This is a genomic window from Novipirellula caenicola (genome assembly GCF_039545035.1).
GTDB lineage: Bacteria > Planctomycetota > Planctomycetia > Pirellulales > Pirellulaceae > Novipirellula > Novipirellula caenicola.
Window position 1 is genome coordinate 57,672 of sequence record NZ_BAABRO010000008.1, and the last position, 115,343, is coordinate 173,014.

83 protein-coding genes and 1 tRNA gene (2 of these 84 cut by a window edge) are annotated in these 115,343 nt (G+C 55.2%); 23 read left to right on the plus strand and 61 right to left on the minus strand.

Going from position 1 to position 115,343, the window contains the following annotated elements:
* A protein-coding gene (locus tag ABEA92_RS16415) for a DUF1549 domain-containing protein (RefSeq protein WP_345684930.1) crosses the window boundary here: on the minus strand, window positions 1–2,358 show its 5' portion. It extends 69 nt beyond the left edge of the window; only the first 2,358 of its 2,427 coding nucleotides appear in the window; it begins with the start codon at window positions 2,356–2,358; its stop codon lies beyond the left edge, outside the window.
* Between the two features lie 362 nt (window positions 2,359–2,720).
* Between ABEA92_RS16415 and ABEA92_RS16420 the strand changes: the two genes are divergently transcribed.
* Complete coding sequence (locus ABEA92_RS16420) at window positions 2,721–4,070, plus strand: class II 3-deoxy-7-phosphoheptulonate synthase (RefSeq protein ID WP_345684931.1); 1,350 nt, start codon at window positions 2,721–2,723, stop codon at window positions 4,068–4,070.
* Between the two features lie 254 nt (window positions 4,071–4,324).
* Here the strand turns inward: ABEA92_RS16420 and ABEA92_RS16425 are convergent, their stop codons facing one another.
* The 10 genes from ABEA92_RS16425 to ABEA92_RS16470 all read right to left on the minus strand — a co-directional run bounded on the left by ABEA92_RS16425 (window position 4,325) and on the right by ABEA92_RS16470 (window position 16,930).
* Window positions 4,325–5,239 (minus strand): hypothetical protein, encoded by a 915-nt coding sequence (locus ABEA92_RS16425; protein ID WP_345684932.1) that lies wholly within the window; start codon window positions 5,237–5,239, stop codon window positions 4,325–4,327.
* A gap of 120 nt (window positions 5,240–5,359) precedes the next feature.
* A complete protein-coding gene (gene fabF / locus ABEA92_RS16430) occupies window positions 5,360–6,607 on the minus strand; it encodes a beta-ketoacyl-ACP synthase II (RefSeq protein WP_345684933.1) in 1,248 nt (415 codons plus the stop codon).
* Window positions 6,608–6,800: 193 nt separating this feature from the next.
* Window positions 6,801–7,046 (minus strand): acyl carrier protein, encoded by a 246-nt coding sequence (locus ABEA92_RS16435; RefSeq protein ID WP_008708273.1) that lies wholly within the window; start codon window positions 7,044–7,046, stop codon window positions 6,801–6,803.
* Window positions 7,047–7,383: 337 nt separating this feature from the next.
* On the minus strand, window positions 7,384–8,142 hold the full coding sequence (gene fabG, locus ABEA92_RS16440; protein WP_345684934.1) for a 3-oxoacyl-[acyl-carrier-protein] reductase: 759 nt from the start codon (window positions 8,140–8,142) through the stop codon (window positions 7,384–7,386).
* A gap of 205 nt (window positions 8,143–8,347) precedes the next feature.
* A complete protein-coding gene (fabD, locus tag ABEA92_RS16445) occupies window positions 8,348–9,274 on the minus strand; it encodes an ACP S-malonyltransferase (protein WP_345684935.1) in 927 nt (308 codons plus the stop codon).
* Between the two features lie 74 nt (window positions 9,275–9,348).
* The gene (gene rpmF, locus ABEA92_RS16450) at window positions 9,349–9,531 is read right to left on the minus strand and encodes a 50S ribosomal protein L32 (RefSeq protein ID WP_081614431.1); all 183 of its coding nucleotides are present in this window, start codon (window positions 9,529–9,531) and stop codon (window positions 9,349–9,351) included.
* Between the two features lie 448 nt (window positions 9,532–9,979).
* A complete protein-coding gene (locus ABEA92_RS16455; protein ID WP_345684936.1) occupies window positions 9,980–10,969 on the minus strand; it encodes a methyltransferase domain-containing protein in 990 nt (329 codons plus the stop codon).
* Window positions 10,970–11,116: 147 nt separating this feature from the next.
* Window positions 11,117–13,162 (minus strand): c-type cytochrome domain-containing protein, encoded by a 2,046-nt coding sequence (locus ABEA92_RS16460; protein ID WP_345684937.1) that lies wholly within the window; start codon window positions 13,160–13,162, stop codon window positions 11,117–11,119.
* Window positions 13,163–13,591: 429 nt separating this feature from the next.
* The gene (locus ABEA92_RS16465) at window positions 13,592–14,842 is read right to left on the minus strand and encodes a chorismate synthase (RefSeq protein ID WP_345684938.1); all 1,251 of its coding nucleotides are present in this window, start codon (window positions 14,840–14,842) and stop codon (window positions 13,592–13,594) included.
* Between the two features lie 207 nt (window positions 14,843–15,049).
* The gene (locus tag ABEA92_RS16470; RefSeq protein WP_345684939.1) at window positions 15,050–16,930 is read right to left on the minus strand and encodes a sulfatase-like hydrolase/transferase; all 1,881 of its coding nucleotides are present in this window, start codon (window positions 16,928–16,930) and stop codon (window positions 15,050–15,052) included.
* A 466-nt stretch (window positions 16,931–17,396) separates the two neighbouring features.
* Between ABEA92_RS16470 and ABEA92_RS16475 the strand changes: the two genes are divergently transcribed.
* A complete protein-coding gene (locus ABEA92_RS16475) occupies window positions 17,397–17,597 on the plus strand; it encodes a hypothetical protein (RefSeq protein WP_345684940.1) in 201 nt (66 codons plus the stop codon).
* On the opposite strand, the gene folP is transcribed toward ABEA92_RS16475, so the two are convergent.
* From folP to ABEA92_RS16500, 5 genes are all read right to left on the minus strand, one after another.
* Window positions 17,594–18,553 carry a dihydropteroate synthase gene (folP, locus tag ABEA92_RS16480; RefSeq protein ID WP_486348736.1) on the minus strand — a complete coding sequence of 320 codons (960 nt, stop codon included), beginning with the start codon at window positions 18,551–18,553 and terminating at the stop codon, window positions 17,594–17,596. The two genes, ABEA92_RS16475 and folP, sit on opposite strands and share 4 nt — an antisense overlap.
* Window positions 18,554–18,597: 44 nt before the next feature.
* Window positions 18,598–19,149 (minus strand): LPS assembly lipoprotein LptE, encoded by a 552-nt coding sequence (gene lptE / locus ABEA92_RS16485; protein ID WP_345684941.1) that lies wholly within the window; start codon window positions 19,147–19,149, stop codon window positions 18,598–18,600.
* Between the two features lie 9 nt (window positions 19,150–19,158).
* A complete protein-coding gene (locus ABEA92_RS16490) occupies window positions 19,159–20,505 on the minus strand; it encodes a tetratricopeptide repeat protein (RefSeq protein ID WP_345684942.1) in 1,347 nt (448 codons plus the stop codon).
* A gap of 17 nt (window positions 20,506–20,522) precedes the next feature.
* On the minus strand, window positions 20,523–21,320 hold the full coding sequence (gene recO, locus ABEA92_RS16495) for a DNA repair protein RecO (RefSeq protein WP_345684943.1): 798 nt from the start codon (window positions 21,318–21,320) through the stop codon (window positions 20,523–20,525).
* Window positions 21,321–21,487: 167 nt separating this feature from the next.
* Complete coding sequence (locus ABEA92_RS16500; RefSeq protein ID WP_345684944.1) at window positions 21,488–21,826, minus strand: hypothetical protein; 339 nt, start codon at window positions 21,824–21,826, stop codon at window positions 21,488–21,490.
* 347 nt (window positions 21,827–22,173) lie between these two features.
* On the opposite strand from ABEA92_RS16500, the gene ABEA92_RS16505 reads away from it, so the two are divergent.
* Window positions 22,174–25,365: a hypothetical protein gene (locus ABEA92_RS16505; protein WP_345684945.1), complete on the plus strand. Its 3,192-nt coding sequence runs from the start codon at window positions 22,174–22,176 to the stop codon at window positions 25,363–25,365.
* A 505-nt stretch (window positions 25,366–25,870) separates the two neighbouring features.
* Window positions 25,871–27,328, plus strand: coding sequence for a sulfatase family protein (locus tag ABEA92_RS16510; RefSeq protein WP_345684946.1), 1,458 nt, complete (start codon window positions 25,871–25,873; stop codon window positions 27,326–27,328).
* Window positions 27,329–27,345: 17 nt separating this feature from the next.
* Here the strand turns inward: ABEA92_RS16510 and ABEA92_RS16515 are convergent, their stop codons facing one another.
* Window positions 27,346–28,557 (minus strand): ribonuclease D, encoded by a 1,212-nt coding sequence (locus ABEA92_RS16515; RefSeq protein WP_425572450.1) that lies wholly within the window; start codon window positions 28,555–28,557, stop codon window positions 27,346–27,348.
* A 115-nt stretch (window positions 28,558–28,672) separates the two neighbouring features.
* On the opposite strand from ABEA92_RS16515, the gene ABEA92_RS16520 reads away from it, so the two are divergent.
* Window positions 28,673–29,455 carry a (5-formylfuran-3-yl)methyl phosphate synthase gene (locus ABEA92_RS16520; protein ID WP_345684947.1) on the plus strand — a complete coding sequence of 261 codons (783 nt, stop codon included), beginning with the start codon at window positions 28,673–28,675 and terminating at the stop codon, window positions 29,453–29,455.
* Here ABEA92_RS16520 and ABEA92_RS16525 read toward each other — a convergent pair.
* The 3 genes from ABEA92_RS16525 to ABEA92_RS16535 all read right to left on the minus strand — a co-directional run bounded on the left by ABEA92_RS16525 (window position 29,429) and on the right by ABEA92_RS16535 (window position 33,198).
* On the minus strand, window positions 29,429–29,659 hold the full coding sequence (locus ABEA92_RS16525; RefSeq protein WP_345684948.1) for a hypothetical protein: 231 nt from the start codon (window positions 29,657–29,659) through the stop codon (window positions 29,429–29,431). The genes ABEA92_RS16520 and ABEA92_RS16525 overlap by 27 nt on opposite strands.
* Before the next feature lie 152 nt (window positions 29,660–29,811).
* Complete coding sequence (locus ABEA92_RS16530; RefSeq protein WP_345684949.1) at window positions 29,812–31,617, minus strand: TlpA family protein disulfide reductase; 1,806 nt, start codon at window positions 31,615–31,617, stop codon at window positions 29,812–29,814.
* A gap of 162 nt (window positions 31,618–31,779) precedes the next feature.
* Complete coding sequence (locus tag ABEA92_RS16535) at window positions 31,780–33,198, minus strand: DUF6513 domain-containing protein (protein WP_345684950.1); 1,419 nt, start codon at window positions 33,196–33,198, stop codon at window positions 31,780–31,782.
* Between the two features lie 445 nt (window positions 33,199–33,643).
* On the opposite strand from ABEA92_RS16535, the gene ABEA92_RS16540 reads away from it, so the two are divergent.
* From ABEA92_RS16540 to mqnC, 3 genes are all read left to right on the plus strand, one after another.
* A complete protein-coding gene (locus tag ABEA92_RS16540) occupies window positions 33,644–34,345 on the plus strand; it encodes an RluA family pseudouridine synthase (protein WP_345684951.1) in 702 nt (233 codons plus the stop codon).
* 179 nt (window positions 34,346–34,524) lie between these two features.
* Window positions 34,525–35,337 (plus strand): menaquinone biosynthetic enzyme MqnA/MqnD family protein, encoded by an 813-nt coding sequence (locus ABEA92_RS16545; RefSeq protein WP_345684952.1) that lies wholly within the window; start codon window positions 34,525–34,527, stop codon window positions 35,335–35,337.
* 36 nt (window positions 35,338–35,373) lie between these two features.
* Window positions 35,374–36,528, plus strand: a complete 1,155-nt coding sequence (gene mqnC, locus ABEA92_RS16550) for a cyclic dehypoxanthinyl futalosine synthase (protein WP_345684953.1) — start codon at window positions 35,374–35,376, stop codon at window positions 36,526–36,528.
* A 400-nt stretch (window positions 36,529–36,928) separates the two neighbouring features.
* On the opposite strand, the gene polX is transcribed toward mqnC, so the two are convergent.
* On the minus strand, window positions 36,929–38,650 hold the full coding sequence (gene polX, locus ABEA92_RS16555) for a DNA polymerase/3'-5' exonuclease PolX (protein WP_345684954.1): 1,722 nt from the start codon (window positions 38,648–38,650) through the stop codon (window positions 36,929–36,931).
* A 110-nt stretch (window positions 38,651–38,760) separates the two neighbouring features.
* Here polX and ABEA92_RS16560 point away from each other — a divergent pair.
* The 5 genes from ABEA92_RS16560 to ABEA92_RS16580 all read left to right on the plus strand — a co-directional run bounded on the left by ABEA92_RS16560 (window position 38,761) and on the right by ABEA92_RS16580 (window position 46,378).
* Window positions 38,761–38,843, plus strand: a tRNA-Ser gene (locus tag ABEA92_RS16560).
* 2,833 nt (window positions 38,844–41,676) lie between these two features.
* A complete protein-coding gene (locus tag ABEA92_RS16565; protein WP_345685104.1) occupies window positions 41,677–42,189 on the plus strand; it encodes a transposase in 513 nt (170 codons plus the stop codon).
* A 306-nt stretch (window positions 42,190–42,495) separates the two neighbouring features.
* Entirely contained in the window at window positions 42,496–42,744 is a 249-nt protein-coding gene (locus ABEA92_RS16570) for a hypothetical protein (protein WP_345684955.1), read from the plus strand.
* An 817-nt stretch (window positions 42,745–43,561) separates the two neighbouring features.
* The gene (locus ABEA92_RS16575; RefSeq protein WP_345684956.1) at window positions 43,562–45,136 is read left to right on the plus strand and encodes a sialate O-acetylesterase; all 1,575 of its coding nucleotides are present in this window, start codon (window positions 43,562–43,564) and stop codon (window positions 45,134–45,136) included.
* 222 nt (window positions 45,137–45,358) lie between these two features.
* On the plus strand, window positions 45,359–46,378 hold the full coding sequence (locus ABEA92_RS16580; protein WP_345684957.1) for a hypothetical protein: 1,020 nt from the start codon (window positions 45,359–45,361) through the stop codon (window positions 46,376–46,378).
* A gap of 124 nt (window positions 46,379–46,502) precedes the next feature.
* Here ABEA92_RS16580 and ABEA92_RS16585 read toward each other — a convergent pair whose 3' ends face one another.
* On the minus strand, window positions 46,503–47,240 hold the full coding sequence (locus ABEA92_RS16585) for an alpha/beta hydrolase (RefSeq protein WP_345684958.1): 738 nt from the start codon (window positions 47,238–47,240) through the stop codon (window positions 46,503–46,505).
* A gap of 363 nt (window positions 47,241–47,603) precedes the next feature.
* Here ABEA92_RS16585 and ABEA92_RS16590 point away from each other — a divergent pair, with 363 nt between their 5' ends.
* Entirely contained in the window at window positions 47,604–48,875 is a 1,272-nt protein-coding gene (locus ABEA92_RS16590; protein ID WP_345684959.1) for a glycosyl hydrolase family 28-related protein, read from the plus strand.
* A gap of 462 nt (window positions 48,876–49,337) precedes the next feature.
* Here ABEA92_RS16590 and ABEA92_RS16595 read toward each other — a convergent pair whose 3' ends face one another.
* Together ABEA92_RS16595 and ABEA92_RS16600 are read right to left on the minus strand one after the other, a co-directional pair.
* Window positions 49,338–50,993 carry a sulfatase gene (locus ABEA92_RS16595; RefSeq protein ID WP_345684960.1) on the minus strand — a complete coding sequence of 552 codons (1,656 nt, stop codon included), beginning with the start codon at window positions 50,991–50,993 and terminating at the stop codon, window positions 49,338–49,340.
* 98 nt (window positions 50,994–51,091) lie between these two features.
* The gene (locus ABEA92_RS16600) at window positions 51,092–52,537 is read right to left on the minus strand and encodes a sulfatase family protein (RefSeq protein ID WP_345684961.1); all 1,446 of its coding nucleotides are present in this window, start codon (window positions 52,535–52,537) and stop codon (window positions 51,092–51,094) included.
* Between the two features lie 318 nt (window positions 52,538–52,855).
* Here ABEA92_RS16600 and ABEA92_RS16605 point away from each other — a divergent pair, with 318 nt between their 5' ends.
* From ABEA92_RS16605 to ABEA92_RS16625, 5 genes are all read left to right on the plus strand, one after another.
* Window positions 52,856–54,067, plus strand: a complete 1,212-nt coding sequence (locus ABEA92_RS16605; RefSeq protein ID WP_345685105.1) for a DUF1559 family PulG-like putative transporter — start codon at window positions 52,856–52,858, stop codon at window positions 54,065–54,067.
* Between the two features lie 120 nt (window positions 54,068–54,187).
* Window positions 54,188–54,346 (plus strand): hypothetical protein, encoded by a 159-nt coding sequence (locus tag ABEA92_RS16610; RefSeq protein WP_345684962.1) that lies wholly within the window; start codon window positions 54,188–54,190, stop codon window positions 54,344–54,346.
* Window positions 54,347–54,372: 26 nt separating this feature from the next.
* Window positions 54,373–54,909, plus strand: a complete 537-nt coding sequence (locus tag ABEA92_RS16615) for a sigma-70 family RNA polymerase sigma factor (protein ID WP_345684963.1) — start codon at window positions 54,373–54,375, stop codon at window positions 54,907–54,909.
* Between the two features lie 4 nt (window positions 54,910–54,913).
* Complete coding sequence (locus tag ABEA92_RS16620) at window positions 54,914–57,556, plus strand: LamG-like jellyroll fold domain-containing protein (RefSeq protein WP_345684964.1); 2,643 nt, start codon at window positions 54,914–54,916, stop codon at window positions 57,554–57,556.
* A gap of 47 nt (window positions 57,557–57,603) precedes the next feature.
* Entirely contained in the window at window positions 57,604–60,762 is a 3,159-nt protein-coding gene (locus ABEA92_RS16625) for a DUF7133 domain-containing protein (protein ID WP_345684965.1), read from the plus strand.
* 60 nt (window positions 60,763–60,822) lie between these two features.
* Here ABEA92_RS16625 and ABEA92_RS16630 read toward each other — a convergent pair whose 3' ends face one another.
* The 4 genes from ABEA92_RS16630 to ABEA92_RS16645 all read right to left on the minus strand — a co-directional run bounded on the left by ABEA92_RS16630 (window position 60,823) and on the right by ABEA92_RS16645 (window position 64,710).
* Entirely contained in the window at window positions 60,823–61,569 is a 747-nt protein-coding gene (locus ABEA92_RS16630) for a dioxygenase family protein (RefSeq protein WP_345684966.1), read from the minus strand.
* A gap of 219 nt (window positions 61,570–61,788) precedes the next feature.
* On the minus strand, window positions 61,789–62,907 hold the full coding sequence (locus tag ABEA92_RS16635) for an alpha-L-fucosidase (protein ID WP_345684967.1): 1,119 nt from the start codon (window positions 62,905–62,907) through the stop codon (window positions 61,789–61,791).
* A 61-nt stretch (window positions 62,908–62,968) separates the two neighbouring features.
* Window positions 62,969–63,934, minus strand: coding sequence for an alpha/beta hydrolase family protein (locus tag ABEA92_RS16640; RefSeq protein ID WP_345684968.1), 966 nt, complete (start codon window positions 63,932–63,934; stop codon window positions 62,969–62,971).
* A 575-nt stretch (window positions 63,935–64,509) separates the two neighbouring features.
* The gene (locus ABEA92_RS16645) at window positions 64,510–64,710 is read right to left on the minus strand and encodes a hypothetical protein (protein ID WP_345684969.1); all 201 of its coding nucleotides are present in this window, start codon (window positions 64,708–64,710) and stop codon (window positions 64,510–64,512) included.
* 64 nt (window positions 64,711–64,774) lie between these two features.
* Between ABEA92_RS16645 and ABEA92_RS16650 the strand changes: the two genes are divergently transcribed.
* Both ABEA92_RS16650 and ABEA92_RS16655 read left to right on the plus strand, forming a co-directional pair.
* The gene (locus ABEA92_RS16650) at window positions 64,775–66,571 is read left to right on the plus strand and encodes a histidine kinase (protein ID WP_345684970.1); all 1,797 of its coding nucleotides are present in this window, start codon (window positions 64,775–64,777) and stop codon (window positions 66,569–66,571) included.
* A 16-nt stretch (window positions 66,572–66,587) separates the two neighbouring features.
* Entirely contained in the window at window positions 66,588–67,244 is a 657-nt protein-coding gene (locus ABEA92_RS16655; protein ID WP_345684971.1) for a response regulator, read from the plus strand.
* A gap of 258 nt (window positions 67,245–67,502) precedes the next feature.
* Here the strand turns inward: ABEA92_RS16655 and mqo are convergent, their stop codons facing one another.
* From mqo to ABEA92_RS16685, 6 genes are all read right to left on the minus strand, one after another.
* On the minus strand, window positions 67,503–68,996 hold the full coding sequence (mqo, locus tag ABEA92_RS16660) for a malate dehydrogenase (quinone) (RefSeq protein ID WP_345684972.1): 1,494 nt from the start codon (window positions 68,994–68,996) through the stop codon (window positions 67,503–67,505).
* Between the two features lie 164 nt (window positions 68,997–69,160).
* Window positions 69,161–70,453: a class II aldolase/adducin family protein gene (locus ABEA92_RS16665; protein WP_345684973.1), complete on the minus strand. Its 1,293-nt coding sequence runs from the start codon at window positions 70,451–70,453 to the stop codon at window positions 69,161–69,163.
* Window positions 70,454–70,741: 288 nt separating this feature from the next.
* Window positions 70,742–72,226 (minus strand): aldehyde dehydrogenase family protein, encoded by a 1,485-nt coding sequence (locus ABEA92_RS16670; protein WP_345684974.1) that lies wholly within the window; start codon window positions 72,224–72,226, stop codon window positions 70,742–70,744.
* A gap of 102 nt (window positions 72,227–72,328) precedes the next feature.
* Entirely contained in the window at window positions 72,329–73,807 is a 1,479-nt protein-coding gene (locus ABEA92_RS16675; protein ID WP_345684975.1) for a rhamnulokinase, read from the minus strand.
* The gene (locus ABEA92_RS16680) at window positions 73,807–74,565 is read right to left on the minus strand and encodes a class II aldolase/adducin family protein (RefSeq protein ID WP_345684976.1); all 759 of its coding nucleotides are present in this window, start codon (window positions 74,563–74,565) and stop codon (window positions 73,807–73,809) included. Before ABEA92_RS16680 ends, ABEA92_RS16675 begins: the two co-directional genes overlap by 1 nt.
* Window positions 74,566–74,719: 154 nt before the next feature.
* The gene (locus tag ABEA92_RS16685) at window positions 74,720–76,519 is read right to left on the minus strand and encodes an L-fucose isomerase (protein ID WP_345684977.1); all 1,800 of its coding nucleotides are present in this window, start codon (window positions 76,517–76,519) and stop codon (window positions 74,720–74,722) included.
* Window positions 76,520–76,966: 447 nt separating this feature from the next.
* Here ABEA92_RS16685 and ABEA92_RS16690 point away from each other — a divergent pair, with 447 nt between their 5' ends.
* On the plus strand, window positions 76,967–78,151 hold the full coding sequence (locus tag ABEA92_RS16690; RefSeq protein ID WP_345684978.1) for an AraC family transcriptional regulator: 1,185 nt from the start codon (window positions 76,967–76,969) through the stop codon (window positions 78,149–78,151).
* Here the strand turns inward: ABEA92_RS16690 and ABEA92_RS16695 are convergent, their stop codons facing one another.
* From ABEA92_RS16695 to ABEA92_RS16810, 24 genes are all read right to left on the minus strand, one after another.
* Window positions 78,152–78,820: a hypothetical protein gene (locus ABEA92_RS16695; protein WP_345684979.1), complete on the minus strand. Its 669-nt coding sequence runs from the start codon at window positions 78,818–78,820 to the stop codon at window positions 78,152–78,154.
* 353 nt (window positions 78,821–79,173) lie between these two features.
* Complete coding sequence (locus tag ABEA92_RS16700; RefSeq protein WP_345684980.1) at window positions 79,174–79,380, minus strand: BON domain-containing protein; 207 nt, start codon at window positions 79,378–79,380, stop codon at window positions 79,174–79,176.
* A 116-nt stretch (window positions 79,381–79,496) separates the two neighbouring features.
* Window positions 79,497–81,257, minus strand: coding sequence for an alpha-L-fucosidase (locus ABEA92_RS16705; protein ID WP_345684981.1), 1,761 nt, complete (start codon window positions 81,255–81,257; stop codon window positions 79,497–79,499).
* A gap of 242 nt (window positions 81,258–81,499) precedes the next feature.
* Window positions 81,500–82,546, minus strand: a complete 1,047-nt coding sequence (locus ABEA92_RS16710; protein WP_345684982.1) for a ThuA domain-containing protein — start codon at window positions 82,544–82,546, stop codon at window positions 81,500–81,502.
* Between the two features lie 180 nt (window positions 82,547–82,726).
* Window positions 82,727–84,250 (minus strand): hypothetical protein, encoded by a 1,524-nt coding sequence (locus ABEA92_RS16715; RefSeq protein WP_345684983.1) that lies wholly within the window; start codon window positions 84,248–84,250, stop codon window positions 82,727–82,729.
* A 142-nt stretch (window positions 84,251–84,392) separates the two neighbouring features.
* Complete coding sequence (locus ABEA92_RS16720; protein ID WP_345685106.1) at window positions 84,393–85,859, minus strand: arylsulfatase; 1,467 nt, start codon at window positions 85,857–85,859, stop codon at window positions 84,393–84,395.
* Window positions 85,860–86,000: 141 nt separating this feature from the next.
* On the minus strand, window positions 86,001–87,488 hold the full coding sequence (locus ABEA92_RS16725; protein ID WP_425572451.1) for a sulfatase: 1,488 nt from the start codon (window positions 87,486–87,488) through the stop codon (window positions 86,001–86,003).
* 303 nt (window positions 87,489–87,791) lie between these two features.
* Window positions 87,792–89,948, minus strand: coding sequence for a sulfatase-like hydrolase/transferase (locus ABEA92_RS16730; protein WP_345684984.1), 2,157 nt, complete (start codon window positions 89,946–89,948; stop codon window positions 87,792–87,794).
* A 207-nt stretch (window positions 89,949–90,155) separates the two neighbouring features.
* A complete protein-coding gene (locus ABEA92_RS16735; RefSeq protein WP_345684985.1) occupies window positions 90,156–91,793 on the minus strand; it encodes a hypothetical protein in 1,638 nt (545 codons plus the stop codon).
* 82 nt (window positions 91,794–91,875) lie between these two features.
* Entirely contained in the window at window positions 91,876–93,246 is a 1,371-nt protein-coding gene (locus ABEA92_RS16740; protein ID WP_345684986.1) for a sulfatase family protein, read from the minus strand.
* A 217-nt stretch (window positions 93,247–93,463) separates the two neighbouring features.
* Entirely contained in the window at window positions 93,464–93,637 is a 174-nt protein-coding gene (locus ABEA92_RS16745) for a hypothetical protein (RefSeq protein WP_160168202.1), read from the minus strand.
* Window positions 93,638–93,756: 119 nt separating this feature from the next.
* Complete coding sequence (locus ABEA92_RS16750) at window positions 93,757–94,932, minus strand: DUF1559 family PulG-like putative transporter (protein ID WP_345684987.1); 1,176 nt, start codon at window positions 94,930–94,932, stop codon at window positions 93,757–93,759.
* A gap of 245 nt (window positions 94,933–95,177) precedes the next feature.
* Complete coding sequence (locus ABEA92_RS16755) at window positions 95,178–98,162, minus strand: signaling protein (RefSeq protein ID WP_345684988.1); 2,985 nt, start codon at window positions 98,160–98,162, stop codon at window positions 95,178–95,180.
* Between the two features lie 94 nt (window positions 98,163–98,256).
* Complete coding sequence (locus ABEA92_RS16760) at window positions 98,257–98,451, minus strand: hypothetical protein (RefSeq protein ID WP_345684989.1); 195 nt, start codon at window positions 98,449–98,451, stop codon at window positions 98,257–98,259.
* Between the two features lie 57 nt (window positions 98,452–98,508).
* Window positions 98,509–99,714 carry a DUF1559 family PulG-like putative transporter gene (locus tag ABEA92_RS16765; RefSeq protein WP_345684990.1) on the minus strand — a complete coding sequence of 402 codons (1,206 nt, stop codon included), beginning with the start codon at window positions 99,712–99,714 and terminating at the stop codon, window positions 98,509–98,511.
* Between the two features lie 457 nt (window positions 99,715–100,171).
* Entirely contained in the window at window positions 100,172–101,965 is a 1,794-nt protein-coding gene (locus ABEA92_RS16770) for an alpha-L-fucosidase (protein WP_345684991.1), read from the minus strand.
* A 104-nt stretch (window positions 101,966–102,069) separates the two neighbouring features.
* Entirely contained in the window at window positions 102,070–102,276 is a 207-nt protein-coding gene (locus tag ABEA92_RS16775) for a hypothetical protein (RefSeq protein WP_345684992.1), read from the minus strand.
* An 18-nt stretch (window positions 102,277–102,294) separates the two neighbouring features.
* Complete coding sequence (locus ABEA92_RS16780; RefSeq protein WP_345684993.1) at window positions 102,295–103,791, minus strand: sulfatase family protein; 1,497 nt, start codon at window positions 103,789–103,791, stop codon at window positions 102,295–102,297.
* Between the two features lie 25 nt (window positions 103,792–103,816).
* Entirely contained in the window at window positions 103,817–103,948 is a 132-nt protein-coding gene (locus ABEA92_RS16785; RefSeq protein ID WP_345684994.1) for a hypothetical protein, read from the minus strand.
* A 22-nt stretch (window positions 103,949–103,970) separates the two neighbouring features.
* Entirely contained in the window at window positions 103,971–105,482 is a 1,512-nt protein-coding gene (locus tag ABEA92_RS16790) for a sulfatase family protein (RefSeq protein ID WP_345684995.1), read from the minus strand.
* Window positions 105,483–105,548: 66 nt separating this feature from the next.
* Window positions 105,549–106,988, minus strand: coding sequence for a sulfatase family protein (locus ABEA92_RS16795; RefSeq protein WP_345684996.1), 1,440 nt, complete (start codon window positions 106,986–106,988; stop codon window positions 105,549–105,551).
* 160 nt (window positions 106,989–107,148) lie between these two features.
* Window positions 107,149–108,510: a sulfatase gene (locus tag ABEA92_RS16800; RefSeq protein WP_345684997.1), complete on the minus strand. Its 1,362-nt coding sequence runs from the start codon at window positions 108,508–108,510 to the stop codon at window positions 107,149–107,151.
* Window positions 108,511–108,574: 64 nt separating this feature from the next.
* On the minus strand, window positions 108,575–110,089 hold the full coding sequence (locus tag ABEA92_RS16805; protein WP_345684998.1) for a sulfatase family protein: 1,515 nt from the start codon (window positions 110,087–110,089) through the stop codon (window positions 108,575–108,577).
* A gap of 238 nt (window positions 110,090–110,327) precedes the next feature.
* Window positions 110,328–111,257, minus strand: coding sequence for a hypothetical protein (locus ABEA92_RS16810; protein ID WP_345684999.1), 930 nt, complete (start codon window positions 111,255–111,257; stop codon window positions 110,328–110,330).
* 454 nt (window positions 111,258–111,711) lie between these two features.
* On the opposite strand from ABEA92_RS16810, the gene ABEA92_RS16815 reads away from it, so the two are divergent.
* Window positions 111,712–113,085: a sulfatase family protein gene (locus tag ABEA92_RS16815; RefSeq protein ID WP_345685000.1), complete on the plus strand. Its 1,374-nt coding sequence runs from the start codon at window positions 111,712–111,714 to the stop codon at window positions 113,083–113,085.
* 125 nt (window positions 113,086–113,210) lie between these two features.
* Here ABEA92_RS16815 and ABEA92_RS16820 read toward each other — a convergent pair whose 3' ends face one another.
* The 3 genes in view from ABEA92_RS16820 to ABEA92_RS16830 are tightly spaced (at most 51 nt apart) and all read right to left on the minus strand, a layout consistent with a single transcriptional unit that may run on beyond the window.
* Window positions 113,211–113,564, minus strand: a complete 354-nt coding sequence (locus ABEA92_RS16820) for an SPW repeat domain-containing protein (protein WP_345685108.1) — start codon at window positions 113,562–113,564, stop codon at window positions 113,211–113,213.
* Window positions 113,564–114,271, minus strand: coding sequence for a vitamin K epoxide reductase family protein (locus tag ABEA92_RS16825; protein WP_345685001.1), 708 nt, complete (start codon window positions 114,269–114,271; stop codon window positions 113,564–113,566). Before ABEA92_RS16825 ends, ABEA92_RS16820 begins: the two co-directional genes overlap by 1 nt.
* A 51-nt stretch (window positions 114,272–114,322) precedes the next feature.
* Window positions 114,323–115,343 carry the 3' portion of an NAD-dependent epimerase/dehydratase family protein gene (locus ABEA92_RS16830; RefSeq protein ID WP_345685002.1) on the minus strand. 38 nt of this gene lie beyond the right edge of the window, so the window shows 1,021 of its 1,059 coding nt (coding positions 39–1,059); the start codon falls outside the window, past its right edge; it ends in the stop codon at window positions 114,323–114,325.

The window sequence follows — 115,343 nt, forward strand, 5'->3', positions numbered from 1 at the left end:
CGGGGATTCGCCTAGAGTTTCGCGAAATAATGCCGCTTCGGATTTCGTTGGGACGCGAGTTAACGCGGATTGAAACAAGTGCTGGACAAGCTCGTCGGTCGAGTTCCACTTCTCGTCATTCCAACGCTCGGCTCCGGTGGCAAACGCTTCGGCGAGCGAGGGTTCATTCGCTAGGTCAATGGCTTCGAGAGTCGTCAGACTGCTTGGCCGCATGGAAACGATTTGATCACGGATCGGTCGACCCAACGATTGCATCAAGGCGTTGTTCTTCATCAGCGAAGCGCGAACCATCGGCATGTGACGCGACGAACCGGTGACGTTTGCGAGTGCCGAGGCGGCTTCGCGATCAATCAAATCGCTCCACACGTTGACCGGTTGCACCACCGAAACCGTGTTCCAGCCCTCGGCAGGGGCAGCAGCATGAGCGTTCTTAGGATGAGGAAGGGGCTTTTCGACGTCGGGATGGAATTCCCATGACCGATCGCTGACGATCGATAGCTGAGTTTGATCTTCGAGCAAAAGATTGGCTGCAAAGAACAGGCCCGCGGCATTGGGGGTATGCCCCGCATTTTTGACTTGAAACAGCAGTTCGTTGGTTCCTTGGCGTAGCAAATTTGCAAACTCAATCGATTGCAGGCTGGTCCAATCGTTGGACGATCCGGCGTTGGTTCCATTGACATACAAGGTGAATTCGTTGTCGCAGGTCAGGACGGATCCGCTTTGCAAGACTTCGCCCGGCAAATCAAATTTTTTGCGAATCCACATTTCTTGATTCGCGGGAGCGGCGTGTCCGTTGCGGCCTCCCCAAATCCATTTGGCCTTCGATAACACCGAATCGGCGGTGTTTGGATTGATTGCACCCGGCGAACTGACATGACGCGAAACGGGGGCGTCAAACTTTTGCGGAGCACTGCCAGTCAACTGCCACACCGCATCTAAGAACTGTTCGGCGGTCATGCGACGGGCACGTGGGCCGCGATAAACGTAGTCGCCGATCGCCGAATCGTCTTCGCTGATCTCGGTTTTCGATTGATAGGCTGCCGAGGTCGCGATCAGCCGCAGTGTCGCTTTTAAATCGTATTGATGCTCGGCTAAGTGAACGGCCAAGTAATCCAGCAGGTCTTCGTTCCATGGTTCCGATTGCATTGCGTCGAGCGGTTGGACAATGCCTCGTCCCATCAAACGGTACCACAGCCGATTAACGATGGTGCGTGTGAAGCGTCCATTTTCTGGGTGCGTCAACAGCTGCGCTAGTTGCTGCAGTCGTTCCTCGCGAGGCGCTGAGGCATCGATTTGACCCAGTTCAGGAAACAACCAAGATGCTTGTTGCGTTTCCCCGGTCGGTATGTCGCAGCGGTGCAGTTGCAGAGGTGCTTCGGCATAGATCGCTCCTAATCCATAAGCCTCTTTGAGTGTCCAGCGGTCAATAAAACTGTCGTGGCACGAGGCACACTTCATATTGATGCCGAGGAAGGACTGCGACACAGATTGTGCAAACTGGATTTCGAGCGTTTGCCCAGCGCTAACCGTTCCACGCCACTTGATGCCATCGATGTAACCACGGCTTTCGTCCGAACTTGGGGCAATCAATTCGCGGGTCAATTGATCAAACGGTTTGTTTTGGACTAGTGATTCGTACAACCAGCGACTGATTTGCCGACGTCCTTTGGTAATGAATCCGGTGCCGCTGTAGTCATTGCGAAGCAAGTCGTTGAAGAACGTTAACCAGTGGTCGGCGTAATCAATTTCGCGTGACAGCAGGTCGTCCACCAAGCGAGTTCGTTTGTCGGGTGACGAATCGTTCTGAAAGGACGTCAGTGCATCGGTCGTTGGTAACAGACCGACCAAGTCCAAGTGGACACGGCGAAAGAACGTCGCGTCGTCGATCGGTGGCGGTGTTGGCAACCCATGCTCGGTTAAGTAGGCATCGAGAATTCGATCAATCGGATTGACGCGTCCGTCGATTGCCGGTGGCAGCTCGGGACGCCGCGGCCGTAGCGGCGGTTCGTAGCTTTGAATTGCAAACGTGAAATCATCGTCCCACGGCATCCCTTGATCGATCCAGTGGCGGAGCCGTGCCGTTTCGTTGGGGCTCAAACGAGGCCGATCCGGCGGCGGCATTTGTTCGTTGGGATCCTCAGATGTGATCAAGCGAATCAATTCCGAATTGGACGAGTCCTCCGGTTCGACCATCCCCGATTCGATCATCAGGCTGCGTGTATTGAGTGAGAAGTCTCCTTCGGCTTCGCGACCACCGTGACAGGTCACGCAGTTTCGCTGCAGGATGGGCGCAATGTCGTGAGCAAAATCGATCGGTTCGTTTGCGACGGCGGTCACTGCGCAAAAAGCAAGTAACATGATTCCAAGGCAAAGCGAAACGAGCAGACTAGCGGTGTATGACGACAGACGTGAAGGTGTGGGCATCGTCGGTTTTAGGTGAGAACGAAGGTTGGGGGGGCGGGCAGCATCATCGCGAGCGGCAGACTTCTATTGTAATGAGATCGTCGCTTGATGGGGCACGATGTTCGAGTGCTAAGGAAATTGGGCGGGGCGGCCACATTTTACAAACGAGGCGGCGGGGATACGATGAGCGTGTATTGCTTGGCGGCGGCGTGAAAAGGCAAACTTGTCTGACGCGTGAATTCCGGCGCGGCAATCCGCAATTCGGTCGATTGGGGATGTCCCAATGGCCCACCGATTCAACCAGCCAGCAAATATCCATGAGCGATTGGAATCCATCGAGTTGGAGATCGAAAACGGCGCTACAGCAGCCGATGTACGCGGATTCCGATTCCCTGCGTGATGTATTGCAGCACCTCGGCGATCGGCCGCCGTTGGTCACCCGATGGGAAATCGATCGGCTGAAAACGCAGCTTGCATTGGCCGCTAACGGGGACGCTTTTTTACTGCAAGGAGGCGACTGTAGCGAAAGCTTTGCGGCGTGCCGCGCCGATCCGATCGAAAAGAAACTCAAAGTGCTGCTGCAGATGAGTTTGGTGCTGGTGTATGGGCTTGAAAAGCCGATCATCCGCGTGGGCCGGATCGCGGGCCAGTATGCCAAACCACGCTCGAGCGACACCGAAACTCGCGACGGCGTGACATTGCCATCCTATCGAGGTGACTGTGTCAATCGGAGTCCGTTTACACCCGAGGACCGTCTAACGCGACCGCAAAACCTGCTCGCCGCCTACGAGCATTCGGCTCAAACGTTGAACTATCTGCGAGCGCTGACCGAAGGTGGGTTCGCCGATTTGAAACATCCCGAGAACTGGGAACTCAATTTCGTCAGTTTGTCACCGCAGTCGGACGAGTATCACCAAATGGTGCGTGGTATCGGCGACTCGTTGAATTTCCTCGACGTGTTAGGCGGGGTGACCCGTGCCGAGTTATCGCGAGTCGATTTCTACACTTCGCACGAAGCGTTGTTGTTGGCGTACGAAGAAGCATTGACTCGGCAGGCCAGCGGAGAAGCAGAATGGTACAACTTGGGGACTCATTTCCCTTGGATCGGAGATCGGACGCGGGCGATCGACGGGGCTCATGTCGAGTACTTTCGTGGCATCAAAAATCCGATCGCGGTGAAGGTTGGCCCAAGCACGACGGCCGACGGATTGATCGAGTTGTTGGATCGGCTAAACCCTAGTCGCGAGGCGGGCCGGATGACGTTGATCTGTCGCTTTGGTGCCGAGCGGATCGCAGCCTCGCTGCCACCGCTGATCGCTGCGGTCCAGAAATCGAGTCATCCGGTGCTGTGGTCGGTTGATCCGATGCATGGGAACACGATCACCACGGATCACGGAATCAAGACGCGGCACTTTGATCAAATTTTGAGCGAGGTGCGTGATTCGTTTACCATCCATGCCCAGCACGGCACGATCGTGGGTGGCATTCATTTGGAATTGACCGGCAACAATGTTACCGAGTGTATCGGCGGCGCCGCGGGGCTGAAGTCCAGCGGTTTGTCGACCGCGTATGAAAGCAACGTCGACCCGCGGCTGAATTACGAACAGGCGATGGAGATTGCGTTTCTGATCGCCGGGCAAGCCAGGGTTGCCGGTCCAAAGCGTTAGCCTCGGCACGTTCGGCATTTGCGTTTCGTAGCTTCGCTCGTCAAAGCGTGGATGGTTGCTCCATCGTGAATGCCTGACGAAAATTTTGACGGCTTGTCGAGTTAATTCAAATGGAAATCGCAATGGTGAGCCGTGGGCCGTAAGGCACCGGGTATCGTGTGGGACCCGGCCGCTGACGCGTCGCGGCTCAATAAATCAACAAGTCGTTGACGATTTCCGCTGCGAAATACTTCGTGTCATTGGCACCCGAGCGGTTATTCTTCTACCTCGGGGATGTTCAATTTGGCTTTGTTCTTTTCGTAGAACCGCGTGATATCCATTCCGCCTCGCTGTTCTTCTTCGAACATCTTGATCCGTGTTTCCAGGCGTTCGATGCGGCGGGCCAATTGCGGAATGATTTCGTGGTCGCGTTTGACGATCTTGTGACGCGGCACCGCAGGATAGCCCAAATGTCGCTGCATCGCGGCAAACAGGTACAGCGGTTCTTTGCGGCGGTTGCCAAAGGCAATGCGGCCTTCTTTTTCACCAAATAAAAACGGGCCTTTGCCCTCAAGCGTTTGGCCTGCTTCGACCAATCGCTTGCGATAGTCCTCGCTGGCAAAGAACAGCAGGTCCGCAAAATCAATCAGTCCCACCTGAGCCCGGATCATCAAGATCCATTTTGCCCAAGTCGCGTCGTAGATCGGATCTTGGCTGATCGCGGTCAAGCCTTTGTCGTAGTTCAGTCGATTGCGACAGAGGGCTTCGAACTGAAACAGAAACAAGCCTGCCGGCTTCGCGTCGCCAGCGCGATACTTGGCATCGGCTTCGAGGATGTGGAGTGCCGTTTCGGTGGCAAAGCGACCGGTTTCGTGTTCGGCTTCTTCGATCAAGTAAGTTTGGAAGGCATTGAAATAATGGCTCATCCGGTGCATTGCCGGCGCCATCACGCCGGAATGCTTCAGTTCAGTCAGTAAGTACTCCGCCGCGATCGGCAAATTGGTGGTGGCCAGCAACTCGAGCCGTGCCTGCTCTAGCAATTCCTGCATCGGCAATTGTTCGCCAATGCGTTCTTTTAGCAGCTGAAAGAGGTAGCCCTGTTCGACGTATTCGGTGCGATCCAGCGGAGTCGGGCGATTGGGATCGGAGGTGCCCGAGCGTCGATTTTCTGGATTGGGCGCAGTGGTCATCGTGATGTCCTACAGACGCCGTGTCATTTGCGGCGGATGGTTTCAATCGGCACGCCAAGCGGTTCACGGGGATCCGCCTGGCGACGCAACAGATTGGTCGCACCGAAAAAGGTGCCGCTGCTACAGCTTGCGAATGACAACGCATGCATTGTGGCCGCCGAAGCCAAAGCTGTTGCTCATCGCCACTTTGACGTCTCGTTTTTTGGCTTCGTTGGGGGTGTAGTCCAAATCGCAAGCAGGATCGGGAGTCTCTAGATTGATCGTGGGAGCGATCGTGGCCGTTTCGATTGTCTTGCACAAGATGACGGCTTCGATGCCACCGCTAGCGCCCAAGGAATGTCCAAGCGAGCTCTTGGTGCTGCTGATCGAAGTCTTGTAGGCGTGATCGCCAAAGACCGTCTTGATCGCCTGCGTTTCCGCCTTGTCACCCAGCGGGGTGCTGGTTCCGTGGGCATTGATGTAGTCGATTTCGGTCGGTTGGATTCCCGCGTCGTCGATTGCGGCTTGCATCGCGGCGGCAGCGCCAAGGCCTGCTGGGTCCGGAGCGGTGATGTGTCCTGCGTCGCTGGTGGTTCCGTAACCAATGATTTCGGCATAGATCTTTGCACCGCGAGCCTTCGCATGCTCGAGTTCTTCGAAGATCAGCACGCCGGCGCCTTCACCAAGCACGAAGCCATCGCGATTGGCGTCAAACGGTCGGCTGGCCCCGGCCGGGTCTTCGTTGCGAGTTGAAAGCGCCTTCATGTTCTGAAACGCTGCCAAGCCCATGCGGGTGATCGCGGCTTCGGTGCCGCCGGTGATCACCAAATCGGTCTCGCCAAGCTGGATGCTTCGCATGGCTTCGCCCATCGCGTTGGTGGCACTGGCGCAAGCGGTTGCGACGGCAAAGTTGGGGCCTTTTAATCCGTGCGTGATCGAGATGTTGCCGCCAGCGGCGTTCAGCATCATCTTGGGCACGGTAAAGGGGCTGACGCGGTCCGGGCCCTTGGTGATCATTTTCTCGATCTGGACTTCGATTTCACCAAGTCCGCCGATACCGGAACCGAGTATCACGCCACACATGTGTCGATCCAGCGACGCGAAATCGATCGAGGCATCGGTGATCGCTTGTTCGGCTGCGTGGACCGCGAATTGGGTGAAGCGGTCGAGTCGTTTGGCTTCGCGATGATCCACCACCCCCGAGATATCGAAATCGGGGATATCACCGCCGAAGTGGACCTTGTATTGGCTGGTATCGAGCGTGGTCAGGTCATGAATACCCGATTCACCTGCTGTCAAACGTTGCCAAAATTGCGGGACGTCCACTGCGAGTGGTGAAACCACACCCAAACCAGTAATGACAACGCGACGTTCCGACCGGGCTTGCATCAAGAAGGCCTTCAATAAGTATCGAGAAGAGTAATCAGCTGAGTTTACAAAATAAATGCCGCCTTGACATGTTCTCGTGAGCCAAAAAGGGGCCACGCCAACATCTCTCGGGCGGCAAGAGCGTCAACAATCGAATTGTTGGTTAACGTTGTTGGAGCGGAACCAAGCCGTCCATCATTATTGACCGACAGCCTTAGGCGTCATCACCTTTGGCGTTCTCGATGAAATCGACTGCCTCACCTACCTTTTGGATCTTTTCAGCAGCTTCGTCGGGAATACTGATGTCAAACTCTTCTTCGAGTTCCATCACAAGTTCCACGGTATCGAGTGAGTCAGCACCGAGATCGTTCACGAAGGAGGTTTCTCGAGTAATCTTGTCTTTGTCGACGCCAAGTTGTTCAGCAACGATATCGACAACGCGTTCTTCGACGCTAGCCATGGGCTATCTCCGGGGGAAATGTCAGCAAGTTTGTTAGGAGGATACGAGGTTCGGGGAAGCGGAGTAACTCGACTTCCCCAAAACCGGTCTTAACGAAGGCTCAATCAAGATTGGCAACTCCGTCTTTGTTGGCCCAGCCTTCATTCAAGGGTTAGAGCCCGGCAGCGACCAGTGCTTTCGCCGAAAAGATAGGTCAAAAAGCTAAATCACGTCAATACACCGACAGGCTGTATGCGACGGAAGTATCGTGATTTTCGCGAAGGCACGCAATCTGGTGAAGGATTGAGGGCCGCTTTGCTCTCTCTTTCGCGGGCAGTCACCGGTCAGCGTTGGCGGATTAGCCAATCATCCCACCGTCCACGACGATGGTTTGCCCCGAGACGTAGCCGGCATCCGCCGATGCGAGGAACAGCACCGCGGCAGCCACTTCTTCGGGTTTGCCAACACGTTTGGCAGGAATTCGTTTTTTGACTTCTTCGAGCACCACATCGCCCAATTCAGCCGTCATTTCGCTGGCGATAAATCCAGGGGCGATCGCGTTGACCGTCACGCCGCGGTTGACCAATTCTTTGCTGAGCGTGCGTGTCAGTGCGATCATGCCCGCCTTGCTCGCCGAGTAATTGGCTTGGCCGGGGTTGCCGATCATGCCCGAGATGCTGGCCATGTTGATGATTCGGCCGTATTTCTTTTTCCGCATCAAACCGGCCGCAGCACGGCAACAAACAAAACAGCTGGTCAAGTTGGTGGCGATCACGTCGTCCCATTCTTCGTCGGACATGCCCCGCATCAGTTTGTCGCGAGTGATCCCGGCATTGTTGACCAAAATGTCCAATCGGCCATGCTTTTCCGCAGTCCCTTCGATCGCTGCCGCTGCCGCGGCGCGGTCGGTCACGTCCACCGACATCGCTTCGGCGGTACCGCCAGCCGCTTCGATCTCGCTAACGGTGGAAGCCAGCTTGTCGGCGTTGCGTGCCAAGCAGACCACATGGGCTCCGTTTTGAGCCAAGGCGACTGCGACCGCCTTTCCAAGCCCTTGCGATGCTCCGGTGACGACCGCCACTTGGCCCTTCAAGTCCACTGAGATGGATAGTTGCATGGTGCGTTTGTCTTTCTAGATCAAAGGAATGTGAGCGTTGTAGCACAGGCCGCCCGTGGGATAGGCTTCCAGCCTGTCGTCGGTATTGCGTGTGCAGCCTTATTTCGTGTGCCAGCCTTCAAGCCCCGTCTGGTCCGCTCCGTTTCCGCTCTGCGTTCAGGCGAGTGGAGCGTCCGCTGTCTTGAGGTCGAAGCTGTGTTGGGATTCAGCCGTCTCCGAAGCCTTCGGTAGGCAGTTTGCGGTGAATCCGCTTCAGCGTTCCCTGCAACACGCGGCCGGTACCGGCTTCGAGGAATCCTTCGATGCCATCGTCCATCATTTTGCGGATCGAAGCTTCCCAGAGAACGGGATTGACGACTTGGCGGCTGAGCAAGTTTTTGATTTCGGCGGCGGATTGGTGCGGTGCCGCGTCGACATTGCTGTAAACCGGGATGCGAGTGTCTTGGATCTCGATCGATTCGAGCGCTTCGCCCAGCTTGGCAACCGCCGATTGCATCAGCGAGGTGTGGAAGGCGCCGGCAACACTAAGCCGCACGGTCTTCATCGCACCGGCTTCTTGGGCGGCGGATTCAACACGATCGATCGCCGAAAGATGTCCAGAGACCGCAATATTACCGGGGCACAGCAGGTTTGCTGGCTGCAGCACTTCGTCGCCTTGGCGAGATTGGTCGCAAACCGCCTGCACCTTTTCCAGGTCCAATCCGAGGATGCTGGCCATTCCGCTTTGCACTGCGTCCGAGGCAGCCTGCATCGCTTCGCCTCGTCGTTGGACGAGCCGGACGGCGTCTTTGAATTGGATTCCGCCCGCGAAACAGACGGCGGTGTATTCGCCGAGACTCAATCCGGCTGCGGCTTTGATTTTGTCGCCCAGTTCTGGGCGTTCGCTCAACACGACCTCGGCGGCTGCCATGCCAACGACAAACAGTGCCGGTTGGCAGAATTCGGTTGCGTTCAGCTTGTCTTCGGGGCCTTCTTGCGAAAGCGCGATCAGATCGTAGCCGAGTACTTCCGATGCAGTGTCGTAGAGCGCGCGGGCTTGAGGATAGTTTTCACACAGCCAGCGTCCCATGCCGATGTTTTGAGCACCTTGGCCTGGGAAAAGAATGCCCACAGAGTCAACGTCGAGCGCCACAGCAGCCCCTTCTTCAAAGATGCAGAAGCCTTGCGGTGCAAGGCAAGTGCCTCAGGAAAACGAACGCGTCGAACTTATTCGTTAGGCGATTCGACGACGGTGCGGCCTTGGTAGTACCCACATTTAGGGCAGATCGTGTGCGTTGGCACTGCCGAGCTGCATTGTGGGCAATAAGCGACTTGACGCTTCTTGACGTGGTCATGTGAACGACGTTTGCCGGTTCGGCTATTGGAATGTTTTCTTTTGGGGACAGCCATCGCTGGGGGTCCATAAGTGACAGGTTTTAGATGGAATCGAGCCGCGTATCGTAGGAACTTACCTGCGTGATCGTCAACGCGGCAGCGGAACTTTCTTCTAAATTTGAGTTAAATGATGCCGATTCTTGCCAGAAACCTCGTCAATCACGGCAGACAAGGTACGATTTTTGCCCTTTTCGGAAACCGAACGCTTGCGAGGTCGCAGCTGGCCAGTGGGCGAATGTTCACTGTTTTGCCCCGAGTGGGGCATCAAATCAATCATTGACGAGCTACCGCGTAGTTACCGTCGCCAGACGGTGGAGAGGCGTCGAAATGCTCCACGCTCTGGCGAGCGTCGCTGTTCTCCACTCCACGCTCTGGCGAGCGTAGCTACTCACTGCGCTATGTTGAGCGTAGCTACTCATCTAACTCGACGGCGACTCGACTGCGGTCATTACGGTTTCGAATCTTATTCCGGTTTGAACGCCACCATCATCCCCAACCCCATCCGGCTGGCAGGGATAAAGGTGAACTTGATCTTTTCCAATCCCTCGCTGACCAGCAGCGATTCCGCCTCCTTCAGCGTCTTGATTGCCCCGCCCTGAGTTTCCAGTTCGAGTTTGAGGGCCTCGGTTGATTCGGTCAAATTCGGCTTGCTGGGGCCACGAAATAAATCGATCACGATCACGCGGCCGCCGGGACGAACCGCCGAAATCGCTCGTTTCAATAGCGTGATCTGCTCGTTGGGGTGCTGGGCAAACAAGCGTTGGGCGATCAACGCGATATCGAAATCGTTGGGTAAATCGTTTTCGGAGGCCAGTTCCGCTGAGGCGGGGTCGGCTTGGATCGCGGTAAAGCGTGGCTTCAATCCGATCGAATCGGCCATCGTGGTGGCTGCAGCGATCGGGCCGGGGAAATCGACCGCCGTGATCGTCGATTTCGCGTCGCGGTGAGCCATCGCACAGCTCCAAACGGCCGAGCCGCAGCCGAGGTCCAGGATTTTTGGGCCTTCGACTTCGCCTTCACCGCCAATGTTCAGCATCTCGGCAGCTTCCATCGCCGCGGGAGTATGCGCCCACTGCGTCGCCGCAACATGGTCAAAGTATTCCGTCGGCGACACGGCGGCTCGGTCGCCCTTGCCAACCACGCGAGCGGTGAGCTTTTGCCAGCGTCGATCCCCCAAGTCCTTGTCGTACTGGCACAACAGCTGCGCTGCTTGCGACAACGCATAGTCGTCTTCGTATTTTTCAAAAATGCCGATCGCGGTCATCGCGTCGAGCAGCAATTGGGTTGGTTCGGGCGAGAGCGAGAGCGTGCTGCAGAGCTGTTCAGCCGTGTGCTGTCCTTTTCGCAATTGGTCGATCAGCCCGGTTTCTCGGGCCGAGCGAAGCAGATGAGAAACCGCATTGATCTGCATCAGCTCGTGATATTGATTCAGCGTTTGGTCGCGAGAAGTCATCGTTGGCATGTCACAAGGGGTGAGCGGGAAGAAGCAGCAAAACGATGATTCTGAATCGAAACGCGTTTTTTTCCAAGCCGACGCAGGTGGACTTTACCGTGGGCATGAGCCCCGCGCCGCGACGCTACTACCCTGCCCTGCTCTGCCCTACCCCTTTACCCATTTCAGCCACTGGGTGATGTACGCGGCGGGAGTGACGCGAAACGCAGTCTGAAACGCTTGCTCGAATGGCAAACCATCGCTGAGGTTTCGCATCAGGGCGTCAAAGTTTTTGCGGCGTCCGCGATCCATCATCGACGCCGCGATGGCCATGCTGATGCGATCGGTTTGCTCGGGTTTCAATTTTTCGCCGAGGAATTGCTTGGCATCCTTCATCGCCACCACCGCCGCGGAAATCTCGGCGTCCTCGCGACGTTTCGCATCGCGATCGACCTTTGTTCCTGATTTGGAAAATACACTCGCGCCGACTCCTTCGGCGAACCACCGTGGAACATCCATTCCTCGCGTGGCAACGGCAAGGCTGACGAGGGGGGAAATCAGTCGATTGGCGATCTCGTCCTCTTCGTCGCGGTCGGTGGCGACCACGGCGATGTAGGCGTTGATCCCGTCGAACTTCCAGTGGGAATTCCAATCCGAAGGCACATCACGAGCTTCGATCATCTTGGCGAATTCGCTGTAGTCGTAACGTCGCGGCATCACGAAAATCGTCGCTTTGCCCCGGAAAAACGCTTCGCCCTCGCCGGCGTCGACAACCGTTTTTGCCCACTTCAGTTCTTCTTCGGCCTTGGCACCAACCAGTTCGAGCGTCGGTTTGGATGCAGTCCCGGTGACAAAGAAATGGTCGGTCGACAGCGAGTGCGTCTCGCCCCCGCTGGCGTTCACCAGTTTCAGGTCATCTTCGGCGTCCGCTTTTCGTTTCGCACTGATCTCGCTCGCCGAGGCTTTTTTCATCCACGCCAACTTGCTCATCACGTCGAGCGGTTGGTCCTTGCTGGCCCCGTCCAGCGTGGCTCCTTCATTGATCCAAGTGGAGATCAACTGGATCGAGTCTTCGGAAAAGGCGGGGCGACCCCCGGCGGGCATCCGTTCGCCGACCATGCCACGCAGTTTTTTGACAAGCAAGCTGTCCGCTGCATTGCCGGGCGAAATGATCGGGCCGCTGTCGCCGCCTCGCATCATGCGTGCGAAGGTATCGAGCTGCAGTCCGCCTCGCGTTTGCATCGCGTCGATGTGACATCCCTTGCACGCTTCGACTAACAGCGGAGCGATGTCTCCGGCAAAGCTGACGGTTTCTTTCCCGGTGGCTTGTTTGACTTCAGGCATTGCGGTTTTAACCGGTTCGTCGATCGGAGCCACGCCGCTGCCCGCAGAAAGGGTGGCCGTTGGATCGGTGCCGTCGAATTTGGCGCCGCCGTTAATCCAAGTCTTCAGCGTTAGCAATTCTTGCGTCGACACGCTGCCGTTGGGCGGCATCGCTCCCGATTCAATCACTTCGACCAACACGCTGTTGGGCACGTCGCCGGGGAATACGACGACGCCTGCCCGCGAGCCTTTCATCAGAGCTTCGTAGTTTGCCATGTTGAATCCACCCTTGGATCCTGAGACATGGCAGCGTCCACAGCGACCCACCAAAATGGGCGCGACGTGCTGGGTGAAGCTAACGCCAGCGGCAAAATCGACTTTCGGCGGCGTTGCATTCGGGGGCTGAGCCGATGGATCGTTGATGTCAAAGATAACCATCTCAGGCTTTTCGCCTTCCTCGCCCGCCGCTGCGCCGTCGGCTTTAGGGGCGTCGACCGAGGGGAGCGTGGGGCGACGAAACGGAGGCACCGCGACGCCTTCGAGTTCCAGCAGCGCGTGGGCGGTCGAGATTCGCTTCATCGCCGGTTCAAACGCATCGAGCAACTCGGCCGAACCGACTTTCATGGCGATGTCGATCTGGTCCATCGCTCGCGTGATCGCCTCACCGGCCGCTGAGAAATTGCCCGCTTTGTATTCGATCCCTGCCGTGCGAATCGTTTGGTTGACGGTGTCGACCGCTCGCTTTTCTCGAGCACTCAATTCGGCCGCGTTCGCCAATCCCCCCCACAAGAGAACAGGCAGCACTAAAACGGTGAAGACCAGAAAACGCATCGGCATCGAACCAGGGCAATAGGATACAAGCGGGGCAGCACGATTAGGGAATGAACGCATGAGCCCATTATAAAGTACCCGCTAAGCGATTTCGTCCTCGAAATCCCGCCGCCGCCGCGAATTGATGCTCCCACCGTCACGGCTAATCGGAATGATCGTCACGGGGGGAGGGAGAGTGGGAGTGAGGGAGTGAGGAGTGAGGAGTGAGGAGTGAGGAGTGAGGAGTGAGGAGTGAGGAGTGAGGAGTGAGGAGTGAGGAGTGAGGAGTGAGGAGTGAGGAGTGAAGGAGTGAAGGAGTGAAGGAGTGAAGGAGTGAAGGAGTGAAGGAGTGAAGGAGTGAAGGAGTGAAGGAGTGAAGGAGTGAAGGAGTGGCTTTACCTCCCCTTTGGGGAGGTCAGAGTCGGCGGTAGCCGGCTCTGGGTGGGGCTCGTTGTGTTAGCAGACGAGCGTGCAAGCGAGATAGGCTGCGTGCAAAACCCGCCCCACAGCCTAAAACAGCCGCGAAAGGTCACTCGACAATTGACTGGCTTGGTGCGACATCGCGGCGTTCACCAACTCGATTGCCACTCGCGATTCGAGCGTCACGCCGGCCCGCACGCCAACACACGGGTCATGCCGTCCTTTGACCAGTTCAAACTCAATTTCTTCAAAATTCTTGCGGACCGATTCTTGCGGCTGATTGATCGTCGAGGTGGGTTTGAATCCGACTTGCATGACCAGCGGCATTCCGGTGGTGATCCCGCCGATCATGCCACCGTGGCTGTTGCGGACATAGCCGCTGCTGCGGATCGGGTCGTTATTGTCGCTGCCGAGTCGCTGGACCACATCCCGTCCGGCGCCGACCTCGCATGACTGCACGGCATTCAGCCCGCCTAGGGCACCCATCAAGCGGACTTTCAAGCTCTGGTAAAGCGGGTCACCCAACAACGGCGGCACGTTGACCGCAACGACTTCGACCATCGCGCCGAGCGAATCGCCCTTCATCCGCGTCTGTTTGATCAATTCACCCGCTTCGTCGGCAAACTCCGGATCGATCGAGTGGATGGTCGCCGAAGTCAACGAATCTTCGAGTTTGCGAATCGCATCGGCCGCGACTGGTTGCCGTTGACCATCCTGCATCAACTCGGCCACGCGATCCGCCAAGCTCTGTTTTGCCTTCAGCGGTCCGACTTGCGAGATGGACGATAGGATCACGGTGCCAAATTTTTCGGCCAACAGGATGCGGGCGATCGAGCCACCCACCACATCCGAGATCGTCGCTCGATAGCTGGATCGACCGCCGCCGCGGACGTCGACAAAACCAGCCGATTTGTGGAATTTGACCAGATCGGTGTGCCCCGGCCGGACCTCGCCTGTCGGACCGGCAAACTGAGTGTAATCGCCTGATTTTTTCGAGGTCGAAAGCACCATTGCGGCGATCGGTTCGCCGGTGGTGTAGCCCTGCTCGTACGCTTCGCTTTCAAAGGAATCGCCATCGAGTTGAACCGTGACCTTGCCGCCGCCCAGCAATTGGTCGGTGTCGTTTTGGAAAAGTCCCGACAAGAAAACGACCTTGTCTTTTTCGTTGCGAGGCGTCCCGTGCTTGTTTCCGCCGGGACGTCGCCGGTCGAGGTATTTTTGGACATCGGCGCGGCGAATCATCTGGCCCGGAGGGCAGCCGAACACGATGGTCGTCACGGCAGGACCATGCGATTCGCCCGCACCGGCAACGCTGAAGTAAGGACCGCCTAAGATTTCCATCAAACAATCTCAACACAAACAAGCAACTAATGAAAACGTCTGCCTGTTATCGTCGCGAGTTCGTCGCGATCTGTCGACCCAGAGTCCAAAGTGGACCCGCGCAATCGACCTTGGCGGCGCCGCACCGCTAAAAACGCCACTCGGTGATGCCGAAAGCTGATGTCATCGGGCGGTGCGGCCCACCGCCCGATGACGCGAGTAAACCCACTATGGCGTTGCCACGCTCATGTCGTCGATCAATCGGCCGACGTACTTGCCAACGCGTGGAGGTGGCTTTTTCAAAGATCGTGGCAACGCTGCGATCTGCTTTTTCAGCTTCGCATCAAGCGGAGCTCCCATGTCGATTACGTTCAACGCTTCGATGGCGGCGAAATGCCCTACCCTTTCCACATTGGCAAGCTCCAGTAGTCGCTCGGTTGCCGCTTGCTGGTCCGCTTTGCCTCCAATGACCTGGATTGCTTCACACGCGGCGATCGCGACGCTGGGCGATTCATCGTTCATCGCTCGTTGAACGGCCTCGGTCGCAGCCGGGGTGTCGGCGTGGCGAAGTCCTAAACCGCGGACAGCCCAAAAGCGAATCACCGCATCCTCGTCGGACGCTAGCTCGATCATTTTTTCAGTGCTCAAGTCACTGTGGACATCGGTTGAATCGAGGGCGGTTTGTGCGAGTCGCGTCATCAGTTCAGGATGATTCAAGGCATATTCGCGAGGCGATTCATCCTCGGCGACAACGCGGTGCATCTCGGCCTCGGGGAACAACCCCAGATCGCCAGTTTCCACCATCCAGCGATGAACCGCATCACGCATCATGCTAACGCGATCCGCGTGCGCTGCGTCGTCCGCAAGGTTTTTGACTTCATCGGGATCACTTTGCAAATCAAACAATTCTTCGACCGGTTTTGGCTGCCAGAACTTTGCTTGATCCTCGTTCAATTTGCCTTCGTCGAACATCTGTTTCCAAACCCGCGTCGTGGGCGTTTGGAACATGTAGTCAACGTGTTTCAAGTAAGGGCGATCGGGATAGAAATGTCGCATGTAAACGTAACGACCATCGGTACAACTGCGGACCATGTCGATTCGCTCGTCCATTCGCCCACGCCATCCGAACAAATACGGTTTTTCAGCACCCGCAAACTCGCCTGCGAACGGAACGCCTTGCATGTTCGACGGCGGTTTGACTCCCGCCAAACTGATCACGGTCGGGGCGAGATCGACGAACGAGACCAACTGAGTCGACTCGCCACCGGGGGCATAATGCTTGGGGGCAAGCGAACGAAATTGTTCAGGCACATGGACCAACAACGGTACACGCAAACCTGAATCGAAGGGCCATCGTTTGCTACGCGGCATTCCGCTGCCGTGGTCACCGTAATAAAAAATGATCGTCGAATCGGCGAGCCCATCCTTTTCCAGGTCTTGCAGCACACCGCCAACCATCTTGTCCATCTCGGTTACCTTGTCGTAGTACTGAGCCCAGTCATGACGCGACTCAGGTGTATCGGGATGGTATTTCGGCAGCGGCGCCTTGGCAGGGTCGTGGACCAACGTGTGCGGACGCTTGCGAATCTGGCTTTCGTGGCTGATCGTAAAATTGATCACCGACATAAACGGCGTTGTATCGGACGGGCGATTTCGCCAAGGCGATTTGCCACTCCCCTTTTGCCAACCCGCGTCTCCGTTAGCAAAGTTGTAATCGGTTTTGGCGTGGTTGGTGCAGTAATAACCCGCCTCGCGAAGCAGTTGCGGGTACAGCTTCATGTCGTCGGGTAAGCGAACTCCGCTTCGCATATGGTGTCCACCGAGACTGGTGGCATGCATCCCTGAAATGATGGTCGTGCGGGCTGGGGCGCAGACCGGCGCGTTGGACCAGCAGTGGCGAAACCGCAGCGACTTGGACGCCAACGCATCAAGGTGAGGCGTGTCGGCGTAGGTGTCGCCGTAACACCCCAGGTGCGGTCCGTTGTCTTCACTCGTAATCCATAGAATGTTGGGCCGCGTCGGCTCCGCCTCAGCATGTTGTGTTCTCGTCAGGGCCGCCAAGATGCTGACGCCGATCAGCACGATACGAGTCAAGTGGTGGGGGTGCATGAGCAAGCCGTTTCGCAATGGTAGGGGGACAGGGTGTATGGTTAAATTCAGATCTCGAGTCCGCTGATGTTTTGCCCGCCGATGTTTTGTATGAATGGACATCAACAAAATTGGATCAGCGATGTCGATTTTCTAGCAATCGAGCAAGTCTTTTCTGTTTCCCCGGAATTAGGAAAGTTTTCGGAACGCCAGGGTCGAAACAATTATAACCCCACCACGTCACCTTGTGTTTGCTGTGGCGACCATGGCGGGGCTTTGCGGGTGATTGTACTCCATTGGCTTTGGATTTCCACATTGCCACGGACCGGGTTTTGATGCGACTATTCGGATCATTCGTGATAAACTGATTCCTAGAGTCTTACTTCTGACAATTCGGTGTCAGTTTGTTCGGAGACTTCGTAGGAAAAAGGCGAATACTTCTAAAGTACTAAACGTCATTCTGCGCTGGGCAGCAGGGGAACCGAAGATGATTAATCTATCAACCTACACCGTTCAAACCGTTCACGGCTTGAAGGATACGTTTCAGGTCAGTGCCAACGGAACGGTCGATACATGCCACTTGTTCGTCACCGGGCCGACGTCGTCCTCGACGAAAGCCGACTCGGCTGCGAGCGAGAAAAATCGTGAGCCCCAACGCGACAAAGTGACTCCGTCACAAAAGCGTTAATCGAGGCCGCCCGAGGCTTCGAAAAGCATCAGGGCATCCACGGTTGGTTTGACGTCGTGCACGCGGATCACTTGCGCTCCCGCTACTGCCATCGCTAAGGAAACTCCTAGCGTGCCTGCGGTACGGTCGGCATTTTTGTCGCCGATCCGATGTCCGATGAAACCTTTGCGTGAATGCCCGATCAATAACGGCGAACCGAGTTGGACGAATCGACGGGTTGCACGCAGCAGCATCAAGTTGTGCTCGTGTGTCTTGCCGAAACCGATCCCAGGATCCAAACACACTCGGTCGCGGCGGATTCCGCTCCGCTCGCACCAACGCAGACGCTCGCGAAGGTAGGCTTCGATTTCGCCGACGACATCGTCGTAGCTTGGATCGTTCTGCATCGTTTGTGGGGTGCCCTGCATGTGCATCACGCAGACCCCGACCCCGCGTTCGCTCGCAATCGCGGCCATCGCCGGATCGCCTTCGAGTCCCGTCACGTCGTTGATGATCTCGGCACCGGCATCCAGCGCCCGACGGGCCACTTCGGCCTTGGACGTATCAATGCTGATCGGGATCGTGAGCTGCCCCGATGATTTTAGTTTCTCGATCACCGGGATCACACGCGTGATCTCTTCTTGGCAATCGACCGCGTCGCTGTAGGGGCGTGTGCTTTCGCCACCAATATCAATGATCGCGGCCCCGTCGGACTGCATCTGCAGCGCCACGTCGACGGCAACGTCAACACATTGATGTCGTCCTCCGTCAGAAAAACTGTCGGGAGTGACGTTCAAAATCCCCATCACCAATGGAATGCGGCCGAAACGGAGCTGCCGTGCACCAATGTCCCAGTGATCGCAGCGATCGATATGGGACCGCGGGTCCGTTGTCTGATTGGGGCCTTTATCTGAGCCCGAGTCCGTTGCCGACATGAACTTTGAGATTGCCATCACGTGTGCGGAAGATGCGTGCATTGCGTTCGTCGATGGAACGTCGCAGCATTCTACAACGGATCGCCTTACCAACGAAGTTCCATCTGAGAAACAATTCGCTGAGCAAGTTTCTCGATTGTCGCCTGCATCGCGGTATCAATCGACTGGCCCGCTTCGGGGACAAATCGCGAGTCTTGGCTGAACGAGATCACCGAACCGCTTTGCGGGGTCACGGTGTTTTGGAACAGTTTCTCACCTCGGCGGCTGACCCAATCCGCTCGTGCGGTCAGCGTGGCATCGAGTGCACGAGGGTCATCCGAACTGGTTTCGGTCAGCACATTTTTGTTTTCGCTGGTCAAGACCACCAACAGTGTGCTGTCGGCTGCCGGGTCCGAGACGACTTTAAATGGCGTGCGACTTTCGATCTCGGTCACGATGGCCAATGACAATCGCGGTCCTAGATCGTGACGGAACGTTTCGTTACGAACGATCGGGACATGCACCGTGCGAATATCCGATCGATACAGCGACGAGGGGCCGTACTGATACAGCGAACATCCGCCGACGAACGATAGCGAAATGGTTAGCAACAAAGTGCTGCGAACAATCGCGTCGATAGATTTGACGATTCCATTCACAGCCGTCGTTTACCTTAGCATGGTGGGGCTATCGGTTTCCGGACGCTCTTCGCCGTTGTCAAAGGTCGTTTCAAGCGGGGTGGTGGCTTTAGAGTCGGGGAACACGGTCGTCAGCCAAGCGAGCTGCGGAGTCGGCACGTCCGGCAGTTTTTCGATCGCAGCCAATCGCGTGCGAGCGGTCTCGGCATGCGGAGTGTCTTGGTGCAGCTTCAGCAATTCGTTGTAGTAATAACGTGCCGCGCCATACTCTTTTTTGTTTTCGCGAAACTTAGCTCGCGTCGCCAATCGCTCGGCGCGGTGAAAGGAAATCTCGGCGGCAGCGCGAGCAAGGATATCCGAATACTTTTCATCGCGTAGTTTGTCAGGGAACCGGGTGTGAGTTTGCTCGACAATCTTGTCGGCCTCATCCAGCACCAAACCGCTGTACTCCGGTCCCGCGTACATTTCTAATTTGCAGCGGATGCCTAACAGGTGAGCGAGGAATAGATGCTCGCTATCGGTGTAGGTTTCTCGCAAGTCGGTTAGAAATTCGTCAGCCTTTTCAAACTTGCCTTGGCGGATGTGTTCCGCAGCGGCAGCCATGGTCGCATCGTCCGCCAATCTGCCGGTCGGGTCGTCGTAGCGAATTTGATCGAGCACGCGGATGGCATGACCGTCCGCGTCGGTGAGCGGACGTTTGTGGTCGGTCAAGTTCAAGAACTTCCACTTGTCCTCTGTCGCTTTTTCGGTGTCGATCCAGTACCGCGAGATGCTGAACAATCGCGCGGTGATGCGGTCGTTGTGACGATTGCGTGGATAGGTTTTCTGCAGCTCGGTGTAAACTTCGCTCGCCTCGTTCAAACGATCGGCGAAAAACAAGCTTTCGGCCTGCATGAACATCGCGTCTTGCTGCAACGCAGTCCCTGGCGAGGCCTCGTTGGCACGGCGAAAAAATTTGGCGGCCTTGTGGAACGTGGCCTTGGCTTCTTCGTCGTTCATCGCCCCGGCTTGGCGGAACACGGTGTCGCCTTGCTTGTAAAGTTCTTTTGCCTTGACCACGTTCTCTTGTTCTCGCATGGTGACAAAGTTCACCACGCGGGTTGTATTCTTGCGAGCGATGTCGCCAAAGGAGTTCGTGTCGGACGCGTGCCGAACGCCCTCGTCCTCGGACACGTCGTACAGCGACGAATCGGATGGAAATAAACTGGGCGGTCTTGAAAACGATTGGCATCCCGTCGTAACGCCTAGCGTGCAAACCGCGATCGCGGAGGCAACCCAGCGAGTCGTACCGACGGCGCGAGGCATCGTGTGAAGCGGGGCAATCCGCTGCACGCTTGGAATCCATTGTCGGATCGATTTTGGTAGCAATCGTTGCATGGTTTGGTCGTATCGCTTCATGCGGTCGGTTCCGTAGGATTCGAGGCAGACGGCAGGGACTCGGTTTGCACCGACTGCGGCAGCAAGTACTGCGTTCGGGGCACTCTGCCCACGATCGTTTGTATGTATCGGCTCATCACGGCTCTTAGCTCCCCATAAACGTGGGCGGAAACCAAGGTTGGCAGCGACGTTTTGGAATCAACCAAGTTCCGTAGTTGCTCAATCACCACGTTGCGAACGGAAATCAATTGATGCTGGCGTGGGGCACAGTTTGAACAGACGATCCCGCCGGTTGCCAAGGCAAACGGGATCCGCGATGCCGTCGTCGACATCTCTTTTCCGCAGTCCGTACAGCGATCGATTCCCGGCGCATGGCCAAGCAATCGAAGCATCTGCGCTTCGTAAAAGAGAATGGTCGAGGCAACATCGCCAACGCCATCGATCTGGTTCAACACGGAAATCGTCAAATCGTAAACATCAACATGAGGGTCGTGGTCATCGGTCATCAGTCGCAATATTTCAGCGACGTAGTAGCCAGCGTAAACGCGAGCGAGCGAACGATCGGCCCCGCGAAAACGACGATGCAGTTTCGCTTCGGTCAACAAATCGAGCGCATCGCTACTCTTACGATGAACGACTACACGACAAACGGCCAACAGGTCAAGCGAACCTTCGAAGGGGCCTTTAGGCCGTCGAGCCCCTTTGGCGATCGCCGATAACCGCCCAAAGTCGCGGGTGAATAGCGTCACGACGAGACTTGTCTCGCTAAATTCCGTTGTCCGCAGAACAATTGCATGGCTTTGGTCAGCCGCCATCGGAATCGCCTACGGTTATGGGATCACGGGAAAAGAAGAAAAAAATATTTGCAGCCCCATCTTTTTCCGGCTGCAGAGCTTCGGTGTAGCTACCGTCACCAGAGGGTGGAGTGGCGTCGAGCCACTCCACCCTGGGGCGAGCGTCGCTGTTCGTCTACCCTGCCCTTCTACAATTCGCCACGCTCACCCAGTGACGCTAGCAATTCACTCATTTCTGCTGCGGCATGCGCATCGCCCTGGCTGCGAGCTTGGTCGATGCCATCACGCAAAAATTTTCGTGACTCGTCCAAACGCGTCGGGTCTTCCATGGCGAGGTCGGCCAGGATCTGTCCCGCCATAAAAAACGCCGGCACGTAGGGGGGATCGTCGTGCGTCAGCTCTTCGAGTCGCCGCAGGCTTTCGGCAAAGTTACCTTCGCTTTTGTGCTCCATCGCCAAGCTGTAACGCAAAAACGTGTCGTTGGGCTCGTCAGCTAGCATGGCTTCGATTTTTTCGCGTCGACTCATGTCGTGATTCTTTTTCGCGGGTTCGGGAACGGCACAGAGATAGAGTGGGTTGGGCCAGACGGAATTGTAACGCTTGGCAAATCAGGCGTTTAGGTGCCCTTGTGCCGCGGCGAAACGCAACTGAAGTTCGCAGCAGGTCACCCTGACAGCATTGAGGGGCGGCTTACTGGCGAAATCCACCACCCAAAATCGGCATAACCGTCAAATTTTATTGGACCGTGCTGGCCGGAAAGGACGATGAATCCAAAGATCCAATTTCCTTTCTAAAATCGTGAGATGTAGGCATGCGCGGCAATCGCAAAATGCTAGTGGCTTCGAAGCTATTCGCCATCCCATTTGCCTGTTTGATGTCCTCCGCAGCGATGGGGGAGAGCCCGACTGCGACTCAGGCGGCGTTCGATTCGACGGGGCAAAGTGGAAAGATCGCTCAGGTCGCCGATCTGAAAACAAACCAGACTCCGGCGCCAAAAACCGCACCGAATCTGCTGTATTCGCTTGCTGCCAACAACGCGCATCACCAAATCCAGGGCAACCACCAATCGCGAGGAATCCTCAGCGGATTGTTCGGCCGATCTTCTGGTTCCAACTCGACGTCGACGTCGACGTCGACTTCGCAGCCGCAGGCAAGGTCGTCGACTCAGTCCACTGCCGATCGAGCGCCCGCGGATTGGAGCGGCATTCCGTATCACCGCGGTACCTCCACCCCGGAAGCCGACACTCGTACTCCGATTCGGGATCCCAACCAAGGCAGCTCGGCGCGTGTCATTCGCGGCCGTGCCCCAGCACCGCTGAAGGCTGATCCCGTGTCCAGCAAAACCGCATCACGTGTGCCGACGCCGCCATCGGATTCGGTGTTGGTGGATCGCAATCAAAGCGACGCTTCGGTTTTGCGTCCGGCAACGTCGCGTCCCACAGCCGCCCGCGTGATCCCTCGCGAAACCTACAGCCGTACGAATCACGACGCGAACGCGTTGTCGAGCGAAACCAGTAGCCGCCGCAGCGGACGTCGTTCGTTGGACCCGCTCGATCCTGCGGAGATCCCTGTACCTGCGAAATCGGCCAGCTCGTCGAAATCGGCCAGCTCGTCTGCAACAGCATCGACCGCGCCGGCTACCAAGCCCACGCCGGAACTTGTGCCTAAAGTGGTTCGCCGCGAAATCGAATCATCGTCATCAGACGCCGAGACCAAGGTGGCTGCAAACGCGAAGTCAAACGGTTCAACGAGCAGTCAATCGGGCTCCAGTTCACGTCGTGGCAGCGGTGCGGGCGCGTCAGCCAACGTCGCAGCTAAAACGGGACCCACCCCTTCGGTTGAATTGCCCAAGCCACAAGTCGCCAAAGCGGAAACGGCAAAAGCGGAACCCGCCAAACCTCAGGTAGCGGCAACCGCACCTGTCCCTGCACAGACAACCGCACCTGCTCCGGCAAACATGCCTGCTCCGGCCAACACACCTGCAGCTACCCCGGCTCCTGCTGCGGCTGTTGCAGCAACACCAAGCCCGGCTGTGGATCCGTCGGCTCCTGGATCGGCACCAGCATCGTTGGGATTGCCTGCGGCTACGCCGGCACCTTCCGCTTCGGTTGCTGCGGTTCCGAATCCTTCGGCCACCTACCAAACACCAAACATGGCGGCGGCATCGCCGGCATCGACACTGCCTGCTCCGGACCGTCAACTGGCACCCACGCCGTCGGCACAAGCGATCTCGCATCGCGCCGGGCCTCCGGTCAGTGCATTTGGACCGAGCCAATTGGTGCCATCGCAAAGCGACGCCGCGGCCGCCAGCCAAATCATGGCTCCGATCGGTTCCGGGCTTGCCGGGCAACCCGATGGCAATACCGCTGCGTCGACCAACCACGACGATGGCTTCAATGTCCGCACCGAGAAAATGGTTACCTATGGCCAACCCGTCGGTGTTTCCGATGTGGCGGATGCATCGTCAAGCTCGGTGACCAAGCCCACGCGGCTACACGATATGGATAACTACGGCGGCAACGCAAATTCGGCGACCGGTAACTACTCGGGCGACAACTTCGCGCAACCACGTTACGATTCACAGCGAACCAATTCGATGCGATCGGGCGCAGTCCAATCGGACCGACTGGATTCGCAACGAGCACTCATGCCGGGACAAAATTCGACCGCTTCGGAATTGCCTGGTATTCGAGTGGTGACGTTTGGCCCGGGTGAAATCATGATCCGCCAAACTCAGCAATACGAAATTCGTGTGGAAAACCGAGGGTCGATTGATGCCCAAGGCGTGTTGGTGCGTGCGGTGATTCCTGACTGGGCCGAAATCCACGGACACAACGCCTCACAGGGGCACATCGAAAATCAAACCCAAGGCAACTCGGAGCGTTTGGTATGGACAATTGACTCGCTGCCCGCAGGATCGGTCGAGCGAATGTTCGTGCGATTGCGAGCCGAGCGAAGCGGCACCCATGCGTTGGACGTCGATTGGACAATGACGCCTCAGCACGCGACCGCGACGGTCAAGGTGCAAGAACCTCGCTTGGATCTGACGATCGAAGGACCTGAGGAAGTGATCTACGGTCAATCGCAAACTTACACGGTTCGCGTTTTGAATCCCGGCGATGGAACCGCACCCAACGTGGTCTTCACGTTGTCGCCCAACTCAGCCACGCCGCAAACCCAGCGGATCGGTGACATTCCCGCAGGTAAAGAGGCTCAATTCGAAGTTGAGTTGACTGCTCAAGACCTCGTCGATCTGAAAATCCACGGGATGGCATCGGGCGACCTCGATCTTCGTGCCGAAGCCGAGAAGACGATCCGCGTGGCCTCGGCCAAGCTCGAAGCGGTATTGACCGGCCCTGAGCTGAAGTACCAGAACACTGATTCGCTTTACAACCTTCAGGTCCAAAACACCGGTTCGGCCACCAGCGAACGAATCGTTGCGACACTGCAATTGCCCGGCGGTGTGAAGTACCTGGGCGGCCTCGAGGAAGCTCAGTTGCAGCACGGTACTCTGAAGTGGCAAATCAATGCACTAGCACCGGGGGCGACTCGCAACTATCAATTCCGCTGCAGCATGACCGCTACCGGTGACCAACGTTTCATCTTCGATTGCAAAGGCTCGGCCGCTGGCCAAACCGGCGTCGCGTTGGCAACTCGCGTCGAATCGATTGCTGACCTTGTGTTGACGATCAACGACCCCCCTGCCCCGGCTCCGATCGGTGCGGATGTGACCTATGAAATCATTGTGCGAAACCGCGGCAGCAAAGAAGCGACCGACATTCGTGCTCTGGCCCAATTCAGTCACGGAATCGAACCGAACAAGATCGAAGGCCAAAGCGGCGAGCTGCTGACCGGTCAAGTCTTGTTTGATCCAATCCCTCGCATCGGGGCTGGTCAAGAGGTTCACTTGCGAGTCGTCGCCAAGGCGGATCGTGCGGGGCACCATCGCTTCCGCACCGAAGTCCGCTCGGGTGACACCGTCTTGGTGGCGGAAGAGGCGACTCACTACATGAGTCCTCAAAGCGACCGCGTGAGCCGCCGCAGCAGCGACGTGCAAAGCCGCTAAAGACGTCGGGGACGAACCGATGCCGAACAAGCAGCGAGCGGAGTGGATCTTGTAAAAGATCCACTCCCCGCTGTAACCGGCAACGGTTTTTGTGGCCAATTGTTTTGTTGCGACGCTCGTCTGAGCGTGGACAAGCGTGAATGGTTGCCACGCCAATGCAAAAGCACCACCTTCTTCTGGTCAACGTGGCTACTCGTCGATGCCTCGCGGTATTGGCCGAAGCGGCTGGCTCGATGAGCCGTCTCTTGGATGCCGAGCTCGCGTCGTCGTGGCACTGCGGCGAGCCAGCACTCGGCCTGCCACCCTTCTAAACGGTCTGCCACTCATCTAAACGGCATCGCCAATCGTCTCGGGGAACCCCAGCGGCATATCACTGCGAATGAATCGAGCGTGAAAAACAGGCTTACGCTTTGGATTGCTCGGTATCATAATTACCAGTACCAAATTTCCTGACGCTTTTCATTTGGTTTCGGCGAAATCGCTTCCCCACACGATTGAGAGACTCATGCAATCAAATCTTCGGCTGCTCACGTTGCTGTTACTGTTGTTCGGTTCGACGGCCCTGTTCGGTGGTTCGACGGCGTTTGCCCAGCAGCGTCCCAACATTGTCATCATGATGGCGGACGACCTCGGCTATGGTGACATCAGTTGTTACGGTGCAACCAAGATCCAGACGCCGAATATTGATGCGTTGGCAAGCCAAGGCATGATGTTCAGCGATGCTCACGCCGCCGCTTCGGTTTGCTCGCCATCGCGTTATGGGTTAATGACAGGACGGTTGCCATGGCGACTTCATCGTAAGGGCAATGGTTATCGGCTCGAGTCCGGGCGGATGACACTCGCCTCGCTGGTCAAATCGCAGGGCTACCGTTCTGCCGCGATAGGCAAGTGGCATCTTGGCTATGGGCGGAACTGGGAATATCCGCTGAGCCCCGGGCCGTTGGAAGCCGGGTTTACCTATCACTTTGGCGTTCCCACCAATCACAATGACCAATACCGTGCGTTCGTCGAAAATCACGACTTTGTCGGTTTGGTTCCCGGCGAAAAGTTACGCGTCGTTGACGGGCAAGCGTTTCCCTCGGGACTGGCAAAACCACGAGTGGAAGACCAAGTCGATTCCGATTTGACGGCGAAGGCAATCGAGTTCATCCGAGAGAACGCGGACCAGCCGTTCTTTCTTTACTTTACCCCCTGTGCGCCGCACACGCATGTGACCCCGGCGGCGGCGTTTCGCGGGACAAGCCAAGCGGGGCTGCTTGGCGATTACGTGCAAGAGCTCGATTCGCATGTGGGCGAAATCATCGACACGTTGGACGCGTTGGGAATCGCTGAGAACACGCTGTTTGTCTTTACCAGTGACAACGGCAACAGTCCAAAAGATTTCAAGGGCACGCAAAACGTCGAGCTGAATTTGGCGGTGGATTCGCACAATATCCGCGAGCGGTTCAAAACGGCTAAACAGGAGGCTCGAGAACTGGGGCACCTCACCAACGGGCCATGGCATGATGGAAAAGGATCGCCGTACGAAGGCGGCCACCGGGTTCCCTTTATCGTGCGGTGGCCAGGAAAAATCACACCTCAATCCGAATCGACCCAGTTGGTTTGTTTGACCGACATGATGGCTACGCTGGCCGAGATCCTCGACGTCGAACTGCCTGAGGATGCGGGCGAAGATTCCTTTAGCCTCGTTCCCACGCTGCTTGGGACCGATCCCAAGACACCACTTCGTGAGATCGCCTTTGTTCAAGGTGACACGAAAGACAATGCGATTGCGATTCGTTCAGGCGATTGGAAGATGATTGCATCGACCAGCGGAGGGGCCAAAGTCCATGAGCTGTTTGATTTGTCCGAGGACAAAGGGGAAACCAAGAACTTGGCCAGCGGACATCCCGAAATCGTCCAGCGATTGTCCGCTGCGTTGGAGAAAGCTCGCGCCGACGGTCGCACGCGACCGCTGCCGTAGCCGCATGGCCGCTGCGGCTATTCTTTGACTTCGATGAATTCGAGGGGTTGCGTTTCGCTGACATCCGCAACGCGAATCGCAAGTTCACCGGCCAGAAGTTTGCGGAACGATTTGCCGACAATGTCGCCTCGCCATCCCTTCAGCAGCGATGGCTCGGGATCGTTTTTGCGATGTTCCAATTCGTAACCCAATAGCTCGCGAACATCGTCCGCGTTGCCGACGATCGGCGGGGCGAGTTTGTGTTGCCGGCTGATGCAAGCGATCGACGTCGATAGAAATTGGCTTAACATCGGTGAAACCGAACGCCGCGTGCCACGCGGCCGACGCGGCAGATCCTCGTCCGGCGTGTCCAACGCGACGCGGATCGCTTCGGCAATCGCTTCGTATTGGCCGGTATACCCACGTCGCTCGAGACCGCGGATACTGCGGATCTTGTCGATGTTCGTCGAGGCTTTTTTGGCCAATTCGACCAGCAAATCATCTCGCATCACACGACGTGGAATTCGGTCGGTTTCGCGAGCACGGTCTTCACGCCACAACCACAATTGGCGAACGGTTTCCAATTGCCGAGGGTTTAGCCCCGACGAACCGCTGACACGATGCCAATTTTCGCGAGTCTCTGCGTCGATGACCTTTTGCTGCAGGTTGGCCGTTTCTTCGGCAACCCACGTTTCCCGGTTCAAATCACAGACCATCGTATTGAGTTGGTGGTACATCTTTTCCAGATCGACCACGTCGTGCAGCGCGTAGGTGATCTGATCCCTGCTCAACGGGCGATGCCGCCAATTGGTTCGCGTTTCGCCTTTCGGTAGCGACTTGCCCACCAATCGCTGCACCAGCGTTGCTAGCGATGCGGGGTACTCCATCCCCACGAAGCCGGCGGCAAGCTGTGTATCAAACAGACCCGCGATCGGTTTTCCGGAAAAGCGATAGCAAAAACGAATCTCTTCGCGTGCCGCGTGTGCGATCACAACGCGCCCTGGTTGGGAAAGCACTTCCCAAAATGGGTCGGTGGTTTCCACCCGATAGGGATCGATGATCGCCAAACGGTCCCCAAAAGCGACCTGGATCAAGCACAGTTCTGGACGGTAGCTATCTTCGGATACAAACTCGGTATCAAATCCGATGAAACGGCATTTGGCGATCTCTTCACAGAGAACTTCGAGCTCCGCGTGATTGTTGATGGACTCGTACTTCAAAACTTGGCTTTGAATGTTGAGGGACGGCAAGAGATGGATAATGTTTCAGAGTGTCGACTTTACCCCCTTTGGTTGCTATCGCCTATCCGGTTTATGCTGCAATTGCGATAGTTTCTGTGTCTGTTAAAAACGAAAGTGTGGTTCTGTGACGGATCTGCTAGTCAGTGTGAGGGACGATGGTGAGTTTGAAGAGACGCTTGCCGCAGGAGTGGGGATCATCGACTTCAAAGAGCCACGCCAAGGTCCGCTAGCGCCGGTGGACCCCGCGGTCTGGCACTCGGCCGCACTGCGGATAGCCGAAACGAATCCGCCTCGCGGCGTTGATCCGGGGGGGGGCGACGCCTCGATCGCCTCGCGGCCGCGGCTTTCCGCTGCCCTCGGTGAAGCCGAAGGTGGGTGGCAATCGGTCGTGTCGCGGCTGCCCCGAGCGTTTGATTTTGCCAAGATCGGGCCGTCGGGAATCAAAACGTCCGCCGCGATGCAACAGCTGTGGAAATCGGCGTCGCTGTGCATCGGACCGAACACTGAATTGGTGGCCGTCGCCTATGCCGACAGCGAATCGGCATCATGCTTGCCGACGGAACAGGTGTTTCAATTGGCCGGAGAGTGCGGGTTTCGTCGCTGCTTGGTCGATACGTTCGTTAAAGACGGACGCTCGTCAATCGAACATCTAGGCTACGAGCGGTTGCGGACGCTCGGCCGCATCGCCGATCAGGCGTCGATGAAATGGTCGTTGGCGGGATCGATTCGCTTAGCGATGGTCGAGCTGCTTGTTGCGGAAGGTGTTTTTCCGGATTGTTACGCGGTCCGCGGCGATGTGTGTGATCAGGGACGCCGTGGTCGTTTGTGTGCGTCGCGAATGAAATCGTGGGTCGATCGTGTGGCGTTGTTGCAGCCACAATCACTCGGCCCAATCGAGTCCCGTTAACGAGATCAAACGGTCTTCGAAATGGCCGATCAATCCGCCAACCAATTGCCACTCGTTCCGCGATCGCAATTCGATCTCGCCGAACTTGTTGATTCGTAAGATCGAATCGCCATTGACGCCCGATTCATGCATCTGTTTCAGATCGATTTCGCCTTCGTTGACGACCTCCAATAATGTTTTTCCGGTTAGTTCGATAAATTGCATCTCAGGTCCTCAACATAAGATGACTTCCGACAAAATGGATTCGGATAGCTCTTCTCATTGAATCACCCAGTGTAGTTCAGAACGCTGCGAATCCATCATTGCTTGATAAGATTTGTAAAACGTATTTTTCTATATTGACTTTCGCTTAGGGGCTAATTCTGCAGCCGTTTCAAGGTTTGTTGCAGTTGTCCGATCGTGTAGTCAATCGATGCGACGCGGCCCTCTTGGTCGAGCACCACCAGGAACGGCATCGACACCATGCCAAATCGGGCCGCAACTTGGTTGGGAACTTCGGCGGTGGCAGACGACTCGGCTCGATAGCTTGAGAAGTTTAGCTTGTTCTGTCGCATGAACTCCGCCACCGGAGCGTTGGTGGGATCCAAGTTCACGCCGACGATCGCGATCTCGTCCGGCGATTGTTCTTCAAGCTCTTGCAAATGAGGAATCAACTGTAACGATTCCGGGAACCCCATCGCCCACAACGGCATCAAGACAATTTTGCCACGATAATCCGCGATCGATAACTCGCCGCCATCGATCGATTTTAAGTCGGGATCAAACGTTTTTCCAATCGCGTCGATGCGGGATTGGCGGGCGCGAATCGCCAACTGCACCTCTTGCCCCGTTGCGGTGTTGGGATCGGAAAATTGTGACTGCAACTTGTTGTAGGTCGCGGTGGCAAGGTCTTGTCGATTAAGCCCTTCGAATTGCAGTGCGGCACCTGCCAAGTACTGAACCGTTTGAAGGTCCGGCGACGCGGTCAGTAACGCATCCACGGCAGCGGTCCATCGGTCGGTATCGATCGATTCGCCTACGATCGCTTGTTGTAGCAATCGGTCGATCTCGTCAAACTGAACACTGCCCGCCAATTGAGCCGCCATCTTTGCGATCTGAGGATCGGATGAATCGGCGTACAGTTCGATGATGGTATCGCGAACCGCTTTGGCTTCGGCGTTATGATCAAATTGAGACAACACTTGGCGAGCTTGCCCCATCACCATCATCGCAGGGATATCCGAAGATGCGTCGGAATTCGCTAAGCCACGGACCTGCTGAACAATCCGCTGCGGTGCATCGGCTTCGCCGTTTTGCAGCGACTCGATTGCGAATCCAATCAACACCAATCGGCTGTCGGTGACCAGAGCCTGATCCTCTGAATCAAGGTTGGTCGTCGCAAGTTTCTCGAGCTCCTGTGCTGATTTCAAATCGCCTAATGCGGCAAGATGCGAAAGCGACTGCAGTTCGCCGCGAGCACCATCGCTGCGAGCTTCGGCGTTGGCATCCGCATGATTTTGTAAACGTCGCGATGCTTCGAGTTTCATTTGCGAAATTCGTCGCATCTCTGCAAAGGCTTCTTTGGGATCTTGGATTCCCGATGTGCCGCTTGCGATCGCTTGAATGTCGCTATCAGCGCCCGCTAGGAACTCACGAAGTTCATCGGGAGTCAAGTTCGCTCGTAATTGACGTCGCTTTGGATCGGCGGTTTCGTTGGCTGCCGGATCGGCGATCGTCAACAATTTCGGAGTCGATTCGTCGGGCTGTGCCGCGCCGGCTGGTATGGCTTCGCCCGCCGGAATCGCTTCACCCATTGGAATGACTTCGCCAGCGGTTGCAGCTCCGCTAACCTCGTTGGGGTGCTCGTGATCTGGATGATCCGAATGAGCGTGCTCGGGCATCGCCGCGGATGATGGACTCGCCGAAGCAGGACCCGACAACCTCGGTGGCGTTTGACGGGCATCGTCGGTGTTTGCCGCCGCATCCGCCCTGCCCTCCCCTGCGCTGTTGACGTCGCCAACGGAATCGGTCGGCTGCGTAAACGGCAACTTTGCATCGTCGGCGGCATCGGATGAATCGGTCGTCTCGCTATTGCTGCATCCCAGCGCGATAACGGCTAGAAATGCGAACGACAAATAAACGCTGTAGCGAAGCGAGTGAACGAAGCGAGGGGAGCGTGACATGGACCAAAGGGATCGCGGCATGGCGGTGAACCAAAATCGGTACGTGGGCTAAGTGAAAGAAGCGAATCAGAGCAAACAACAGTCCCGATTTTAACACTCCGAAACGATTCTGTCGGCGGCACCACCCGACATAGGAGTACGCCGCCTCCCATCACCCTGAAATCATGGCTTCGGGTGGCGGCTTTTTCGCTCGATTCGATGCAAATTTTCTTCCTTTGTCAGCATTCCCCATCGCAATGCTTGGTCTTGGTCGTATTGTTTGCCTAACTGCAACGCAATCGATGCTTTGGCCATCTCGTAACCGAGATAAAACGCATGGCCGGGATCGACGTTGCTTGATTCGGGACGCTGCAGCAATTGGTCAAACAATTCGAAGGGATCGGATTGTTGTAAGTGCATTCCCGCCGATAACAAATGAATCGTGTCATCTTGTGCATAGATGCGGTAATTGTTGTCTTTCAGTGTCGTGGCAAGCGATTGGAGCATGGTGGCGGGAAACGATTTAAGTTTCGGATCACGTAGTTGCACCAATGCGTTGGATAAGTGCTTCGGTGGCACACGATTTTTGATGCTGTAGTAAACCAATTTTCTTGCTTCGGCGCATTCACGTACCGAGGATCGTGCCCAATTGATCACCTCGGTTGTCAGCACACTGCGAATGCCGAGTTCTTGACAGATACCAAGCAACAAGAAGTTGATGCCAGCCGAATCCACTTCGGTCAGTTCTGTCAAATTGCCAATCCCCATCATCATTTCAAGTTCGGGATACTCGCGGCGGGTGTCCGCATAGCGAATTAAACTCGCAACAAGCCCTGTGCCGATCGGTTCCAAAATGGGGTCCAATCGCATTGAAACGTGATGTCTCGCCAAATAATTGATCGTTTTTTCAAAACTTTTTTTATCGTCAACTTGGTCTGGAATCACCACCACTTCGGCGCCCCAATCTTTCGCTGCGTGACAGTTCGTTGAGTTCACTGACAACACAAGCGATGCGCCTTGGTTGATCGCTTCAGTTGCTTCCCAAGTGTCGAACGTATCCACTGAAACTTTAAATCCGGCGTCGACCAACACGCCGATGTAATCGCCGATGTTGTTGCAACGTGATGCGGGGTCGCAGCCGAAATCGATCACATCGGCCCCCGATTCATGTAGTTGTTTTGCGGTTCGCAGCACGCTGTCGATCGACATGCGGGGCGCGTGGTTGATCTCGGCAATGATCTGAATGTCGTACTCGTTCGGAGCGACTTTGGGACGCGGTTTACCAAACACCTCGGGAAGGTCGCGGCAGTCTTTTGGGCCGCAAATTACCGGTGTTTTTACGCTGTTTTGCAGTTCGTTGTAACCCGTTTCCAAGTAGCCCGGTACGATCACATGAGTCGTCGATTCGGGGATATTCAAGTGCCGCAGCAACCATTTGGTTGTCATCAAAGCGGCCACCGTGATCGGCATCACTCCGATCGAATAGGTGAACGAATATTCCTTCGCTAGCGATGCCGCAATCTCTCGCACCGCATGCTCGGCAAGCCGACCGGTGATGAAGTGATAATGGTGGTCATCGGCAGGCTGGATGGTCGTTAGCATGAGTGTGTTTCGAAGGCGGTGAGTCGCTTGGCAACCGGTTCGTCATGCCCACAGGATGACCGTTGCAATGCGGCAAGTCGATGTGTTTGGGATCATTCTTCGTGATCGAAATGTTTGATCAGGGCGGTGGGTCGAGCTCTGAATTTCGCCACCAATAACGCAACTCATCTTGACGTGATCGATTCTCTCTTTACAAATTAAGGGTACGAGAGATCCGTCGATCGATTGTTGAAGTAATTTGGACACGACATCATGTGTTTTAACAACTTACTTCAGTGATTGTCGTGGCCGGGATCTCTCGTTTTTTTTTGCGCTGTTGTTTCGTGTGATCTCGTGACGGTTCAAACGTAGCCGTTGACAACCACGATCATGCAATCAAGTAAGACGACAAACGTGGTGATGCGAACCGCATGATCGTTGCGAAGATGATGGATGATGTTTGCGGATGACGAGTGAGAGTGCGATCAAGGTGTTATGGGACGGCGAATCGATGTTGGCCGTCGAAAAACCAGCAGGACTGTCGACGCAATCGCCCCCAGGTGCCGATAGCCTCGAATCACGTTTACGAACCCAGTTTTCCGATCGTAGCGATTATTTCGCGGTCGTTCATCGGCTTGATCGACCCGTCAGCGGCGTGGTGCTGATTGCCCTACGAAAACGGGTCGCCAAACTGCTGTCCGAACAATTCGCCACACGTAAGGTCGATAAGCAGTATTTGGCAGTCGTTGCGGGGAAAATCGAGCCCGTCGAACCGCTGTGGACGGACTATCTAAGAAAGGTCCCCGATCAGCCGCGAGCCGAGCGTGCCGCCGAGAACGATCCCGAGGCAAAGTTCGCCGAAACCCGCGTCGAAGTCGTGCGTTATTGCCGTGAACGCGATCGCACGCTCGTTCGGCTGTTTCCCCACACCGGCCGGATGCATCAACTGAGGATCCAATCGGCACTGCGAGGCCATCCGATTCTGGGCGATTCGCTGTATGGCGAGAACGGTTCTGAAAACGCCGTTGCGGGGGCCTCGGCGGGGCTGCAGTCTACGAATCAAACGCGAATCATGCTGCATGCCGAATCGATCACGTTTCATCACCCCAAGAGCGGCGTTCGTGTCACGGTTGGATGCCCTGCGGACGAATTGCAGCAAATCGTGTAGGTTGTCCGTCTCGCTCGCGTTACAGGCCGCAGCTGACTGCGGTTTGAAGATTGGGCACGTGACGTTTTCCGGTTCCGTTTTCGGGACTCCGAAAGGTTTGGGAAGGGATGGTCGCGGCCGTTGACGCGATCGATGACTCCCTTGATCGACAAAACTTGATCGACAAAATAAGAGATCCAATGACATCTTCACTGCCTAACGCTCCGCTTCGCATTGGTGCGGTTTCGTATCTGAATACCAAGCCGTTGGTGTGGGGATTACGCGAGCGTTTGGGGGATCGTGGCGAATTGTCCTTCAATTTGCCCAGCCGATTGGCGGATGATCTGCACTCCGGCAAATTGGATGTGGCCCTGATTCCCTCGGTCGAGTACCTGCGTGATCCCTCGCATACCATTGTTTCGGATGCCGTGATCGGTTGCCGAGGCCCGGTGTGGAGTGTTCGTTTGCTCAGCCGCGTTCCGGCCGCCGAAATCAAGCGATTGGCATTGGACGAAGGCAGTCGCACGAGCGCCGCACTGCTGCAAATTTTGCTGTGGGAAATTCACGGCATTCGGCCCGAGATTGTTCCCTTTGCAATGGAACAGACGCCTGAGGCGATCGATGCCGACGCAATGCTGATGATCGGCGATCGCGCAATGCATCCGGCCCCTCGCTGTTACCAAGAAATATGGGATTTGGGTGATCGATGGTGCCGATGGACTGAATTACCCTTTGTGTTTGCAATGTGGGTCGCACGTGCCGGGGTGGACGTCGGCGATTTAGCGACGGCGCTCGAAGCGTCGCGTGACGAGGGCATCGCATCGCTCGAAGAGATCGCGGCGTGTGAAGCTGCCGCCCATGGGCTAACCAACGAAGACCTATACCGTTATTTTGCTGAGAATCTGCATTACACGCTGGGCCCCGATGAACGGACTGCATTGGACGAATTCCGTCGCCGTGCGGTCTCGCTTGGCCTTGTTCCTGATTCAAGCTTTCCCATTGAAACGTCCTAACTCAAGCTCCTTGAAATCCTTGACGACTGAAAACTCATGATCGCTCCTGCCGCTGATAATTCGATCCGTGACATTTTGGACAAAGCCATCGAGGGCCAACGGTTGACCTCGGCCGAAGGACTGCGTTTGCTCGAAAGCCACGACCTGGCTGCTTTGGGGGCGGCGGCCGAAGCGGTCTCGCGGCGGATGCATCCCGAGCCCTACCGGACCTACAACATCGACCGGAATATCAACTACACCAACGTCTGCACCGCGGTTTGTGATTTCTGTGCGTTCTATCGCGGTCCGAAAAGTGACGAAGGCTACGTGTTGCCTCGCGCCGAATTGTTGGCAAAGATCGAAGAGACCGTCGCGCTGGGCGGTAACCAAATCTTGCTGCAAGGCGGACTGCATCCGAAATACAAGTTGGATTGGTATGAAGAGATGCTCGGCGACATCAAACGTGCCTATCCCGAGGTGAACATTCACGGTTTCAGCCCACCCGAGCTGCACCATTTCACGAAGGTCAATAATCTTTCGATCGAAGAAGTGCTCAAGCGGCTCAAGGCAGCCGGTTTGGGCAGTATCCCTGGCGGCGGTGCTGAGATTTTGGTCGACCGCGTTCGCAGCGAGATCACTCGCGGCAAAGTCATGACCGATGACTGGTTAAACGTGATGCGAGTCTGGCACAAGCTGGGCGGCGTCAGCAGCAGTACGATGATGTTCGGACACGTCGAAACGCTGGAGGAACGGATCGAGCATCTGCACCGCGTTCGCGAGCTGCAAGACGAAACGGGTGGTTTCACCGCGTTCATTTGTTGGACGTTCCAGCCCGACAATACCGAACTGTCGCACATCCCACCCAAGGGCTCGTTTGAGTACCTAAAAACGTTGGCGGTATCGCGATTGTTCCTCGACAACGTACCGAACATTCAAAGCAGCTGGGTCACGCAAGGACTGAAGGTCGGCCAGTTGGCGTTGCTGTTTGGCGCCAACGACATGGGCAGCTTGATGCTTGAAGAAAACGTGGTCGCCGAAGCCGGCACGGTGCACTTCTTGACGCTCGATCAAATCCGCGCCTCGATCGAAGAGCTGGGGTTCGAAGCACGGCAACGCAGCGTCAACTACGAACTGGTTGCACCCGAGCTCGAGCAGAAAGCGATCGAGGCCAATCGCAAACTAGCGTCCAAAGACTTGGTACAGCTCACCTAGCATGTTTCGCCGTCAATACTGCATTCAGCAGAGATGGTTGACGATACGAGTCACCTCTCCCGAGCGCAGCACGGGAGAGGTCGAACGGGCCCTTTAGGCCTCGTTCGGGTGAGGGCCGTCCGCGCAACCTTGCTTGTAGTGCGTCTCCACTTGCTCGCTCGGCGCCCACCCGAGCATCGCTGAAGGCTCTGCTCGACCTCTCCCAAAACTTCGTTTTGGGAGAGGTGGCAGTTTGCAAGTCACCTCTCCCGAGCGCAGCCCGGGAGAGGTCGGACGGGCGCTTTAGGCCTCGTCCGGGTGAGGGCCGTCCGCGCAACATCGCTTGCAGCGTGTCTTCCCTTGCTCGCTCGGCCATCACCGGCCAATCACAACTCGCCCCTGCGCGATTCTCGCAAACGCTTTAGCGCATTAATTTCTTCATCTCGTCCCAAGGCCGCGTATTCGCCACGTCGTCTTTGGTCAAACCGCCGCGACGTGCTTGCTTGATGCCGAATCGCATCACGTCCAGCCCCTCGGTTGAGTGCGCATCGGTGCTGATCACGATCGGGATTCCGTGCCGTTTGGCGGCCGCCAAATGCACATCATTCAGATCCAGTCGCGCCGGGTTCGCGTTCAGCTCCATCAGCGTCCCGTTCGCTTTCGCTGCCGTCATCACCGCATCGATATCGACTTCGTAGGGCGGACGACGATTGATCAACCGTCCGGTGAGATGCGCGATACAGTCGACGTGCGGATTTTCGATCGCGCCGAGAATCCGTTCGGTGATCTGGTCGCGTGGTTGTTTCTGGCCGTAATGGACGCTCGCCAGCACCCAATCGGCTTCCGCCAAACAATCGTCCGGCAGATCCATTCCCCCTTTTTCGAGAATGTCGCACTCGATGCCTTTCAGGATTACCAGCCGGCCTTCGTACTGATCGCGAATTGCATCGATCGCTTTCCATTGTTCGCGAAGTCGTTTCGGATCCAATCCAAATGCCATCGAAACACGCTGGCTGTGGTCGGTGATCGCGATGTACTTCAGTCCTCGGGCGATCGCCGCGTCGGCCATCTCTTGCAGCGTTGCGGTACCATCGGTCGCGTTGGTGTGCATGTGCAAGTCGCCGACGATGTCGGATGTTTCAATCAGCTCGGGCAGTTCGCCTTTTTCAGCCCAGGTGAACTCGTTGCGATCTTCGCGAAGCTCGGGCGTAATCCAAGGCAATCCGATCGCCTTGTAGACCTCTTCTTCGGTTTCACCAGCGATTCGCGAGTCGTCTTCGGTTTTGAACACGCCGTACTCGTTCACTTTCAGTCCATGTTCTTTGGCGATCCGCCGCATGTGAACGTTGTGTGCCTGAGAACCGGTAAAGTACTGCAGTGCCGCTCCAAACTCGTTTGCTTCGACCAGACGCATGTCGACTTGGAATGCTTTGGCGACACGAATTGAAATCTTGGTATCGCCGCGCGCGATCGTTTGGCTTCGCTGGGGAAACGCTTCGAAGTGGTCCATCGCTGCGGTGCGGTCTTTGGCGACGACCAGCAAGTCGAGGTCGCCGATCGTTTCACGGCCGCGGCGGTAGCTGCCTGCCCAGCTCATTTTCTCGATTCCCTCGCACGACTGCATGTGGTTGCCGATGGTCGTGGCCAAATCATCGCCGGTGGACCAATAAATTCGCTCGGCCGCCTGCTGGGCGATCGCCAGCCCGTCCAGGATCGTCTCTTCGGATTTGGGGCCAAATCCTTTGACCTTGCGGATTCGTTCCTCCTGACAGGCGCGTTTCAGGTCGTCGAGCGATTCAATTTCCAGAGCTTCTTGTAATTTCATCGCTTTTTTGGCCCCCAATCCAGGGATCCTCGCCATTTGGATCACAACTGGGGGGACCGCTTGGCGCAATTCTTCCAATTGGGGTAACCCGCCGGTTTGGATCAGTGTCTGTGTTTTCTCACTGATCGTCTTGCCGATACCCGAAATGTCGGCGAGATTGCGATCGGGGTCATTGATGATGGCCACGACCGGCTCGTCGAGATCGCGGATCGCCTGAGCTCCGTTGCGATAAGCCCGGATACGGAATGGATTTTCGCCACGGAATTCCAGCAGTTCCGCCATTTCGTCAAACACATCTGCGATTGCCGCGTTATCCATCCGTCATTCTCCACTGGGTTTTTTAGATTTACATTACCAATCCGTTGGTCTGGAAAACACCACCAGTTGCGAGGAAACGCAATCCAGCACAGAATAGCGAAGCCAAGTTCGGAGGATAAGCGAATTGGTGAGCGGCCTCATTGGAACTGAGGTACCCCGTAAGGGGCTGCGGGTTCGAGTCCCGTGTCCTCCGCTATTGAAAAAACGCCGTCGGAAACATCACGTTTCAGGCGGCGTTTTTTATTTGGCCCGGTCAATTCGGAGCAGCGACTTCGTGGCGGTCAGTCAGTCCCGAAGGGACGGCACGATGTGGCCACGGGCGAGAGCCCGTGGATGCGTGGGCGAACACGATTGTAAAGCCCTGAAAGGGGCGGCATGAATGGCGGGCGTGGGATCTCCTGTCGTCCCTTCGGGACTAATGGTGTGCGACGCGTTCGTGGTCCATGGGCTGACGCCCATGGCTACACCCTGTCGCCACTTTGTGGCTATTGCGAAGCTCGCCACTTCGTGGCTGGGAAAAAAAAAGGGGAAGGGGGTTTTAAGGTTTTACGCCCGGATGGAAAAGCCGGGGCAACACAGCGCTCACGAAGGACGAGCTGGACGCCGTCCGACTCTGCACCACGCGCGGACGCCCCTTTGGTTCTCAAGAGTGGATCGAAGAAACCTGCGAACGAAATGGCATTTGGTTCACAATCCGACCACGAGGCCGACCACGAGGCCGGCCAAGGAAGAAGCCAAAAACAGAAGCGGTCCAACCGCCACCGCACTGACAAGACGCACGTTAAACCCCCTTCCCCTTTAACCCTTTAATAGCCCCAACTACGAATCGCCGTGGCAGTCTCATTTTTCTGTCGCACCAATCTTTCTGTCTATCGTCCGAGCAATCGCCGAACCGAATTCGCCGAGAGTCCGGCACACTACAGGAGTGTTTATTCCGCAACAGTCGCCCTCGCCGTTCACGACCTTCGGTGTTTTTAGGTGCCGCAAGTGAGGACAGAAAGATTGGTGCGACAGAAAGATTCATCGGTGGCGAATCGAATTTCCGTGTCACCCTATTGTGATTGTCGCCTACTGTCCGAATGCGAATCATGACGCTCGCAGCATCACGCTCGCGATGCGATGGAAGGTGCACTCCAGGCAACCAAAGGTTGGGTAGGAAGATGGAGAGGGCTGGGAAATGGGAGAGGCAGAATGCGATGTTATTTAAATCGGCGATGACATGTTGTGGCTGAGAAGAAGCGAAAGGTTAAAAAATGAACGGATAAAAGATGGAAAACGACGTGAGCGTTTAGGCCCAACTGCGAAACGCCATGGCAGGCTCCTTTTTCTGTCGCACCAATCTTTCTGTCTATCGTCCGAGCAATCGCCGAACCGAATTCGCCGAGAGTCCGGCACACCACAGGAGTGTTTATTCCGCAACAGTCGCCCTCGCCGTTCACGACCTTCGGTGTTTTTAGGTGCCGCAAGTGAGGACAGAAAGATTGATGCGACAGAAAGATTCATCGGTGGCGAATCGAATTTCCGTGTCACCCTATTGTGATTGTCGCCTACTGTCCGAATGCGAATCATGACGCTCGCAGCATCACGCTCGCGATGCGATGGAAGGTGCACTCCAGGCAACCAAAGGTTGGGTAGGAAGATGGAGGGGGCAGGAAAATGGGAGAGGCAAAATGCGATGTTATTTAAATCGGCGATGACATCTTGTGGCTGAGAAGAAGCGAAAGGTTAAAAAATGAACGGATAAAAGATGGAAACGACGTGAGCGTTTAGGTCCAACTGCGAGCCGCCGTGGCAGCCTCCTTTTTCTGTCGCACCAATCTTTCTGTCTATCGTCCGAGCAATCGCCGAACCGAATTCGCCGAGAGTCCGGCACACTACAGGAGTGTTTATTCCGCAACAGTCGCCCTCGCCGTTCACGACCTTCGGTGTTTTTAGGTGCCGCAAGTGAGGACAGAAAGATTGGTGCGACAGAAAGATTCATCGGTGGCGAATCGAATTTCCGTGTCACCCTATTGTGATTGTCGCCTACTGTGCGAATGCGAATCATGACGCCCGCAGCATCACGCTCGCGATGCGATGGAAGGTGCACTCCAGGCAACCAAAGGTTGGGTAGGAAGATGGAGGGGGCAGGAAAATGGGAGAGGCAGAATGCGATGTTATTTAAATCGGCGGTGACATGTTGTGGCTGAGAAGAAGCGAAAGGTTAAAAAATGAACGGATAAAAGATGGAAAACGACGTGAGCGTTTAGGTCCAACTGCGAATCGCCGTGGCAGTCTTATTTTTCTGTCGCACCAATCTTTCTGCCTACCTATCGTCCGGGCGACCGCCGAACGAGATTTTCGGTGAGTCCCCCACGCGACATCGACCGAAGATCGTCTAACGAAATAGGTGCGTCCATCGTAGGAATCGAAACAGTTTGCCTAGCAGTCTGGCTCGTTCGATGCGACGCTCTGCTTCGCCTTCCAGCTGTAATCGTCGCAAATGAACGTCACGATCGCTGTACCCGCAGGTCGGACAGCTTTCATCGCTCGTTGTCATCTGCTTTAGGCAACACGGGCATGTCGTTTCAGCCTCGTTGGGCATGATGTTTCTCCGAATAGGGATAGCGGCAGCGCTTCGGTCAACGTACCGATCGGTTTTGGAAAGTGAATGGGTATACGCGGCCAGCATCGCATCGAGACCTGGGAGACGCAAACAATTGCAACCGAATGTGTGGGGCCTGGTCGACATTTCCAGCAAATGCAGCATGTGAAGCATTGGTACTGATCGTATCCACCGGACCGTGGTAGGTAGGAGCGTCAGTCTTGTTGGGTAAGAGCATCGGTATCCACGTAAACAATTCACAATGTCGACTGCCATCTTTCCAGGCATCAAACCCGCAAACACGGGGCGCGCGGTGTCAACGAGAAAAAAGGTCGTCACGAGCCCAACCAGAAAGAGAAAAGGGGAAAAGGGTTTTAATGGCAGCAGATAGTGGGTAGGTTGGCTCAAGACTGACCGAGACACACGGCGGGAGCTTTTGATGATGCCCAGGACGAAGCGGCCGGATGAAGCGGGGAAGACTTTTCACGCCATCAACCGGCAAGAGATCTTCCACAAACCTGAAGACTACGAAGTGTTTCTGAGAACGCTCAGTGAAGGCCTTGGGAAATACCCCGTGGATCTCTTTTTGTTTTACGTAATGCCAAACCATTGGCACTTGGTTCTACGGCCGCGAAAAGACAGCGCGATGGGCAGGCTGTGCGGATGGCTCTCCTTCACGCACACGCTTCGATACCATGCGCACCATCACACCCGTGGCCACGGGCATCTTTACCAAGGGCCGTTCAAGAGCTTCGAAGTCGAAGATGACGCGCACTTTTTCACGCTGTCCGACTCTGCACCACGCGCGGACGCCCCTTTGGTTCTCAAGAGTGGATCGATGAAACCTGCGAACGAAATGGCATTTGGTTTACAGTCCGACCACGAGGCCGGCCAAGGAAGAAGCCAAAAACAGAAGCGGTCCAACCGCCACCGCACTGAACGAGACGGACATTAAACCCCCTTCCCCTTTTCTTGCCTTGGTAGGCGGGGGCAGAGGGAACGCTGTTTCGGCTGTTCACAACTCACAACACTAACGCCAGCGCGGCGGTACTTGGTTCCTCGATCCGGCCCCTTGGAATCCGTGACGGAAATACGATCACGCCGTTCCGTGGCGGGGCGATCGAGGTTCATGAGGAAGCAACGTTCAGCGGTTTTGCTGGCAAAGCGATTGGTCTTGAGCATTTGCATCTCGTATGGATTTACGGGCGTCGGGTTTGGTACGATTCCGCTGTGAAACATCCAGTGCTGACGAGGTGCATTTATGTCTAACGAGACCAATATCTTGCCGAATGTCAGTGCGGCTGGACTCAAAGCGCTTGCCGATGCCGTGCTCGCGCCCAAAATGCACGCCAAATTGGACGATCTACTGGCACGTAATGCGGACGGCACGCTCGCTGCAGAAGAATTGAAAGAGCTGGATGCGATCATCGAACAAATCGACGAATTGAATCTCTTGAAAGCTCGTGCCGAGTACACTCTCCGACAGCAAGATCAGTCGAACGGCCAGTGAGTCGATATGTGCCTCTTGATTTAAAGCGGCGTGTTCGAGCCCTTTGGGTTGCAGCTGGACGACATCCGCCTAACTGATATAGTCTGGCTCGGGGGCGATACCGGGGAATTTTTTCCGGTATCGTCGAATGGCAGTCCAGGCCCGACAGACCAACACTCGGTCCCAACCCCCAAAGCGTCGCCGGCGAGCATCGTCGCATCGCAGTGAGCATATCGTTGGTCGTAGGCAAACCTCCGGCACAACAAAAGAGGAGCGGACGGTTCCTCAGGCTGTTCGCCTGGGCTAAGCATATGAACGGGGCTTTGCCCCTGAGTGGTCCATGAACTAACGGCGATGGCGACGATTGCGTTGCGATTGGCGTGGTCGGTGTGAGTCCCGAAGGGACGGCTGGATATGGCCGCGACCGTGACGCCGTGAATGTTGAAAAACATGGATGCAGAAAAAACTTCGCCACCTTTTTCGCTCGTCCCTTTGAACGCCGCCAAAGAATCGAATCGGCTGAAGCCTACACTCCGACGGTTGGAGTCCAGGCTTCAGCCGCTCTTGTTTTCGTCATCGTAAAGGTTGCGGAGCGGTGAGCACCGCACTTAGCGGCTTAACCCTAGCGAAGCCTTCTCAGGGGCTGGCTTGAGGTAATCGGGGGGCAGGCACCCCTTCACTCTTTCGAGAAAAGGCAACTTCTTTGATCTTGGGTATGGTTGTCTGCCTTCAGCGTCAAACGATTTCGATTTTTGTCTATGATGTGCCTCGGTAGGTAGCGAGACGGAACTCTCATTTTGACAAAGATCACTTTTGACCCCCTCAGGATAGACTGACCATGACCCCTCTCTTTTCACGCTCTCGTCACCGATTCCGTATCGCCGCTTCGCGGATCTTCTCTCTTGCTCTCCCCTTTGCCCTGCCGATGTTGGGGCTTGTTTGTGGGCTTTTGATTGCCGTCACCGGCAGCTCGCTGCTGGCCGAGCAACCGCAGGCCGCGACACTGAAACTCGCCGGCATCTTTGCCGACGACATGGTGCTGCAGCGTGAGACCGACGCGGCGATCTGGGGTAAAGCGGCGGCGAATGCCGAGGTCTCGATCACGCCCTCTTGGAATGGAAACGCAAGCCTCGCGACCGCGGATTCGCAGGGGCGTTGGCAGACCACACTCGCTACGCCCGCCGCCGGTGGGCCGTATGAGATTCAAATCGAATCAGGCGAACAAGCGGTGACACTCGAAAATGTCTTGGTCGGCGAAGTGTGGATTTGTTCGGGGCAATCCAACATGCAGTGGAAGATGCGTGGGTTTGGGCCGGATGAATTCAAAGAGGATGTCGACAAAGCCAACTATCCCAACATTCGCTTCTGTGATGTGCCGCAGAATCTCGCCTTCAAAGAACAGCAGGATGTTCAGTCGAAGTGGTCAATTTGTAATCCGCAGACGGCATACAACTTTAGTGCCGTCGCCTATTTCTTTGGTTCACGATTGCATCAAGAACTCGATATTCCCATCGGTTTGATTTCAACCAACTGGGGTGGTTCATCCGCCGAAGCATGGACAAGTCAAAAAAAGTTGCAAGCGGAATTCCCCGAGTTTGCTGAAACGCTGGCAAGTTACCCGGGATTGATCGAAGAGATCGGCGAACTGCAATCACGGAGCCAAAAAAAGCCCAAGGGGATCAATCACCGGCTTCCCTCGGTGCTGTACAACAGCATGATCAAGCCGCTGATGCCGATGGCGATGCGTGGCGTGATCTGGTACCAAGGCGAATCCAACGTCGAACGGCCCTATCAATACCGAAAACTGTTTCCGGCAATGATTCGTGATTGGCGTGAACAATGGGGCATCGGTGACTTTCCCTTTTACTTTGTCCAAATCGCTCCGTTCAGCTACAAAACCAGTCCGTACCCGGCAGCGCTGTTGCGAGAAGCTCAAGCGATGACGTTGTCGGTCCCCAATACGGGAATGGCGGTGACGATGGACATTGGTAACGAGACCAACATTCACCCGAAACCGAAAAAGCCGGTCGGCGAACGTTTGGCTCGGTTAGCACTCCGCCGGACTTACGGAAAATCGGACCTCGTCGACTCGGGGCCCGAGTATCAATCAATGAAAGTCGAAGGCGACAGAATTCGGTTGTCGTTTGACCATGTCGGCTCGGGGCTGGTCAGCCGCGACGGCGAAGCGCTAAGCCACTTTGCAATCGCCGGTGATGACCAAAACTTTGTTCCTGCCAAAGCGACGATCGATGGTGACACAGTCGTGGTTCACAGCGAGCAGGTGGATACGCCAGTGGCAGTGCGTTTCGGTTGGGGCAACGCGGACGCACCCAATTTAAGCAACCAGGAAGGCTTGCCAGCATCGTCGTTCCGAACCGATGATTGGCCGGTTCCACGACAAGGTGGGAAATAGCAGACTGCAATCGAAGTGGACCAGGGTGGGTCTTGGGGCAGCGATGCACGCCCCAAGACCCCGTCGCGTCAGTCATTTTAGGGGGTTCTTATTGCGTAGGTCGCGTCGGCAGATAGGGACAGCGAAGTGACGTGGTCTGTCGTCATTTAGGTCACTGATGAAATTGCAACCGCCGAAAAAGTAAGGCAGGGAAAGCCTACTTGCAATATTTCACGGATTGAAATGTCTAGAACTCAGTCGTTTGTGTTGGCCTTTGTCTGCATCGCTGCAACGACACTTAGCAGCCAAGTCAGTGCGGAATGGTATGCGGATGTCGATAGCGGAGCGATGTTTATTAATGCACCTGACTTCCGGTTCTTTGCCAGACGAGGTGAAACATCTCCCTTCGAGCGAATCGAAAGTATCACCACCGACGATGGTGAAGACTTCGCTGCATTTGTGGGGGGCAAAGCGGGCTGGATCTTTGATGGATCGCTGCTAGGCACCGGGAATATGCGGCTCGAATTCTCTGGCTTTTATGCTGGCTTCGATGATGACACCGCTGTCACCTTTTCCGACCCTGGACCCGGTATGCGGTATGGCTTTGTGGCGTTGGACAACACGACAGGGTATGGAACGACGGACCCACCATACACCGCCGACGTTCTCCATACGGTCACCTCTCGCGAAATCGACTTCGGTGGCTACGATCTGTTGTTGCATCAAGATTTCCGTTTGGATGAAAACCGTATGTGGACGTTGTACGGAGGTCCTTCGCTGCAACATCTGTATCAAGATTTGATGACCACGATTTCTTACCCTAATTCCGCCAGCCACTCGGGGGCGACGCTCAATGAATCGTTGGACACGGACTATGTCGGCGGAAAAGTAGGGATTAGCGGACGGCGGAAACTCAATTCGCGGTGGAGTTTGTTTCTGGATGGCAACACGGGAATCTATCATGCCCGAACTCGCTATGACGGTCGATTTGTTCATGCCAGTTCATTTCCCCCTCACGACGATCGCATTGGGCTGACGCGGCACGATAACGCCGTCTCGACGCAAGCAAGGCTTGAACTGACGCGTCAAATGAACGATTCCGTCTTCCTCAGTTTGACGTCCGACGTCCAACACCTGGATTACGCCGGGCAGATGGATTACGGAACTCGCGTTGATACAGTCCCCGACGGATCAACGCTGTCCATCGGCAGCGATGAATTGCTCAGTGCCACAGTTGGACTGCGGCTGACGATCTTCCGCTAACCGCGACGACGATCCATCATCAGATAAATAATCCAAGCCTCATCCACCGACGATGGTCTGTGGGTTGGTTGGAGAACGCTAAAAACAAAGCTTCCTTTTTATCGTGGGCTCATCGGCATCACGGTCATTTTTTCTGATTCAATAACTTGGTATCAACCAACCACTCACACATCCGCTGCGGCCAATCACCGGCGGCGTTTGTCGAGTCGGGGCGGAATCCGAAGCCGTGGCCGGCGTTACTGTAGACGTGCATTTCGCAAGGCACATCGGCTGCCTTATACTGCAAGTACACCTTGGCCATTCCGATCGAGATGTCCTCGCGATCATGAAAACCAAACGCGATGAAGGCGGGCGGCATACCGGGTTTGACCGTGAACGTGCTTGATTTTCCGGGGTAGATTAGCCCTTGGAAATCGGGGCGACTGCTGACTCGTTGGACCGGGTCGTCACTTTGCGGATTGCCGTCTTCGGGGTTCATCGCCGAATACGCCGCCAATTCACCTCCTGCCGAAAAGCCGACGATGCCAATGCGATCGGGATCGATCTTCCACGCTTCCGCGTTGGCCCGCACCGTGCGAATCGCGCGGCGGGTGTCATCCATCGCATGCCCTTCTAGGGTGTAAGGCGAATCCGGTTCACGGCACAGGCGATATCGCAGCACAAACGCCGCGATGCCATGCTCCGCAAACCACGCTGCCAGTGCATCGCCCTCGTGCCCCAAACACAGTTTTTGGTGGCCACCGCCCGGAGCGATCAAAATGGCGGTGCCGGTGGCCTGGTCTGCGGCGGGCAAGTAGGGCGTGATCGAGGGGTGATGCACGTTGCTGACGTTGCTCCCGTTCAACGTTTCGGGTTCATGCATCCGCTCGACCGATCCAGGAGCACCGTCAGCCCAAAGCGGAATTTTAGCGGGCGAATCAGTCGCAAAGCACGGAACTGTATAGAGAACCGAAAGGCATAGGGCCAAGCAAATCATTCGATAACGTGTCATATCGCGAAGTCATCTCCAGGTGGTTTGAATTTCCACGTCATTGTAACCAATTCCAGTAGGCCGGATCCGCAGCGGCAACTAGTTCACATCCAACCTGCCGCTGGCAGAGTTGCATCGCTAATGTGACTTGATCCGGCCTACCGAACTAACTGCTAAAGCGGCGAATTCGTTGGACTATACTTGGCGTTTCAAAATTCCTTTGTGCCGCTGAGTTCTGTTTTGATGACGTCCCAAATGATTTCTTGTTTTAGCTGGCCGCTGCAGGTCGTTGCATTCTCGGTACTGTGTTTGCTATGTCTCAGCTCGGCGAATGCTGCGGTCAACGTGCGAGACTTTGGCGCCAAAGGGGATGCGGTGACGGACGACACCGAAGCGATTCGGTCCGCCTTGGCTGCTTCGCCGCATGTCCATTTTCCTGCGGGCGTTTATGTGATCAGCGATGGAATCGATCTGCCTCGCAGCGCTCGTTTGACCGGTGACGGTTCGCCGGCGCTCGGCACGTTTCCGCTGCGTGATGACAAAGAGTATTTTGCCGACGGAAAACGACACCTGCTGCCGGGCACGACGCTGTTGTTTCGTGGCACCGCCAACCGATCGATTCCAACCCTGCGGCGCGACCGATTCAAGTCGCTACGTTATGCACTGAAAACGCAGCCGCAGTCGAGCTTTTCAATCCAGCAGTTGGCGATTGCACTGGATATGACCGTGATCGATGCGATGGGCCGACGAACCACGCCTGCCACCGATCAACGCTCGGATTGTGATGTTGGACTGCTGATCGATGATTCCTATGCGGGTACCGTGCGTGATGTGCAAGTCTTTGGACACTGGGCCAAGGCAGGGATGAGCATCGTCTCGCGAGGGCTGGGCGACAATCCGGACTACAACGCGTTTTGGAATTCGTCGTTTATGGGCGATGTCGGGGTGGCGCTACTTGGCTCGGACCACGAAGATGGGCCCGGTTTATCAGGAACTCAGTTTCATGGGTGTCGGCTATTCGCAAGCGATCATCACGATCGAGCCTCGCGGCACTTCGGTACCGCGGCGCTCTATATCGATGGACGCACCGCAGGAAAGCGAGCGGATTTGAACGGACATTCGTTCTTTGGCGGCTGCATTCGCACCTACAACGACGATGCCGTGGTTCTGGACCATGCATCGAATCTGTCATTTCACGGCGTCATATTCGAATTACCGACGTGGAAGGGACGTGGTGATTCACCGAGGCACCCATCGGGCCGAATTGTGGGGACCGAAAACACACGCGATGTCTACCTGTTTGGTTGCCGGATGCACGACATCGGTCTGGACTCGCTTGCGGGTGGGATGCTTGATGGTGCCGTGATTGCGATACCGGATCGGTTTGGTGCCGCTTCTCTGAATCGATCCGGTCACACCGTGCGATTGTTTACCACGCCCAAAAAGGGAGCCGTGATTCAGTTGACCGACGAAGGAGATACGACCAACAGTGGCCGCATCTTGAGTGAAAAGGGAGGAACGCCGTAGCGGCATTGGCTTTTTTCGTTGCACGGTGGCTTCACGGTGGCTTACGGCCTGTGACCAGTGGCAATTGATTATTCTAGCGGTGCGGCGCAAGCCGGGGCCGCTAAATCTTTACTACTGATGTTGGATATTAGGTGGTAGTTTTTCTTCCGGTCGATACTGCAGTTACTTCTCCACCGACGAAGGTGACTGCTGATTTAGTAGCATTGTTTGCAGGCCGGAGGCCGTCACACCCTCTGCCGGTAGCGTAAGCTACTGGTCAGGAGCGGCGGAAAAACATAGCCCGGAGGGCGACACATCTGCTGCCAGTGTGTCGGCCTCCGGCCTTTCGGCGACAAGTCGCCCCTAAACCGTTGGCTCACGCCAACGGCAGTCTATCTGTCGGCCTCCGGCCTGTGCGTTTGCTACTAAATTAGCAGTCAACGAAGTTGGTAGAGAGGTGGCAGAAAACCAACACCGTCGATGTCACTTCGCTTCCTGTGTCGCGGGGGCAGCGGCTTTCCAGCCTGCTTTGAGTTGACTCAGCAACTCGGCTACGCGTTCCGGATGCTCGTTCGCCACGTTTTTTGTTTCTGCAGGATCGGTTTCGTGATCATATAGTTCGACAAACAGTGGATCGGCGTTGGGAAGTTTCGTGTCCTTCCATGCGATCATCCGGTAACGAGCGGTTCGTATCGCATAGCCAGTCAAATCGTGTTCAAACAGCTCGGGATCCCACTTCGATCCCATCTGTTTTTGGATGCGATCTTCGACTTCATCAAGCAGCGGACCAAAGTAGGTTTCACGCATGGCAGGCCGAATCGGAAACGCACCCCATTCGCGCAGCGCCGGACTGGGGAATTGATTAAACGCCGCCGTTTTCCAGTCGCGGGTAGGGTTCTTGATCAAGGGTGTAAAGCTAGTCCCTTCTAAATGTTCGGGTTGTTCGATCCCGGCGAGATCACACAACGTTGGATAGATGTCGACCAATTCGACCAGGGCATCGGTTGCCTTCCCTCGATTCGCCACGGGAATTTCCGGAGTCCAAATCATCATCGGAACCCGTGTCGCCAATTCGTAGTTCGTGGCTTTACACCACATTCCCATCTCGCCGAGGTGATACCCATGATCGCTCCACAGGATAATGATGGTGTTGTCGCGTACGCCTGCTTCGTCCAGTGCGGAAATCATGCGACCGATCTGAGCATCGACATAGCTGACACAAGCCAAATAGGCATGCTTTAACGTACGAGCAAGATTCGGATCGATGGCGCCGAGCTTGGGGATGCCGCTGCGAACACGCAGTTCAAATGAAGGGTGCAATCCGATGGAGGCGCCTGCATGTGGTCCTTCGGTTTGGCTTGTCACTGGAATCGAGTCGCGGTCATACAGATCCCAGTAACGTTTGGGGGCAACCCAATTCAAGTGAGGTTTGTTGAACCCGAGTGCTAAGAAGAAGGGGTTGTCGTTTTCGGCGACCAAATCTTTCAGCGTCGCGATCGCCAAATCTGTGTCGTAGCCATCGCCATACGTATTGTCGGGCACATCGGCGCTCTCGTACGCAGGCCCCATTGCTAAGCCTAGTTTTGCTACGTCGCCATACTTGGCGATCATTTGTTTGCGAGTTTCCTGTTGACTTTTTTGGTTCTCAGGCAGCGCAAAGTTGACTGGCTTTTTTAAGTTGCGGACTTCGCTGCGATTCTTTGACGGTTGGCGGTTCCAAGACGCTGGGTCCAGATCGCCATGATGAAAAATTTTTCCGAGATAAACGGTGTCATATCCGTGGTTTCCAAAATGCTGAGGCAGCGTGAGGATGTCGGGGTTCAGTTGCCGAAGTTTGACGTAGTTGTGGGTAATTCCATTGGTGTCGGGGCGCGTTCCCGTCAACAGACTTGCGCGAGACGGCCCGCAAATCGCCTGTTGACAATAGGCCCGATTAAAGCGAAGTCCCGACTTGGCCAACGCGTCCATGTTCGGCGTCACGGCAATCTCCGAACCATAGCACCCCAGTTCAGGTCGCAAGTCATCGATACCGATGAACAGGACATTGGGTTTGGCCGGGGACTCGCCGTGAACGCGGTTGATGGTAAGACCACCTGACGCGACGGCAAACAAAATCGTCCAAGCAATTGGAATCTTCATCGTTGTGTCTTTGCGAGGGCAGCCAACTCGACGTGAATCGATTGGTGTGTCGCTGCCGTAGCAGCTTTTGACAGGGGGTCGTGGGTAGCCGAATCGTGCTAGGGCTTTTTCGCTTCCCAGATGTGCGAGTCGTTCAGCAGTTCGTGATAGTGAGTTTTCAGCCGTTTGCTGAGCTCGTCCAGTTTCTCGGGCATCGACGCGGACAGATCGTTGCTCTCGTCGACATCGTCGGTGATCCGGAAGATCTGGAAATCGGATAGCTCCGCCGCCTTGACTTCCGTCTCATTCTCGGTGGTCACATTGTTGTACTTGCCGATATTCAGTTTGGCCAAAACTTTCCATTCGCCATCACGCATCGCAACTCGCCGCTCATTCAGCGCGTTGTAATAAATCCAGAGTAGTGGTTTCGCGCGGTTTGGAGCTTCATTTTTTAGTGCGGGCAGGAAATTGGTTCCATCCAGCACAAGGTCCGCCGGAGGCGTTGTCCCAGCAAGCTGGCAAAACGTTGGCAAAAAGTCCAGCGACGACACCGGATGATGGACCACTTGGTCAGCCTTGATGCGATCCGGCCATCGCATGATCCCGGCGACTCGAAAGCCTGCGTCGGTGGTCCACAGCTTCATGCCGCGAAGCGGTGTCGCTCGGCCGTAGGAACGACTCGCGCGGCGATAGCGATTGAGTGTCTCAGGCCCATTGTCGGCCGTGAAGACGACTAGGGTGTTTGAGTCGACGTTCAAGTCCTTCAGCGCGGTCAGCAAGCTGCCGACCGCCACATCCACATTGGCCACGTTGGCAAAGTATTGGGCCTCGTCTTCATTTTGAGCCTCTTCGGAATATTGATCGACGAGTTTTTTGGGCGAGGCAACCGGTTCGTGAGGCTCGTGAAAGGCGACGTACATAAAGAAAGGTTGCTCGGGTGACTGGGCCTGCTGGCCCTTCAGCCAATTGACGGCTTCGTCGACCACGAGTTGGCAGCTGTATCCCTGCAGCGGACCGACCGGCTCGCCGTTGCGAACAAAGTTTTGTGGATTCTCATGCGAGGGACTGGCGTTGTTCTGCGTGCCAAACCAATGATCAAAACCGGCACTGTCGGGTTGAGGTTGTTGTGGCGAGTTGAACTTTCCGTTGCAGTGCCATTTGCCCGACATGCAAGTTGCATATCCCACCTGTTTCAGCAGTTGCGGGATCGTGACTTCCGAGGATCGCATGTACACGTTGCGTCCGCCGGGGATGAAATCATAGATGCCGGCACGATTAGGACTGCGACCGGTCAACAATCCGACTCGCGAGGGTGAACAGACCGGAGCCGCGGAATAGAAGTTAGTGAAACGGACGCCTTCCTCTGCCATGCGGTTCAAATGAGGCGTCTTGATCGATGGATGGCCGTAGCACTCGAGATCGCCATAGCCGAGATCGTCACACAAAACCACGACAATATTGGGTTGGTCCGCAGCCTGTAGCTGCACATCAGCCTGACCGATAACGATCAGACAGAATAAGAACAGCGCAGTGCGAACGGTAATCGTCTCGAGCCGTTTCATCATGGTTTCCTTCTATCGTGCGCCCGTGCGGGGCGGTAGTGAGTTGGTTGAAAGTCAAGTTGTCGTCGGTGTTGCGAGCGGCAGGGGGTGACGATCCTGCTGGACGACGGGGGCGACAACGGATGGTGGTGTCATTTTGTCTTAGCGGGAGTTCAGTGGGGTGGATTATTGTCTAAAACTCGCCGGATTTCAAAATTCTTTCCAAGTTTGATGTTTTTGTTGTTTGGATTCCCCGCCGTATTTCCATCCTTTTCGTTCGCATCGCGGATGGCCATTTCCAGGCCACCGCTGATTCAAATTCATAATTCAAAGGATTCGTTGATGGAAGCTGGTAAAAAGCGGGTGGTACGAAGAGGCTTCACGCTTGTGGAATTGTTGGTCGTGATCGCAATCATCGGGGTGTTGGTCGGACTGTTGCTACCGGCGGTCCAAGCCGCACGTGAAGCCGCCCGTCGAATGAGTTGCAGCAACAATTTCAAGCAAATTGGGCTGGCGATGCACAATTATCACTCCGCGTACAATCAGCTGCCGATGCAGATGGGTGGTACTGGCAACGGCGGCCTGAGTGATGTGGATGCTCCGAGCAACCCGGTTCAGTCGAACATTGCTGCATTGGGACGCTTAAGCTATCTGGTTGGGTTGACTCCGTTTTTCGAGCAACAAGCTTTGTGGGAACAAATCAGCAATCCCAATCAAGAATTGGTGGGCGGAGGCGTCAAGTCGCCTGCATGGCCGTCGATGGGCCCTGCTCCGCATCCTAACACCAATACCTATGTCCCGTGGATGACGGAAATCCCGGCGTTGCGTTGTCCGAGTGACCCAGGCGTCGGGTTGCCGGCTCAAGGGCGGACGAACTATGGCGCTTGCACGGGCGATTCCAATTACTGGCACGAACAGGGGCCTGTCAGCGACGCGCTGGTGCCCCAATCTGGCAATGCGACCAATTTCCGTCCCTCGGATCGTGGTTTCTTTGCTCCGCGAAAAACGACGATGTTTCGTGATGTCCTCGATGGGATGTCCAATACGATTGCTGCTGGCGAGATCATCACCGATTTGGGCGATCTCGACACTCGTGGCCGAATGCGGAACGACAACTCGTTTCAAAACGTTGGGCCTGGGGGAGTTCGGACCAAGTTAGTGGATCCCGCACGACCTCAGTTTTGGCAGTCTGGCGCAAGCGGGCTTCCTGGCGGTGCGGGCGAAGGCCGAGGTTATGAGTGGGCCAACGGCTACGGTATTTATTCGCAGATGAAAACGATGGCGCCCCCAAACACACCTTGTGTGATGGGCGGTTGGACGCAAAGTAGTGGCTTGTTGCCTCCGGCGAGTCGCCATCAAGGCGGCTGTCACATTCTGATGGGCGACGGAGCTGTGAAGTTTGTGACCGATTCGATTGAATCTGGTAACCAAAACACCGGGCCGGTCTGGCGAGATGGCACCGGCATCCGGGCCCCAGGGGCACCGAGTCCGTACGGCTTGTGGGGTGCGTTGGGCACGCGAGCAAGCAAAGAAATCATCGATTCTGCTTTTTAGCAGTAGGTGTTTAGCAGCGTGAACGATGAAGTCAATCCTCGAGTTTGCCCGGGAATCGGGTGAGCTCGAGGGTTGTTTGTGTTTTTTTAATTTTCACCACTTTAATAGAAGGCGATTTCGGTGAAGCTTGCCAATGGGTTGATGTTGTTTTGTCTAGCGGTCGGGTTGACGGTCGCGGGTTGCGGTGGGAAAGCGGATAACGAGGTGATCGTGGCTGATCCTGATATAAATTATGCCGGCGAGTATCCTGATGAATACGAAGCACCGTCGTACAAGTAGAATGATGGTTTAGCAGGAGTAAACCATTGAGCGAAACCACGCGCTCGCATCGAGATCACGTTCACGGGTTGTTTATCAAACACTCGCCGTTGATACGTGGGTTTATCCTAAGTTTGTTGCCCAACATGAGTCGTGCGGATGACGTTTTGCAGGAAACGTTTCTCACGATTTCGGACAAGGCGAATGACTTTGTGATCGGAACGGATTTCGTTGCGTGGGCGTGCACGATCGCCAAGTACAAGGTTTTAGAAGAATGTAAACGGCTCGGTGGCAAAGCAACCGCCGTGCTGTCACCTGAGGTGGTCGAAGCACTGTGTGTGGTGCAACATCCATCGACGGACGATCGCGAGGGCGAGAAGCTGCAAGCATTGACAATGTGCTTAGACACGTTGCCGCCGTCGATGCGTCGTGCAATCGAATTGCGTTACACACGCGCTCACACTGCGTCGGAAATCGCATCGTTGTTCGGATGGAGTACCGATTCGGTGTACGTGATTTTGTCTCGAGCGCGAGCCGCACTGGAAAAATGTATCAACATTCGTCTCAAAACGGATGGGGTTTAGTTCAATGGACCGTGATCGATTGGTGAAGCTGCTCGGTTTGTACTTCGATGAAGGATTGACCGAGGAAACGAAGCAAGAGCTGGAGCGGATGTTATTGGCATCGCCCCAGGCAAGAGAACTTTTTTGGCAGAAGGCGAAGATGCACTCGATGCTTCGCCAGCAGGGGCAAGAAAGTTGGGGAAGTGAGCAGGGATCTGCGAATCCGTCGTCCCAAAAACAATCGCCACCGGCCGACACGTCCGATGTGTTCAGTGGGGCTGTGGATCGCGATCATCATCCAACGTTGGTATCGCTACGCGAACATCCGAACGCGGAAGAACGCGGCGTCATTTCGAAAAACACGCTTACCCGTGTGGTCACCCTGCTACTTGCCGCATCCGTGTTAATTGCCGTGGGGCTGCAATTCTATAGCAGTCAACGTTCACAAATCCAAGTCGCCGAGCAACAGGCGACCGGCGATGTGCCTCGTTATCGCCAGCGTAATGTAAGCGAAACCGAGCAATGGGTGGCGTTATTGCGGAAAGCGGTTGATGTGCACTGGATCGATGCCGATTCGGCGCCCAACCTTGGCGAACCGATGCCGCCGCGACGTATTCAGTTCGAAAGTGGATTGATTGAAATTCAAACCACCAGCGGTGCATTGATGGTTCTCGAGGGGCCCGCCGACTTGGAAATCATTAGCGACATGGAAGTCCGCTGCCGACAAGGACGGTTCCGGGTGGATGTTCCACCGCCGGCTGAGGGTTTCCTTGTCCATGCACCGTTTGTCAAAGTGGTCGATCGCGGCACCGCGTTCGCCATGAATATCAATCCAAACGAAGAAACCGAAGTCCACGTGATCGACGGTCTGGTTGAACTTGTGTCGCCAACGGATACCGATTCGATGCGTGAATTGCGAAAAGGCGACTCGGTCAGCGTTGCCTCGGCGGGGGCGTACCGAGACATTCCATCGCAGTCAAACTCGTTTCCTTCGGAATCGCAAATCCGTTCACGCAGTCGTGGCGCAAATGTGGTGCGGAAACTCGCATGGCAACGACGGCGTGACGCTTTGACAGAGCATCCGGACTGCTTGGTCTATTTCGATTTCAGCAGGTCGGAACTTGGCGAAACGGTGCTTACCAATCATGCGGTCCATGCGGAAAAGGTTGCCGACGGAACCATCGTCGGTTGCAACCGCGCTCAAGGACGATGGCCGGGAAAGGAAGCGATTGAATTCAAGAGCATGTCGGATCGAATCCGGTTCTCGCTTCCTGGTGTCCATACGACGCTCACGTGTATTACCTCGGTGCGATTGGACGCGTTGGATACATCGATCAGTTCGTTGCTGACGTCCGATGGTGATCTCGTGGGCGATTTTCGGTGGTGGATTGCACCGGAATCTGCTGACTCGGCTCGTCTGTCTTTTGAACGACGCGAACGTTCACTACGCAGTGAAGTCCAGGCTTACCCTAGTTCACCGGTTTTCCGGCGTTCGCAACTTGGTACCTGGGTGCAGTTGGCATTTGTTTGGGATGGTGAACAAGGGACGGTCCGCCAATACGTCAATGGTAATCTTGTCTCAAACGAACCGATTCGTTCCTTCGGGCTCGACCATGCTCGGATGTTGCGACTTGACAAGGTTGAAATTGGCAACAGCTCGCTGATCGGTGGATCCTACGATGCTCCGGTTCGCAACTTCAATGGTCGCATGGATGAGTTTGCGATTTTCGGTTCGGCACTGAATCCACAGGAACTTCTTGCCTACTACGACTTGGCAAAGGTGTCTTGGAGCAACACGGCAGAGGACAATCGCTGGAGCGAATCGGCCAATTGGTCGCTAGGGATTTTGCCGGCGCAGCACGACGTCGTTCGAGTCGACCGATCGGATCGTGAGAAGTTAATTGTCACCGACGAAACGATCGGAAACCTTAAAGCGATCCATATTGGAACGGCGAGAGGCGAAAAAGGGGAAATGGATATCCTCGGTGGCACGATCACGGCGACGGTCAATTCAAACAGCTACACTCGCGTCGGGGTTGCCGGCGGTGACGGAGTCGTGAAGCAATTTGATGGCGACGTTACCGTGAACGCCTTGCAAATTGGGCTCGATAAGGAGTCCCAAGGGAACTATGAAATGAGTGGCGGCAAGTTGTTGCTGATGCGTGGCGTCAAATTGTCTTCTAGCAGTTTGGAAGTTGGCAGTCAGCAGGGCGTTGGATCGTTCGAGATTTCCGCAGGTTCTTTGGAATCACGCGCCGGTGTGACGCTCGGTTACGGCGATGGTGTGGGGACGTTTCGTGTGCGTGGCTCCGACGCTTCGAAGATCCGCATTGGATCGTTTGGTAGTTTCGATGGATTTTGGGTCCAAAATACGGGCAGCACCCTAGCGACATTAATCGATGATCGAGGGGTTAGCACCATTTTTATCGACGAAGTTGGCAACGACGGAGGCGGTGATGTGACGTTTGCTGACGGTGCGCTGTTAGACGTTGGTTTCGTTGGCGAGTCCCAGGTTGGTTCGTGGGACGTCATGAAATGGGACGGAAAACTCAATGACCATGGACTAAGATTTGCCGAGGGAGTGGATCAAAGTGTATGGAGTTTTCAGTTCGTCGATACCGATTCATCAGGTGATCCCGATACACTTCGCGTGACTGCGGCGAGATGATCGCCCCCTTCCCCTCCTTTCTTTTTGACTTTTTTTGAGTGCACTTCATGCGGCTGATCCTTCAAATTTGTGGCCTTCTGCTTTTCTTGATATCCAATCCGGTTGCGTTCGTGATCGCCGAAGAAGTCAGTTCGAAAGCGCCTCCGCTTTCGCCTGCCGAATCGATCGCAACGATGAAAATCCAACCGGGATACCGTTTGGTGCCTGTGTTGGTGGAACCCGAAATTGAGGAACCGGTCGCGGCGGTGTGGGATGGGAACGGTCGCATGTATGTGATCGAGATGCGAACCTACATGCAGGACATCGATGGCAAGAACCAATTGAAACCCACCAGCCGCGTGTCGCGGCACGAGGACACTGATGATGACGGTATCTATGACAAGCACACGGTGTTTGCGGACAATTTGTCGTTACCGCGTATGGTGTTGCCGCTGTTGGATCGCGTCATTATCGGTGAAACCAACACGCTCGATTTGAAAAGTTATCAGGATACCGACGACGATGGCGTCGCCGATCGAATCGAAATGTGGTGCGAGCGAGGGCGTGTAGGCAATAATCTAGAACATCAAACCAGTGGGTTGATTTGGAACATCGATAATTGGATCTACGCCACCTACACACATGAGCGGATTCGATTTACCGACGGGAAAGTGATTCGTGAACCGTTGCCGCATGGATCGGGGCAATGGGGTTTGACTCACGATGACGAGGGCCGCATTTTCTACTCAACAGCCGGCGGCGAGAATCCCGCGATGGATTTTCAACGACCGATTGTTTACGGGAAACTTTCACTTCGTGGAGAGCAGGCAGACGGCTTTCGCGAAGTCTTTCCCATCGACAACGTGCCTGATGTCCAGGGCGGGCCGAAACGGCTTCGCGACGACAACACGTTGACCGTCTTTTCGGCCTGTTGCGGCCAATCGGTTTATCGTGGTGACCGAATGCCTGCGGATTTTCAAGGCGATTTGTTGATTCCCGAGCCAGTGGGGCGATTGGTCCGCCGTGCGAAGGTCACGAACGATCAAGGGCGAGTGGTCGTCTCGAATGCCTGTGATCGCAGCGAGTTCATTGCCGCGACCGATCCCAATTTCCGTCCCGTCAACAGTGCGACTGGTCCCGATGGGTGTCTGTATATCGTCGATATGTATCGAGGGATTATCCAAGAAGGAAACTGGGTTCGCGAAGGATCGTATCTACGCGAAGTGGTGAAGGAATACGAGCTGGAAAAAAATATCGGCCGTGGGCGTATCTATCGTGTCGATCATCAAACCCCCCAGCGTGGCCCGCAGCCAAGGATGCTTGACGAAACACCTGCTGAGCTGGTGGCTCATCTCTCGCATCCCAACGGTTGGTGGCGCAGCGAGGCACAGAAGTTGATTGTGTTGCACGGCGACCGCAGCGTGGTGCCCACGCTAGAAACGATGGCAACGACTCACGAAACCCCATTGGCAAGACTGCATGCGATGTGGACGCTCGAGGGACTCGATGCGGTCAAGCCGGCGTTGCTCATCGACGCTTTGGCGGATGCCGATTGGCGAGTCCGCAGTGCGGCGCTGAGAATCGCCGAACCGTGGATGGCAACGGATCGATCGCTCGACAAAGCGATCGACAATTTGATGGATGATGAAAGTCCCGATGTTCTGATTCAATTGATGTTGTCGGTCGGTCATGGACGTCATCCTCAGGCCGCTGCGATGACCGACCGGATCGTGGCAACCCACCGACAGAACTCGGCGATTAGCGAATTGCATCGCCAGATCGTTGCCAATCGTGAAGAGGCGTTGGCGGAACAGCGAAAACTCGAAGAACTACGCCGACGCAACAGGGCGCTTGCAGAATCGGTCGAGCGAGGCGCGGTCACCTACAAGACGCTTTGCACCGAGTGCCACGGCGCCGATGGACGCGGACAGCATTCCGCAGACAACCGTGATCTTGTGTTGGCGCCACCTCTTGCCGGTTCGGCACGTGTGTTGGGGCACAAAGAACGGCTGACGCGAATCTTGCTGCATGGGTTGGTGGGGCCCGTCGACGACAAGACGTATGCGGCGGGTTTAATGTTACCAATGGGAGCACACGATGATCGCTGGGTTGCCGATGTGGCTAACTTTATTCGCAACCAGTGGGGAAACAAAGCTTCGTTGATCCAACAAGCGGATGTGGCTCGAATTCGTGCCGATTCGTCTGGTCGCATCGGACCATGGACGCTTGCCGAATTGAATTATTTCGACCCTGCGGAACTTGATCGGAATCAATGGACGATAACAGCTAGCCACAATGCTAAAAATGTATCGGCGGCGATCGATGGAAAGGCAAAGACGCGGTGGGATACGGCGACCTACCAAAAACCGGGAATGTGGTTTGCCGTCGAATTTCCCAAGCCGATCCGATTGATGTCGCTCCATTTTGATACCCAAGCGTCACGAGCGGACTATCCGCGCCAATTCGTGGTCCACGTTTCAGTTGATGGCACGGACTGGGGCGATCCTGTTGCCAATGGGGTTGGCGATGGTCCAATCACCGTAGTCGAACTGGATTGTCCCGAACCGGTCAAACACGTCCGCATCACGCAAACGGGCAAGGCACCGAAAAACTATTGGTCGATTCATGAAATGGAGATCAAAGGGATGTCGGCTGACGCCAAGCCAACTGAATCGCTGGCCCAAACGCTTGCTGATGTGGATCCCGAACAGCTTGCTGCCGAGGCCAGTGAGCATGGCGATCCAAGGGCGGGTGCCGCTTTGTTCTACAACGCTGCACTGTCGTGTGCGAACTGCCACGATCCTGCCAATGGCCCGCGTTTGGCACCTGATCTCGCGTCGAAGCGGGATGGCGTGACCGACGGTTTTCTCGTCGAGTCCGTGCTCGATCCGTCCAAGGACATTCGCAAGGAGTATTCGCAGTTGATGGTGCTGACCGTTGATGGAGTGAGCGTGATGGGATTCAAGCAGACCGAGAGCGACGAGACGCTTGTACTACGCGATCCCGCAAGCGGAAAGCTGATTGAGATTGCTCAAGACGACATCGAATTTTCCAAGCCATCGACCATTTCGGCAATGCCAGCAGGGCTGGTCAATCCTTTGGCCAGCAAACAACAATTTCTCGATTTAGTTCGGTTTCTGATGGAGATCAACGGCGGCGGCGAAGAGTCGTTACAAACGATGGCCAGCGGGATTCGTCCAGCGAAGGGGAATACGCCGGCGCACTAGTGCGAATTCGCTGAGCTCGATTTCGCTCGGTCGTGGATCACGCTCACGCTCGAACCGGTGTCAGCGACCGCGACGTTGCCATTCCGGTTTTCCGATGCCGTGCATTCGGCCTTGCTCGTCTTCTTGGGCGGTAACGCCTAGGACGATATCGAAATTCACGGCCAACTCACCGATCGTTGAATCGACAAGCGGTTTGAAATCACCGAGGACCGTTTGGCGAGATTTGGGATCGATGCGGCGAAGGATTCCGTCGCGTTCATTCGCGGGATGTCCCTTGACGTAGAGCTGCGTCGTCAAGATACGGTGGCCGCTCTTGCTGACACCAAAATGGATATGCGGCGTTCGCCCTGGATACGGCACCGGTTTGATCGTGCGGAAGTAATACTGGCCTTTGGAATCGGTCAAGAAACGACCATAGCCTTGAAAGTTCTTGTCTTGATTGACGCGGTTGGTTGTGTCGTTGGTGTTGATGTAGACCGCGTTATTATCGACTTGCCATATTTCGACAAACGCGTTGCGTACGGGATTGCCTTTGGCGTCCAACACACGTCCGCTCAGGTGAGTGATCTCGCCTACCGCCGGCGTGATTGCATCATTGATCACCAACAAGTCGTTGTCGGTATCGAGCGGCATCTTGTTGGGATAAAACGGCCCCTCGGTCTGTGGCGGAGTCTCGATCAATTCGGCGAACACGGTCGAAGTGGACATCGCGGTCGCTGCCAATGCGATTCCGCCTTTCAACATTTCCCGACGACCAACAATACCGTGAACAAAGCTGCGGGGACCAATAAATTGGGGGCGGATCATGGAATTGTCTCGACCTACGTTTGTGGGGGCGGGAAGCGATCGGACGCGGTTCCTACGCGGATACGTTCGATGTTTGCGGCGTTACACGCTGAATTGCGATGCTCGTGCTCGATCCTAGCGTTTGTATTCTATCCTGATTCAACCCGCCACGTGGCCATCCGTTTCGCTTGGTTTCAAGCGAAATTTCAGTAAAGCTAGCCTTCCCCCGCCGGGTTTTACTTACCCCTGACGCCGTCTGCGACCGACTTCCCGTAGCGTCGCGAGATCTTCGGGGTGAATTGATCCGTCCGGTAGCGGTCCCGTGTTGAGTAGCAGATTTGCGTTCATCGACTTCGCAGTGGCCAGCATCTCCATCACTTGGTCTGCGGTTTTGTGTTTGCCATCGTCGGATTTCATGTAGCCCCATCCATGCGGCTGTAACGTGTCGCAGATTTCCAAAGGAACGTCCGATTCGCCTTTCCAATGACGCTCGGGGGCTTTGAAGTCCTCGGTGCCCAGCAGACCCTGTTTGTAGGACACCAACACCTGAGGCTGCATCTGATGAATGTGATCGTACAGTTCTTGTATTTTGAATTCATGCATCTTTTTTTTGCGAGATGCTGGCGTCGCGTGACCATCGAGCCAGATCCCCGCGATCGGCCCATAGTGGGTCAATAGTTCTGTGATTTGGTTTTTCATGAACTCGACGTAGATCTGCAGGTCGTGTTCTTTGCCGCTGGCATAAAACGTTTCGGGTGGATCGTACTTTGGCCGAGCCGATCCGCCCCATCCCCAATTGTTTGGTGCGTGGGGATGCCGCCAATCACGACCGTGCGAATAATACAGGAAAAAGCCAAGTCCCTTGTTTTGGCACTGCTCGGCCAGCTCCGCGACGAGATCTCGCTTTGCCGGCGTGTTCGTGCTTTTGAACTCGGTGTACTTCGAGTCGAACAGACAGAAACTGTCGTGGTGCCGCGTGGTCAAATTGATGTACTTCATCCCGGCATCCAATGCCATGTCGGTGATGAAGTCGGCATCAAAATTTTCAGCCGTAAATCGACTTGCTAGTTTCTCATACTCTTTGACGCGGATCTTCTCTTTGATCATCACCCATTCGTGGCGTCCTAGCAGCGAATACAGCCCGTAGTGAATAAACAAGCCGAATTCGGCTTGGCGAAACCACTGTAGCGCCGCCGCCCGAGGAGCAACCGCGTACTGTTCGGCCACGTCCTGCAGATACGAAGGAACGGAGGCATCCGCGTCAATCGCCGCTGCCGTATCCTCGGCGACGGCAGCGGAGGATGTGGCGATCGCGGCACCGGCAAGTCCTGAGGCAATGAAATCGCGGCGTGAAATCATGTGTGTCTTCTCTGTCGATAGGGGAACGGTGATAGAAATGACGTAAGGCAAAATCGGACGTTTACTTTGGGGTTCGCGTTAAACGATCGATCAAATAATCGTGGACCGTGCTGTGTTTGGCATCGGGGGCGCCGGGGTAATACAACTCGCTTTCGACGTTTTTGGATTGAAGGTGCTCGTGCAGCTTTAGTCCAAAGTTGGAGGTGTGCGTTGGGTCTCCTTGTCTCTGGCCGATCGCAGGCGTATTGCTATAGAACAGATACGTTGGTGGATCGTCGCTGGAGACCAACGCATAGGGGGAATACTCGGCGATCCAATCCGCAAGCCGATCGCGTTGAGCGAGAAAGGCATCGAAGTCCAATTGAAATTCTTTTGGCCCCGGTTTGAAGATTCCAAAGGCGTGACTGCCGTAGTTGCTATTGGGTGTCCATTGTTTCATCTGCAGCGGATCCAATGTCGTTTGCGGACGAATCGTCGCCGTGCAGAACAATCGCGTCGATTGGCGGGCCACCGGATCGTCGCTGTCGGGGTCTGCCATGTCATCGTGAAAGGCAAGCCACAGACTGGTGCAACCACCGGCGGAACCGCCACTGGCCGCGATCCGCTGTGGATCGAAATTCCATTGGCTTGCTTTCGTGCGAACAAACTGCAACGCTCGGGCGGCGTCTTCGAGCGGCGCTTTCACCGGCGGCTTGATGTCTGCCGCAACCGCATCCTGGATATAGCGATATTGGATCGAGACCACCGAGATTTTGTGTTCGAGCAGGATCGACAGCATATTCATCAGATTCTTGTCCTGCGGATCACCTCCTTTCCATCCACCCCCGTGGATATAAAACAGCAGCGGTGTGGGCGATTCGGATTCGGCTTGCCAAAAATACAGTACCTGCTTGGGATGTTGCCCATAACGCACTTTTGACAGCGTCGGTTCCGGTACCGTCGGGGCTGGCTGATCCTGTGCCAAAGCGTTGCATCCAAACGCCAATGTTGTCACCGCAACAAGCAAGCGGAGTTGGTAAATCATCATTCGAATCCTTATTGAAACGTTTGCAGAGGGTGTCAAAGTGGGGAGATGGATTACGCGTGTCGCATCGCACACCAAGCGACAGAAATCGTCAACGGCTTGTTAATTTTATTCAAACGTAAATCGAAACGGTGAGCCGTAGGCCGCAGAAGCACCGGGTTGTGCGTGGGACCCGGTCGCTGACGCGTCGCGGCTTACTAATTCAACGAGCCGTCAACTTGAACCTATTCACCTTAGCTAGATTGGCGGCGTTGTCATTAGCTAATTACGACGGGACGTTGATAGATTGCGTCATGCATGGTGCGGATGGCGACTTCGCTATTGCCCAAGAAACGCGGCCAAAACGGTTCTTCACAGACATCAGCCGGGCACACGATCCATAAGCAGGTGTCGGCTGCGGCTAAACAGGAACCGAAGAGCGGCATGTCGGCAAAGCACTGAGCGGGCGGCTAGCCTACGTGTGGACGCCAGGCGGGCAGACGGTAGCTGGGCAGACGTCAGCTGGGAAACACGCTTTTGGGTGACTTCGCGGGATGACCACGCAATAGCCCTTGCCGTTGCTCTGCACTATCCTGGGATCATGGGAGACACGTTTGGTAGGCACAGCGAATCGTGGTGGTGATGTATCCGGCTCGAAGACATTTATTGACTTTCGCCACGATTGGCGTGATTGCGTTGTTGGTAGGATGGTGGCTTATCGCGGCGATGTCCAATCGACCATTGGAATCCTCGGGGTCATCTTTGCAGCGGATGTCGCTTTCATCGCTCGAGCAACGCATGACGAGGCTCGACCAACAACTTAGATTCCTCGCTCAACCGAGTATGCGGACGGGAGTGGGGGCGGTGGGATACCGTTCAATCGCGAAAAACGAGGATCATCAGGGAGAGTGGATTCGGATTGATTGGCAGCAAGACGTGACCATCGATCAAATTGTGTTGGTTCCGACAATTTGGCGTGATACGGTCAACGGTTTTCGCGCCGATGGATTCCCGGCCGAGTTTCGCATCTTGGTGGGGACGGCGGGCGAGTCCGAAGGCACGGTCGTCGCAAGCTACGGGGCTGCGGATTCGATTCTACCCCGCGTCGCTCCGTTGGTCGTTTCGTTCCCGGCGACCGAGGCAAGTTGGATGCGACTCGAGGCGACTCGGCTTTCGCCACGCGGTTGGGACGGAATGTACATTTTGCAGCTGTCGGAAATCATGGTTTTTAGCGGCCAAGAAAATGTGGCGCTGAAACAATCGGTTGATGTGTCGTCCGAGGAACAGCACGATCCTCGTTCTGCCCGACACAAGCAGCATTTGGTTGACGGATTTGTCCCCTATTTGATGGACGCCTACGAAGGGAAGCAAAGCTTGGCCTTTGTTAGCGAGATTGGGGTCGGCGATTCACCTGAAATTGTGATGGATCTCGAGCGGCCTTTGTCACTCAGCCGCGTTCATTTGCATTCGACCGATCTAAGTGATACGGTGCCGCAGAGCGTTCCCGAAGATTTTGGAATCCCCCGATCAATGCGAATCGAGGGCGCGAATGAGTCTGATTTTTTGGACGCGGTTCAGCTCTGCGAATATCAGATGGAATCGGTCTACGAAGTCGGACCGATCATCATGCGTCGGTTTCCCGAAACCACTTGCCGTTACGTTCGATTGATCGTGCAGGACCCCTATGTCTACTCGGGCGGCGGCAAAACGGGAGCCCGAATCGGTTTCGCAGAGATTGAGCTATTTGCAAACGGGCAGAACGTTTCGGTGGGGAAGTCGGTGCGGGCGAATTTTGATGCGGATAGCCCCGCGCGAAAGGTCGCTGCGTTGACTGATGGCAATAATCTGTTCGGCGAAATCTTGCCGATCCGGCGGTGGATGGACGAGTTGGCCAAACGGCACGATCTCGAATCGGAGCGTCCGCTACTGCGAGCGGAATTGAATGATCGATACCAGATCCAAACGACGAAGTTAAATCGACTGGCTTGGTTGGCGGGACTGCTCGGGTTTGTCGCGGTTTGTACCATTTTGGTTGAGCGTATCATCCGCCAACGGGTAGTCTATCAAACACGGCAGCGAATTGCCGCGGACCTGCACGACGAATTGGGGGCGAACCTGCACGCCATTGGACTGCTTGGCGATCTGGCGCAAACGACTACGGATTCCCCCGATCAATTAAAATCACTGTTGCAGCGGATTCGCGATTTGACCGAACGCAGCGGTGCTGCGACACGTTATTGCTCTAATCTGTTAGAAGCCAAAGGGTTGTTCGGAGATCTGATGGATGACATGCGGCGAACATCGACGCGAATGATGGCCGATTTGGAGCACGAAATCTCGTTCGAAGGAGAGGCATTGCTGCGCAATCTGAAACCCGCGGTTCGAATCGATTTGTTCCTGTTTTATAAAGAGTGTCTGGTCAACATCCTTCGTCACTCGGGCGCCACGTTGGTGACGACTCATCTAAAGGCGGATCACCGCGAGTTGTGTTTAACGATTACCGATAACGGCAGTGGATTAGAGAATTCGTCGGGTGCTCGAGTGCCGCGTTCACTCAGCCGCCGATCACGGTTGCTCGGTGCCCAAGTCGATGCTCGAGATTTGGACAGCCATGGCACTCGTATTACGTTACGATTGCGTACAAGAAAATTTCTAAGTTGAACATGAGAGAGTCACCGTGGATAAATTGATTCGTGTCATGTTGGTCGAAGACAACGTGGAATACCGCGAGGTCATTCGGTTGGCGTTACAGCAAGAAACCGATATTGAGTTGGTCAGCCAATTTGGGACCTCTGAGATCGGATTGCGGTCGCTACAGCAAGCATCGGAATCGGAACTTCCCGATCTGATTCTGCTCGATCTGCGGCTGCCCGGAATGGACGGGCTGGAATCACTTCCCCGGTTTCGCCAGTCAGCGCCGCAGGCGAAGATCATCATTTTGACTCAATCCAATCAACAGCAAGACGTGCTGCGAGCAATCGCATTGGGGGCGTCCGGCTATCTGTTGAAATCGGCAAGGCTAAGCGAAATTACCGAGGGGATTCGCATGGTCGCCCAAGGCGGAGCGTCGCTTGATAAAGGTGTGGCGATGTATTTGTTGGAATCGTTGCAACAGAAGCAAAGCAAGAGTGATGCAAACAACCTGCTAACCGATCGAGAGCTTGAGATTTTGACGTTGATGGCCGACGGTTTCGTCAAAAAGGAAATCGCAGCACGACTAAAAATTGGCTATAGCACGGTCGATACCCATGTCGCCCATATCTACGAAAAACTGCAAGTGACCAATGGGCCATCCGCGGTGAATCGAGCTCATCGCCTGGGGATTTTTTCTTAGTTTCTAATAAGATTGCGACCTGCCGAGTGAACAATCGCTTCAGAGGCGGACAAGCTCTCATGGGCGGACATCGCCAGCGGTTTGCCAACAAAGTCAACGGCAATGCTGGGATGCATTCGCGGGTCGAGTTTGTGCTGGCGTGGCGAAGTGGAAGTCGTCAAGAGTTTCGTTCGGTACCCCTGCCCTTCCTTGCGAAACTGACGCACGAATTACGCACGCGGCATGCTTTACCGCATGGCGAGAAAATGCGGATCGATATCAGCTGGATTGCAGTTGCAGCTGGTGTTCGCTGGTCGTGTGAAGCTGCTTGAACCGCTGGATTGCCGAAGGGGATTGCAGCGATTCATCATACGACGGAATCAACTGCTTCATCGTGTTGGCGGCTTGCGGCGTTTCAAGCAAATCAGGCAAGCAGTTTTGGATGACCTGCAGCATCAGCGACACCGAAACCGAGGCTCCGGGCGACGCTCCTAATAACGCCGCAATCGTGTTGTCTTTGTCCGTCACGATCTCGGTGCCGTAGTGAACGATGCCCGCTTCGCCGTCTTGACGTTTGATCGCTTGGACGCGGATGCCCGCGTCGACCAATCGCCAATCGTTGGTTTGAGCCTCAGGGTAAAACGTCCGCAGCAGCTTCATCCGGCTGGCCATACTTTGAAGCCCTTGTTGGACCAAGTACTTGACCAACGGCAGGTTGTAGGCGCCCACTTTCAATAGCGATGCGATATTGTCGGGACGGATCGAGAAGGGCAAATCAGTAATATGACCTTGGTCTTTGAGAAAACGGGTGGTCCAAGCCGCAAACGGGCCGAACAGGATCGCTTTCTTGCCATCAATGACTCGGGTGTCCAGATGCGGGACCGCCATCGTCGGTGCTTCGTCTTGTGCTTGTCCATACACCTTGGCTTGATGCTGAGCGACGATTGCCGGATCGTCACACACCAACCACTGGCCGCCGATTGGAAATCCACCAAAACCTTTGCTTTCGGGAATACCCGATTTTTGCAGCAAAGGCAGGCTGCCACCGCCGGCGCCAATGAAAACAAATTTTGCCGAGGTCTTGAACGTCTGCTTGCGTGTGAGGTCTCGGACCGTGACGTCCCAACCGTGGGCGGTGCGGTGAAGGTCGCTGACGCGATGGTGAGTCGCCACGCCACAGCCCTCTTGATCGGCCAACCACTGGATCAATTTTCGCGACAGCGATCCAAAGTTGACGTCCGTTCCCGAGGTCATTCGTGTGGCAGCGATCGGAGTGGAATCGCGTCCATTGACCAGCAGCGGAGCCCATTGCCGAATGGTGTCACGGTCGGTCGAAAATTCCATGTCGGCAAAGAAATGATGCGACGACATGGCTTCGTAACGGGCCTTCAAAAAGTCGACCTGTTCCTGCCCATGAACAAAGCTGATGTGAGGGACCGGGTTGATGAACTCGTGCGGCGAATCAATCATCCCCTCGGCGACGGCGTGACCCCAAAATTGTCGCGATTGTTCGAACTGTTCAAAAATCGAAATCGCGTTCGATACGTCCACGGAACCATCGGGGTTGCGGTCGGGCGTATAGCTCAATTCACAGATCCCGGCATGACCGGTGCCCGCATTGTTCCAGGCGTTCGAGCTTTCTTGAGCGAGTTCTTCAGAGACTTCGAAAAGTTGAATCTTCAGCTCGGGACGCAACCGCTTGAGCATCGCGCCGAGATTGGCGGACATAATGCCACTGCCGATCAGAATGACATCGGGATGGTCGATATACATTAAACTCGCAGAAAAGAAGTACAGGGTGAAAAGTGCTAAAACCCGTTTTTGCGATCAGGGAAGGGGCGCCCTCGCTCAGGCGGACGCAGCGGAATGATTTCCAAGCCGCCCGCTAGTTCAGGGCGACTGCTAATTCAGCCCGCCCCACTAAGTCAGCCCACCCGCTACGTCAAATTGAACGCGGCTTTCAGTTCATCGATAACGCTATCGGGCATCGATGCAACTTCGCCAATCGCTTTCGCATTGATAACCGCTTCGGCCGTCGATTCGAGTACCTCCAGTCGGTCGAAGGTATCCAATACGCTGCGTCCGGTAACGATGACCCCGTCGTTTTCGAGAATCGCAGCGGGCATGGATTCGGAGATGTAGCCAGCCAACTGTTTATCGTCGCGATATTGGATGCCGTAGGGGACGCGGCGGACATCGCGAAGGAAAACATAACTTTCCGGAATCGTTCGCACATCAAACTGCGAATCGGTTGTACTAAACGCCGTCGCGTTGACCGGATGCGCGAACACGATTGCTTGAACGGAGGGATGTTTTTCGTAAATCGCCTGATGAGCACGCGCGGCTCGACTGGCGAGTTTGCCGGCTTCGCGACGATTCCCGCTGACGAGAACAAGGTCCTCGACATTGAGCAGTTCTCGGTCCTTTTGAGTCGGCGTGATCAAGAACGATTCATGATCAAGCCGCGCCGAGAAACTGCCTTCGGTGCTGATCAGCAAGCGTTGACGACAACCGCGGCGGACAAACTCGCACAACTGGCGACGCAGTTCTTGTTCCTTGGGCGTTGCCGTAGCCGGTTCGTACGAGTCGAAATCGACTCCTCGATCGGCCGCTTGTTGCAGGTGGGCGTCGTCAAGGAAGCGGACTTTGCCAAGCTGTGATGCTTTGACCAGCGTTTTGCCGGCAAATTCAAATGCTTCAAATCGCTCAAACGCGCGGGCCAACGATTCACCACCGACCACAACGCCGTGATTTTCCAAGATCACACTGTCGCACCCTTCGGCAAACGTGGCGGCGATGTTGGCGCCGAGCTGCTCGCTTCCGGGACACGCATACGGCGCAAAACCAAGTTGCCCACAAACCGAATGGGCTTGGTGGAACAACCGCGTGTTTGGCGTTTGACGGCAAATACTGAACGCGACCAACGCCACCGGATGGGCGTGGACGATCGCACGAATGTCGGGACGTGCTTCGTAAATCGCCTTGTGAAACGGGAACTCCGAGGAAGGCGGATGCAGCCCGTCGACGGTTCCGTCGGCTTTGACGCAAACGATGTCCTTGCGAGTCAGATTGCCTTTGTCGACACGAGCCGGTGAGATCCAGATGTCACCCGCTTCATCGCGGATCGATAGATTGCCGCCCGATGTGGTGGTCATGCGATATCGATAGATACGATCCATCGTTTGCATAATCTCATCGCGAGGGTGAATCAAATGGCGTTTCGCAGTCATTGGAACTGTCTTTTAAGAATGAAATGTAAGTAGCACAGGCTGCCAGCCTGTTTTCAAAGCTGGAGTACAGGCTGCCAGCCTGTAGCTGAAATCGTAGTGCAGGCTGCCAGCCTGCCATAGCACTCGGGCGGCACAAACCGCCCGGTCAAAATCGACGTTCCACTCGCTGCCACCGGGCGAGGCCCCGAGGCGTGCCGCTACCGAAGTAGACGGCATTGGCCGTAAAACACTGAGGCGTGTACCCGACCCGGCCGCTGACGTGTCGCGGCTCAGGCTTGCCGTTGGCCCTTACAGCGGGCGGACGACTGAAGTGCTGCGGTAGTAATCCATCAACGTTTCGACCGACAGCACACCGCCGCCTAGACCGCTCTTGTTCACCCCACCATAAGGAACGCCTTGGGCGAACACGTTGTGTGCGTTGATCCAGCTGTTGCCGGCGACCATCGACTCGGCGACGCGTGCGGCACGGTCCATGTCTTTGGTCCACACGCTATTGGCCAATCCGTACTGGGTGTCGTTGACCAATTCGATCGCTTCTTCTTCGCTATCGAAGACGCCTAGATAGGCTACCGGGCCGAAGATCTCTTCACGAGCGGCGACGTTGTCCATCGAACCGGCTAACAAGGAGGGCTCGATATAGTTGCCGTCGTTTCCGTCGACGGTGGCTTCACCGCCTCCGCAAAGACACTTCGCTCCTTGAGCCTGGCCTTTTTCTAAGTAGCCGAGGACACGTTCACGCTGCTTTGGATTGACGACGGGGCCCATCTCGCTTGACGGATCCAGCGGATGGCCAACGCGAACGTTCTTCATCAATTCAACACAACGCTCGGCGAATTCGTCATAGATATTGCGATGGACCAACCAACGGGTCGCATCACAGCAGACTTGTCCCGAGTGAAACGTGATCGCGCCAACCAGTTTCTCAGCGGTTTCAGCGACATCGACGTCATCGAATACCACTGCCGCTCCCTTGCCACCGAGTTCCAATTTGACCGGTACCAAGTTGCGTCCGCATGTTTCGCCGACCAATTGGCCGACTTCGGGGGACCCGGTGAACGACATTCGTTTGATGTTTGGATTGGCGGTCAACGCGGCACCGGCGGTGGCACCTCGTCCGGTGACGACATTGATCACGCCGTCAGGCACGCCGACTTTCTTGGCCAACCGAGCCAGATAGATCGCTGACATCGAAGTGTCTTCGGCCGGTTTGATAATGACGGTATTGCCAGCAGCAAGTGCCGGTGAAATCCCCCAGCCGATCAGCAGGAATGGAAAGTTCCACGGAAAAATGAACGCACATGCACCCCAAGGTTGTTTGTAAGTCCAAGCGTCGTAGCCTTCGACATCCAACTTCGTACGGGGTTCGACTTGGCCAGCGAGTTTGACAAAGTATCGCAACGTATCGACAAAGTTCTGCACGTCCCCTTGCGCTTGAGCTTCGATCTTTCCTGCGTCGAGTGCTTCGATTTGCGCAATGATCGGTTTGTGTTCCTCAACGGCGTCGGCCAAACGCAACAGGATCGCGCTGCGGTCGTCGTACGACAATGCGGCCCAAGCTGGAAACGCTTCGCCAGCGATCTCGACGGCACGATCGATTTCCGATGCGTCCAGATCGTGAATGTTAGCGAGATGTTCGCCGGAACCAGGATCCAAGGTTGCCACGACCTTTCCCGATGCGGCAGGGAAATCTTTGCCGCCGACAAAACTAGGTAGATCTCCGCGGCTGAGGAATTCTGCGACTTCGGGAAGCCGATTGCTGGTTGAAACGCTCATGACATACCTTTGGTTAAATGCAAGAAAAAGTTTCGTTTAGGGAGGGATTGGTGCGACGGGCGGCGTTTGACATCGCAATGGTGGCAACGCTCCATCGTACCTTTATTTTCCACCGCGTACCAATTCGGTAAAACGCTGTCGTGTCTGCTCCCACAACTCCGAGGACTCGGGTTTATAGGTAGCAATCGTAAACGAATCGTGAACCACGCCGCGGAGTTCGCTCAGCGATTCCAAATCGCCCATCGCCATCGCCTGGATCAATACATTACCGATCGCCGTCGCCTCGACGGGGCCAGCATACACTGTACGGCCGGTGGCGTTGGCCGCCAATTGGTTTAGCAGCGTGCTTTGGCTGCCTCCGCCGACAATGTGCAGCTTCGAAATCTGGCGACCGGTCAATCTCTGCACCGTATCGAGTGTCCGTCCGTACAATAATGCCAAGCTCTCGAGGATACAGCGAGCGTATTGTCCAGGAGTTTCAGGGACCGGTTGATTGGTTTCTTGGCAATACGAATCGATCGCCGTCGGCATGTCCGCGGGACTCATGAATCGAGGGTCATCCGGATTGATCAGCGAACGAAACGGCTCGGCTTGTTCGGCAAGCTGGTTGATTTCAGCGTAGTCGAGCGATTGCCCCTGCCTTGCCCAGCTTCGCCGTGATTCCTGCAATAACCACAGCCCGACGATGTTCTTGAGGAAACGCGTGGTACCGTTGAGTCCGGCTTCGTTGGTGAAGTTTTCCGCGAGAACGTCATTGTTGATCCGAGGATCCGGCAATTCGATACCGATCAACGACCACGTTCCCGAACTCAGATAGGCCCAATCGTCCCCCTCCGCCGGCACCGCTGCGACCGCAGCCCCGGTGTCGTGCGAACACGTCGCAATCACTTCGACAGGCGCCAATCCGGTCTCGTCACGTACCTCGGTAAGCAAGGGGCCAAGCCGAGTCCCCGAGGCAACGATCGGGGGAAAAATTTTCTCAGGCAATTTAAATTGCTGGATGAGCTCGGCGGACCATTGGCCTGTGGTGGGATTGTACAGCTGCGTGGTGCTGGCCAAGCTCACCTCGGCACGCCCGACACCACAAAACAGATAGTTCAAGTAGTCGGCGATGTTTAGAAACTGGTCCGCGATCTGCAACAGATCGGAGTTTTCGTTCACATCGGCGATCAGGTGATACAGCGTGTTGATCGCCATAAATTGGATGCCGGTTTCGGCAAAGATCACCTCACGACCCGGTTTCTCTAATGCAGCCGCATAGGTTCGTTCGGTCCGTGCGTCACGATATTGATAGGGCAGCCCCAACATCGGTTGGCGATCATTGAACAACACATAATCGACGCCCCACGAATCGACACTCATGCCGGATGCCGTTACGCCTCGAGCGGCCACCATCCGCAGACCTTGCTTGAGTTCGTCAAAGATCCGGGTGATGTTCCAACGCAGCGAATTTTGAATCTTCGTCGCGCCGTTTGCGAAGCGATGAATCTCTTCGAGTGTCAAGCGTCCGTCGCGGAGCGTGCCCAAGATGACACGTCCACTCTCGGCGCCCAAGTCGCAGGCGATGTAATGTTTTTCCATTATAGTTTCAGCGCACGTTGGCGATAATGTTCGTCGATCCGGTTGGCAATCCGGTCCACGTCGTCAGGTTCTAGGAACGTCGGTCCGCCAAGTGCCGCGGCACCAACAAAGATTTCGGCCGATTTGTGAGCCATCAACATCGCGGCTTTGACCGCACCCGGCGTTTTGCCAAGCGTGATCAGCCCATGGTTCTGCAGCAGGATCACTCTTGGTGGGGCTCCGAATTCGTCGATGAATTTTTGACACTTCTCGCGAATGACTTGCGACAGCTTGAGTCCAGGATCCGTGTACGGCACCAACACCGATTGGGGACCGCAACAAACGATCTCGTCGGGGAACAGCTTTCGCGTGGCGAATTGCTCCGCCAACGGCGAACACAAAATCTGGTTCACCGTGACGCTGTGAGTATGCCCGACGTACTCGATCCCTGGTAACGACAACAGGTAGGCATGGAACAGCGTTTCGACCGACGGCTTTTTCGACTTGGGGTCGACACGGCAAGCAAACAATTGGTCTTCGATCTGTTGGTCGCTCAACTCGTCGTTACCGAGCATTTCAAGCAGCGGAGCAAAATGACATGCAACCAGGTCGTCTTCGCTGAGCGTTTCCAAGCAACTGCCGCTGGCTTTGACGAAAAACGTCTTGTCGTCAATCTTGGCCGACGTGTTGCCTTCACCAAGGATCGCCAATTGTCGACGCTCGTCGCCGAGGAACTGCGACAGCGAAATCAGTTCTTGTAAGGTTGCGTTTGAGTTCATTTTGTTTGCTTTATAAGGAAGCTTTGCTCGGGTCGGTCCCGCGGTATCCGCGGGGCCGTTTGATAGATTCGCCGCTAATCTTCATTCACCGGCGAAGTCCATTCGCCAGCGATGATGCTGGCTCGGTGGCAAGTGCTTAGGTTTGCCGTCTCGTTTACTGTCGCCCGTACAACGGGCCGAACGTTTCGCAGGCACGGAAATCAGCGGATTCACGATTTTCGGTGCCGAAGGCGTTCCAAGTGCTCGGACGGAAAATGCGATCTTCGGCAACGTTGTGCATGTAAACCGGGATCCGTAGTATCGACGCCAACGTGATGAACAAATGACCGACGTGACCGGCAGTCAAGACACAGTGATTGGCGCCCCAGTGGTTCATGACTTCGTACGTCGAAGAGAACGCACCGCGGCCGGTGATCGTTGGCGCGAACCAGGTCGTCGGCCACGTCGGGTTGGTGCGTTGGTCCAAAACATCATGGACGTCATCGGGAAGGTCGACGGTGTAGCCTTCGGCGATTTGAAGTGCGGGGCCGAGTCCTGCGATCAAGTTGATACGGGTCATCGTCGACGGCATCCCACCGCGAGTGCGGTAGCGGGTGCTCATGCCGCCGCCGGGAAAGTATTCCGTGATCGACGGATGCCAAGTCGTGGCCTGCAAACACTTCTGCACTTCGTCGTCGGTGATCTCCCAAAACGGCTTCATCGTCGGTTGGCCGTCTTGTTCCTGTTGCCCGGTACCATCGAGAGTCGCTGGGCCCGAATTGATCAAGTGCAGCAGCCCATCTTTGGCGTGGCCATCGGGACGGTAACCGTCACATGCACCGGCGATCGCGTCGGGGCTCCAGTACGTCCGCAAGTCGGCAAAGATCTGGGCCGTGTTGGTCAACAGGTGGCCAAACAGCATCGTCGCGCCATTTAACGCATCGTTTTCAGTGGCAACGATGTAGGGAGCCCGTTTGCCGTTCCAATCGAAGGACGAGTTCAAAATGGCTTCGAGGAAGTCACCATTGGGAAAATGATCGGTCCATTGACGTTGGCCCTGAAAACCGGCTGCGATCGCTTGATGCCCCTGAGCTTGTTCGCCAAGTCCCATTTCCGTCAATCGAGGGTTGCCGACCATCAAGTCACGAGCGATCAACGCCATCTTCACGCTGTCGGACCATTCGCTGTCGAGTTGTTCGCGGCTGCGAACTTGATCCTCGGCGTTGTAATCTTTGCCTTCGGGGCAGTTTTCCTTGACCCACGCCAATGCTTGTTCATATTCCTCGGGATCAAATTGGTCCTTTTGCATGCGGCCAATAAACTCGCTCATGTCGATGTCTTCGACCCGCATACCCAGCCATTTTTCCCAGAAACTTTGGTCGACGACTGATCCCGCGATACCCATCGAGGTGCCACCCATCGAAAGGTACGCTTTGCCTCGCATCAGCGCGACGGCTAGTCCGCAACGGGCAAAGCTAAGCAATTTGTGCTGCACATCGTCGGGGATCACCGAATCGCCAGCGTCCTGGACGTCACGGCCGTAGATTCCAAAGGCGGGCAATCCTTTTTGCGAGTGACCCGCCAACACCGCAGCCAAATACACCGCACCTGGCCGTTCGGTGCCATTGAATCCCCACACCGCCTTGGGACGCAGTGGATCCATGTCCATCGTTTCCGAACCGTAACACCAACATGGGGTGACGGTCAGCGACACGCCCACGTTTTCGCGGCGAAACAACGCTTCGGTCGCGGCCGCTTCGGCGACACCGCCGATACACGGGTTCGCGACCACGCACTGAACCGGTTCGCCATTGGGGTAACGGATGTTTTCGGTTAGCAGCGTTTTGACGCGTTGAGCCAAGGCTTGCGTTTGCTCTTCAAGCGATTCCCGCACTCCCCCCAATCGTCCATCGATCGTGGGGCGGATACCGATCTTAGGTAGCTCGCCTTGCCAAACGGTAGTGATGTCCGCCATCGAAAAATCCTTTGTGTAAAGACTTGGAGGTATAGGTTTTTATAGGGGGTGTGAAGCTGGCTCGGCGAAGTGCCCGGCAATGAATTTGATCGTGATTCTGTCCGTAGTGCCAGCGAACGGAGTTTGTCTTGACTATGATTTGATTGACTGAAGTGGTGCCACGCGAACCTTGTTTCAGGCGGCGAAAATCGCCACGCATTCCGCTATCGGCATTCAAGTCACCAATCGTCTCTGTGAGATTCGCTGCCGCACCGGGCAAACCCCATGCGGCGTGACAACGCGGGACGCCGTTCGCCGCGAGCGACTCGGGGCACGATGACACGACCGGCTCAGCCCGTGCGTCCTTGATTCTAAAGCTAATAATACCGGCGATCAATCTTGCTACAATAACGATACGCGACAGATCGTTAATGTTTTGCGTCAATGCTGGAGCATGAATTTACCCTTATGAAGCAGAAATTACGCCCTCAAATCGCTCTCCTTGTCGAGGCGTCTCGTGCCTACGGGCGGGAATTGCTTCGTGGAGTTTCCCATTTCGCTCGAACGCAAGTCAATTGGTCGCTGCTGCACGAAGAGATGTTGCTCGATTCGGCGATGCCGGATTGGATGACCAACACGCGGATCGATGGCGTGATTGCTCGAGTCGATACGCATACGATCGAGCCGCTGCGAAAATTGAATGTGCCGATGGTCGATGTTCGCTGCAATCGAAAATTTACAGGCGTTCCCCAAGTCGAAACCGACAATCGACGTGTTGCCGAATTGGCGCTCGAGCATCTTTGGAATCGCGGATTTCGTCGCTTTGCGTTTTGTGGGTTTCGGTTTGCGTCGTATTCCGAAACGCGGCTGGACTATTTTCGCGAACTCGTCACCCAGGCGGGCTGTCCGTTCGAGTTCTATCAATCCGAAGGAAAACCGGGCACTCCGCTGATGGGGCTTGAACGCGCCGATGTCAAAGACATGGAGCGGATGTCCGAGTGGCTGCGGACGCTTCAACGCCCCACTGGTTTATTTGTTTGTAACGACATCCGCGGACAACAGGTGCTCAACGCATGTCGCAAAGCCGATATTGCCGTTCCTGATGACATTGGTGTCATCGGTGTCGATGATGATGACGCGATTTGTTTGATGTGCGATCCACCTCTGACCAGCGTCCGGCCGGATGCATCGCGGGTCGGTTATCGTGCCGCAGAACTGCTGCACGAAATGCTGAACGGGTTGCAACCCGAATCCGAGATCGAGTTCATCCCGCCGACGGCAGTTTCCGAGCGTTTGTCGACCGAAGTGGTCGCAGTCGATGATATCGAGCTTGCAAAAGTTTGCCGATTCATTCGTCTGCACGCTTGCGACGGGATCAACGTCAACGATGTCACCCAATCAACATCGCTGTCGCGGCGGCAATTGGAACGTCGTTTTCGTGAGGTGTTGGGCCGTACGCCTCACGAACAAATCATGGCAACGCAAATCGAGCGGACCAAACAATTGCTTCGCGAAACCGACATGACACTCGAACAGCTCGCACCCAGGGCCGGTTACAGCCATAAAGAAAGTTTGTGTGCCGTTTTTAAACGCGAAACCGGTCAGACGCCCGGTGATTATCGTGCGAAACACCAAGTGGATAATCGCAAGTGATTAGGCGACGCGGTTAAAGAAGTTGCCGGTCGATCCGAGTTGCTTGCCTAGTGCTTGTTCAAACTTTTCGACGTTCACTCCGTTGTCTTCGAGGACCTGAGTCCATGCCGCGCGGACGGATTCGGATGAAACATTTCCCGATTGGCTCTCTTGCTGCTCGGTGAGCGTTTCAATCAATTGGTTCAACAGTTCGTCGACATCGGTTTCATCCACATCCGCCGCCAACAGCGCCGACTCCACCGTCGACGAATCCTCCTCGGCGGCTTTGCGTCCGCCGCCTCGAGGTGGGCCGGGTGGCCGATTGCCCTGGATCGCCTCACCGACTTTTTCGGAATCGATACCGTTGGCTTCTAGCACGCCATCGATCGCCGATCGAATGGCGGTTTCGCTGGTCGAACCTGACGCCGAACTCGACTTGACCTCCTCGACCGCTTCTTCCACCTGACTCAGGACACTCGAGGCGGTCGAATCGTCCACTCCCACCGCGGTCAACGCAGCGGCAAGCGCTTCTTGTTTCTTTGGAGGCGGGCCTTGGGCCGGTCGGCTAGTGGCAGAGGCTTGGCTACTAAACGACGAAGCCGATGCGGAGATGTTCATGTCGCTTTCTCGATTTAGATTGCTGAGTTCGGCACCAGGCAACCCTATGCTTGATGCGATCACTGTGGTCATCTTCGTGGTTTCGAACCAATCATCTTGCGTCAAAATCGCCGTGATTTACGATGTTTTGACTGAAAATGACCCTCGCCGAAAATCATCAAGAAAACTTTAAAATCCCTGTCACCCTGCCGCTGCCGATGACGCATTGCTTGTTTGGCGGCTCATTTTTTTGGCCCTGCTGTAGCGGCGTCTCGATGTGCCCCGACGTCGTTATGCCCCAGAATCTTTGTGGGCTGATGTCCTTTTGAGCTGGTGTCCTTGAGGGCCGCGACAACGAGGGTGGGGACCCGGCGTCTTGATTGGAAGCCGCTCGCTTTAGAGACCGCTCGTTTAGAAGCCAGAGTCAATGCAGAGTCCGGCGGCGGCTAATGTCGCATCAAATCGGTGATCCGTCTCACCCCAGGCAGGGCGCGGGTAACCGTGATCGCCATGACCCGGTCGTTGTATGAATCGACGTTGCCTTTGATTTCAACGTCCCCGTCCCCACAGTCGGTAACGGTCAAATCGACACATCCCACTCGGGTGAGTGAGGATTTTACACGGAATTCGATGGACGGAAGACTTCGATTCATAGTTCGCCTCAACGGTAGGTGGCAATTCATCATGGCCTACCGTTGGAGGACGAATTCGTGCAAGGGACGTCACGCCACCTCGCTAGATGTTCGCAAGTTTTTTTCGCCGAGCGAATCTACTTCGGTTCATCCGTCCGCTTGAGCGTCACCGAGCGAAGATTGATCGGTTGCCAATGACCGGCGTCCGGTTTGATCCGAAAACTGTATTGGCCGGATTGATCAAATTCGATGGTTCCAAGCCTGCGGTCGTCGTAGTTTCCGTAGCCGCCCGTCGACTTGATTTCCACCGTTAGCAATTCGCCGGCGTGTCCAAAGCCAACACGACTCTTCTCCTTTTCCATCGACAGCGTCGCGGAGACTTCGTAGCGTCCCGGGCGATCGATGTTGATGTTCCATTCCACCCATGCTTGGTCATCCACCCAGTACCCGATGTGCGGAATGTCCGAATGGAACCGAATGTCGGCTTGCCGGCTACCTTCGTTGTTGTGGATATAGCCGGTGTCAGCCGAAAGCACCAAAGTGCCCTTCGCATCGGGCGTGGGCAGTTGGACGACGACTTGGGGCGCGCCATCGATTTTCATTTCAATCACACTGGCGGACTCATCGGGGGCGTCGCTTGGCAACGTTAATTCCACCCCGCTGTCGGTGGATTTTGCTGCGAGCACACTGCCGTCGGCCAACAATTTGGCATGGTGGACTTGATTCGTGATACCGGGAACCAAAAGCTTTCCATCCGCAGGCCAATCAAAAACGTGCAAGTACAAGTTCGTTTTGCCGTCCACTGATTTTGCGGTGCAGCGTCCCCAGTCCAATTTGGGCAGCGGACTGGCTGTCGTTCCGTAGATAGATTCGCCATTCACATCCATCCATTTTCCAACACCCTTTAGTCGCTCGACCGCCTCGGGCAGCAGCGTTCCTTGGCCGGTCGGGCTGACGTTCAACAGATAGTTGCCTCCCTTGCTGGCGATATCGATCAAATTGCGGACCAAGGTGGTGGTGGATTTAAAGTCGTTATCCCCTTTCTTGTAGCCCCAGCTGCCGCTGATGGGCATGCAGACCTCCCAGTCCTCTTCGCCCGGAGCATGAGGCGGGATTTGGCGTTCAAACGTTTTGTAGTCACCTCGGTAACCTTCGCCCAAACGATCATTGGTGATGACGTTGGGCTGCAATTTGGTCAGCGAATGCAATGCGTCGAACGATTCGCGGCTCATTTTTCGTGGCGTATCCCACCAAAAAATGCCGATCGGGCCGTACTCGGTGAGCAATTGCTTGACCTCGGGAACAGCCTTGTTCATCACGTATTCATCCGAGCTGACGCGTTGGATCGACTTGTCCCAACTGTTGCCAAAGCCACCAGGGTGATGCCAATCTTGGGCTTGAGAATAGTAGAAACCGAATCGAATGCCTTGTTCTTGGCATGCTTCGGCCAGCTCTTTCATGATGTCACGGCCAAACGGCGTCGCGTCGACGACGTTGAAGGGATTCGCTTTGGAATCGAACATCGCGAAACCATCATGATGCTTGGCCGTGATGACCAAGTATTTCATTCCCGCTTGCTTTGCCAGACCGACAAATTCTGACGCATCAAATTGTGTCGGATTGAACTGGGCGGCGTACTTTTCATATTCCGCGATCGGGATCTTCCCCCGAGCCATCATCCATTCAGCACTGTTGGGCAGCTTTTGGCCCTTGTATTCGCCGCCGACGGTCGAGTAGATGCCCCAGTGAACAAACATGCCGAACTTCGCTTGACGCCACCATTCGAGTCGCTCGTCGCGGGTTTCAATCGGCGGAGCGGTGTCTTGCGCGACGAGAACGCCACCGGTCAAAATAGTAAGTAGTCCGAGGCCCAGCAGTTGAAGATGGATCGTTTTCATGGAACTGAGATTCGTTAGATTGGGGAAGAGATCGTGAATAGATTTTTAACGTGAAGAGAGAGAGGTCGTATGCGACCAAAGCATCGTCGGTGACGCGAAAGTCGAAACCGATCAATAGCCGTTCTGGTTGCTCCTGTAGAAAAATGTTTCCACGTGGCATCCGTTTGCCGCTCTCGGTGTGAGAGCGGGCTGGTGCAACGGTGTTCGCAGGGATTGCCAACAGCGATTTATTCTACCGCAGGCTACTTTTTAGCGGGCTTCTTTTTTTTCGGCTGATTCACTTTGTTGTGGGCAGGGATTGGGCTTTCGAATCCTGCGTAGGCTTCCGGTTTGATCCCTCGTGCGTTGGTTTGGTTGCCGAAGGTGTTCGGATGGAACGGGCCGACGAAATCAATGTTCATATCGGGGGTAATCGCGTCTTCTAGCCCAATTGCCCAAAAGATCCCGTTGACAATCAATCGGCGGTATCCGTCGTTCGTCAGGTCTTCGGGCGTCCCGTAGAGCGACGTGAACACACGTCCGGTTTGCCCCGACTCGCTACGGTACGTGCGTGTCCATTCCGAAGGCATTGGCGGCTGAGTTTTCGAGGCCGGTGAGTCGGCTGTCATGCCATCGAGCGGCTGTGCCATTGTCAAGATTTCGCCATCGGTTGGCTTGCCGACATAACCGCCGGCTTGGACCCAGACGTCTTTGACACCTTGCAGGATCGGGTGATCTTTCATGGCGTCCACAATGGTGATGCGAGTGCTTTGCACATGATTTCGGCCGTAGTGGCCCACCCAGGTTTGTCCAAGCACTTGGTGACCAAAGCCAAGTTCGTAGCCCTCGACTTTGGAATTGAATGAGTATTTTGCGTATGGTTGGTCGGCGGGGATTTGGAACCCGTGAGTCGCCGTCCGCATCCCGACGATGGGGCCACCACGACGAAGGTAATCGTCAAAGTGCTTCATTTGTTCGGCAGGAAAGTTTTGAAATCGCAAAAACACGACGGCTAAATCCGCTGTGTCGAGCGCTTCCAATCCCGGCATGTTCGAAGGCTTGCCCGCTACGATTTCCCCTGTCTCAGGATCAATGTTGAACAGCACGGTGCATTTGAAACCGTGGTGCTTTGCCAACAGTCGGGCAAGTGCCGGTAGCGATTCTTCGGAGCGATATTCGTGGTCGCCGGCCATAAACACGATGTGCTTGCCTTTGCCCACCCCTTCCTCTCCTTCGTAGACAAGCGTTTCCGCCTGAGCGGTGCCAATCAGGCTTGCAATTGCGACAACAAACAGGACTGCAAATTTCATAGGTGAATCTCGGTGAGGGGGATGTGGCGAGCAAGCGGCCGTAGCGGAACTCGCCAAAAGTTTCGGGAAGCATACATCAATCAAAACGAAAGTCTCGAATGAATTCCGTTACGCTGAATTAGCACGAACTCTACAGAAAAGAATGCTTCACAGCGTTGCGGTTCTACTGTTGGAAAGAAACTACGGTTCGAATGTCAATTGGATCTTGTCAAGCATCGGCTTCGATTCGTTGGAAGTCGTGTCGGTCATTTTTACCTCGAATTGGAATCCAAAGCCGGCGGGCAAATTGGACAGGTCAAGCGAGGCGGGGGTTTTAGCGATCTGTTTGGCAAAGCCAGGCATCGAGTCGTACGTTTCCTTGACCACGTGCCAATCGCTCCAGTGATCAACGTTTCCGTCGCCGGTCGTGTCCACGCCGACGCGTGTTTCGACTTGTTCGACCCACGGTCCCGGACTGGTGAAATCTGTTTTTTGTTGGGTGACCAAATAGAACTGGCCTTCGGCAAATGCGATGTCGGGATCGGGGTGTCCGTTGCCAATATTGCCGCAGAAGGTAAACGGTTGGTCGAGGCTTGGTGAGGTGAACCAAGCAACGCTCATCGGTTTGCCATGTTCGGGATCATAGTCGCCAAACAAATAATATTGTCCTCCGATGCTGATCGCAGCCCAATCGCCAAATGCTTCTTGCTCGGGTTCGTGGATTTCGTATTCCGCAACATTGGTTTTGTAGTTTTCGGGATCTTCCTTCGCCCAGTGTGGGTGTTTGTAGGTTCCGATCTTGCCGGTTGGTTTCGTGCGATGATCGACTGCCGCCCCCAGGATTTTGAAATTCGAGACGCCATCGTCGCTGACTGCATGTCCGGCCAGCGGCGAGTCCCAAGATCGTTTGCTGGCGTTAATGGGGCTCCAGTCTTCGTAAATGACATGGAATTTCCCCTCCAAATCACGGATGAAACCGCTGTCCGACCCGTGGGAGGGATCGTTCAGGGCTTTGCCCATGTTTTTGCCCGGCTTGCCATCGGTCAGATCATCATCGACATAGACATGAGGGTCTTGGTCGTTTGGAAAGTCGTAGTAGATGTACGTTTTGCCGTCGACGTGTTCCGCCGACGTTACCCATTTTGAGAATCCTTCGGTGACCGGGCCATGATGGACCCAGTTGACCATGTCGCGGCTTTGCCATGCATGGTAGCCCCCTAGTCCCTTGTTCAGTCCTCCGGGCGCATCGAACTGATTGGCAAACGGGGTTGTCATCAGCGGGATGTCAAATCCGTCCAGCGTTGCTGGTTCCGGTTGAAACGCCGATTTTGCAGCCCCCTGCTTGCCCGATTTTTTGGCGCCCCCGTAGCGACCAAAGATCCAGTAGTTTTTGGGGCCGAGGCTCAGCATGACCGGAGCGTCCGCAAGGTTAGCGGGGCCGATGTTGTCGACGGGGTTCCAGTTTTGCCAAACCGGCGATTGCTGGAACACAATCGACTGTGCCGAGCGTTTTTGCTCGAAGCGTTTTAGCGTGCTTCGCAGTGTGCCCGTTTTGCTCGTTGGGCTGGCGACACCTTCCTTGATCTCGATTTGGCCTTTCTCGGATGTTTCCTGTTGCCACTGTTCTTGAGTGTCGATGACCCAAGTTTCGTTTGCAACCGACGGGCACGTTACTGCGGCCGAGACTAGTAATGCCGCTACGGAAGAGAGGTTGATGCGAATCATGGTAGAAAAGAATGTTGCTGGAAAAGGGAAAGTGGATCAGAGGGGGGGCTGCGTGCGGCGGGTTCGAATCCAAGGGGCCGCAATGGAGTGGTGCCGATGGCCGGATGTCGAGTACCATAGGTCGAGAGCAACAGGTCGAGTGTCAGTCGATCTTGGGGGCGTCCCAATCAGGAATGCCGCTTTCTTCTTTTTGCTTATTGAATTGATCGCGGAATGGTTTAGCGACATCCAGCGACGCATCTTCGTTGACCATCAGCGGACGAACTTCGTCCCACCACGCGTCAAAGGCCGAACGCATTTCGTGGGTCACTTCGGGGTATTTCGCAGCGACGTTGTTCTCTTCGCCTGGATCTTGCTCGATGTTGTAAAGTTCGTCGTTAACCAGCCGCCACTTCTCGCTTCGCACCGCATAGTTTTTGTACTTCGCGTGATCGGGATTGGGATCCCCTTTGCCGAAATTCCCCGGAGCTCCGGTTTTGGCCCAGCGGCCGACGTGAAAGAACGTTTTACGGTCAGACCACGAAGCGTTTGGATCTTTGATCAAGGGCACGAGGCTGCGTCCATCCAAATCCAAGCCAGTTGGCACTGTGGCGCCAGCGATTTCAGCGAGCGTCGGAAACAGGTCGTAGTGGCGCGTCAAGCGATCAATGTCGACACCCGGCTTGGTCAACCCCGGCAAACGCATGAACAGCGGTACCCGTGAACCGCCCTGGTGTGGCGATCCTTTTGCCCCTTTCATGCCTGCGTTATAGACCGTTGCTCCTTTGGCACTGCCGTTGTCGGTCATGAAGATCAGCAGCGTATTATCCGCTAGGTTCCACTCGTCCAACTTCTGCATCAGCAATCCCATGTTCTCGTCGATATTGACGATCATGCCTAAGAACGCATTGGTGGGCGACGAACACTTGTCTTTGTACAGATCCGAGTAGCGTTTCTCGACGTGGTAAGGACCGTGCGGTGCGTTGGTCGGAATGTAAGCGAAAAACGGCTGCTTCGGTTTCGTGCCGGTTCCTGCGTCTTCGCCAGCGGTGTTCTTGATCCAACCGAGTGCCTTGCGAAAGAAGACGTCGGTGCAATAACCCTTGGTCTGCACAAACCGACCGTTGTGTTTGATGATCGGGTCAAAGTAGCTGGTGCCCGGAGCGTCGCTTTGCGTCCCCGCAAAGTTTTGACCGATGCCGCCTGCGCCGTGGATAAACGTTTCGTCAAATCCGCGGTTTTCGGGTTGGTAGGGATCATCATCGCCAAGGTGCCACTTGCCAAAGATTCCGGTCGTGTAACCGGCCGACTTCAGCACTTGGGCAATCGTGGTGGCGCTGAGAGTCATACGGTCTCGCTCGAGAATCGTATGCGTGATGCCATTTTTAAACGGGGCTCGGCCGGACATCAGTGCGGCTCGTGTCGGCGCACATGTCGGGCTGGCGTGGAAATCGGTAAACCGCGTGCTTTGAGCATGCAGTTTGTCGAGGTTGGGAGTTTCCAAAAACGGGTGCCCATGGCATCCCAAGTCGCCATAGCCTTGGTCGTCGGTCATCACCAACACGATGTTCGGTGGACTAGGCTCGGAACCGGACTGCTCGCCTTGTGCGGCAGCCCCCTGCGGTCCCATCGCGAACCCAATCAGTAAAGCCGCAATCAAGCGATGTCGTGTAAATTTGGTGCGTGCAACAGCTGTCATCGTGAATACTACTTTCTATTCTTTTGCGTCGATCTGGCGACGCAGGGGATCGTTAAATGCAAACTCGATTGACTAGTTTTCCGGTGTCCAAGGACGCTGGCCGTTCTTTTCCTGCAGGAATTTGGCGTCAACGGTTTGATACCAACGGTGCAATCGACTTCGCATTTGGTCCACTCGCTCAGGCATCGATGACGCGAGGTCGTTTGTTTCGCCAATGTCCGTCGCCAGGTTGTAGAGGTGGACGCGGCCGTCCTCGTAACGCTCGATCAATTTGAAATCGCCTTCGCGAATCGCACCGCCGGGAATGCCGCCTTGGTTGCTGTAGTGCGGGTAATGCCAATACAGCGTTTCGCGGTCAAGCGAGTTGCCCCGGAGCGCCGGGCGGATGTCGATTCCATCGATTTCGTGCTGAACGTTGACTCCGGCCGAAGCGGCAAGCGTCGGGAACAAGTCGATCGAGCAGATCGGTTCGGCTGATTCCGAGCCGGCCTTTGTGATTCCTGGGAACCGGACGATCCACGGCACCCGGATGCCACCTTCGTAAACCCATCCCTTGCCGCCACGAAGGGGCAAGTTGCTGGTCGGCGAGCCTTCGGATGTAGACAACCCGCCATTGTCCGATGTGAAAATCACCACGGTGTTGTCCGCGACTCCCGAGTCTTCCAACTGCTGCAACACTTTCCCAACGGCTTGGTCCATGGCTTCGACCATCGCGGCGTAGACCGCATGTTTTTGCAGGGTTCGTACCTTGCGTGGCTTGTTGCCAAACACCTGTTCTTCGTCACCAAACTCTTGGCCGCTGATTGCGGACGCTTTCTTCTTGTATTTCTCAACCAAATCGGGTCGCCCCATCAGCGGCGTATGGACCGAATAGAATGACAAGTACGCGAGGAACGGCTTGTCTTGATTGGCTTTTATGAACGAAGCCGTGTCGCGGGCCAAACGATCGGGCAAGTGATCGCCAGCAGGACTTTCTTCCTTCATTTGTGGGTTTTCAAACGGCGCGAAGTATCGCTTTCCTGAATAAGGCCCGCCGCGGCTGTACCCTCCGATGTTGACATCGAAACCACGGTTCTGAGGATAGTATTCCTCGCTCTCACCCAAGTGCCACTTGCCGGCGAAGAAGGTTGCATATCCTTGCCCCTTGAGTGCTTGGGCAATCGTGATTTCGTCCAGCGGCATGTTGTCGTTCAGCGGCGCCGGATTGAATTTACCGCCTCGTTTGCCTGAGAAAAAATTGGTCGCGTCGACGCGTGTCGGATACTTGCCCGTCATCAAACTGTAGCGGGTTGGTGAACAAACCGGATTGGCTGCGTAGCCGTCGGTAAATCGCATTCCCGATTCCGCCAATCGATTGATGTGCGGCGTTTCATAGAAACAGTCGGGGTTGTTCGCCCCCACATCCATGTAACCAAGATCGTCTACCAAAAAGACAACAAAGTTTGGTGTTCGCTGCGAGTCCGTCTCGGCCCCACGGACGGTTGGCACGCCCACGAGACTCATAAGCGTCGGTACGCAAAGTAGCCATACCAAACGTAAACTCATATCTATATTTTTCATGTTCTACTCGTATTTCGCGTCGAGGTGCATTTTGCGTCGGAAGGCTATGCCGCAAATTCTAACCGATGCAGAACCATGATAGTTCCATCAATCGTCAGCGAGGTGGGCGTTTAGGGCGGGGAAGCCGGGCGTTCGGCGACGAAGGGGGATGCAAATGGTCCCCTTCGGTTTGCGTCCAAAACGATTTTATCTCGACCCATCATGGTTGCGCTCGCACCTCGATCGATTGTGAAATGCGACATCTCGTTAATCATTTGCGACGCTCCGCTGAGTGTTTTTTTCGGTAAGCCCGGTTCACGCCAGTTACCGATTGATCTCATCCGCCGTGATAAAACCATTTTTGTCTCGATCCATCCTGTCGAATTGACGCTTGAAAATGGAGGCAAACTCGGCGCGAGTCAACCGTTGGTCTTCGTCGGTATCAGCAATCGTGAACGAAGGGTGGGCGTGTTCGCTGGGCGTTAAGACGCCGTCTTGGTTCTTGTCTTTGCGGTCAAAGCCGCCAACAAAATGATTGATGTACTCCTGTTGCGAGACTCGGCCATCGTTGTCTGCGTCCTTTTCTGCGATTGACGCCGAAGACTGCGAGCCTGCTTTGGGTTTGCCGGTCACCGAGAGTGCTTGCGACGAATACGATTGATTGGTTTTCTTGATATCGGGATAGCTGCGAAGGAAATTGTTTTCGTCAATTAGGTTGATGACGTAATGCGTGGTCGCTGGGGGCAGTTTGACGGAGACAAGGTTTTTATCCTGCAGGATGGTTGCCGGTTTGCGGAACCACTCTTCGTCACGGTCGCCGCCATTGAGCGTATAGATCAAATCTGCTCGCGCGAGCTTTGCTCCGTTTTCTTGATACCAAAATGCAACTTCATTTCCTTGACTTTGGTGAGACAGAACCGTGCAGGCGTTCTGTTTCCCGGGTAGATCCCCTTGATAGTCAGGATTGTAGCTGGGATAGCTTGCGTTCATCTCGGTCAGTATCTCGGTCAGCTTTTGATTCATCGCCTCCGCTTTTTCCGGCATGGCTGCGGCAAGGTTTTTCGCTTCTTCGATATCGACTCGCTGTTGTTGGTTTCCGTTGGTTTGATAGAGCTGGAATAGTTCCAATTCGTCAGTTCCGTCGTTGTTGACATGATCGTAGTTGCGGATCAGTTTGTAGTCGCCGATTCGAATTGTGCTTTCCAACGCAACGCCATGAGGAAAGTGCCACATCATTGTATCACGAGTCGTGCCATCGGCATGCTTTACCAGTGCCGGATTGGTCGGATCATTTAACAGCAGTTGCGAAAGATCGCATCCGTCGAGATGTTTGTCTGACGGTTTGCTGGATCCCGTTAATGCAAGAATGGTCGGGTAGAAATCGAGCCCGTTGACCATCACGTCGGATTGAACGCCGGGCTGGATACCAGGCCCGACAATGAACAATGGCACACGAGTTCCGCCTTCCTTGGCCGAGATTTTACCGCGGTCCAGCGGATTGTTGTCGGTGTAGCGTTCCTTCGGACCGCCTTCCATCCCACCATTGTCGGATGTAAAGATGACGTAAGTGTTTTCGCTTAACTTGTGTCCAGGCCAACGAGGGTCGTCGGTTTCATCCAAGTAGTCAAAGAGTTGGCCAGAGTAATAATCCAACATCTCAACCATCGCACAGTAGTACGGATTGAGCTGCCCGGCGGTTTCGCGAGTGACGGTGTGGCGAGGGTCAACGCCCAGTTTGTCGACGTATTTGTCAAGCAACGCTTTGCATCGCGTCTGGATTGGCGAATGCACTAACCAAGTCGCGTAGTAAAGAAAGAACGGCTTGTCCTTGTTTTCACGTAAAAACGTCAGTGCATCTTGATTCGTCTGATCCAGCGGGTATCCGTTTTCATCCAGACGAAAGGGATCATCCACTGCATCGGTGGCAAAGCCTGACAAGCGATCCTTCATACCCGTTTGCACCCCTCGATCGGAGCGAGAGTAATCGAATCCGACGTCGGTGGGTTGTGGGAACGCATGATGATCGATCGCGATATGCCATTTCCCCGAATGGCCGGTGACATAGCCATTTTGTTTTAATGCTAGCGCCAATGTGAATTCGTCCTCCGGCATGCGACCGCTGTACCACGGATCCATTATTCGCGACCCCTTTTGGTTGTGCGGGGTTGGCGGTGCACCGCCGACGACATGCGTTTTCTGAGCACGCGCCGGATGATTTCCGCTCATGATGGCGCAGCGGCTTGGCGCGCAGGTGGGCGCCGGTGAATAGGCTTGCCAGAACATCACGCCCTTTTTCGCGAACGCATCAAGGTTCGGCGTTTCCATCGGCGAGGGCTCGTCAATGTCGTAACACTTCAAATCTTGCCAGCCTAAATCGTCCGTGAACATCAAAATGACGTTCGGCTTCGGTTGCTCTGCATCGACGGATACTCCCAGGAACGCAAACGAGACAAGCAGTACTAAAACGATGCGATAGTTCATGTTTCGATGAAGGTTTTGGGAAGAGGTGGGGCATGGTCGCGGTTACGCTAGTGCGTCAGGTGAATCACATAAGATTTGGGTGCAACGCCCTTGCATCGCTAATCAAACGATGGCCGGACGTTTTTGTCATTGACAGACTCATTTTGCGTTTCGTTGGGATCGGGCGATCAGCCTTCGATTTCAATCCGGCATTGTCACACCAAGCTGCTAGCGATTCGAAGTTTTCACCCATAGATCGAGGTGATGCGTGTCGGCGTTGGGGAACTCGCTTGAATCGAGCAACGTGGATAGCTTTTGCCAAGTTCCTGTCGTCGGTTTGTCAACGTACGCATATCCGACCAACGACAACCATTCACTGTTGTTCTTGTCCATCGAATATCCCGTCGTGTCACGATAGTAATCGTGATGCGGGTGATTTGCCGGCAATGTGAAATCGAGTTTCTCTTTGTCGACAAAGTAATAAGGGTCAGTGGTGATGATTTCTTGATTCGTTTTTGTATTACGAATACGCATCAGCGGCATCGTCCCGCTCACCGGTTGCGTCAAGACTTGGAATGCCTTTTTGCCGTCTGAGTTTTCAACGGTTGTCATCGGCGAGTCGGCTGGATCGAACGTCAAGAGTCCATAGTCGACGTCATCAACCAATCTCGTTGCCTGTTCGATGACTTTGGCCCGTTTTCCAACGACCAGATAACTGCGAAACCAAATCGTGCTGCCAGGAACGATTTGGATCTTGGGGATGATTTCGCATACATCGTAGTTGCGGAAACTGTTCTCGGGACGTGTGGCCCAGTCTTTCCATACGTTTTTGTACAGGGGTTCGCTAGCACGCCAATCTCGATACAGCGAATGTTTGAACTGGCAATACGGTTGCCCGGCAGCCTTGCGTGCCAATTCGGCTTCGAGATGCTTGTCGCGTCCGTAAACCAACGCCAAGCTGGGACTATCGTCATCATCGGAGGCACACGAGATGTTCCAGCCGCCGGTGTCGCGGACATCGACAGTCCCGTGCTCGCTCAAGAAACCCTCACGCTGCAGCAATTTGCCTTCCGGAGAACTGACGTAACGCAGCGGCAGGCTGCTGATGCGGGTGCCGCCCCAAGGAGCGTTCAGATGATCAAATACGATGTCATCGCGAGTGCTGAAGTTGTGAACGACCCACGTCAATTCGATCACGCCGTTGCCGACGTCGCGAATTTGGGTGTAGTACAGCAGTGGTGAACGATGAACCGTTTTGATCTGTGGAACGAGGCCCCAATTGAGCATTCGGATCGTGCGGTTTTGAGCGTCCATTTCGGATGCCAGCAGCGGACAGTACAGCGATTTCACCGCGGAATCACCAGGGATGTACGCGCCCGAGTTATGAATGAAAAACGATGTTGCGTACGGCGATTGTCGAATGCGTTCGAGCGTTTCGCTTGGGACACCGCGAGCGGTTCTGCCATCGATGCCGTTGTATTTGGTGCACACGGCAACGAATTGCCAGACCTCGTCGTTCCACGGCGAGACTTTACCGCCCGCAGCACGCCAAGACGGTGGCACGCTTTCACCGAACGGCCCTCGCAGGGAATAGATTTGTCCGCCTTGGCCAACACGCAACTTGAACGAGTTGTCTTCGTCTTGCCGGTGCACCATTTCCGCAAGGAATACCGGTCGCTCATCGAGTCGTTCATCCCACAAACTTTCGCTCGGGGTGAATTTCGAGGTGAACGTTGTGTCGCCACGTTGGCCATCGGCGAGTTGGACCGTGGGGTTGGGAAAGACATCCAAGAATGACTGCGCCGACGCAAATGGATGAATCAGCAGAGTCAGAAAGGGGACGGTCCAGCGCAGTTGCGTTGTCATTGGGAAGGAATCTCGGCGGGAAGGTCTGCGGAACAATACGAAGGTGGGATGGTGAGGCGGGCAAGCTCGGCTGTGAGCCGGGTTAGCGACGTAGCGATGAGAAGTTCTTAGCGTTTGGTTTGGCGGGCAGACTCGTTTTCCACTTCTCGATCTTGTCAACCAATTCCGACGCCACTTCCGGGTGACGGTCTTTCAAGTCCGTTTTCTCGTAAGCATCTTCGACGATGTCATAGAGTTCGACGTAGGAAGCGTCTTCGTTGGCGAGCAACTTCCAATTTTGATCGACGATGCAGTACGACACCCAGTGATAGCTGTTCTCGCTTTTCGGTTTGCCATGCCCATTCATCTTCCAAAACAGCGGCTTGCTGCGACCATCGCTTGATTGGCCTTGTAGCTGACTCAACTGGCTCATCCCATCAGGGGTGTACGACGGAGGCAATTCGGCACCAGCCAATTCGCAAAACGTCGGCAGCAAATCGACGGCGGAAATCATCAGCCGATCGTCCACTTTGCCAGCGGCAATCTTGCCCGGCCATCGTGCGATAAACGGAACGTTGATGCCGCCTTCGAACAGGGATGCTTTATAGCCTTTGCGGCCTGCGGTGATGCCTTTGGATGCGGCAATCCCAAACCCGGCGCCAGTCGCCGTGTCGTAGGTTAGATCGAGTGTCGCATCTGGTCTCCCCCGAGCAGGACCATTGTCCGAGCTGAAGATCACCAAGGTGTTGTCGCTTAAACCGAGCCGGTCAAGTGTATCAAGGACCTCGCCAATTCGATCGTCAGCGTGGGCCAGCACGGATGCATAAATCTCATCCGTTTCCTCGAGTCCGCTATCGCGAAATCGCCAGCGATATTTGGGTACCACGTGGAACGGCGTGTGGGGTTCATGCACCCACAAATTGATGAAGAACGGCTTGCCAGCTTGATTGCTGTTTTCAATGAATTCAATCGCGTTGTCAGCGTCCTCGTGCACGGGCATTTGTTCGCCCGAACAATTGAACGCGCCGTAGGTGTCGTATCCATATTCACCCGGCGACGGCGAATCGGGGATCATGTCGTTGGACAAGTGCCATTTGCCGAAGTGGGCCGTCGCATATCCAGCCGACTTCAGCAGTCGTGGCATCGTGACTGCGTTGACATCCAACCAATCCGGCATATTGCGTTTGGCATTGCTGGGCACCCAGGCAAAGTGTCCGTCGATGTTGTAGCGGGCCGGAAAGTGCCCCGTCATGACCGCGGTGCGACTCGGGGAACAAACGCCGCTGGCGACCGTAAAGCGATGGAAATCCGTACCTTCGCGAGCCAGCCGATCGATGTTGGGGGTTTTTACATACGGATGACCGTGGCATCCAAGATCGCCCCATCCCCAATCGTCGGCAAAGATAAACAGGATGTTCGGTTTGCTCGCAGGTTCATTCGCCGAAGCTCGGTCGACGACGCCTGATACAAACATTGACACTAGAAGCATTAACACAGCTGGATGGATCATCGTCGATCGGCTGATCATGGAGGGATTTGCCTGTTTGGGGTGGCGCGTGTTGTGGTACTCGTTTTGATCTTGCTTCGTCTCGGATCTAAATGAAAAACCGAAGACACATCGGCAAATAACAGATTTGCAGCGAGTGCCTTCGGCGTTTTCAATCATCCACAGTGGATGCAGTCGTTAAGGATTATTTCATCGACTGTTCGGTTTCTTCCATCAGCTTCTTCTCGTTCGCCTTGTATTCCTCGATGGCCGAGGGTGGCAAACCTTCGGTCACGGAGGTGGGTTTAGGATCACTGCAACCCGACATCAGGGGAAGAAAACTGGATAGCAATAAAGGAATCAATGCAAATCGTTTCACTGGAACACCGTTTGGTTAATGAGGACGTTGGTTGATGGGGAAGAAAGAAAGCGTCCGCCGGAAAAGTGCGCCGACGGACGTCTTCGCTACAACGGATCAAAAGCAAACTATTTTGCGAGTTAGAATTCGCCGATGACTTCTTTACTAGCTCGAGTTCCCAGTGCACCCCACAGCCCGTAAGGACTTTGGGAACCAGGAGCCTGGGCACCCGTGCCCGAGGCCCACACCATGCCCGCTCGCGAGTTGCCCGCTTCGATCGAGTCGGTGATGAATTTCACCGCACCGTCGCCCATCAACACGTGACCGCCGCCTTGGTGATAGCTAGATACCGATCCAACAAGGTTCAGGTCATCGCCATTGGTACGCGAGCAGATCTCGCTATTGGGTGGCAAAATGGTGGTCATGCCCGAGAAGATGGTCTTGGCATCGGCCCAGCGGTAACCGCGAGCACGCGTGGGGCGGCTGTCGCTAGTCCAGAAACGAGGACGTGCCGGATCGATCACACCCACGCAAGCTTTGGGATTATCGCGAATCGCACTCATCGTCGCGTTATTGCTACCTGCGGTGAAGTTAGGCAGAACGGTCCGGTTGTCTTTGTCACCGAGCGAAGTCGCAATCTCACCCATTGCGATCGTGTTGGCTAGTCCGTCCAAACAGTCACGGAACTTCGTGACATCAAACGGTTTGAAGAAGCCGCGATGAGCTTTTTGTGCGGTATCCGCCCGTGTTCGGGTCATGCTGATCGTTCGTGTGTTGGGCCAAGGGCCATAGGCGGTTTCGTCGCACGAGTCACCAATACAGGCGGCGTAATTGGTTCGCCCCAACGCGGGAAGACCGACGCCGGGATCGCTTGGACAACGGTACGATGGGATGTCGACTGTCCATGGCACATAGGTGATTTCTTCAGGGGTGGGGCCCATCGCGTTCCAGGTTCCGCCGACCTGGCTGGGATTGGAAATCTGTTCCCACAATGCTTGCTGCTCAATGAAGGGCAGCACCCCGACTAACATGCTCAACTGCAGGTTGTTGGCCAACGGTGTCGGTTCCCACCACGATTTACCGGGGGCTGGCAGCAGCGTTCCCGTGCCATGGGTGGGCAATTGGTCGTAGGCGGAATGATAATTATGAATTCCAAGACCCAATTGCTTGAAATTGTTGCTGCAGCTCATCCGCCGTGCTGCTTCGCGGGCCGCTTGTACCGCCGGCAACAGTAGGCCGACAAGCACTCCGATAATTGCAATCACGACTAGCAGTTCCACCAAAGTGAAACCGCGGTCTACTCTCTTACCATTCATGGTCACTACCTTTGAAAAAGAAAAGAAGGGTGGCTGGCGAAAGACGACAGCCCAAAAGACAGGAAAAGGAAGCATCGACGCCGCCAGAGAGTTCTGGTGGCAAATTTTATACCTGCGGTGGATCGCAGGCCATCGTGTTTTTACTGGATGACCACGGTTGAATCGGCCGACAAGCACTCACAAATCCGTTACGCATCACTTATTTTGCAACGCCTTGATGTACCTCCTAAAAAGGTTCAGGAACGTTATTGCTGGACTTCGACATTCAGTTCTTGAAAAGCGGTGTTTTCTCGCGACTTGCTCACCGGAGAAACCTGCCAAACGATCCAGCGGAAATTGCCCAAGGACTTGCCGTCCGGCGCCCGTAGCGAGGCTGCGGTGAAGTCGCCGGACGCGGCGCTGCGGGTGTCGATAGTGCCTAGCGGGATGAAACGCGAGCGGTCGCTGAGCTTCCATCCTGGATCGGTGTTTGCATTGCTGGCGAACAAGCTCAGCTTCTGGACGCCGCGTTTCTGATTCTGGTTGAACGACCAACTGGTGATCGCCGAGACCGACTTCACCGCGCCTAGGTCCAATTTGTAAGCTCCGTTTTGAACCCCGTTTTGAAACACAGGACCATAGTCACGGTTCAATTCGCCGTCGGTCAATACTTTGAGCGGTTCGTTTTGGGTGGTTTGGTTTGCCGATACTTTTCTCGTCGCTGCCTTTGGCAACTGTAGTGCCGAGAACTCGGCGGGCGTCGATGCCGATTCGATCGCGACATAGGGATGATCCTCGATTTTCAGGTCGATCGTTTCTTGGTCACGAACCACACGCACTCGTAGCGGCGTGTTGCCCGCCCGCGTGTAGGCCGCGATCAGATCCTCGGCGCTGGCCATTTTTGTGTCATTGATCGCCAGCACCAAGTCGTTTTCCTGGAATCCGGCAGCGGCAGCCAACGAACGCTTTGGAAAGTCAAGCAAAGCCACGCCTCCGTCTTGTTTGCTGACACCGTAGGCTGAGAACTCTTCGCCCTCTAACGCATGCAAGGTTGCGCCCAACCAATACCAGTCCATTGCCACCGTGGTGTTCGCAGCGTCAGTTGACGGCGAGTTTTGGCCAGGGATTTCAAGTTCGGGAATCACCGGCGTTTCCGCGATCGCCTTCAGCGATGGCTTTTTGACGCCAAATTGATCCATCGGGAAATTTTCAAAGCCGATTTCAAACGCGGGCGACCCCGGTGCAACACGGAAGTCGCCGCTTGCCGGATCGATAAACAGTGGGTCGGCGACGATCGAATGCAGGTCCCAGCCAAATTGAACGAACTTGTCTTTGATTTTAGGGTCGGCAGAGAAGAACAGATTGCTGTCGATGCGTTTTCCTTTGGCCTTCTGGCTGGGCATTCTCGCGCCACGATGCTCGGCCATGAAAATGTTCGAAAACACTTCGTCTTGGCTGTTGTTGAACCAGACGTGCGGATGGAAGCCGTTATTGATGGTGATGTTGTTCCAAGCACGACGGCGAAATCCTTCTCGCAGCTTCAAACCGCCCTGCAGCATCAAGTTGTTGTAGATGTCGTAATTGCTTGAACCATCGTCCAAATCGATATCCCATCCGTGATCGCACCGCCATCGGCTGTTGCGGATCACCGTCGTGTTGAACGCATCGAGAAACGGTAATTTGGGATCCGCATCAATTGCTTTCTGAGAAACATCCAAGTAGTCACGCCGCCAATAGCGATCACGGCCCCACGAGTTGAATGAACCGTGATCGTGGGTCTCTAGCACGGTGTCGAAAACGTCGCAGCGTTCGATCAAATGGCCTCCCCAGGCACCGTCACCCACATTGATTCCGGCGCGGGCACAGTCGTAAATCGAACAGTCGCGAACGGTGATCGCCATGGCCATCTCGATCTGGACTCCCGCGGGTTGACGTTCGACTCGGCCAATTCCGTGAATCAAACAGTCCTCGACCGTGCCATTGGCGGGATAGTTTTCCGTCTTGGGGCCCGGTGTACGGTCGATCTTGGCGAGATCATTTTTTTGACCATATTCAAACAACGGGTCTCGGACTGCCGCAGGATCGCCAACAAAACAAACGCCGCTGGCTCCACAGTCATGAATGTGGCATCCCTTCACCAGCGTGCCGCGATTGTATTGGTTGACAAAAATCGCGTTGCCGCCAACCTGGTCAAACTCACTGTCCAGGATGTGGATGTCCTCGCTGCCCGTGATCATCACGGCGCCGCCACGATAAATCGTCCAGTCACTTCGCAGCATCGGTTCTTTGGTGTCCATGAACGTACGCGCTGCGTGACGGAACACAAATCCTTGAAAAGTGATCGATTTTACTGGCGCATCGAGGGTGCCTTGGAATTCAACTAAGTGTCGAAGTCGAACCACCTCGACGGTTGCCGTGTTTAGATCGGTGTCCGCGTCGGGTTTGTAATAGAGCTTGTTCGCTTCGGCGTCGTGAAACCATTCGCCTGCTGCATCAAGTTCTTCGAAGATGTTTTCCACCATGCGGAAATCTTTGTGCATTCCCATTTGGCGGTTGTTTTGCCAACCGCCTTCGTAGGTGACTTCCCCGTCCGCATCTTTGCCGGTAATGCGATAGTGGTAGCCTCCCCATCGGCTGCGGTGCATCGCGTGGATGAATCCACCTTCGGGATTCTTCCAGCGTGCCGCTCGCTCTTTCGAAAACGCGTCCGCTGCGTAGCCCTGGTAGGCATCGGTCGGCTTGTTGGCGTCGTAGTTTGGATAACGAGCCATCCGCTGGCTCGAACCATTGATAAACAGTTGATCAATCGCTAGCCCCGCAGGCGTCTCCGCCTGGAAAATACCGTCACGATACGGCTGCCACTGCAACGCGAGCTTCGTTCCGCCGCTCAGCACTGCACCGCCTTCGCGTTCGGCTCGATAGACAACGCGTTTGTCCTTCGTCCCGGAGTCTTCGGGGGTGAAAACAAGTGGTTCGGGCAAATAGTAAATGCCATCGGACACATGGACGGTGACCGCTTCGTTGCCAGCATACGAAGCAGCGAGCGACTTTGCCTTCTGCAACGTCGCTACGGGTAACTCCTTGGTGCCTGGTTGGGTATCGTTGCCAGACACGCTGACAAACAGATCAGCGGCGAGGGACGTTTGCGCGGTCCAAAGAACAATCAGCAGGGTGGTGGTGGCAAGCTTCATTACTTTTAGTTTCTTTTGCAGGTTCATGTCGGGTTTAGCGAAATGAACGAAATCGAACATTACAATCGCTGTAAATCGTGTCCCGCGTTGCCGAGTTTTCCTCGGCAACGCGGATTGAAAATCGGCGGAAAAAATCAATCCGCATCCTGAGGACTCACTTCTCGCCCTCGCTATCCTTGACGCCCATGTCGGAGTCGGCGTCTTGCTTGGTCACCTTGGCAAGCTCCGCTTCATAGTCACGGATCGCTTGCGAATCAACGCCAGCGGTCACGGTTCGAGGCCCTTGGTCGCTGCAACCCGCAGCGAACGTCACCAACAGAACTAATATCAACCACGAGAAGTGTTTCATCGGAATGTCTAGCCTAATTAGGAAGGGATCAAACGGCGAACGACGAAATGCCATCGCTTAAAACTCGGCGTTGATGACTTCGCGGTTGGCACGTGTTCCCAATGCCCCCCACAGTCCATAAGGACTTGCCGAACCGGGCGCTTGAGCTCCCGTGCCTCCTAACCAAACATTTCCGGCTTTGGAATCGCCGGCTTCGATCGAATCGGTGACGAATTTCACCGCCCCGTCCCCCATTAAAACGTGGCAACCACCTTGGTGATGACTGGACATCGTGGCGACAAGCGTGGTTCCAAGAGTGTTGTAGGGACCACAGATCTCGCGATTGGGAGACAAAATCGTCATGCAGCCGGAAAACAGCGGGCCTTGGTCTGCCCAGCGGTAACCGCGGCCAAATAGCGTACGCGAGATCATGAAATATTGTGGGTCCCAAAAACGAGGCCGGGTGGCATCGATCAAGGGCTGGCATCGTGATGGATTGTTGCGAATATTCGCCAACGAAATGCCCGGAGCACTGCTGTTGGCAGCCGATTCGGTCACTTGGGCTCGATTGTCATTGTCCCCAAGATCCGTGATGATTTCACCCATCGCAATCGTGTTGGACAGACCATCCAAGCAATCACCGAATCGTGACACGTCAATCGGTTTGAAGAAACCGCGGTGCGCGGCCCGTGCGTCGTCGGTGTTGTTCTTTACCGTTCGCAGATTGTTCCAAGGACCAAAATAGATTTCCCAGGACGAGTCGCCGACGCAGGCGGCATAGTTCGTCCGCCCCAACGCAGGCAGCCCAAACCCGGGATCGCTGGGACAGCGATAGCCCGAGATCTCGGTTGTCCAGGGAATGTACTGGATGTCATCCGGAGTAGGTCCCATCGCTGGCCAAACAGGCGATTGGACCGCACCGTCGGTGCGTTCGGTGCTAGGGTTGGAAATTTTCTCCCACAACGCCTGCTGTTCGAGAAACGGCAGCGACGGCACCAACATGCTCAAGCGAATTCGGTTGCCAAGCGTGGACGGGCTGAAATAGTTCGAAGCGGTTCCCGGCTGCGTCCCCGTGCCGTGCGTCGGCACTTGGTTGTACGCCGCATGGTAGTTGTGGATTGCCAGCCCGATCTGCTTGAAATTGTTGCTGCAGCTCATCCGCCGTGCTGCTTCGCGTGCCGCTTGGACCGCCGGCAAAAGCAGTCCAACTAAGACACCAATGATTGCGATGACCACCAGGAGTTCAACGAGTGTGAACCCGGAGCGCTTTCGTGTGAAAGACATTGTGCTACCCTAAAGAAAAGTTATGAAAATCAATAACAAATGGGCGCTTTGCTTGACGCTACAGTGGCGTCAACGAGGCATGAAGTTCCCCAAGACCGAATAATCATAGAGTCCATCCCTATGGGGGTAGTAAGATTTTGCGACGCGGCAATAACGTTTTGCGACACCTCGAGGTGCTGGAGCGGCTTTGAGGATCTCGCCGAGGGGAAGTCCGAATCTCAAGGAGGAAATCCGAAATTCGGAGAAGGGAATACGGCCGCCAATCCGCGGGACGTCCGCAGTGGACGATCCCGCATTTTTTAGGCTGGCCATTGCTGCCGTCGGCAACGGCAATGACATCAGCCCCGCGAGCTATCGGGCCCGCGATCTAATAGGCCTGCGAGCTAATAGGCCTGCGAGCTAACGGGGCCCGCGACTCATCCGATCGGCGGCGTGCGGTCCGTTCGAGCGTGACTTGCTATTGGTGAATCGGAGTGAACGTGATTGACTTCAAGCTTCCGGTTTTCACGTTGCCGTCCAGACACGATGCCGAGACGGTGTAGCGGCCAGCCTTCGGAAAGTTCAGCCAACCGATCGGGAAATTTTGGTAGATGTGCGATGCATTTTGCTGGTTCTGGATCGACTGGCCACCTTCGACCGTAACGCCCCAAACCAATCGTCCTTCGCCGGCATAGCTCAGTGCGACTTGATAGTCCCCTGGGACGACCACGTCGATTTCCCAGCTTGCTTTGCCGGTGGTTTCCTCGTCGCCGGTTGGCCAATCGGTGACCTCGATCACATGTTTCCACTCGCCGAATTTTTCCATCCAGCGTTTGTCGTTCTGGGTGGCGCCGGATACCGAGGCAAATTCGGCTAGGATCTCCGTTGCGACTTCGGGATCGAGGCCCCAGGTCGGATCGGCCTCAGGCTCGCCCGCCAAATCCAGTTCGATCACCGAGACGAGGTCCTCCGGAGCACATTGGGGGAGCGAAAAGCGAGTCCAGGTGCCGACCGATTCGAATTCAACCGGATTCGCATCATCGCCAGCGAGCAATTTGGCCGAGCGGATCTCGGTTTGTAACCCAGGCAAATACAGCTGGCCGCTCGCAGGCCACTTGAACACCGACAAAAACATGCGGTTGCCCTTCACGGTGACGTCGCCCCACGGCAGTGCATGTTGCCATGGCGAGGCTTCGGTCGCGTACACCACCTGAGGATGACGCTTGATCCAATCGCCGGAACTTCGCAGCGAGGCCGCCGCACGCTCAGGAACCGAGCCGTCGCCGCGTGGGCCGATGTTCAACATGTACGTTCCACCGCGAGCCACACATGCGATCAGCCGATGCAGGATTTCTTCGGGCGTTTTCCAGTTCTCGTCGTACCAAGCATAGCCCCACGAATCATTGGTCGTGTCGACGGCTTCCCAAAGCCCTTCGACGTTGCGGTGAGGCACTTCCATATCGCCCAAGGATTGGTAATCCCCTAGGTTGTGACCGGCGCGCCCAGAGACCAACGCCTTAGGTTGATTTTCTCGTACGACATCGACCAATTCTTGGACGTATTTCTTGGGCATGTTTCCAGGGGTATCGAACCAGACCAATACGATCGGGCCGTACTCGCTGGTGATCTCTTTGACTTGCGGCAAACATTTCTTTTGAAAGTAATCGTCAAAGGTGGCTGGGTTTCCCTGAGAATCTTGCTTAGGACCATTGCCGCCGCCGGGGAACGTCCAATCTTGGTTGTGCGAGTAATAGAAACCAAATCCGAGCCCCTGTTTTTGGCATGCTTCGGCCAATTCTTTCATCGGGTCCAATTTGATCGGCGATGCATCGCCAATGTTGAACTTGTTGGCTTTGGAATGATACATCGCAAAGCCATCATGATGCTTCGCAGTGATGATGATGTATTTCATTCCTGCGTCCTTGGCGAGCTGAGCGATTGCCATCGCATCGAACTTGACCGGATTGAATGTTTTCGCCAATTCGCGGTATCGCGGGATCGGAATTCCCGCCATACGTGGATTCATGATCCATTCGCCGATACCGTAATAGGTTTTGCCATCGACCTTGTTGGCCAATTGCGAGTAGATCCCCCAGTGGATGAACATCGCGTAATTGCCATCGGCAAAAAGTTGCCCCCGCTCTGCATCATCGGCGCGAAGTTTGACGATCGACTCGCCCCACATCTTGTCCATCTCTTGTGATTTCGCAGGCGAAGTATGCATCAGTGTGAATACCGTCATCAGACAGCAAATCGTGTTCTTTAAGATCATTCAATCAGCTCTTGGGGAGGCGTTTGGTGTCGATTCGAACTGCTGCGTCTGCGTCACCTGTACCACGATTTGTGGAGTCTTGCGCAGCCGTAACTCGAAAAAGGTTACCTGCTGACGCCACCGTTTCGTATCGTGTATTCACAGGATACGGCCTCTGGGAAGCAAAGCCGGGCTCGAACGCCACTGCCGATTTGGTGTTCGACGATCCCGCCAATCGCGGCTTGATGACAAACGATTGTCGACGCCGCGTCCCCCGTCGCTAGCGATGCCAGCGTCGCAATCGAACAAAACGAACGACGGGAATCGGTCATGCGAAAAAACGTGCGTTTCTAGTTGCGAAATTGATCGTATTCAGGGTTGACGTCAGCGTTCTTGAATACGGGTTTGTCTTTCCACAATTCGTAGGTCGCCTTTAATTGGATCACCGATTCAGGATATTGGCCTTGATCGTTGGTCTCTTCGATCCACTTGTCCAGAACATCACGGTGTTTGCGAAGGGCTTCGGCGTACTGAGGATCACCGGCTAGATTATTGATCTGATGCGGATCGTTGGCCATGTCGTACAATTCCTCCGATGGGCGGACGCCAAACCAATGTTGCTCTTGATAGTCATTTAGTTGGCCTGCTTGATGCAGCCGTTTGAGATCAAGAACGTCTTTCTTTTGATCGCGATATTGCGCCTGCAACATCGGCCGCTCGGGATAGAAATTGCGGATGTAGCGCAGTTGATCCGAGCGGACCGTGCGAATGCGGTCGATCGTGTAATCGCAGCGATCACGAGCCGAAATCACATATTCGACCGGTTTGTATTCGCTGCTAAACAGATCCTGGCCGTCAAGATAATCGGGCAGCGAAACACCCGCCATCGCCAACGTGGTCGCCGGAATATCGAGTGCCGTGATGATTTCGTTGCGGACCGTACCCGCTTTCAGCGCCGGATGCTTGCCCTTGATCACAAGCGGAACATGGACGCCGCCTTCGTAACAGAATTGCTTGTGGCGAAGGGAATGGTTGCTGCCGTGATCGGAAAAGAAGAACACAATCGTGTTTTCCATTTCACCATCAGCCTGCAACTGATCGAGGATCGCTTCGACCCGAGCATCCGCACCGCGAGCGGCGTTGTAGTGCATCGTCCACGACTTGCGAAGCGCCGGGGTGTCTGGGAAATACGGTGGCAGCGGAACATCATCGTCCGCCAATACCTCTCCTTTGCGAGTGTATTTCGTGTTCGCCTTGCCGCCCTTGATTTCGATTTGACCGAACCACGGTTGGGATTTGTCTTGGCGAGCGTTCCAAGTGTCTTGGGTGATCGACATTGTATGGCGGGCTGTGTTTCCCTGCCATCCGTTCATGCCGGCTTTGTAATCGTCTTTACTGCCGACGCTGTACAAGGCTCGACGATCGTAGTGGAAATTGTAGTCGTCTTTACCGCTGTTGAATGTGAAGTAGCCCGCTGCACGCATCAATTCCGGGATCGTCTTCATCCCTTCAGGAAGATGAATCTGAGTATCCGGCGGAACGATTTGTCCATCGGTGGTTCGTCCGGACCGGTGTTGGTGCGTTCCGGTCGTCGTCTGCATCACTCCGGTGATCATGGCCGAGCGGCACGCGGAACAAACTGGTGCCGGCACATACGCGCGTTTGAATAACACTCCATCGGCGGCCAATTGATCAATCGCTGGCGTATGTCCCGCATTGATCGGATCGTCATAGCATCCCATGAATGGTGATAGGTCTTCGGAGAAGATCCAAAGGATATTGGGCCGCTCGCTGGTTGCTTGCGCCTCTGCGGACACGGGTAACAGCCCCGTAAACAGGCCGCTCATCACGAGGAGTAGTAAGGCAAGCTTTCTAAACAAGTTTTTGGCTGCCGTTGCCGATCGCGGTGCACAGCCAGTGCCGGTTCGTCGTCGATAATCGTGTTTCATCAAGTCGTGCTCGCAGATAGGAATGCGGAATTTGTGGCGGCGAATCCAATTTCATCGGATGATTCAGCGTCAAAGGTTTACTTGCCTTCGGCGGCCCATTTTTTCATGATCGCAATGTTGTCCTGGACTTCCTTCAAGTGAGCCGGATCAAATTTGGGCAATGCAAGCCGGTCGGTGTAGACCTTCATATCGCTGTCGTACATCTTGGCTGATTCGGGTTGGCGTCCTTGGTCGCCGGTCTCTTCCATCCATCGGTCCAAACGATCACGCAGCGTTTTCAGCTTGTTTGCGTACGCCGGATCGCCTGCCAAATTATGAATCTCGTGAGGATCGCTTTTGACGTCGTAAAGTTCTTCGGCGGGCCGTACGTCGCGAAAGATCAATTCTTGCACTTCGTTTAACTTGCCCGCAGCGTGATATTCACGCAGCGCGATCAAAATTGCCTTGGCATCTTTGTACGCGCAAGGCTGCAAATAGGGACGGTTTGGTAGAAAGTTGCGGATGTATTTGAATTCGTTGGTTCGCACCGATCGCATGTGGTCGACCGTTTCGTCACAGCGGTCGCGAGCGGCGAAAACCGCCTCACGCGGCTCGTAGTCACTTGCCAAGATATCCTTGGCTTGCATGGAACTCGGGATGTCAATTCCCGCCGCCGCCAGCGAAAGTGCCGCGATGTCAATATGCTCGACCACATCATCGCGGACCGTTTCCGGTTCAACGCCCGGACCCGCAATCACCAACGGCACGTGCAGTCCTTCGTCGTACATGAATTGTTTGCCACGAGCGTGGCTGATGCCATGATCGGTCATGAACAGCACCAAGGTGTTCTCGAGCACGCCTTCGCGCCGGAGTCGATCAAGCACTTCGCCCACCATCGCATCGGTCAAGCGAACCGAATCCAGATAGGCAGTCCAGTCTCGCAAAATATCGGGATGATCAGGGTAATATGGCGGCAACGTGACAGCATCGATGCCCGTGCTGTTGCCAAATTCTTTTTTGGCTTGCCGAGCGATCTTGTCCCATCCGCTTGCGTCCTTGCCTCGCAGTTTGCCGCCCGCGGTTTGAATTTGAGCAAAGAACGGCTGCCCCGGTTTGCGGTCTTGCCAATCGTTGCTGTCGTAGACCGATTCGTCCCACTGGAAATTGTAGTCGGTTTTGCCCAGCTTGCCGTTCAGTGGCCAACCGGTGATCGAGGTGTGGTAACCCGCGTCTTGGAAAAGCTTGGGAACCAGCGTGACGTTTTGAGGTAACTCGATTTTTTCAGTCCCACGTCCGCTGCGATGATGATGCGCCCCAATGCTGGTTTGATACATCCCGGTGATAAATGCCGATCGACACGTCGAACATACCGGCGCGGTAACATACGCGTTGGTAAACTTGACGCCGCGACGGGCAAGCTGGTCGACGTTAGGAGTCTCGATCGCGGTTTCGCCATAGCACGAAAAGTTCGCGGACATATCGTCTGGAATGATCCAAACAATGTTGGGCCTCGAATCGGCACGTTGCAATTTGCTTGGTTCGTCGCCGTAGAGCGTGATGGTCAGCAACAGCAGAAGTGGAAGGATCGGAAGGAGCGTGCGGGGTTTCATGATTCGTGTAGTGGCTGTTTTTGGGGGGGCGTACGAAATGAATTTGTGACAAGGGGTTGCCCAGGGTCAGTCGTTGGGATCCACGATGTCTTTCCAGTCAGGATAGATGGGCCGCTGCTTCGCTTGGGGGCCAGCTTTTTTCGGGGGTGCGGGCGGCGCGGATTGCAGCACGGTGTGAAGTTTGTCTTTCGTGGATGCCGCCTGCGAATCGAGCGACTCCGCTGACAAGTCATTCGCCTCTAACAAATCAGTCGGCACCCGATAGAAGCTACCGTCACGATACAGTTTGTACGTTTCGTTGCGAACGTATTGCGAGCCGGGGAATTTGCCCCAGTACGGCTGGTAGTGACAGAGCACCCAGTCGCGTGGATTGCCGGTTTTGCCCTGCAATTGCGGCAGGAAACTGCGTCCGTCTACGGGATCGTCGCTGCCGAGTTGGACGCCTGCGGCTTCGGCCAGCGTGGCGTAGAAATCGGTAAAGTCGACGAGGTCATCCAGCACCACGCCCTCCGGTGTATGCCCTTTCCAGTATGCCACCAGCGGGACGTGTGTCCCCATATCCTTGGTGCCACCTTTGCCGCCGCGAATCGCTTGCCCGTTCCAACGCGAGGTAATCGACTGGTTGGTGCCGTTGTCCGCAGTGAACAGGAACAGCGTATTGTCGAGTTGCCCGGCCGCTTCGACCTGCTTGACCAGCTTGCCGACGATCTTGTCCAAGTAGTGGACCATTGCGACAAAGTTGGCCTTTTGGGCGTCCGCGTTTTTCGGAGCCTTGTTCGCATCGTGAGTCCGCGGTGAATCCCCGATCGTATCCGGAGTGGCGACAAACGGATTGTGGACCAACACCGTGGGGTAATAAACGAAGAACGGCTGTTCTTTGTTCCGCTGGATAAAGTCGCACAGGAAGTCCGACATGATGTCGGGACCGTATTGCTCGTGATTATCCCGTTTGCTCAAAAATTTGCCGTTTTGTTCCAGCGGCGGACTCCAGAACCGTTCGCCACCTTGTTTTCCGCCCTTCGCCGCAGTCAGTTGCCACAAGCAATACTCGTCGAACCCAGCCTTGATTGGCCGTGTGTTGTCGTCGTGCCCGACGGCGCCATGATACAACCCATTGAGTTGCCACTTGCCTGCGATCGCGGTCTTGTAACCCGCCGACTGCATCATTTGAGCAAACGTTTTCTGCTGCGGATCCAGATAACCGAAATGGGTGTAGTTGCGAAAGTTGTATTTGCCCGTCATCAACTTCACTCGTGACGGCGTGCAAAGCGGAGTCGAATAGCAGTGGTCAAAACGGATGCCCTTGGACGCCAACGCGTCGATGTTTGGCGTGGAGTAGTCGTCGGCGCCGTAGCATCCAAAACACTCCCAGCTGACGTCATCGGCCATGATCAAAATCACATTGGGCGGCCGCTCGGTGTTTGTTTCGACTGCTTGCGTTTGTGGACACGCTAGAAGCACAACCGCAAGCAACAGTAGCGATCGCAATGGATGGTTGGTTGTCATTTTATCTTGTCGCCTTAAATATCATTGGTTCGAGTTACCAGTGTCGCTGATCGCTCCGCGATCATAGCGTTCATTGAAGTCGCGTTCCTTGCGGAGTGAAGATGTTTTGGTGAGGAGGGCGATTTTTTTCTATGGATCGCGGAGCGGTCAACGACGGTGGCTATTGTATTCCCGAATACTTTTGCACATTCATCTTTCGCTCCCACGCAGCCAATTTTTGTACGAACTCTCGCGTTTTCTCGGGATGAGTTTCTGACAGATCTCGCTGTTCGCCAATGTCATTGGCGATGTTGTAGAGCTTCACCGTGCCGCTGCGGTAGGCGAGCAGTTTCCAGTCGCCCAGTCGCACCGAGGCATACAAGTCTTCGTAGGCACGGTAGCCAAAAATCGGTTCGTCTCGCGCGAGCGTACTGTTGTTTCGGATCGTCGAGACCAGCGACACACCGTCAAGGTCTTTGTACTTCGACGGATCGCCGCCGGCGATTTCGAGGAGCGTCGGAAACAGGTCGGTCGATTGAACGATGCTGTTGTTTTCCGAGCCCGTTTTGGTAATGCCCGGCCAGTGGAAGACGAACGGTACGCGTGCACCACCCTCGTACAGCGTGTCGACTTTCTTGCCGCCATGAAACGGTGGATTATCAAACGCACCCCCCTGGTCCGATAACAAAATCACGATCGTATCGTTTTCGATTCCCTTGGCCTTGATGGCATCGCGGACGCGGCCCACCGATTCGTCGAGTGCTTTGACCATCGCGGCATAGTGTGCGTAGGGGCCTGTTAAACCTTTCGCTTGAAAATGTTTGACCAGGTCTTCGCGTCCGTCGTGAGGTCCATGCACGGTGTAATACCACAGCGACAACATGAACGGTTTGGCTTTGTCATAGCTCTTAATAAACTGAACCGATTCGTCGGTCAATTTGTCCGTCAGATATCGTTCCTTTTCGTCAACCAAAACATCCGAGTTGACAAAGTAAGGTGGGTGATACGACTTTGGATGTCCCCAGTTCGAGGTGCCGATCTGCTCGTCGAATCCTTGTTTGACCGGATGGTATTCCTCGTGCCCGAGATGCCACTTTCCGATAAATTGGTTGTAGTAGCCGAGTTCGCCAAGTGCTTCGGCATAAGTCGTCTCCTCGAGCGGCAACCAATTGCGGCAAGGAAACTGGGCCGGATCCGTCTCCAGCCAATTGAACTCCGTTTCGGTGCGGCCAAACTTGTCGAAATCGGCGTGCTTGGGGCCGGTCGGAATATGACGCACCAAGTCGAGTCGCACTGGATGTTTCCCCGTCAACAGCGTGCCGCGACTGGGACTGCATGTCGGACACGCGATATAGGCTTGGCGAAAATCGAGTCCTTCGTGAACCAGTTGATCAATGTTTGGCGTTTCAAACACAGGATTGCGACACCCCATATCGGCCCAACCATAATCGTCGACAAACAGCAAAACGATATTGGGTTGTTTGGGGATCGTCGTGATCTCCGCATCGGCCGCAGTCACCTTCGTGCAAGGTAGAACAGCCAACAGAAGAACAAACGCGGTCGTCATCTTGATCATGGAGTCTGCCGTGGATTTAAGGGGACGAAGCTTAATACTTTCCGTTCGTGCCAAACATCTCTTTTTTCGATGGACGCGGACGAACGCGAACGCTGTGGTCGGGTTCCCCCGTCACGCGATCGAATTCGTCGGGAGTGCGACGCGATGGTAAGTAGTCGGACGTTTCTTCGCTCCACGTTTGCAAGGCCTGCGTTAATCGTTTGCGAACCGATTGGTAGGCAGGATCGTCGATGACGTTGTTCAATTCGCCCGGGTCTCGCATCAGGTCATACAATTCCCACTGCGGACGAGGCGACACGAAACACGTTTGTTGCTGCTTGGTCAGCTTGCCCTCTTTTTGTAGTCGCAGCATCGCTTGCCACGAGAGTCCGCGACCGGCATCCGCCGATGGCGTTGCAGGCAGGTCGACATAGTCATTGCGAATCAGTTTGAAATGTTGATCCATGACACAGCGAGCGTGATCTTCGTAGTCATGCCAGTGGTCTTCGGCAAAGGCGTATTGTCGAGACTCGGTCATCGGGTCGCGTAGGACCGGTGCAAAGCTGTGTCCTTCGATCTGCATGCCGTGGATCGTGTCCTTGTCGATCCCCGCGAGCTCCAGGAAAGTGGGAGCGATATCGATCGCACTGACCAGCGAGTTCGTGGTCACCCCGCCGCGAACCTGGTCGGGCCAGCGGACAATCCAAGGGGTGCGAATGCCACCGTCGTAGAGCGTGGTTTTGTCGCGTGGAAAGGGACGTCCGTTGTCGCTGATGAACAAGATCAAGGTGTTTTCGCTGACGTTTTGTTGTTCCAGCTTGCTCATGACTTTGCCGACGTAGGTATCAAGCCGACCGATTTCGTCGTAATACAGCCGCAAATCTTCACGGACGTCCGGGGTGTCTGGTAAGTGCGGCGGAACGATCACATCAGCATGACGGTGCGGCGGATCCAACGCACCTTCGCTGTATTCACGGTGCGGATCGAGTGCCGCTAGCCACAGAAAGAACGGCTTGTCACGCGGACGGTCGTCGATTGCACGCTCCCAATCTTCGCAGCCGCTCGGTTGGGCCGCGATCATCTTTACCGGCTCACCCTCGTTGCCCGATGGCAATACAAAACCAGCGGTGGATGCTTCGTAGATGCGATCAAAATGGTCACGCACGGCGTCGCCCAGATGCCATTTGCCCGCCGCCGCCGTGTAGTAGCCGGATTGCTTCAGCGTCGCAGCTATCGTCTTGCTTTCCGGCGGCAGCGGCCAATGCAATTGCTCGGCCCCGGTGTTGTGCGGATATTTGCCCGTCAAGATGCTCGAGCGCGAAGGGCTGCATGAATTGGTTGTTAGGTACGCATGCTCGAACCGGAGTCCCCGGTTGGCAAGTTGGTCGATATGCGGCGTGCGGATCGCAGGGTGCCCGTACGCGCCGCAATCGTCCCAATTCATGTCGTCCGCAATGATCAGCACCAAATTTGGCCGATCGCTCGACTCGGCGGACCACAACGACGAACAAAGACAGAGACATACGACAACGGGACACAATAATCGAAGAATGGAAATCGCTTTCATCAGGGATGCCAGAGTTGGGGAAGTAAAGGCGGGGAAATGCGGGGATAAGTTCAGTAAATAAAATGGCAGCAAACGCGTCGTTTGTCGTTTCTCTAATGTAGTGGAGCTTGCTAAAGCTCCCAAGTCTTCGTAGTGGAGCTCGCTAGAGCTCCCTGGCTTTAAACGCAAGAGGATCTTTAGCAAGATCCACTACGGCAACATCGTCGTCGGTCCAGCATAATCGACTGCTGCTAGTTGGTTATTGATCAAGTACATTTTCAACCCAGTCGCGGACTTGCCTGCGGTAGACGCTTTGCTTGTGCATCCACAGGTCGGTGTGCGGGTGCACCACATTGCCTTCGGGGATCGCAAAGAGTTGGCTGGTGGGAACATCGAGAAAGGTGAAGTGGGCCAATTCGAGATGATCCCCCAGGAATGCGTCACGAGTTTTGCTGGCTTGGGTTCCACAAATTAGCACCGGACGCCCGTCGAGCCGGGCCAGACGTGTTAGGGCCGACGCACGATCGCTGTCGGGGTAGCCCCATGTCTTTTCGCCATCGAAATGATCATGCGTCAAGAAGCCTTTCCAAAGCGAAGCGATCTCGTCGTCGGCGAGCCCAATATAGCTGGTCGCAATCGCCCCACGCGAAAAACCGCAGAGGAGGATGTTGTCGGGATCGCCTCCGAATTCGGCACAGATGCGAGGAAGATTGATTTTGCAGTAGTCGATGGTCGCTTGCGTGTCGCCCCACCACGTGACGGCATTACTTTGTCCTCCTGTCTCAATAGACGGCATACAAACCCAAATAAAGCCTCGGCCGCCGCTGATGCCGTAACCTAAATTGGCATCCCCAACCTCGCCGGTCGAGTTGCAAAGTGGCCACTTGTTTCCGGTGTACTCGACGATCACGGGAAACTTGCCGTCTGGTTTCCAATCCAAAGGCAAGTACAGCGAATGATGCACCTGAGTTCCCTTGTACTCGGTCGCGACCTGACGCACTCGCTTTCCCGGTCCCGGCGAACCCTCGGTCATCGGCGGCGATAGGAGGTCGAAGGTGGTCGATGTATTCACTTCGTTGACGTCGACGCCGGTTGCCCGGGCGTTGGAATGGCGATCGGACTGAGCATCGCACAAAGAAACCGCGAACACGCAAACGAGGACCAGAGCCAAGAGACAACGACGGTTCATGGAAGCAAGCATATTGCGATATTGGGAGGAGCGTCTTTTGCTGCGGGTTCTGCGTGTCCAATCATGCACACGCCAAACTTAGCAGTGAGTCACGAACCTCATGCTAAGGAAGCCCATCGAGACGGTAGCAAGCCGCGATTCGAGCAACGTATTCTAGTTTAGCGGATGAGCCTTTGCAGCATTGGATCGATCATGCCCGGCGGAAGTAGTAGGATGAGAGGACGAGTTTTTCTATCACGATTTCCGTTGATCAGCGTGCATCGATCCCCGTTTTGTCAATTTCGATTACGATTGAGTTGACATTTTCGCTGCAGGCGACATCAGCACTGATAGCGCTCCGTTATGAAAACCCACCTGTTTCGTGCCAAAGGCGATCGCGTTAGCCCCGCGCCACGCCGTCACGAAAATCAAAAGTAAACACGAAGTGACCGTAACAACCACCCCTCAAAGGCTGATGATGACAAATTGGAAAAGTCCTGTATTGGCATTGGCTGTCGTGATCGCGACGGTCGTCGCATTTGCCGGCACGTCGAGACCGATCGCCGCGGCTGATCGCCAGCCGAACATTGTGCTGATCATGGCCGATGATCTCGGCATCGAGGGACTTGGGTGCTACGGCGGACTCAGTTATGCCACGCCCCAACTCGATCAACTTGCCGCCGAAGGACTTCGCTTCTCGCACGCTCATGCTCAGCCGCTTTGTGCGAACACTCGCATGCAGTTGATGACGGGGATGCACAATGATCGCAATTGGATTTGCTTTGGGATCATGGATCCAAGCGAGAAAACGTTTGGTCACTATCTACAGCAAGTCGGCTACAAGACCTGTATCGCGGGCAAGTGGCAGCTGCAAAGTTACGATCCACCGGACTATCCTGGCGCGGAAACTCGCCGTGGTATCGGCATGCACCCCAAAGATTCCGGCTTTGATTCATACGCCTTGTATCATTCGCTGCATACCGAAGACAAAGGTTCGCGATACGCCAACCCCACTTGGCTCGAAGACGGCACGCTAAAACAGGCCGCCGGGCAATACGGGCCGGACCAATGGGTGGATTACATCAACGCGTTCATGGAACGTGAAAAAGCCAACCCATTCTTTGTCTATTACCCGATGGCACTACCCCATTGGCCGATGAATCCGACGCCCGACAGCGCCGATTGGAATGATCCAGAAAAGCGACTTGACGAAGATCCTCGCTATTTCAAAGACATGGTCGAGTATATGGACAAGTGTGTCGGCAAGGTCGTGCAGAAAATTGACGACCTTGGTTTGCGAGAGAACACCTTAATCCTGTTCTACAGTGACAACGGCACGCATCTTTCGATCACCTCGCAAACACAAAATGGGCCTGTCGCCGGAGGCAAGGGATTGCCTACCGATGCGGGAACGCATGTACCGCTGATCGCGAATTGGCCGGGAATGATTCAACCGGGCGTTTCTGATGCGCTAGTCGATTCGACTGACTTTCTTCCGACGATGATGCAGGCGGCCGGGCATCCATTGCCATCGGACCACGATTTGGATGGGATCAGCTTTTATCCAGAATTGGTCGGAGAGGACTCTTCGTCACCACGTCGTCAGTGGATCTATTCGTTTTACGATCCTCGTCCGGGATGGGACAAAGATCATTTCACCCGCCATGTCTCGGCTCGCGATCGACGTTGGCATTTGTACGAAACGGGCCAGCTTTTTGATGTTCAGGAGGACGTGTTAGAGCAGCGTCCGATCACCGCCGAGAACGACACCGCCGAAACCGCGGCGGTACGTAAACGTTTGGCCGCCGTATTGAAATCGCAATCACAGTCGAACAACGACGTGCAGTGATGCCGGATTGTCCGTGGCACCGTGTCCGAACCATCCTTGCAGTGCAGTGCAGTGCTGTGCGATGTGCAGCACTGAAAAACACGTGTTCGTTTTCGCAGTCAATCCGCAATCGGGACGTGTTTACGCTAGGACACCGAGTCTGCCGTGTCGTGCCGCCATGCTCGCGGTGGACGCGAAGCGTAATTGGGAATCAACGCGATCATCAACAAGAACAGGCCTACGACGATGTGGTTTTGGTGAATCGGCGGCGGAGGCAGCACCGCGAGTCGGCCCCATACGATCAACCCCGTGGCTACCGCCAAAGTCAGCAGGTGAGCATGCCGTGTAGGCGGCCAATACGAAAGCCCGGCAAACGTGCTGATCAGTAACGCAATTCCAAAGTCAATCCATAACATCACAGGATCGACCGGAGACTGAAAAACGAACGGGCTGGCCGCAAGCCACACCGCAGTCATGATTTCGATCACGCGTCCCCACATCATGCCACCTCGCGCGAGAGAAGTTTTTCACCAGCCTGATCAAGTTGCTCGGTGCGGGAACCCCAGAACGCTTTCCAGAATAACTTCACGTCGTGATGATCTTGCCAAACAATTTTTAGATACGCGAGTGAAACGCGGACTTCATCCCAAGCCCAGTAGACCAAGATCAGCGAGATTGCTGCGGTGACCAAGCATAGAAAACACCACTCACCGAGCACAAATGCTTGAATCACCACCAACACGACGCTGACGATCCCCAGCGGAATCACGTCAATCCCAAACAGAATCACGAGCCACGGGCGGTATTGCCAACGACGTGGTGATCCGGCAAACCCGAGGACGGCGTCACCGAGATAGGCTAATACGCCGAGCGCGGCGTCGTGAATCCCTAAGATGCGATACATCGACATCGCAGTATCTGATTTAAGCACCCGGTTGCTGCCATCACCGAACACCGGGTCCCATGCACTATCAATCAGCCCCCACTGATAAAGCGATAGATGCGACGAAATGATCGCGGCAACAAACGCCAACAGACAAATCGGAATGCGTTGACTCCACGCCGACGGATTGTGTTTGTAGGGAGGTACTGGCCGATTCAGCGGATCAATGTCCTTGGGGGCAGTACTGCCGCGATCGGTGTTCTCGCGATCAGTGTTTACCCGATCGGTATTTAAGTGGCGGGGGGCCGTGGGCGATTGACTCATCCCTTTATTCCTTTTGCGCGTAGCTTTTCAGTCGAAGCTTGATGAGCGCGTTCATCGCTCTAAACCGTTTTGCTTATACCATTTGTCGGGATCGGCTTTGAGCGCCTCCGTCATCTTCGGCAACGTCATCGAAAGCGAATGCTTCGGTTCCCAGCCGAGCAACTCTTTGGCACGTGAAATATCCAGGGCGTAGTGGTCGTCCGCCATCGCGACCATGAACGGTTTAATGAACGCATCGCCGCCCTGCAGTACGTCACTGACGGCCGCCCCTACTTTGGCAACCGGTTTGGGGATCTCCATCGTCGCCCATTCCTTGCCATGCAATTGTTTGCCAATCAGGTTCTGTAGCGTTTGGTACGACAGCGTTTCTTCTTCGCCAATCAAAATTGCGGTTTTCGGTGCGATCGCATCACGCCGTTCAACAGTGCGGACGATCGCATCAACGGCGTCTTCTAAGTGCACCGCTGCTTGCCCTGCATCGGTATCACCGGGGAAAAAGCGAGCTTGAAAATCCTTTTCGTAGATTCGTTTGATCTGCTGGACAATCGTCGGTTGACGTCCATCGTCGGTGTAGACACCGGCAACACGCAGGAACACCGAGCGAACATTGGGGTGTCCTTCGCGGATCAGCCGTTCGGTTTCAATCTTGCTCTGTGGGTAGGGCCATTTCGCTTTAAGCGGATCGTCCTCACGGATTCTTTCTCCCACTGCACATGGAGCATGCACCAACATGGTGCTGGTGAATAGGAACTGTTCGCACTCGAAATCTTCAAGGGCGTTCAGTAGTCGATCGGTGCCGTTGATGGTGACGGTGTTGTACAGTTCGCTGTCTTCGCCCGAGAAATCGTAGTAGGCCGCCATATGCACCACGCTAGCGAGTTTGCCACCGGTTTTGCCACGGACATTTTGCATGGCGCCTTGAACCGAAGAGTAGTCAGTGATGTCGCACTCGATGTCATGCACGTGCTGGAGTGCTTTGGGGGGCTCAGGCAAACCAACACGGTCGAACCCGAACACTTCATAGCCAGCTTCGGCAAGTCGACGGCACGTGAGGTTACCAAGCAATCCCGAG

What these genes read in the sequence shown, in the direction of transcription:
- ABEA92_RS16600 (WP_345684961.1), bottom strand. Translation starts at nt 52,537, where the DNA reads ATGATGAAACGGCTCGAGACGATTACCGTTCGCACTGCGCTGTTCTTA.
- ABEA92_RS16665 (WP_345684973.1), bottom strand. Translation starts at nt 70,453, where the DNA reads ATGACTGCGAAACGCCATTTGATTCACCCTCGCGATGAGATTATGCAA.
- ABEA92_RS16705 (WP_345684981.1), bottom strand. Translation starts at nt 81,257, where the DNA reads ATGAAAACGATCCATCTTCAACTGCTGGGCCTCGGACTACTTACTATT.
- ABEA92_RS16785 (WP_345684994.1), bottom strand. Translation starts at nt 103,948, where the DNA reads ATGAAATTGGATTCGCCGCCACAAATTCCGCATTCCTATCTGCGAGCA.
- ABEA92_RS16695 (WP_345684979.1), bottom strand. Translation starts at nt 78,820, where the DNA reads ATGACCACAGTGATCGCATCAAGCATAGGGTTGCCTGGTGCCGAACTC.
- ABEA92_RS16770 (WP_345684991.1), bottom strand. Translation starts at nt 101,965, where the DNA reads ATGATCTTAAAGAACACGATTTGCTGTCTGATGACGGTATTCACACTG.
- ABEA92_RS16720 (WP_345685106.1), bottom strand. Translation starts at nt 85,859, where the DNA reads ATGGGACCGCAGGGGGCTGCCGCACAAGGCGAGCAGTCCGGTTCCGAG.
- ABEA92_RS16815 (WP_345685000.1), top strand. Translation starts at nt 111,712, where the DNA reads ATGATGACAAATTGGAAAAGTCCTGTATTGGCATTGGCTGTCGTGATC.
- ABEA92_RS16575 (WP_345684956.1), top strand. Translation starts at nt 43,562, where the DNA reads ATGACCCCTCTCTTTTCACGCTCTCGTCACCGATTCCGTATCGCCGCT.
- ABEA92_RS16530 (WP_345684949.1), bottom strand. Translation starts at nt 31,617, where the DNA reads ATGTCACGCTCCCCTCGCTTCGTTCACTCGCTTCGCTACAGCGTTTAT.
- ABEA92_RS16470 (WP_345684939.1), bottom strand. Translation starts at nt 16,930, where the DNA reads ATGCACCCCCACCACTTGACTCGTATCGTGCTGATCGGCGTCAGCATC.
- ABEA92_RS16435 (WP_008708273.1), bottom strand. Translation starts at nt 7,046, where the DNA reads ATGGCTAGCGTCGAAGAACGCGTTGTCGATATCGTTGCTGAACAACTT.
- ABEA92_RS16510 (WP_345684946.1), top strand. Translation starts at nt 25,871, where the DNA reads ATGCAATCAAATCTTCGGCTGCTCACGTTGCTGTTACTGTTGTTCGGT.
- ABEA92_RS16685 (WP_345684977.1), bottom strand. Translation starts at nt 76,519, where the DNA reads ATGGCGGACATCACTACCGTTTGGCAAGGCGAGCTACCTAAGATCGGT.
- ABEA92_RS16500 (WP_345684944.1), bottom strand. Translation starts at nt 21,826, where the DNA reads ATGAGTCGACGCGAAAAAATCGAAGCCATGCTAGCTGACGAGCCCAAC.
- ABEA92_RS16700 (WP_345684980.1), bottom strand. Translation starts at nt 79,380, where the DNA reads ATGAATCGAAGTCTTCCGTCCATCGAATTCCGTGTAAAATCCTCACTC.
- ABEA92_RS16505 (WP_345684945.1), top strand. Translation starts at nt 22,174, where the DNA reads ATGTCCTCCGCAGCGATGGGGGAGAGCCCGACTGCGACTCAGGCGGCG.
- ABEA92_RS16710 (WP_345684982.1), bottom strand. Translation starts at nt 82,546, where the DNA reads ATGAAATTTGCAGTCCTGTTTGTTGTCGCAATTGCAAGCCTGATTGGC.
- ABEA92_RS16790 (WP_345684995.1), bottom strand. Translation starts at nt 105,482, where the DNA reads ATGAAACCCCGCACGCTCCTTCCGATCCTTCCACTTCTGCTGTTGCTG.
- ABEA92_RS16805 (WP_345684998.1), bottom strand. Translation starts at nt 110,089, where the DNA reads ATGAAAGCGATTTCCATTCTTCGATTATTGTGTCCCGTTGTCGTATGT.
- rpmF (WP_081614431.1), bottom strand. Translation starts at nt 9,531, where the DNA reads ATGGCTGTCCCCAAAAGAAAACATTCCAATAGCCGAACCGGCAAACGT.
- ABEA92_RS16795 (WP_345684996.1), bottom strand. Translation starts at nt 106,988, where the DNA reads ATGACAACCAACCATCCATTGCGATCGCTACTGTTGCTTGCGGTTGTG.
- fabF (WP_345684933.1), bottom strand. Translation starts at nt 6,607, where the DNA reads ATGCAAGCCCGGTCGGAACGTCGCGTTGTCATTACTGGTTTGGGTGTG.
- ABEA92_RS16680 (WP_345684976.1), bottom strand. Translation starts at nt 74,565, where the DNA reads ATGAACTCAAACGCAACCTTACAAGAACTGATTTCGCTGTCGCAGTTC.
- ABEA92_RS16580 (WP_345684957.1), top strand. Translation starts at nt 45,359, where the DNA reads ATGTCTAGAACTCAGTCGTTTGTGTTGGCCTTTGTCTGCATCGCTGCA.
- fabG (WP_345684934.1), bottom strand. Translation starts at nt 8,142, where the DNA reads ATGCAACTATCCATCTCAGTGGACTTGAAGGGCCAAGTGGCGGTCGTC.
- ABEA92_RS16735 (WP_345684985.1), bottom strand. Translation starts at nt 91,793, where the DNA reads ATGACAACGCAACTGCGCTGGACCGTCCCCTTTCTGACTCTGCTGATT.
- ABEA92_RS16540 (WP_345684951.1), top strand. Translation starts at nt 33,644, where the DNA reads ATGACGAGTGAGAGTGCGATCAAGGTGTTATGGGACGGCGAATCGATG.
- ABEA92_RS16420 (WP_345684931.1), top strand. Translation starts at nt 2,721, where the DNA reads ATGAGCGATTGGAATCCATCGAGTTGGAGATCGAAAACGGCGCTACAG.
- ABEA92_RS16630 (WP_345684966.1), bottom strand. Translation starts at nt 61,569, where the DNA reads ATGATCCGCCCCCAATTTATTGGTCCCCGCAGCTTTGTTCACGGTATT.
- ABEA92_RS16780 (WP_345684993.1), bottom strand. Translation starts at nt 103,791, where the DNA reads ATGAGCGGCCTGTTTACGGGGCTGTTACCCGTGTCCGCAGAGGCGCAA.
- ABEA92_RS16690 (WP_345684978.1), top strand. Translation starts at nt 76,967, where the DNA reads ATGAAGCAGAAATTACGCCCTCAAATCGCTCTCCTTGTCGAGGCGTCT.
- mqnC (WP_345684953.1), top strand. Translation starts at nt 35,374, where the DNA reads ATGATCGCTCCTGCCGCTGATAATTCGATCCGTGACATTTTGGACAAA.
- ABEA92_RS16760 (WP_345684989.1), bottom strand. Translation starts at nt 98,451, where the DNA reads ATGAAACACTTCTCGTGGTTGATATTAGTTCTGTTGGTGACGTTCGCT.
- ABEA92_RS16635 (WP_345684967.1), bottom strand. Translation starts at nt 62,907, where the DNA reads ATGATTTCACGCCGCGATTTCATTGCCTCAGGACTTGCCGGTGCCGCG.
- ABEA92_RS16535 (WP_345684950.1), bottom strand. Translation starts at nt 33,198, where the DNA reads ATGCTAACGACCATCCAGCCTGCCGATGACCACCATTATCACTTCATC.
- ABEA92_RS16625 (WP_345684965.1), top strand. Translation starts at nt 57,604, where the DNA reads ATGCGGCTGATCCTTCAAATTTGTGGCCTTCTGCTTTTCTTGATATCC.
- ABEA92_RS16755 (WP_345684988.1), bottom strand. Translation starts at nt 98,162, where the DNA reads ATGTTCGATTTCGTTCATTTCGCTAAACCCGACATGAACCTGCAAAAG.
- ABEA92_RS16585 (WP_345684958.1), bottom strand. Translation starts at nt 47,240, where the DNA reads ATGCATGAACCCGAAACGTTGAACGGGAGCAACGTCAGCAACGTGCAT.
- ABEA92_RS16425 (WP_345684932.1), bottom strand. Translation starts at nt 5,239, where the DNA reads ATGACCACTGCGCCCAATCCAGAAAATCGACGCTCGGGCACCTCCGAT.
- ABEA92_RS16570 (WP_345684955.1), top strand. Translation starts at nt 42,496, where the DNA reads ATGTCTAACGAGACCAATATCTTGCCGAATGTCAGTGCGGCTGGACTC.
- ABEA92_RS16810 (WP_345684999.1), bottom strand. Translation starts at nt 111,257, where the DNA reads ATGAACCGTCGTTGTCTCTTGGCTCTGGTCCTCGTTTGCGTGTTCGCG.
- ABEA92_RS16675 (WP_345684975.1), bottom strand. Translation starts at nt 73,807, where the DNA reads ATGGAAAAACATTACATCGCCTGCGACTTGGGCGCCGAGAGTGGACGT.
- ABEA92_RS16715 (WP_345684983.1), bottom strand. Translation starts at nt 84,250, where the DNA reads ATGATTCGCATCAACCTCTCTTCCGTAGCGGCATTACTAGTCTCGGCC.
- ABEA92_RS16645 (WP_345684969.1), bottom strand. Translation starts at nt 64,710, where the DNA reads ATGCGTTGCTCGAGCGATGAAAGCGACATCCGCTGCAAAGATGACCCC.
- polX (WP_345684954.1), bottom strand. Translation starts at nt 38,650, where the DNA reads ATGGATAACGCGGCAATCGCAGATGTGTTTGACGAAATGGCGGAACTG.
- ABEA92_RS16590 (WP_345684959.1), top strand. Translation starts at nt 47,604, where the DNA reads ATGATTTCTTGTTTTAGCTGGCCGCTGCAGGTCGTTGCATTCTCGGTA.
- ABEA92_RS16595 (WP_345684960.1), bottom strand. Translation starts at nt 50,993, where the DNA reads ATGAAGATTCCAATTGCTTGGACGATTTTGTTTGCCGTCGCGTCAGGT.
- ABEA92_RS16525 (WP_345684948.1), bottom strand. Translation starts at nt 29,659, where the DNA reads ATGCAATTTATCGAACTAACCGGAAAAACATTATTGGAGGTCGTCAAC.
- ABEA92_RS16640 (WP_345684968.1), bottom strand. Translation starts at nt 63,934, where the DNA reads ATGATGATTTACCAACTCCGCTTGCTTGTTGCGGTGACAACATTGGCG.
- ABEA92_RS16475 (WP_345684940.1), top strand. Translation starts at nt 17,397, where the DNA reads ATGATTAATCTATCAACCTACACCGTTCAAACCGTTCACGGCTTGAAG.
- ABEA92_RS16740 (WP_345684986.1), bottom strand. Translation starts at nt 93,246, where the DNA reads ATGTTTGTATCAGGCGTCGTCGACCGAGCTTCGGCGAATGAACCTGCG.
- ABEA92_RS16750 (WP_345684987.1), bottom strand. Translation starts at nt 94,932, where the DNA reads ATGAATGGTAAGAGAGTAGACCGCGGTTTCACTTTGGTGGAACTGCTA.
- folP (WP_486348736.1), bottom strand. Translation starts at nt 18,553, where the DNA reads ATGCACGCATCTTCCGCACACGTGATGGCAATCTCAAAGTTCATGTCG.
- mqo (WP_345684972.1), bottom strand. Translation starts at nt 68,996, where the DNA reads ATGTATATCGACCATCCCGATGTCATTCTGATCGGCAGTGGCATTATG.
- ABEA92_RS16545 (WP_345684952.1), top strand. Translation starts at nt 34,525, where the DNA reads ATGACATCTTCACTGCCTAACGCTCCGCTTCGCATTGGTGCGGTTTCG.
- ABEA92_RS16565 (WP_345685104.1), top strand. Translation starts at nt 41,677, where the DNA reads ATGCCCAGGACGAAGCGGCCGGATGAAGCGGGGAAGACTTTTCACGCC.
- ABEA92_RS16460 (WP_345684937.1), bottom strand. Translation starts at nt 13,162, where the DNA reads ATGCGTTCATTCCCTAATCGTGCTGCCCCGCTTGTATCCTATTGCCCT.
- ABEA92_RS16725 (WP_425572451.1), bottom strand. Translation starts at nt 87,488, where the DNA reads ATGAAAAATATAGATATGAGTTTACGTTTGGTATGGCTACTTTGCGTA.
- ABEA92_RS16620 (WP_345684964.1), top strand. Translation starts at nt 54,914, where the DNA reads ATGGACCGTGATCGATTGGTGAAGCTGCTCGGTTTGTACTTCGATGAA.
- ABEA92_RS16820 (WP_345685108.1), bottom strand. Translation starts at nt 113,564, where the DNA reads ATGTGGGGACGCGTGATCGAAATCATGACTGCGGTGTGGCTTGCGGCC.
- ABEA92_RS16455 (WP_345684936.1), bottom strand. Translation starts at nt 10,969, where the DNA reads ATGACTTCTCGCGACCAAACGCTGAATCAATATCACGAGCTGATGCAG.
- ABEA92_RS16605 (WP_345685105.1), top strand. Translation starts at nt 52,856, where the DNA reads ATGGAAGCTGGTAAAAAGCGGGTGGTACGAAGAGGCTTCACGCTTGTG.
- ABEA92_RS16765 (WP_345684990.1), bottom strand. Translation starts at nt 99,714, where the DNA reads ATGTCTTTCACACGAAAGCGCTCCGGGTTCACACTCGTTGAACTCCTG.
- ABEA92_RS16465 (WP_345684938.1), bottom strand. Translation starts at nt 14,842, where the DNA reads ATGGAAATCTTAGGCGGTCCTTACTTCAGCGTTGCCGGTGCGGGCGAA.
- ABEA92_RS16730 (WP_345684984.1), bottom strand. Translation starts at nt 89,948, where the DNA reads ATGAACTATCGCATCGTTTTAGTACTGCTTGTCTCGTTTGCGTTCCTG.
- ABEA92_RS16825 (WP_345685001.1), bottom strand. Translation starts at nt 114,271, where the DNA reads ATGAGTCAATCGCCCACGGCCCCCCGCCACTTAAATACCGATCGGGTA.
- ABEA92_RS16490 (WP_345684942.1), bottom strand. Translation starts at nt 20,505, where the DNA reads ATGCAACGATTGCTACCAAAATCGATCCGACAATGGATTCCAAGCGTG.
- ABEA92_RS16670 (WP_345684974.1), bottom strand. Translation starts at nt 72,226, where the DNA reads ATGAGCGTTTCAACCAGCAATCGGCTTCCCGAAGTCGCAGAATTCCTC.
- ABEA92_RS16775 (WP_345684992.1), bottom strand. Translation starts at nt 102,276, where the DNA reads ATGACCGATTCCCGTCGTTCGTTTTGTTCGATTGCGACGCTGGCATCG.
- recO (WP_345684943.1), bottom strand. Translation starts at nt 21,320, where the DNA reads ATGGCGGCTGACCAAAGCCATGCAATTGTTCTGCGGACAACGGAATTT.